At 42.3% G+C, this 115343-nt stretch carries 117 protein-coding genes and 1 tRNA gene (2 of these 118 running past the window's edge); 88 read left to right on the plus strand and 30 right to left on the minus strand.

The window, feature by feature from the left end:
• The 5 genes from LU361_RS17690 to LU361_RS17710 all read left to right on the plus strand — a co-directional run.
• A protein-coding gene (locus LU361_RS17690) for a Bug family tripartite tricarboxylate transporter substrate binding protein (protein ID WP_233090375.1) crosses the window boundary here: on the plus strand, positions 1-910 show its 3' portion. Its footprint begins 80 nt before the window's first position; 910 of the gene's 990 nt are visible here — the last part of the coding sequence; its start codon lies off the left edge, out of view; the stop codon is at positions 908-910.
• Positions 907-1347 (plus strand): tripartite tricarboxylate transporter TctB family protein, encoded by a 441-nt coding sequence (locus tag LU361_RS17695; protein ID WP_233090377.1) that lies wholly within the window; start codon positions 907-909, stop codon positions 1345-1347. The genes LU361_RS17690 and LU361_RS17695 overlap by 4 nt, the downstream gene beginning before the upstream one ends.
• Entirely contained in the window at positions 1347-2942 is a 1596-nt protein-coding gene (locus LU361_RS17700) for a tripartite tricarboxylate transporter permease (protein WP_233090379.1), read from the plus strand. Before LU361_RS17695 ends, LU361_RS17700 begins: the two co-directional genes overlap by 1 nt.
• Before the next feature lie 277 nt (positions 2943-3219).
• Entirely contained in the window at positions 3220-4767 is a 1548-nt protein-coding gene (locus LU361_RS17705; protein ID WP_233090381.1) for a sensor histidine kinase, read from the plus strand.
• Entirely contained in the window at positions 4764-5462 is a 699-nt protein-coding gene (locus LU361_RS17710) for a response regulator (protein WP_233090383.1), read from the plus strand. The genes LU361_RS17705 and LU361_RS17710 overlap by 4 nt, the downstream gene beginning before the upstream one ends.
• A 149-nt stretch (positions 5463-5611) precedes the next feature.
• Here LU361_RS17710 and LU361_RS17715 read toward each other — a convergent pair whose 3' ends face one another.
• A complete protein-coding gene (locus tag LU361_RS17715; RefSeq protein ID WP_233090384.1) occupies positions 5612-6208 on the minus strand; it encodes a HupE/UreJ family protein in 597 nt (198 codons plus the stop codon).
• Positions 6209-6334: 126 nt separating this feature from the next.
• Here LU361_RS17715 and LU361_RS20240 point away from each other — a divergent pair, with 126 nt between their 5' ends.
• The 14 genes from LU361_RS20240 (at position 6335) to LU361_RS17780 (ending at position 17100) form a co-directional block, all read left to right on the plus strand.
• A complete protein-coding gene (locus LU361_RS20240; protein WP_286206515.1) occupies positions 6335-6457 on the plus strand; it encodes a hypothetical protein in 123 nt (40 codons plus the stop codon).
• A gap of 84 nt (positions 6458-6541) precedes the next feature.
• Positions 6542-7912: an ATP-binding protein gene (locus tag LU361_RS17720; RefSeq protein ID WP_233090386.1), complete on the plus strand. Its 1371-nt coding sequence runs from the start codon at positions 6542-6544 to the stop codon at positions 7910-7912.
• A gap of 52 nt (positions 7913-7964) precedes the next feature.
• Positions 7965-8963, plus strand: a complete 999-nt coding sequence (locus LU361_RS17725; protein ID WP_233090388.1) for an NADH-quinone oxidoreductase subunit B family protein — start codon at positions 7965-7967, stop codon at positions 8961-8963.
• Positions 8960-10426: a nickel-dependent hydrogenase large subunit gene (locus tag LU361_RS17730; protein ID WP_233090390.1), complete on the plus strand. Its 1467-nt coding sequence runs from the start codon at positions 8960-8962 to the stop codon at positions 10424-10426. Before LU361_RS17725 ends, LU361_RS17730 begins: the two co-directional genes overlap by 4 nt.
• Before the next feature lie 409 nt (positions 10427-10835).
• Positions 10836-11120 (plus strand): BrnT family toxin, encoded by a 285-nt coding sequence (locus tag LU361_RS17735; protein WP_233090391.1) that lies wholly within the window; start codon positions 10836-10838, stop codon positions 11118-11120.
• A 9-nt stretch (positions 11121-11129) separates the two neighbouring features.
• Positions 11130-11315: a hypothetical protein gene (locus tag LU361_RS17740; RefSeq protein ID WP_233090393.1), complete on the plus strand. Its 186-nt coding sequence runs from the start codon at positions 11130-11132 to the stop codon at positions 11313-11315.
• Positions 11316-11318: 3 nt separating this feature from the next.
• On the plus strand, positions 11319-11486 hold the full coding sequence (locus tag LU361_RS17745) for a hypothetical protein (protein WP_233090395.1): 168 nt from the start codon (positions 11319-11321) through the stop codon (positions 11484-11486).
• A 956-nt stretch (positions 11487-12442) separates the two neighbouring features.
• Entirely contained in the window at positions 12443-12997 is a 555-nt protein-coding gene (locus tag LU361_RS17750; protein ID WP_233090396.1) for a hypothetical protein, read from the plus strand.
• 71 nt (positions 12998-13068) lie between these two features.
• Positions 13069-13296 (plus strand): hypothetical protein, encoded by a 228-nt coding sequence (locus LU361_RS17755; RefSeq protein ID WP_233090398.1) that lies wholly within the window; start codon positions 13069-13071, stop codon positions 13294-13296.
• Positions 13287-13907: a hypothetical protein gene (locus LU361_RS17760; RefSeq protein ID WP_233090400.1), complete on the plus strand. Its 621-nt coding sequence runs from the start codon at positions 13287-13289 to the stop codon at positions 13905-13907. The genes LU361_RS17755 and LU361_RS17760 overlap by 10 nt, the downstream gene beginning before the upstream one ends.
• Positions 13907-15367, plus strand: coding sequence for a reverse transcriptase domain-containing protein (locus LU361_RS17765; RefSeq protein ID WP_233090402.1), 1461 nt, complete (start codon positions 13907-13909; stop codon positions 15365-15367). The genes LU361_RS17760 and LU361_RS17765 overlap by 1 nt, the downstream gene beginning before the upstream one ends.
• Positions 15368-16058: 691 nt before the next feature.
• Positions 16059-16379: a hypothetical protein gene (locus LU361_RS17770; RefSeq protein ID WP_233090404.1), complete on the plus strand. Its 321-nt coding sequence runs from the start codon at positions 16059-16061 to the stop codon at positions 16377-16379.
• A 53-nt stretch (positions 16380-16432) separates the two neighbouring features.
• A complete protein-coding gene (locus tag LU361_RS17775) occupies positions 16433-16738 on the plus strand; it encodes a hypothetical protein (RefSeq protein ID WP_233090406.1) in 306 nt (101 codons plus the stop codon).
• Positions 16739-16890: 152 nt separating this feature from the next.
• Positions 16891-17100, plus strand: coding sequence for a hypothetical protein (locus LU361_RS17780; RefSeq protein WP_233090408.1), 210 nt, complete (start codon positions 16891-16893; stop codon positions 17098-17100).
• Between the two features lie 208 nt (positions 17101-17308).
• On the opposite strand, the gene LU361_RS17785 is transcribed toward LU361_RS17780, so the two are convergent.
• A complete protein-coding gene (locus tag LU361_RS17785) occupies positions 17309-18184 on the minus strand; it encodes a LysR family transcriptional regulator (protein ID WP_233090410.1) in 876 nt (291 codons plus the stop codon).
• 366 nt (positions 18185-18550) lie between these two features.
• Here LU361_RS17785 and LU361_RS17790 point away from each other — a divergent pair, with 366 nt between their 5' ends.
• The 3 genes from LU361_RS17790 to LU361_RS17800 all read left to right on the plus strand — a co-directional run bounded on the left by LU361_RS17790 (position 18551) and on the right by LU361_RS17800 (position 23661).
• On the plus strand, positions 18551-20014 hold the full coding sequence (locus LU361_RS17790; RefSeq protein WP_233090412.1) for a coniferyl aldehyde dehydrogenase: 1464 nt from the start codon (positions 18551-18553) through the stop codon (positions 20012-20014).
• A 9-nt stretch (positions 20015-20023) separates the two neighbouring features.
• The gene (locus LU361_RS17795; RefSeq protein WP_233090413.1) at positions 20024-21637 is read left to right on the plus strand and encodes a GMC oxidoreductase; all 1614 of its coding nucleotides are present in this window, start codon (positions 20024-20026) and stop codon (positions 21635-21637) included.
• A gap of 119 nt (positions 21638-21756) precedes the next feature.
• A complete protein-coding gene (locus tag LU361_RS17800; RefSeq protein ID WP_233090415.1) occupies positions 21757-23661 on the plus strand; it encodes an acyl-CoA synthetase in 1905 nt (634 codons plus the stop codon).
• A 267-nt stretch (positions 23662-23928) separates the two neighbouring features.
• On the opposite strand, the gene LU361_RS17805 is transcribed toward LU361_RS17800, so the two are convergent.
• From LU361_RS17805 to LU361_RS17815, 3 genes are all read right to left on the minus strand, one after another.
• A complete protein-coding gene (locus LU361_RS17805; protein WP_233090417.1) occupies positions 23929-24144 on the minus strand; it encodes an IS66 family transposase in 216 nt (71 codons plus the stop codon).
• A 304-nt stretch (positions 24145-24448) separates the two neighbouring features.
• Positions 24449-25786, minus strand: a complete 1338-nt coding sequence (locus tag LU361_RS17810) for a DUF1329 domain-containing protein (RefSeq protein ID WP_233090419.1) — start codon at positions 25784-25786, stop codon at positions 24449-24451.
• Positions 25787-25810: 24 nt separating this feature from the next.
• Positions 25811-27571, minus strand: a complete 1761-nt coding sequence (locus LU361_RS17815; protein WP_233090421.1) for a DUF1302 domain-containing protein — start codon at positions 27569-27571, stop codon at positions 25811-25813.
• A 738-nt stretch (positions 27572-28309) separates the two neighbouring features.
• On the opposite strand from LU361_RS17815, the gene LU361_RS17820 reads away from it, so the two are divergent.
• Positions 28310-29356 (plus strand): AraC family transcriptional regulator, encoded by a 1047-nt coding sequence (locus LU361_RS17820; RefSeq protein ID WP_233090422.1) that lies wholly within the window; start codon positions 28310-28312, stop codon positions 29354-29356.
• Positions 29357-29369: 13 nt separating this feature from the next.
• On the opposite strand, the gene LU361_RS17825 is transcribed toward LU361_RS17820, so the two are convergent.
• Entirely contained in the window at positions 29370-30383 is a 1014-nt protein-coding gene (locus LU361_RS17825) for an AraC family transcriptional regulator (RefSeq protein WP_233090423.1), read from the minus strand.
• Positions 30384-30606: 223 nt separating this feature from the next.
• On the opposite strand from LU361_RS17825, the gene LU361_RS17830 reads away from it, so the two are divergent.
• The 3 genes from LU361_RS17830 (at position 30607) to LU361_RS17840 (ending at position 32909) form a co-directional block, all read left to right on the plus strand.
• Positions 30607-31455 (plus strand): TauD/TfdA dioxygenase family protein, encoded by an 849-nt coding sequence (locus LU361_RS17830; RefSeq protein WP_233090425.1) that lies wholly within the window; start codon positions 30607-30609, stop codon positions 31453-31455.
• Positions 31456-31500: 45 nt separating this feature from the next.
• A complete protein-coding gene (locus tag LU361_RS17835) occupies positions 31501-31785 on the plus strand; it encodes an SCP2 sterol-binding domain-containing protein (RefSeq protein ID WP_233090426.1) in 285 nt (94 codons plus the stop codon).
• Between the two features lie 152 nt (positions 31786-31937).
• Entirely contained in the window at positions 31938-32909 is a 972-nt protein-coding gene (locus tag LU361_RS17840) for a fumarylacetoacetate hydrolase family protein (protein ID WP_233090428.1), read from the plus strand.
• 194 nt (positions 32910-33103) lie between these two features.
• Here LU361_RS17840 and LU361_RS17845 read toward each other — a convergent pair whose 3' ends face one another.
• Entirely contained in the window at positions 33104-33973 is an 870-nt protein-coding gene (locus LU361_RS17845; RefSeq protein WP_233090430.1) for an enoyl-CoA hydratase-related protein, read from the minus strand.
• Between the two features lie 123 nt (positions 33974-34096).
• On the opposite strand from LU361_RS17845, the gene LU361_RS17850 reads away from it, so the two are divergent.
• From LU361_RS17850 to LU361_RS17905, 12 genes are all read left to right on the plus strand, one after another.
• Positions 34097-34831, plus strand: a complete 735-nt coding sequence (locus LU361_RS17850) for an SDR family NAD(P)-dependent oxidoreductase (protein ID WP_233090431.1) — start codon at positions 34097-34099, stop codon at positions 34829-34831.
• Positions 34831-35457, plus strand: a complete 627-nt coding sequence (locus tag LU361_RS17855; protein ID WP_233090432.1) for a glutathione S-transferase family protein — start codon at positions 34831-34833, stop codon at positions 35455-35457. The genes LU361_RS17850 and LU361_RS17855 overlap by 1 nt, the downstream gene beginning before the upstream one ends.
• Before the next feature lie 191 nt (positions 35458-35648).
• Positions 35649-36665 (plus strand): MDR family NADP-dependent oxidoreductase, encoded by a 1017-nt coding sequence (locus tag LU361_RS17860; protein WP_233090434.1) that lies wholly within the window; start codon positions 35649-35651, stop codon positions 36663-36665.
• A gap of 30 nt (positions 36666-36695) precedes the next feature.
• A complete protein-coding gene (locus LU361_RS17865; protein ID WP_233090436.1) occupies positions 36696-37010 on the plus strand; it encodes a hypothetical protein in 315 nt (104 codons plus the stop codon).
• 9 nt (positions 37011-37019) lie between these two features.
• On the plus strand, positions 37020-37457 hold the full coding sequence (locus LU361_RS17870) for a tautomerase family protein (RefSeq protein ID WP_233090437.1): 438 nt from the start codon (positions 37020-37022) through the stop codon (positions 37455-37457).
• 190 nt (positions 37458-37647) lie between these two features.
• Positions 37648-39000: a GntP family permease gene (locus LU361_RS17875; protein ID WP_233090439.1), complete on the plus strand. Its 1353-nt coding sequence runs from the start codon at positions 37648-37650 to the stop codon at positions 38998-39000.
• A gap of 710 nt (positions 39001-39710) precedes the next feature.
• Positions 39711-39908 carry a nickel-dependent hydrogenase large subunit gene (locus LU361_RS17880; RefSeq protein WP_233090441.1) on the plus strand — a complete coding sequence of 66 codons (198 nt, stop codon included), beginning with the start codon at positions 39711-39713 and terminating at the stop codon, positions 39906-39908.
• Between the two features lie 517 nt (positions 39909-40425).
• Positions 40426-40779 (plus strand): hypothetical protein, encoded by a 354-nt coding sequence (locus LU361_RS17885; protein WP_233090442.1) that lies wholly within the window; start codon positions 40426-40428, stop codon positions 40777-40779.
• An 82-nt stretch (positions 40780-40861) separates the two neighbouring features.
• Positions 40862-41341: a hypothetical protein gene (locus LU361_RS17890; protein ID WP_233090444.1), complete on the plus strand. Its 480-nt coding sequence runs from the start codon at positions 40862-40864 to the stop codon at positions 41339-41341.
• Between the two features lie 111 nt (positions 41342-41452).
• Positions 41453-42286, plus strand: coding sequence for a hypothetical protein (locus LU361_RS17895; protein ID WP_233090446.1), 834 nt, complete (start codon positions 41453-41455; stop codon positions 42284-42286).
• Positions 42287-42369: 83 nt separating this feature from the next.
• Entirely contained in the window at positions 42370-42642 is a 273-nt protein-coding gene (locus LU361_RS17900) for a hypothetical protein (protein ID WP_233090448.1), read from the plus strand.
• A gap of 676 nt (positions 42643-43318) precedes the next feature.
• Complete coding sequence (locus LU361_RS17905; protein ID WP_233090450.1) at positions 43319-43918, plus strand: thiamine biosynthesis protein ThiC; 600 nt, start codon at positions 43319-43321, stop codon at positions 43916-43918.
• 117 nt (positions 43919-44035) lie between these two features.
• Here the strand turns inward: LU361_RS17905 and LU361_RS17910 are convergent, their stop codons facing one another.
• Positions 44036-45067, minus strand: coding sequence for an AraC family transcriptional regulator (locus LU361_RS17910; RefSeq protein WP_233090451.1), 1032 nt, complete (start codon positions 45065-45067; stop codon positions 44036-44038).
• Positions 45068-45332: 265 nt separating this feature from the next.
• On the opposite strand from LU361_RS17910, the gene LU361_RS17915 reads away from it, so the two are divergent.
• Positions 45333-46928 carry a coniferyl aldehyde dehydrogenase gene (locus tag LU361_RS17915; RefSeq protein WP_233090453.1) on the plus strand — a complete coding sequence of 532 codons (1596 nt, stop codon included), beginning with the start codon at positions 45333-45335 and terminating at the stop codon, positions 46926-46928.
• Between the two features lie 55 nt (positions 46929-46983).
• Positions 46984-48681, plus strand: a complete 1698-nt coding sequence (locus LU361_RS17920) for a GMC family oxidoreductase (RefSeq protein WP_233090454.1) — start codon at positions 46984-46986, stop codon at positions 48679-48681.
• Between the two features lie 111 nt (positions 48682-48792).
• On the opposite strand, the gene LU361_RS17925 is transcribed toward LU361_RS17920, so the two are convergent.
• From LU361_RS17925 to LU361_RS17935, 3 genes are all read right to left on the minus strand, one after another.
• Complete coding sequence (locus LU361_RS17925; RefSeq protein ID WP_233090456.1) at positions 48793-49695, minus strand: histone deacetylase family protein; 903 nt, start codon at positions 49693-49695, stop codon at positions 48793-48795.
• Between the two features lie 15 nt (positions 49696-49710).
• Positions 49711-50760: an oxidoreductase family protein gene (locus LU361_RS17930; protein WP_233090458.1), complete on the minus strand. Its 1050-nt coding sequence runs from the start codon at positions 50758-50760 to the stop codon at positions 49711-49713.
• Between the two features lie 553 nt (positions 50761-51313).
• On the minus strand, positions 51314-52207 hold the full coding sequence (locus LU361_RS17935; RefSeq protein WP_233090460.1) for a hypothetical protein: 894 nt from the start codon (positions 52205-52207) through the stop codon (positions 51314-51316).
• A gap of 922 nt (positions 52208-53129) precedes the next feature.
• Here LU361_RS17935 and LU361_RS17940 point away from each other — a divergent pair.
• Complete coding sequence (locus LU361_RS17940) at positions 53130-53564, plus strand: hypothetical protein (RefSeq protein ID WP_233090462.1); 435 nt, start codon at positions 53130-53132, stop codon at positions 53562-53564.
• Positions 53565-53788: 224 nt separating this feature from the next.
• Here the strand turns inward: LU361_RS17940 and LU361_RS17945 are convergent, their stop codons facing one another.
• Positions 53789-54331, minus strand: a complete 543-nt coding sequence (locus LU361_RS17945) for a hypothetical protein (RefSeq protein ID WP_233090464.1) — start codon at positions 54329-54331, stop codon at positions 53789-53791.
• Positions 54332-55289: 958 nt separating this feature from the next.
• Here LU361_RS17945 and LU361_RS17950 point away from each other — a divergent pair.
• From LU361_RS17950 to LU361_RS17965, 4 genes are all read left to right on the plus strand, one after another.
• On the plus strand, positions 55290-55823 hold the full coding sequence (locus LU361_RS17950) for an AgmX/PglI C-terminal domain-containing protein (RefSeq protein WP_233090466.1): 534 nt from the start codon (positions 55290-55292) through the stop codon (positions 55821-55823).
• Positions 55824-55839: 16 nt separating this feature from the next.
• A complete protein-coding gene (locus LU361_RS17955; protein ID WP_233090468.1) occupies positions 55840-56442 on the plus strand; it encodes a macro domain-containing protein in 603 nt (200 codons plus the stop codon).
• Positions 56443-56530: 88 nt separating this feature from the next.
• The gene (locus tag LU361_RS17960; RefSeq protein ID WP_233090470.1) at positions 56531-56989 is read left to right on the plus strand and encodes a hypothetical protein; all 459 of its coding nucleotides are present in this window, start codon (positions 56531-56533) and stop codon (positions 56987-56989) included.
• Between the two features lie 332 nt (positions 56990-57321).
• Positions 57322-59022 (plus strand): putative bifunctional diguanylate cyclase/phosphodiesterase, encoded by a 1701-nt coding sequence (locus tag LU361_RS17965; protein ID WP_286206524.1) that lies wholly within the window; start codon positions 57322-57324, stop codon positions 59020-59022.
• Positions 59023-59062: 40 nt separating this feature from the next.
• On the opposite strand, the gene LU361_RS17970 is transcribed toward LU361_RS17965, so the two are convergent.
• The gene (locus tag LU361_RS17970; RefSeq protein ID WP_233090473.1) at positions 59063-59950 is read right to left on the minus strand and encodes an AraC family transcriptional regulator; all 888 of its coding nucleotides are present in this window, start codon (positions 59948-59950) and stop codon (positions 59063-59065) included.
• Positions 59951-60123: 173 nt separating this feature from the next.
• On the opposite strand from LU361_RS17970, the gene LU361_RS17975 reads away from it, so the two are divergent.
• The 19 genes from LU361_RS17975 to LU361_RS18065 all read left to right on the plus strand — a co-directional run bounded on the left by LU361_RS17975 (position 60124) and on the right by LU361_RS18065 (position 78632).
• Positions 60124-60846, plus strand: a complete 723-nt coding sequence (locus LU361_RS17975; protein ID WP_233090475.1) for an SDR family oxidoreductase — start codon at positions 60124-60126, stop codon at positions 60844-60846.
• A 580-nt stretch (positions 60847-61426) separates the two neighbouring features.
• Positions 61427-62527: a hydrogenase small subunit gene (locus LU361_RS17980; protein WP_286206516.1), complete on the plus strand. Its 1101-nt coding sequence runs from the start codon at positions 61427-61429 to the stop codon at positions 62525-62527.
• Positions 62527-64335: a nickel-dependent hydrogenase large subunit gene (locus LU361_RS17985; RefSeq protein ID WP_233090477.1), complete on the plus strand. Its 1809-nt coding sequence runs from the start codon at positions 62527-62529 to the stop codon at positions 64333-64335. The genes LU361_RS17980 and LU361_RS17985 overlap by 1 nt, the downstream gene beginning before the upstream one ends.
• Before the next feature lie 12 nt (positions 64336-64347).
• On the plus strand, positions 64348-65118 hold the full coding sequence (gene cybH, locus LU361_RS17990; protein ID WP_233090478.1) for a Ni/Fe-hydrogenase, b-type cytochrome subunit: 771 nt from the start codon (positions 64348-64350) through the stop codon (positions 65116-65118).
• Positions 65119-65784: 666 nt separating this feature from the next.
• Positions 65785-66426, plus strand: a complete 642-nt coding sequence (locus tag LU361_RS17995; RefSeq protein WP_233090480.1) for a HyaD/HybD family hydrogenase maturation endopeptidase — start codon at positions 65785-65787, stop codon at positions 66424-66426.
• Between the two features lies 1 nt (position 66427).
• On the plus strand, positions 66428-66772 hold the full coding sequence (locus LU361_RS18000) for a HypC/HybG/HupF family hydrogenase formation chaperone (RefSeq protein WP_233090482.1): 345 nt from the start codon (positions 66428-66430) through the stop codon (positions 66770-66772).
• Positions 66772-67155 carry a thioredoxin domain-containing protein gene (locus LU361_RS18005; RefSeq protein WP_233090483.1) on the plus strand — a complete coding sequence of 128 codons (384 nt, stop codon included), beginning with the start codon at positions 66772-66774 and terminating at the stop codon, positions 67153-67155. The genes LU361_RS18000 and LU361_RS18005 overlap by 1 nt, the downstream gene beginning before the upstream one ends.
• 33 nt (positions 67156-67188) lie before the next feature.
• On the plus strand, positions 67189-68103 hold the full coding sequence (locus tag LU361_RS18010) for a hydrogenase expression/formation protein (RefSeq protein WP_233090485.1): 915 nt from the start codon (positions 67189-67191) through the stop codon (positions 68101-68103).
• A 12-nt stretch (positions 68104-68115) separates the two neighbouring features.
• The gene (locus LU361_RS18015; RefSeq protein ID WP_233090487.1) at positions 68116-68349 is read left to right on the plus strand and encodes a rubredoxin; all 234 of its coding nucleotides are present in this window, start codon (positions 68116-68118) and stop codon (positions 68347-68349) included.
• Positions 68350-68430: 81 nt separating this feature from the next.
• Positions 68431-68958 (plus strand): [NiFe]-hydrogenase assembly chaperone HybE, encoded by a 528-nt coding sequence (hybE, locus tag LU361_RS18020; protein WP_233090488.1) that lies wholly within the window; start codon positions 68431-68433, stop codon positions 68956-68958.
• 141 nt (positions 68959-69099) lie between these two features.
• Positions 69100-70281, plus strand: a complete 1182-nt coding sequence (locus LU361_RS18025; protein ID WP_233090490.1) for a hypothetical protein — start codon at positions 69100-69102, stop codon at positions 70279-70281.
• Positions 70274-70615: a hydrogenase maturation nickel metallochaperone HypA gene (hypA, locus tag LU361_RS18030; protein WP_233090492.1), complete on the plus strand. Its 342-nt coding sequence runs from the start codon at positions 70274-70276 to the stop codon at positions 70613-70615. The genes LU361_RS18025 and hypA overlap by 8 nt, the downstream gene beginning before the upstream one ends.
• Position 70616: 1 nt before the next feature.
• Positions 70617-71567 carry a hydrogenase nickel incorporation protein HypB gene (gene hypB / locus LU361_RS18035; protein ID WP_250647819.1) on the plus strand — a complete coding sequence of 317 codons (951 nt, stop codon included), beginning with the start codon at positions 70617-70619 and terminating at the stop codon, positions 71565-71567.
• Positions 71568-71692: 125 nt separating this feature from the next.
• Complete coding sequence (locus LU361_RS18040; RefSeq protein WP_233090494.1) at positions 71693-73165, plus strand: sigma-54-dependent transcriptional regulator; 1473 nt, start codon at positions 71693-71695, stop codon at positions 73163-73165.
• Positions 73166-73168: 3 nt separating this feature from the next.
• Entirely contained in the window at positions 73169-75724 is a 2556-nt protein-coding gene (gene hypF, locus LU361_RS18045; protein WP_233090495.1) for a carbamoyltransferase HypF, read from the plus strand.
• Between the two features lie 20 nt (positions 75725-75744).
• The gene (locus LU361_RS18050) at positions 75745-75978 is read left to right on the plus strand and encodes a HypC/HybG/HupF family hydrogenase formation chaperone (protein ID WP_233090497.1); all 234 of its coding nucleotides are present in this window, start codon (positions 75745-75747) and stop codon (positions 75976-75978) included.
• A gap of 2 nt (positions 75979-75980) precedes the next feature.
• Positions 75981-77159, plus strand: a complete 1179-nt coding sequence (hypD, locus tag LU361_RS18055) for a hydrogenase formation protein HypD (RefSeq protein ID WP_233090498.1) — start codon at positions 75981-75983, stop codon at positions 77157-77159.
• A complete protein-coding gene (gene hypE, locus LU361_RS18060; protein ID WP_350338025.1) occupies positions 77156-78181 on the plus strand; it encodes a hydrogenase expression/formation protein HypE in 1026 nt (341 codons plus the stop codon). Before hypD ends, hypE begins: the two co-directional genes overlap by 4 nt.
• 19 nt (positions 78182-78200) lie before the next feature.
• Positions 78201-78632, plus strand: a complete 432-nt coding sequence (locus tag LU361_RS18065; RefSeq protein ID WP_233090500.1) for a secondary thiamine-phosphate synthase enzyme YjbQ — start codon at positions 78201-78203, stop codon at positions 78630-78632.
• 38 nt (positions 78633-78670) lie between these two features.
• Here the strand turns inward: LU361_RS18065 and LU361_RS18070 are convergent, their stop codons facing one another.
• From LU361_RS18070 to LU361_RS18100, 7 genes are all read right to left on the minus strand, one after another.
• Positions 78671-79009: a TusE/DsrC/DsvC family sulfur relay protein gene (locus LU361_RS18070; protein WP_233090502.1), complete on the minus strand. Its 339-nt coding sequence runs from the start codon at positions 79007-79009 to the stop codon at positions 78671-78673.
• On the minus strand, positions 79009-79302 hold the full coding sequence (tusB, locus tag LU361_RS18075) for a sulfurtransferase complex subunit TusB (RefSeq protein ID WP_233090504.1): 294 nt from the start codon (positions 79300-79302) through the stop codon (positions 79009-79011). The genes LU361_RS18070 and tusB overlap by 1 nt, the downstream gene beginning before the upstream one ends.
• 1 nt (position 79303) lies before the next feature.
• Positions 79304-79666: a sulfurtransferase complex subunit TusC gene (gene tusC, locus LU361_RS18080; protein ID WP_233090506.1), complete on the minus strand. Its 363-nt coding sequence runs from the start codon at positions 79664-79666 to the stop codon at positions 79304-79306.
• A gap of 57 nt (positions 79667-79723) precedes the next feature.
• Complete coding sequence (gene tusD, locus LU361_RS18085) at positions 79724-80110, minus strand: sulfurtransferase complex subunit TusD (RefSeq protein ID WP_233090507.1); 387 nt, start codon at positions 80108-80110, stop codon at positions 79724-79726.
• 86 nt (positions 80111-80196) lie between these two features.
• Positions 80197-80877 carry a Bax inhibitor-1/YccA family protein gene (locus tag LU361_RS18090; RefSeq protein ID WP_233090509.1) on the minus strand — a complete coding sequence of 227 codons (681 nt, stop codon included), beginning with the start codon at positions 80875-80877 and terminating at the stop codon, positions 80197-80199.
• A 606-nt stretch (positions 80878-81483) separates the two neighbouring features.
• A tRNA-Ser gene (locus tag LU361_RS18095) sits at positions 81484-81571 on the minus strand.
• A 296-nt stretch (positions 81572-81867) separates the two neighbouring features.
• Positions 81868-84645 carry an Rne/Rng family ribonuclease gene (locus tag LU361_RS18100; protein ID WP_233090511.1) on the minus strand — a complete coding sequence of 926 codons (2778 nt, stop codon included), beginning with the start codon at positions 84643-84645 and terminating at the stop codon, positions 81868-81870.
• A 1444-nt stretch (positions 84646-86089) separates the two neighbouring features.
• On the opposite strand from LU361_RS18100, the gene LU361_RS18105 reads away from it, so the two are divergent.
• The 3 genes from LU361_RS18105 (at position 86090) to LU361_RS18115 (ending at position 88897) form a co-directional block, all read left to right on the plus strand.
• Positions 86090-87103, plus strand: coding sequence for an RluA family pseudouridine synthase (locus tag LU361_RS18105; protein ID WP_233090513.1), 1014 nt, complete (start codon positions 86090-86092; stop codon positions 87101-87103).
• A gap of 39 nt (positions 87104-87142) precedes the next feature.
• Entirely contained in the window at positions 87143-87775 is a 633-nt protein-coding gene (locus LU361_RS18110) for an HAD-IIIA family hydrolase (protein ID WP_233090515.1), read from the plus strand.
• Positions 87776-87928: 153 nt separating this feature from the next.
• On the plus strand, positions 87929-88897 hold the full coding sequence (locus LU361_RS18115) for a S49 family peptidase (protein ID WP_233090517.1): 969 nt from the start codon (positions 87929-87931) through the stop codon (positions 88895-88897).
• A 79-nt stretch (positions 88898-88976) separates the two neighbouring features.
• On the opposite strand, the gene LU361_RS18120 is transcribed toward LU361_RS18115, so the two are convergent.
• Positions 88977-89591: a Maf family protein gene (locus tag LU361_RS18120; RefSeq protein ID WP_233090519.1), complete on the minus strand. Its 615-nt coding sequence runs from the start codon at positions 89589-89591 to the stop codon at positions 88977-88979.
• Between the two features lie 106 nt (positions 89592-89697).
• Here LU361_RS18120 and LU361_RS18125 point away from each other — a divergent pair, with 106 nt between their 5' ends.
• The 10 genes from LU361_RS18125 to LU361_RS18170 all read left to right on the plus strand — a co-directional run bounded on the left by LU361_RS18125 (position 89698) and on the right by LU361_RS18170 (position 97326).
• Complete coding sequence (locus tag LU361_RS18125; protein WP_233090521.1) at positions 89698-90231, plus strand: YceD family protein; 534 nt, start codon at positions 89698-89700, stop codon at positions 90229-90231.
• Between the two features lie 87 nt (positions 90232-90318).
• Positions 90319-90501 carry a 50S ribosomal protein L32 gene (gene rpmF, locus LU361_RS18130; protein WP_233090522.1) on the plus strand — a complete coding sequence of 61 codons (183 nt, stop codon included), beginning with the start codon at positions 90319-90321 and terminating at the stop codon, positions 90499-90501.
• Positions 90452-91510 (plus strand): phosphate acyltransferase PlsX, encoded by a 1059-nt coding sequence (gene plsX, locus LU361_RS18135; RefSeq protein WP_286206517.1) that lies wholly within the window; start codon positions 90452-90454, stop codon positions 91508-91510. Before rpmF ends, plsX begins: the two co-directional genes overlap by 50 nt.
• A gap of 71 nt (positions 91511-91581) precedes the next feature.
• Complete coding sequence (gene fabD / locus LU361_RS18140; protein ID WP_233090526.1) at positions 91582-92523, plus strand: ACP S-malonyltransferase; 942 nt, start codon at positions 91582-91584, stop codon at positions 92521-92523.
• Between the two features lie 21 nt (positions 92524-92544).
• A complete protein-coding gene (fabG, locus tag LU361_RS18145) occupies positions 92545-93288 on the plus strand; it encodes a 3-oxoacyl-ACP reductase FabG (RefSeq protein ID WP_233090528.1) in 744 nt (247 codons plus the stop codon).
• A 172-nt stretch (positions 93289-93460) separates the two neighbouring features.
• On the plus strand, positions 93461-93697 hold the full coding sequence (gene acpP / locus LU361_RS18150) for an acyl carrier protein (protein ID WP_233090530.1): 237 nt from the start codon (positions 93461-93463) through the stop codon (positions 93695-93697).
• Between the two features lie 199 nt (positions 93698-93896).
• Complete coding sequence (gene fabF / locus LU361_RS18155; RefSeq protein WP_233090531.1) at positions 93897-95138, plus strand: beta-ketoacyl-ACP synthase II; 1242 nt, start codon at positions 93897-93899, stop codon at positions 95136-95138.
• A 103-nt stretch (positions 95139-95241) separates the two neighbouring features.
• A complete protein-coding gene (gene mltG, locus LU361_RS18160) occupies positions 95242-96276 on the plus strand; it encodes an endolytic transglycosylase MltG (protein WP_233090533.1) in 1035 nt (344 codons plus the stop codon).
• Between the two features lie 22 nt (positions 96277-96298).
• The gene (tmk, locus tag LU361_RS18165) at positions 96299-96934 is read left to right on the plus strand and encodes a dTMP kinase (protein ID WP_233090535.1); all 636 of its coding nucleotides are present in this window, start codon (positions 96299-96301) and stop codon (positions 96932-96934) included.
• Complete coding sequence (locus tag LU361_RS18170) at positions 96931-97326, plus strand: VanZ family protein (protein WP_233090537.1); 396 nt, start codon at positions 96931-96933, stop codon at positions 97324-97326. The genes tmk and LU361_RS18170 overlap by 4 nt, the downstream gene beginning before the upstream one ends.
• 4 nt (positions 97327-97330) lie before the next feature.
• On the opposite strand, the gene LU361_RS18175 is transcribed toward LU361_RS18170, so the two are convergent.
• Complete coding sequence (locus LU361_RS18175) at positions 97331-97975, minus strand: pseudouridine synthase (RefSeq protein WP_233090539.1); 645 nt, start codon at positions 97973-97975, stop codon at positions 97331-97333.
• Positions 97976-98063: 88 nt separating this feature from the next.
• On the opposite strand from LU361_RS18175, the gene holB reads away from it, so the two are divergent.
• The 3 genes from holB to LU361_RS18190 all read left to right on the plus strand — a co-directional run bounded on the left by holB (position 98064) and on the right by LU361_RS18190 (position 100489).
• Positions 98064-99026 carry a DNA polymerase III subunit delta' gene (gene holB, locus LU361_RS18180; protein ID WP_233090541.1) on the plus strand — a complete coding sequence of 321 codons (963 nt, stop codon included), beginning with the start codon at positions 98064-98066 and terminating at the stop codon, positions 99024-99026.
• Between the two features lie 169 nt (positions 99027-99195).
• On the plus strand, positions 99196-99546 hold the full coding sequence (locus LU361_RS18185) for a PilZ domain-containing protein (protein ID WP_233090543.1): 351 nt from the start codon (positions 99196-99198) through the stop codon (positions 99544-99546).
• A 163-nt stretch (positions 99547-99709) separates the two neighbouring features.
• Positions 99710-100489, plus strand: coding sequence for a TatD family hydrolase (locus LU361_RS18190; protein ID WP_233090545.1), 780 nt, complete (start codon positions 99710-99712; stop codon positions 100487-100489).
• Positions 100490-100520: 31 nt separating this feature from the next.
• On the opposite strand, the gene LU361_RS18195 is transcribed toward LU361_RS18190, so the two are convergent.
• Together LU361_RS18195 and LU361_RS18200 are read right to left on the minus strand one after the other, a co-directional pair.
• A complete protein-coding gene (locus LU361_RS18195; RefSeq protein ID WP_233090546.1) occupies positions 100521-101603 on the minus strand; it encodes an MJ1255/VC2487 family glycosyltransferase in 1083 nt (360 codons plus the stop codon).
• 94 nt (positions 101604-101697) lie between these two features.
• A complete protein-coding gene (locus LU361_RS18200; RefSeq protein WP_233090548.1) occupies positions 101698-102219 on the minus strand; it encodes a phosphatase PAP2 family protein in 522 nt (173 codons plus the stop codon).
• A gap of 251 nt (positions 102220-102470) precedes the next feature.
• On the opposite strand from LU361_RS18200, the gene LU361_RS18205 reads away from it, so the two are divergent.
• The 6 genes from LU361_RS18205 (at position 102471) to LU361_RS18230 (ending at position 108191) form a co-directional block, all read left to right on the plus strand.
• On the plus strand, positions 102471-103097 hold the full coding sequence (locus LU361_RS18205) for a dUTP diphosphatase (RefSeq protein ID WP_233090673.1): 627 nt from the start codon (positions 102471-102473) through the stop codon (positions 103095-103097).
• Between the two features lie 205 nt (positions 103098-103302).
• A complete protein-coding gene (locus LU361_RS18210; protein ID WP_233090550.1) occupies positions 103303-104283 on the plus strand; it encodes a malate dehydrogenase in 981 nt (326 codons plus the stop codon).
• 106 nt (positions 104284-104389) lie between these two features.
• Positions 104390-104869: a thioredoxin-dependent thiol peroxidase gene (gene bcp, locus LU361_RS18215; protein ID WP_233090552.1), complete on the plus strand. Its 480-nt coding sequence runs from the start codon at positions 104390-104392 to the stop codon at positions 104867-104869.
• A gap of 828 nt (positions 104870-105697) precedes the next feature.
• On the plus strand, positions 105698-106666 hold the full coding sequence (locus LU361_RS18220) for a helix-turn-helix domain-containing protein (RefSeq protein ID WP_233090554.1): 969 nt from the start codon (positions 105698-105700) through the stop codon (positions 106664-106666).
• A 122-nt stretch (positions 106667-106788) separates the two neighbouring features.
• Positions 106789-107127 (plus strand): preprotein translocase subunit YajC, encoded by a 339-nt coding sequence (gene yajC / locus LU361_RS18225; RefSeq protein WP_233090556.1) that lies wholly within the window; start codon positions 106789-106791, stop codon positions 107125-107127.
• Positions 107128-107189: 62 nt separating this feature from the next.
• On the plus strand, positions 107190-108191 hold the full coding sequence (locus LU361_RS18230) for a D-cysteine desulfhydrase family protein (protein ID WP_233090558.1): 1002 nt from the start codon (positions 107190-107192) through the stop codon (positions 108189-108191).
• 390 nt (positions 108192-108581) lie between these two features.
• On the opposite strand, the gene LU361_RS18235 is transcribed toward LU361_RS18230, so the two are convergent.
• Positions 108582-109364 (minus strand): sulfite exporter TauE/SafE family protein, encoded by a 783-nt coding sequence (locus LU361_RS18235; protein ID WP_233090559.1) that lies wholly within the window; start codon positions 109362-109364, stop codon positions 108582-108584.
• A 156-nt stretch (positions 109365-109520) separates the two neighbouring features.
• On the opposite strand from LU361_RS18235, the gene cysB reads away from it, so the two are divergent.
• Complete coding sequence (gene cysB / locus LU361_RS18240) at positions 109521-110495, plus strand: HTH-type transcriptional regulator CysB (RefSeq protein WP_233090561.1); 975 nt, start codon at positions 109521-109523, stop codon at positions 110493-110495.
• Positions 110496-110662: 167 nt separating this feature from the next.
• Here cysB and LU361_RS18245 read toward each other — a convergent pair whose 3' ends face one another.
• Both LU361_RS18245 and pabB read right to left on the minus strand, forming a co-directional pair.
• Complete coding sequence (locus tag LU361_RS18245) at positions 110663-110944, minus strand: hypothetical protein (RefSeq protein ID WP_233090563.1); 282 nt, start codon at positions 110942-110944, stop codon at positions 110663-110665.
• 136 nt (positions 110945-111080) lie between these two features.
• Positions 111081-112517 (minus strand): aminodeoxychorismate synthase component I, encoded by a 1437-nt coding sequence (pabB, locus tag LU361_RS18250; protein ID WP_233090564.1) that lies wholly within the window; start codon positions 112515-112517, stop codon positions 111081-111083.
• Positions 112518-112648: 131 nt separating this feature from the next.
• Here pabB and LU361_RS18255 point away from each other — a divergent pair, with 131 nt between their 5' ends.
• Positions 112649-112951, plus strand: coding sequence for a Rieske (2Fe-2S) protein (locus LU361_RS18255; RefSeq protein ID WP_233090565.1), 303 nt, complete (start codon positions 112649-112651; stop codon positions 112949-112951).
• Between the two features lie 22 nt (positions 112952-112973).
• On the opposite strand, the gene LU361_RS18260 is transcribed toward LU361_RS18255, so the two are convergent.
• From LU361_RS18260 to purB, 3 genes are all read right to left on the minus strand, one after another.
• Entirely contained in the window at positions 112974-113978 is a 1005-nt protein-coding gene (locus tag LU361_RS18260; protein ID WP_233090567.1) for a GNAT family N-acetyltransferase, read from the minus strand.
• A 36-nt stretch (positions 113979-114014) separates the two neighbouring features.
• Complete coding sequence (locus LU361_RS18265; RefSeq protein WP_233090568.1) at positions 114015-115202, minus strand: cupin domain-containing protein; 1188 nt, start codon at positions 115200-115202, stop codon at positions 114015-114017.
• 66 nt (positions 115203-115268) lie between these two features.
• Positions 115269-115343, minus strand: partial view of an adenylosuccinate lyase gene (gene purB, locus LU361_RS18270; protein WP_233090570.1) — the end only. The gene runs 1293 nt beyond the window's last position; only the last 75 of its 1368 coding nucleotides appear in the window; the start codon falls outside the window, past its right edge; the stop codon is at positions 115269-115271.

Here is a 115343-nt window from a genome sequence, read left to right on the forward strand (position 1 = left end):
ACAAAGCCGCTCGATCGACTGTATTGCGCCAGCGGCACCCGGCGGCGGTTGGGATTTTACCTGCCGTTCCATCGGTAAGGTGATGTCTGATTTGGATATTATCTCGGGCACCGTTCAAACCAACAATATGCCCGGCGCCGGTGGTGGTGTTGCGTTTGCTCACGTGGTGGGTAAACGCAAAAAAGACTCGTCATTAATGGTTGCCTCCAGCACGTCCACAACCACACGTTTGGCCCAGCGTCAGTTTCCTGGAATGGATCCCGAAGGCGTGCGTTGGGCCGGAGCCGTGGGTGCGGATTTCGGTGTGATTGCGGTGGGGAATAGCTCGCCCTATAACACCTTAAACGAATTGATTGATGCAATAAAAAAAGACCCCAAGCAGGTTAAATTTGCTGGTGGCAGTGCCGCTGGTGGTTGGGATCATTTAAAAGTATTAATTGCCGCTAAATCCGGCGGCGTCACCGATCTTAAACACATTCCTTATCTTGCTTTTGCCGGTGGTGCCGAAGCTTTAACCCAAGTTGTTGGCGGACATATTTCTGCTTTCACCGGAGACGTTTCTGAAATTATCGGCTTTTTAGATTCTGGCGATGTTCGTGTATTGGCAGTGCTTTCTGACGAACGTTTGCCCGCACCATTAAATGATTTACCCACGGCAAAAGAACAAAACATTGAGGCCGTCGCCCCCAACTGGCGTGGATTTTATGTGCCCAAAAATATTTCCGATGAAGCCTATCAATGGTGGGTGCAAAGCTTGGATCAAATTTATGTGAGCGAGCAATGGCAAGCGGTAATGCGTCAAAGTGGATTAATGCCGTTTCATAAAACCGGTGCTGAATTTAAAACCTTTGTTGATCAACAAGTGCAAGACATTCGTGCAATCTCAAAAGATGTAGGATTAATTCGATGAAAGACGATTGTTTATTAGGCATCGTCTTGTTGCTGGTGTCGTTTGTGTACGGTTGGGAAGCCGTACACTTTCCCGAACCGTTTGGCGGTGCTGAAGTGGTTGGCCCTGAAACCTTCCCGATTCTATTGGCGTTAATTTTAGGATTAAGTAGCGTGTATTTAATCGTAAAACCCGATCCCAATGGCGAATGGCCGGTATTATCGATGTTGGGTCAGTTGTTGATGGTGATTGTTGTCCTGGCAATATTCGCCGCTATTTTAGAGCCGATTGGCTTTATTCCGGCGACGATATTTTTGGTGTCGGTATTGTGTTGGCGCATGGGTACGCGGCCTAAATCAGCATTAATCACCGGGGTGTCCTGTGCGATTTCTGTATTTTTATTATTTAATTTTGTCTTGGATTTGCATTTACCCGCCGGAATTTTGGAGTTTAGCTGATGGAGACGCTTAACTATTTACTGCAAGGTTTTGCCGTTGCATTAACCTTTGAAAATCTAATGTTTGCCGCCCTCGGTGCGCTTTTGGGTACACTAGTTGGTGCACTGCCAGGCCTGGGCCCGGCCAACGGGGTGGCAATTTTAATTCCACTGGCGTTCAGTTTGGGGCTCTCGGCACAGGCGTCGTTAATTTTGCTCACGGCCGTTTACGCTGGAGCCATGTACGGTGGGCGAATTTCGAGTATTTTATTGAATATTCCCGGCGATGAACCGGCCATGATGACGTGTTTAGACGGCCACCCGATGGCGTTAAAAGGAAAGGCGGCAGAATCTTTGGCGATTTCTGCAATGGCTTCTTTTATCGGCAGTTTTATCGCCACCATTGGCTTGGTTATTTTAGCGCCTTGGCTCGCCCGCTTTGCGTTAAAATTTGGACCCGCAGAATATTTTGCTTTATTCACTTTGGCCTTTGCCACACTCGGCGGTATTACCGGCAAAAACCAATTTAAAACCATTATTGCCGCTTGCATTGGCTTAATGATTGCCACAGTTGGTGTGGATTTAAGCACCGGTAACCAGCGTTACACCTACGACATATTAGAGTTGTACGAAGGCATTGACTTTATTATCGCGATTGTCGGTTTATTTGCCATCAGTGAGCTGTTGTTTTTTATTGAAAAACATCAGGGCAATGGCCTGAAAAAAGTTACCCTCAATAAATTAAAATTGTCCTTAAAAGACATTGTCAATATTTTACCAACAAGCTTGCGCGGTTCTATTCTCGGATTTTTTGCCGGCGTGTTACCGGGCGCGGGTGCGTCATTGGGCAGCTTTATTAGCTACACGCTTGAGAAAAAAGTAGCGCGCGATAAAAGCCAATTTGGCAAGGGCGATCCTCGAGGTATTGCCGCGCCCGAAGCAGGTAACAACGCTTCGGCAAATGGCGCGTTGGTTCCCATGTTAACGCTGGGAGTTCCGGGCAGTGGTACAACGGCGGTGTTATTGGCGATGTTGGTGTCGTTAAATATTCAGCCAGGGCCAATGTTATTTACTCAAAATGCGGATTTGGTGTGGGGTGTTATTGCGGCTTTATTTATTGGTAATTTAATTTTATTGTTAATGAACATTCCAATGGTTGGTGTGTTTGTAAAATTATTGAGTGTACCGCCAAAATATCTAATGCCAATTGTGACTTTAATTGCTTCCGTGGGAATTTTTGCGATCAGCGGTAGTGCCTTAGATCTCTTCTTTATGATTGGCTTTGGTATTATGGGTTACGTATTACGTAAACTCGATATTCCATTAGTACCGATTATTTTGGGCATGTTGCTCGGCCCAGAAATGGAAAAAAGTTTACGTCATGCATTAACGTTGTCAGACGGTAATTGGAGCGTGTTGTGGTCAAGCAGTTTATCGGTGAGTATTTGGGCGTTGGCGTTACTTGGATTGGTGTTGCCTTATTTAATTGGACCAATTTTGCGCCGAAGAATGGCAAATTCCAGTGCTGACACGACTCAGGTTCATACTAAGGCCCAGACTCACGCTAAGACCCAGTCTGCGAATATAAACACTGAATCCGAAATTACCGAATCCTAATTAAACGTTATTGAGTGGTTGTTGGTAAACTCCGTTATCACACTAAAACAAGGTGCTAACGCGAGTTTTTACTTTATGGTGAATGTCTCTATTGAAATGTCTAAGCCATTGGTATTTCTAATATTAGTTATTTCTAGCACTAGTTATTTCTAAGCCATAGAAACATTACCTCTTGCGGGGCAGTAATGCCCCTTTTTTAATAATAATGAAAATACTTAAGCGGAAATTATTTAAACGTCTCGAAATTTGGTTACTGTTGTGTATCTCCGCAACTTCAATGGTACAACTGTTGATGTTCGCCTACGCCAGCCAACATTTAGTCTCCGACGTTATTGAAGAGCGCACAGGAAAACAAGCATTGGCGCTTGCGCAATCGATTGCCTCCGATTCCTACTTAATTTCGGCCATGGAAGTGGGAGAGTTTCCCTACGAGTTGGCCGAACGTTACGATAAGCTCCAACGCGATACCGACATCAGTTTTATTGTTATCGGTGATGTTAACCAAATTCGCATTTATCACCCCGAGCGCGATCGCATTGGTTTACCCATGCAAGGCGGCGACAGCATTAATGCGCTCCAGGGCCAATCGTATATTTCCAAAGCCGTTGGTTCGCTCGGGCCGTCGATTCGCGGCAAGGTTCCAATTATTAATGTCAGCGGCAAAATTGTCGGTTTGGTTTCTGTGGGCGTTTTGCAGGAATCCGTTGCTCAAGCTACCAGCCAACAAAAAGTATTGATTTTTTCGACGGGGTTTTTTCTTTTATTGCTGGCGGTTTTGTCGGCGTTGTGGATTGCGATGGGCGTTCGGAAAAAATTGTTTGGTCTTCAACCCGATGAAATCGGTCGATTGTACGTTGAACAAGAAGCCATTTTGAATACCGTGCGCACTGGCGTTGTTGCTTTAGATACCGACGGCAGTATCCGAAAAATTAATCATCGCGGCCGCGAAATTCTGTGTCAATCGATCAATCAAGACGTTACCTCACTGCAAGATATTCTACCCCAACACGCAAGCTTTTTATTGAGTGACACTAATCACGCAATCACCGGTTTTGAATTATTCGCTAATGATCAATGGATCGTGTTGTCGCGCTTTCCGCTCCAAGTGCAGGGTCAAACCGACGGTTTATTATTGAGCATGCGCCCGGCTGATGAAATTGAATATTTAAGTCGCCAACTTGCTAAAGTACAAGCCTTTGCGGAATTACTTAGAGTGCAAACCCACGACTACTCAAATAAGCTCAATACCCTTGGTGCGCTTATACAAATTGGTAATTACGATAAAGCGCTGGATTTAATTGGCAACGAAAGCCGAGGTTTTCAGGATCAAATTCACGCACTGCTGCAAAAAATTGAATCTCCCGTTTTGGCCGCATTAGTGTTTGGCAAATATTTAAAAGCCCGAGAATTAACGATCAATCTTGAAATAAATCCTGACAGTGAGCTTGGCAATATTGAGGACAAACACAAGCTTGAACGTTTAGTGTCTATTTTAGGTAATTTAATAGACAATGCGATCGAAGCCGTGCAACGCTCAAAAAATCCCGCCGGAACGGTTCGAGTTACATTGGAAGAGGTGGGTAACAGTTTGTTGTTTGATGTCGAAGACAGCGGCAGTGGTGTTGACCAAGCGCATTTGGATAAAATATTCAGGCCCACATTCAGTTCTAAACGCGGGGCACAACACGGCGTGGGTATGTATTTAGTGAATACGTATCTTAAAGCTTGTAATGGCAGTTTAGAGTACGGTGATTCGGATTTAGGCGGCGCTCGCTTCACCATTTATATTCCAAAAAATTCAGAGGTTTATACCGAAGATTCATGAACTATTCCTGCATAATTATTGAAGACCAACCCGATGTTGCGCAATTTTTAGCGCAGTATTTAATCGCCAGTGGTCGCTACAGCATTATGGGCATGGCTCATGATATGGATACCGGCCGCTCGTTATTAGCCAGCGTTGAGCCCGATTTAATTTTATTGGACGTTTATTTTCCCAATGGCAACGGTTTGGATTTATTGTCTGAGTTGCGCACCAAAAGCATTAAAAGTGACATTATGCTGCTGACCGCCGCGCGCGAAGTGCATATTTTAGAGCGTGCCATGCAACTGGGAATCTGCGATTTTTTGGTAAAACCCATTTTGATTCCACGCCTAGAGCAGGCGTTGTCTAATTTCGAATCTCGGCAACAACAATTGGCCGATGTTTCTGAACTTACCCAATCAGTGGTTGATACCGTATTAAAGCCCACATCTGCAGGTTCTGGCACGAAAGGGACGCCGCGTTTGCCTAAGGGCGTTGATTCTTTAACGTTAGAGAAAATACGCACTGTGTTTCGCTCGGATAATCAACAAAGCTTAACCGCGCAAAAAGTGGGTGACGTGGTTGGTGTGAGTCGCTCAACGGCGCGTCGTTATTTAGAATTTTTGTTGGAATCGGGCGAGCTGTGTGTTGATCACACTTACGGAACCATCGGGCGGCCAGAGCGGTGTTATCGTTTGGGAAAAACGGACGAGTAAAAACGTTTAGAAAAATACGACTAGGAAAAGACGATTGGGAAAAAGTGTTTAAGAGAAGAGCCGTTGTTTGAGCCTCACTAAAGCAAAGTGTCACTACAGCGATAAAAAAAGGCAAGCCCTCGGGCCGGAAGGCTTGCCTGAAAAGAATATCAACCAGAAATAACACTAACACTTATCAAACCAATTCCCGTCAAAGACACCAAGGTGCCAATGAGTTTGGGTGTGCCGGGCATTTGCTTGGTGAGCCAGTTGCCTGTAACTAACCCAGCCATTTGCAATAAGCCGCTCGATAACATCAACCCGATCGCGAAAGGAACCGGCGTGGCGCCAAACGCTTCGGTGTGGGCAACACCGTGGAATAACAAGAAAACAGCGACGAACGCGGCCACTGCGGTCTTTGGTACCAACCCTTTGCCAATAAAGTTCATTTGGCTAGAGATCAGAACACCTACAAGAATCAACGCAAGCGCGATTCCAGTGTCAGCTATACTCACCCATTCAAAAGCAGTGCCAATTAACATTCCACACATTAATACCACCGGGGTGAGCGCCAGTAGGGTTTTCTGAGTTGTTTTGGTTAGGCACGCGGCCCAAACGCCGATGGCGATCATGGAAATTAAGTGATCAAAGCCCGTAAATACATGAAGTAACCCTGCCGTAAAGCCCGTGGTTTCTCCGGTATGAGCAAACGTGGAAGGCGAAATCAAAGCTAACGTCAGTAAGCCAAAGAAAGATATGCGTGACATGATAGTCCTCGTTAATAGGTGTCGCGTTGTTATTCAAGAAGACTCAGGCGACAGCAAGTTGAATGCCACGGAACCGTTAGGTTTTGTATAGAATGTGGAGACCGCGTGATCATTAGGGCACAGCTTATGCCTTATCAAAAACCAGCTTATGCAACACCGCCTTGGCAGCGCACGGCTGGAAAGTCATTAATCAATTTGGTTAACCTGTGGCTAAGCCGAACCCGTGGTGACGGTAGGCCAAGCCCGTAGTGACGGTAGAATGAGCGTTAATAAGAACTCACAGCAGGTCTTAAAAGTGATGCCTAACTTTTCAAAATCGGTAAGATACTTTGCATGTCAGATCTTTTTGAGCACAACAATATGATCGATGAAGACCCCCAATCCGTGGGTGGCAACTTGCTAACCGATGAGAACGCCTGGCTCAGCGTCATTCAAAAAATGGACGAAGCCTACTCCGACTTGGTTGATTACCAAGTTCAAATGGAAGAGCAAAACGCCAAGCTTGAAGAAGCGCAGAATTTTTTCGACAGCGTTCAGTCGGCCATGAGCGATGTACTCATTGCCTGTGATCACGAAGGCAAAATTCAGCAGGTGAATCGCGCCTGTGAAGAGCTTACTGGCTGTCAATCAGAAAGCCTAATTGGTCAGTTTCTGGTTAACCTATGTCCACAAGAAAGTCGTGACATTTTATTGGATTGCTTACGTCGCGTGCGCAGATCACCCGTACGCGATCAAGCCATCACCCTCAATGGTATTAACGGCGCTGTGCCGTTAGCGCTGAATTGCTCGCCGCGATTCAATCCCCGTGGCCGTTTGGTCGGTATTGTGATTGCCGGGCGTCCGCTCGGGGAATTGCAAAAAGCCTTCAACGAACTAAACGCTGCCCACGCCGAGCTTAAATTAGCCCAAGAACGCTTGGTTCAAAGCGAGAAAATGGCGTCCCTCGGACGCTTGGTGGCCGGCGTTGCTCACGAACTCAATAACCCCATCAGTTTTGTTTACGGCAACATGCACGCTTTGCGACGCTACACCACGCGTTTGGTGGAATACTTTAACGCCGTGCAATCCGGCGCCAGCCGTGAACAGCTCCAGCAGTTGCGCAATGAAATGCGGCTCAACAAAGCCATTGCCGATTTGGATTCTTTAGTAGAAGGAACGCTCGAAGGTGCCGACCGAGTGCGGGAAATCGTCAACGATTTAAAACAGTTTTCATCAACCCAGCGCAGTGAAAAGTTACCTTTCGATTTGGTACACGTTGCGCAATCGGCATTGCACTGGATTTTAAAAGAAAGCCCCGAAGTAGACGTTAAAAAAGAACTGCCAGAACATTTGTGCGGCGAAGGTCACTCCGGGCAAATTCACCAAGTGGTTGTAAATCTTATTCAAAATGCCGTCGATGCGATCAAAGGACAACCAAATCCGATACTTTCTATTCGTGCCGGTAAAAAAGACGTAGACGGCAAAGAGACACTTTGGCTAGAAATTGAAGATAACGGCCCGGGCATTGCTGATGCAGATTTACCGCATTTATTCGATCCATTTTTTACCACCAAACCGCCGGGCAAAGGAACCGGTTTAGGGTTGTCGATTAGCTACGGTATTGTCGCCGAACACGGCGGAGAATTATCGATAAAAAATCGCCCCTTAGGTGGAGCAACAGCGTTATTGTTGTTGCCAAAATGCCCGTCAAATGAAGACGGTTAATCGAGCAAATCAACGTTTATTTTAAAGCTTTAATAAAGTATAGGTTGCTTAAATGGCAAATTTATTGTGGTTACAATCTGGCGGTTGCGGCGGCTGTACCATGTCGCTGCTCAATGCAGAAAACCCAGATTTAATGTCCACATTAAAAAACGCAGGCATTAACCTGTTGTGGCATCCGTCGCTGAGCGAAGAAACGGGCGCAGAAGTACGAGACATTCTAGAAAAAATTATCGACGGCACGCTCACCTTAGACATTTTATGCGTCGAAGGCGCTTTATTGCGCGGTCCACACGGCACGGGGCGCTATCATATTTTTGGTGGCACTGGCATTCCCATGATTGATTGGGTCGAGCAGTTATCCAAAAAAGCCAACTACACATTGGCCATTGGCAGTTGCGCCGCCTTCGGTGGTGTTACAACGGCAAGCGACAATATTACTGACGCAACCGGATTACAATTTGAAGGTGAACTGCGCGGCGGATTATTGGGCAGTGAATTTACCAGCCAAAAAGCCATGCCCGTGATTAATGTTGCCGGTTGCCCAGTGCATCCCGATTGGGTAACCGAAACGTTAATGTCGCTTGTGATTGATAATCCCTCGGAAGAAGATTTTGACGAGTTTACCCGTCCAAGGCTTTATACCGATCAACTGGTGCATCACGGTTGTACGCGCAACGAATACTACGAATACAAAGCCAGCGCTGAACAACCCGGCGAACTTGGCTGCATGATGGAACACATGGGTTGTTTAGGTACGCAAGCGCACGCCGATTGCAACACGCGATTATGGAACGGGCAGGGCAGTTGTACGCGCGCCGGTTACGCCTGCATTAATTGCACAGCCCCAGAGTTTGAAGAGCCACGCCATTCATTTACCGAAACCCCTAAAATTGCAGGCATTCCCGTTGGCTTGCCAACCGATATGCCGAAAGCGTGGTTTGTTGCGCTGGCGTCGTTATCAAAAGCCGCAACCCCCGAGCGCTTAAAACACAACGCTCGATCCGAACAATTAATTTACCCGCCTACCTTGCACAAGAAGAATAAATCATGAGTCGATTGTTAGTAGGGCCGTTTAACCGAGTTGAAGGTGACTTGGATATTGCCCTTGAAGTAGAAAATAATCGTGTTACCAGCGCTAAAGTCAATTCCACACTGTACCGTGGCTTTGAACAAATTCTTATTGGCAAGCGCGCAATCGATGCCTTGGTGTACACACCGAGAATTTGCGGCATTTGTTCTATCAGTCAATCCATTGCCTGCGCTCGTGCACTCGCCGATTTAAGTAACATTGCCATCACCGCAAACGGCGAACGCAGCCACAATTTATTATTGGCCAATGAATCTTTAACGGATTTATTAACTCATTTTTATTTATTTTTTATGCCGGACTTTGCCCGCGATATTTATCGAGAAAAATCGTGGTATGACGCTACAAAAAAACGATTTAAAGCCGTGGAAGGTGAAGCCACCAAAACCGTACTGCCTGCGCGCGCAAAATTTTTACACGTCATGGGCGTGATGGCCGGTCGTTGGCCGCACACATTATGCATTCAACCCGGCGGCAGCAGCAAAGCTATTTCTCGACACGAACGATTGCGATTACTGGCAACCCTCGCCGATTTTCGATCTTTTTTAGAAAATACCTTATTTGGTGATAATCTCGATAACATCAACGCGATTCAATCTATTTCTGATTTCGAGCACTGGATAAATCAAGAAGATTACACCCAAAGCGATTTACGCTGGTTTATGCATTTATCTCGTGATTTAGAATTATCTACGTTTGGGCGCACCGATTCGCAATTATTAAGCTACGGCAATTTTACCGAAGACAAAGCATCTTTAATAAAACGCGGTATTTGGACACCCGCCAACGGATTGCAAAACCTTCCGTTAGATAAAATAACCGAAGACATCAGTCATTCTTGGATGGACGGCGACGCCAAAAAAGCCCTTCATCCCACCGTAGGAGCAACCGACGTATCATTGCAGTCGAGCGAAAAACCAGACGCCTACAGTTGGTGTAAAGCGCCACGCCTAGACGGAGACGTTTTTGAAACCGGCGCACTTGCCCGTGCCGTAATTAGCGGAAACCCTTTATTTAATGAATTAATACATTCACAAGGCGCAAACGTAAATACCCGCGTAATTGCACGTTTATTGGAATTGGCGAAAATTGTTCCTGAAATGCAACGCTGGGCAACCGAGCTAGACATCACCGAACCCTACTGCAACAACAAGCCAATGCTCGCCGACGGCCAAGGCGTTGGCCTAACCGAAGCCGCGCGCGGATCACTCGGCCACTGGATTGAAGTAAAAGACAATCACATTTCCCGCTACCAAATTATCGCCCCAACCACCTGGAATTTCTCACCCAGAGACATCGACAACAAACCCGGTGCCCTAGAAAAATCCCTAGAAGGCGCACCCGTGCAAAATGGAGAAAAAGATCCAGTCTCTGTACAACATATCGTACGAAGTTTTGACCCTTGTATGGTGTGCACCGTTCATTAAGTAAAAATTATTTCTTGTTTTTAATGCAGTGTTTAAGGTTAACTAAATGCTGCGTTAAGTTTCAGTTGATGTCCTTTTAAAGATTTTTTTCTAAAAATACCTTTAAAAATTGATTGGCATAAAAGATTTAATCTAGCTTATGTTATATGAGTTGGTTTATATACCGAAAATGTACCTAAATAAACCAATGATATAATTTCATTATATTTTTTTGGAATGATTTTCTAGAAATTTAATGTTGAAAATGAGTTTGGTGCCAAAATTTATTCAGTGTTGACGTAGTTAAATTTTATAGATAGCGTTGTAGGGAATGTTTTATAAGATTGCATTATTCAGACGACTAATTTAATGGTGTGCGTTGTATGTTTGCCAAACGGTTAGCTATTCAAAATAGTCAAGGAGGAATTGAATGAAGTTTGAATGGGATGAAAATAAAAATTCCAAGAACATGCGGAAGCACGGAATAGATTTTAATGATGCGATCTCAATATTTGATGATGATAATCGGATTGAAGCAGTAGATAATAGAAATGATTACGGTGAAGAGAGGCTTCAAGTAATAGGTGAGGCAATGCCAGGAGTATTGATGGTTGCTTATACATGGAGGCATAATCATACTACTCGTCGTATTATATCAGCGAGAACCGCTAGTGCGAAAGAGCGGGCATTGTACAATAGCATGAAAGGGTTATAGGAAATCTATATGAGCCAAGAAATAAGAGTAGAACGAAAAAAGGGTGAGCCAACTAATGGTAAATCTGATTTGGAACGTTTAAAGAATATGACGGAAGAAGAAATTGAAAATAATGCGAAAGATGACGAAGATCTTCCTCTTCAATCAGATGAAGATCTGAAACGTTTTAAAAGGGTCGCGCCTAAAAAGGATTAAAATATGTCTGAAAATATTGCTGTCAATCATAAAAAAGGTCAGAAACATTCTGGAAAATCCAACTGGGATAAATTAATTCATAGGCTGTCTCCTGTAATCGACGAAGATAATCCAGAATTGGCTTCAAATCCTGAAATTAAATTTTCTAAACCTGAAAAGAGAAAAAGCTAATCAGTAACAAAAGGGTAATAAAATGAGGTTAGAGCACTAAATAGTGCTGGTTTGTAATGTTTAGGATTAAAAACTACTGAAAACATCATTGAGAGAATAAGCACGCTTGTTGAGGGTAACGATAAGCACATCTATCCAACGAGGCGATGTTGATAGATATCATAATTGAATTTTTTAAATAAATATAAAGATAAGTTTGAACTGAAAAGTAGCTGGATAGTTCGAGCTAAGATTCAGAAAGGTCCATGACAGAAAGCTTAAAATTCAACATCACCAAAACTTACTAAAAGCTAAAGTGTAGCTTAATCGAAATGGTATGCGGATTCTTTGGTTGCTGGACTGAAGTGAAAGACATTCACATTTCCCGCTACTAAATCATTGCCCCAGCCATCCGGGTATTTTCGCCCAGAGATATCAACAACAAATCCGGCGTCCTAAAAAAATCCCTAGATAGTACACCTGTGCAACACAGAGAAAAAGACTCCGTTTCTTTTCGGTATACCGTACGAAGTTCTGATTCTAGTATGGTTTGTGTCGCCCCCTAATTAAAAAATCATTTTTCAATTTTAACGCGGTATATAAGGACTGATCAGGTACTGCAATAAATGCTAGTTGACAATTTCGATAAAATTATATTTTTAAATGTCTTTTTGATGAGGTTTGTGTCAAAAATTAATTTTTGCATTGGGCAGGTTTTTAAATTATAAAAGTTCGAATGAAGCTGATATTGTAATCTGTGGAGAGATTTTGTAGTAGGTTTTCCTACTCTCATCTGAGAAGTTATTTTTACATATTAGAAGCTTTAGGATATTGACGTGGCTAAGGTTATCGATGTAGCGTTGCCAAAAATCTGTTGTAAAGTAGATTGTTGCGCTAATGGCAGTAGATTTGGGTGTATAGGTCGTGGTGATTCAAAGAAATGCATTATTGGTATATATTAAATTGTTAAGGTTTACATGAATTCAAAGTTTCTATTAACATTTTCGCTATTTTTGTATTTCTCAAGTCAGGCTAGTTCTACTGAATTAGCATCAGGGAAAGGTTTTGTCATTGGAAAAGTTGATGGGATTTTTCATATAGGAGGTCATGAGTTAAAGGCATTTAAAGTTAAAAATGAGAATAATAAGATTCAGTACTTATTAATTACATCGTATACCAATACACTTATTGAAAATGGTGAACCACTTATTTATAACGGTAAAATCACAACTATTAATGACCTACAGCTGATAAATACTGTTTCAGGTTACATATATAGGCCTAAGGGTTTAACTCATGAAGAGAAATATGCAAAAGAAGCCAAAGAAAAACCACCGGCAGAAATTGGAATCCCAGTCAGAGCTGTTTTAACAAAAGAGCAAGAGCGGCACCAAGAAGACCGTGAATCTTTTGAAAAATGGATGCAAATCCTGTCTCTACTAATAGCCTTGTTGGCTATTGATAAAGCTCTTCATTTACTAAAATACCCCTGGACTAAGCTTATGGGTTTATTACGAAGCCCCAAACCTTAACAAGCGCATCTAGTCACAGGCAAAAAGTTCCTGCCGGAACTTCCGTTCCGCTCGTATTTTCCCGGTGAGCTATGCGTTATAATTTTTCATACATAGATGTATATATCATGGTAAAAATTAAGAGCAAAAATCAGAGTGGTGGGATAACTGCTCACAATGTTAATATCGGTAATTTTCAAACTACTGAAAAAAAGACATTTAGTTTTTTTGAGGTTGTTGCGATTGTACTTGGTATTCCTGCCAGTATCGTAACATTGCTACAATACTTTGAGATTATTGATGTTTCCCAATGGTTTTAAATCAGTCTACAGTCGAGTCAAAAAATCAGTCTGGAGGAATCACCGCTGATACAGTCAATATAATAAACATAAATAACCCAATCCCAGCATCTGTATTAAGTGAGGTTCAAGAAACTTTAATTGAGTCTACGGCTGAGCGACCCTATAGTGTTCTTCTATGTCCTCCATCTGAAATGACAGAGGAACAGAAAAATATTGTGAGGCAAATACGAGACTCCCTTGAGTCATCTAATTTTGAAGTTTTTAATAGTCAAAACCCAGATGATGGGGGTAATTATCCACATATTGCAGAAGCAAAGTTCATAGCATCTAAAAGATATAATAGCGTCATAATTTTTGCTGCTGATGAAAAAACTCTTTCAAAGTTAAGTACATATACATATATAAAAGAAGATCGGTCACTTTCTGAACTTGACATGCCTGTAGTCAAAATCAATAAAACAAATGATAAATATTTTGAAAATGGATGCTTGCGCTATGTGGAGGATACAGGAAAAGTATTTTGCTACGAAGAACTTTGTAGCAATGGAGTTGATAAAGTAATTAAGTATTTGAATAGAAGGCGCTCATTAAATTATAGGCAAGACCGTGGTCGGAGAAGTAGTAAATAATGGCTCTTACTATAAATAAAGATATTATTGTTTGGGGGCTGTCTGTAATTCAGCCAGCCAGCATAAGTGAGTTAAGAGGCTTCCTTTGTGCTGTAACACAGGATGAAAACGTGGTTCCCGATGGAGATTATTTAGCTGTTACAGTCAAAGAATTAATTTTAATTCACAATGTATTAAAAGTAGCTACTAAACCTGCTCGATATAGCGTTACTCATAAAGGTGGAATTAGACTTACTAAGAAACTTAGGTATTTAAGAGACAGAATGAGATTATTCTTGCTCAAGGATTCTGCCTATGGTAGGTTTCATCTATCATCAGATGTGCTAGATCAGAATTTGGATGATGCTTCGTCATCCTCTAGTATAGGACTTAAATATCAAGATGCACAGCGGTCAAATAGCTTTTTGGCCGCTGACCAAAAAGCTATTTGGCCGCTGGTCTCAGAGCAATTTCAGATTGGTTCTACTAGCGCATCTGATGACAAAAACACTCCTACTTACGCTGACCTAGATTGCTACTCATTCGACAGCGCTTATTTTGAAGGCAGTTTGAAAAACACATCTGATTTATCAGAAGCTATTGGAGTTTCAATAAGACTCATAACATCTATCTGTAAGAAGAAAGAAAAGCACTACCGGTCTTTCGAGATACCTAAAAAAAGAGGAGGTACGAGACCGATTGATTCTCCAAGAACATTTCTAAAAGTCATTCAAAAATGGATTAATGATTATTTTATCTATGATCTCAAACAAAGTAATTATTGCTACTCATATAAAAAAGGAGTGTCTATAAAATCACATGCTCAGTGTCATGAAAAACAAAATTACGTTGCTTGTGTTGATATTGAAGATTTTTATGGAAGTTTGACTAAAGATCACATTTACAATTTGCTGTTAAAAAATAATAAAGCTCATTCTATAGCTAAAGTTGTTTCTGATTTATGTACTTTTAACAATAAGTTGCCTCAAGGTGCTCCAACAAGCCCAATCCTTAGTAATGCTTTTTTGTATGATCTAGATAATTATTTGGTGTCTGAGTGTGAAGGACTGAATGTCACATATTCACGATTTGCTGATGACATAACCATAAGTTCTGACAGCAAAGAGAACTTGATAAGATTAATATCTATGATTAAAAATTGCTTAAGATCACTAGGTTTATCACTAAAAGATTCAAAAACTAGGATACTTCATAAAAGTCAAAAACAACTTGTGACGGGGCTTGTCGTTAATGAAATTGCTAAGCCAGCAAGAACTTACCGGAGAAGAATACGAGCTATATTCCACAAGGCTAAATTATATCCTGACAGCTTTAAAGGTAAAGAGAAGGTCCTTCAGGGTTATTTATCTTACTTAAGTTCATACAATTGTTTATCCAGTGATACTCAAAGCGACTATAAACAAACGATTCTAAATATAAAAAACCTGACTTCAAGTTCAAATCGCGACAAAAATAGTTAATGTTCATTAAATACTTTCTCTGAGGCTTTATGCCGTAAACGTTTTCATGGTCGTTGGTTGAGTTGTTAGGTAATATGATTACATTGATTCTGTGTTAACGATTTCATACTTTGATTTTTGGGTAAATATTGCCGGATTAGTCCGTTGGCATTTCACTAAATCCTCGCTTCTAGGAATGGTAGAGTGTGACGAAGTAGAAGATCACGCCGCTTAGTTTCTCAATAGCTTTGTACCGATGGAATTCAGTGCCGTTGTTAGTGGTAATTGTTTTGAACTGAGAAGCATTTTGTAGAATCAACTTCAAAGCTCTTTGGCTCAATTCTTTGGCCGATTTATTGGGCAACTAACTTACCAGTTGGAAGGTATTTCGATTTACGTTCAACCTGAGTCAGGATGCAATGTTTACGGCATTTCTTGGCTGATTGTCTGAGGTGTTTCCATAAGCAACCTCCGTTGTGTTTGTCTTCCCAAATGTATTTGCAAATAGTTTCGTAACTGATAGATCGTTTCATTATTTTAAACCGTCGGATATACCCTTTGATTTCAAGTTTAAACCACCGCAATAAAGTAATATGAAGAGGTTAACTGATTGCGGAAAAATGATGCAGTATTCAAGTCTAAACAGTACTAAATTATATATCCAGAATTGTTTATTTTGATTCTATTCTAGCAAAGGTTGAGGAGGGTTTTTATGTTGATCTATTGGGTTATTGATACGAAAGTTAAAGTTCAACATAAGAGCACTCTGACACTGGATGTTAGTGAATATTATTACACACGTTCAGTTGCTCCTTCCGAGACAAAAGAAGCAGCTGTGGTGAATTTAACAAACTTACTCGAAGAGAAAAGTATCGTCATAGCAGAAGTTCTTTCAATATCAGATTACGAAAGCAAAATTTGGAACAGTGAGCAAGATGAAGATTTTGAGATTGTTGAATCTTTTGAAAAATCAAGAGCTACAGGCCAAGTTTCTATTGGCTGCGTTGTGTCTGAATTATCTGTCCACCGATGATTTTGAAAAATTGGCAGGATAGTCTACGTCCGTTTTTAGAGGTAACCCTCATTATGATCCTTACAATCAGATACCCGCACATGAGGGCGCTTGTAAAGTATTATGCAATAGAGCTTGAGGATTCTTTAATACTTTCTATCCTCGATGCTGGTCTAAACAGCGAGGAAGAGGCGAAGCATTTGAGCCTGTTTGTTTGGAAAATGATCGATAAAATGGCTGAAGATAGAGACAATAATAAGATAGTTCTTGGCGGTACAAATAACACGTCAATGCTTCCCGATGTTTCTTACGAAATGGATAATTTCATGGAAAAAACTGGGTTTTCGAAAATCTGGGAAGATATTTCTGATAACGCATAAATTAGAAATCTTTAATTGATTCGGTTGTTTGGTTTTCATTTCTGAGTGCGGGGTATTTTAGTATACTTGTACTTTCTTGTAGGGTAAATTCCAACATCCGAGTATTTCGAGAAGTTGGCAAGCTTAAAGAAATACATGAAGAAGATATAAATATGCCATATACCTATAAAGATCTCACTTACATCAGAACGGCCTTACAAGTTTACGAGGCAAAGCTGGCAACATTAGAATACGATGATTGCGAAGATGATGAATTTTCTGAAATTCAAGATGATATTCAGTATCTTCAACGATTGCTAGCAGTAACCGATGAGGAGATTAAAACCTTAGAAGACAGCGGACCTAGTCTCAATCCAGTTTAGCGGGCAGCAGTATTGATGGTGCTGTACCTATATATAGAATAGTAAATTCCTGATTGAAATTTTCTGTGTGTGCTATGTATTTATAGAAAACTCTCCTGTAAATAATGTTCCTAATATTGTTGTGTGAATCGAAATTTAAATCGTAACTAAGTTACTTATATTTGAATTGGTAATTTTATCCACAAAAACCCATAGGTTAGGGTTTAACTTAAAAGGCTTTCATAATTTCAATAAATTTATTAACTGCAGGTGTATGAATCGCTTCTTCTCTAAGAACGCAAAATGAAGACCATGGAATTGATACATCTATAGGAATTTTTTTTAAGTTATTCTTTTCAAGTTCTTCGGTAAACAGTATTTCAGGCCCGGCAGTAATGTAATCGGATTTAACTGCCATTGCTTTTGCGATTCCATAATTATTACAGGTTATAAGAGGGAAGTTTTGCAATGCAGGAGTATTAGCTGCTTCAAGTATCGATTGCGACACTTTGGGTGTGATGCTGTTATAAGCAAGAATTTCTTCGAGCGAATAGGTTTTGTCTTGATCAAAAACAGGGTGCTCTGGTCTAGCCAGGAATATAATGTCGGCGCTTTTTAAACCGTAGAAGAGAAAGCCCTCAGGCAGGTCACTAACTTGAAAAGGACCAATACCCACATCTACAGATCCGTCATCTACCATTGAAAGAAGTCTCTCAGAGCTTTCTGTTGATAGTGACACCTTAATATTTGATGTCTGCTTTATGAAATCTAGCAGCACTTTTGGAAAGTAGACTTGTTCAGTTATGGGGCCTACTCCGATATTTAAGGTTCCTTCTTCAAGTTCTGAAAGCCGTTGCACGTGACGCCGCATAGAATCCAGCTTTGATTGGATAAATTGGCCGTTGCCAATTAAGTAGTTAGCTGCTTCCGTAGGGATCATGCCACCGCTATATCTATGGAACAGTTCTATCTTGAGAACTTGTTCGAGCCTGCTGATCCTTTTACTGAGGGTCGGTTGGGACATGAAGAGTTTATCTGCTGCTTTGTTGACACTGCCTGTTTCAGAAACGGTTTTTATTAAATTTATATCAGAAACATCAAGCATGATGGGTTCCCATTGATTGAATAATGGCACTTCTCTATAGGCTGCCTTTCTTAGCAATATATTTTAGAAGCACATAAGAATCAAATGGTTATCTTCAGCGGGGCCTTTGTGTAATACACACTCATTCATTTAATGTTGTGGAGGTTTTTCTATGGCGCTGTGTTGAATACCCATGACCATATCAGTGAGACTTATGGATTTTGTGCAGTATCTGGCCACATGTTTTTCTTCGCAGTGTCAGTTCTGCATAGACAAGACAAAGATGGTTATTAGATTTTTTTTAAACACTTGGAAAATTTATTCATTTCTACGTTTGTTGCATCTTTATTAGTCTTGGAGAACATAATAAAAACCTAGGAGAGTCTCGTGACAGAAGCTAAAGGTCATATCTTGGATGTGGCATCGAAGTTCCACTATCTTGATGCCCTACTCGAAAAGCAGAAAGCAGCCTTTCTCAAAATGCCTATGCCGGCGGCTGACCAAAGAATTAAAAACCTAGATCTTTTGCATAACGCTCTGATTAATTACAAGGATAGATTGATCCTTTCAATCAGTAATGATTTTGGCAATCGAAGTGAATCCGAAACTCTATTAGCAGAAGTGATCCCGTTACTTGAAGGGATTGCTTATAACCGTAAGCGACTGAAAAAGTGGATGAGGCCGCAGAAAAGGCATGTGCCTCTTACTTTGCTGCCTGCTTCTGTGAGCGTGCTTTATCAGCCGTTGGGTGTTGTTGGTATAGTCGTTCCGTGGAACTTTCCGTTGTTTCTTGGATTATCTCCTTTGATTGGTGCGCTCTCAGCAGGTAACAGAGCGATCATCAAAACTTCAGAATTTGCGCCCCAAACCTCTGCCGTAATCAAAGAAATGCTAGAGACTATTTTTTCGGAAGAAGAAGTGGCTGTAGTCGAAGGTGATGTAGATGTGAGCCAGGCTTTTACAAAGTTGCCATTTGATCATCTTCTCTTTACAGGGGCAGTTCCAGTTGGGCGAATGGTTATGAAAGCTGCGGCAGAAAACCTTACACCTGTGACTCTTGAGCTTGGTGGCAAGTCTCCAGCCATCGTTCATAAAGACTTTCCAATGAGCGAAGCAGCTAAGCGCCTGGTTTTTGGTAAGTGTTTCAATGCTGGACAGATCTGTGTTTCCCCAGATTATATTCTCTGCCAAAGAGACAGGGTTAATGAATTTGCTGATGAATTCAGTAAGGCTGTTTCAAACAGTTACCCTACGATGAAAACAAACGATGATTACACTTCCATCATCAATGATCGTCAGTATCAACGTTTGCAGGATTACCTTCGTGATGCAGAAGAAAAAGGGGCCCGTCTGGTAACTATCAATCCTGCAGGTGAGTCATTTGAGGGTAGTGGAAAAATGCCCGTAACAATGGTCTTGAACTGTACCGAAGATATGCTGGTCGTGAAGGAAGAAATCTTTGGCCCAATTCTGCCAATTCTGCCCTATGACGAAGTTGATACCGCTATTGAATATGTAAACTCTCGTCCGCGGCCCTTGGCGCTTTATTACTTTGATTGGGATAAAAAGCGTGCTGATAACGTTCTGAAGAGAACCCACTCGGGGGGCGTGTGCGTCAACGATACGTTAAGTCATGTTGGTGCAGATGATATTCCATTTGGTGGAGTGGGTGATTCAGGGATGGGGCATTACCACGGCAAAGAAGGTTTCCTTACTTTTAGTAAAGCAAAAGGGATTGTCCGAAAAGGCAAGCTCAACGTTACTGAATATGTAGCACCGCCCTGGGGTAACGGCATGTATAAGCTCCTCATGCAATTTATGTGGCTTCGTTTTAGAAAGAAAAAAGTCTGAGGTGATGTCATGCTGCTATCAGAGAAGCTTAGAGATGAGTATGACTATGTAATCATTGGAAGTGGGTTTGGCGGTTCGGTTAGTGCTTATCGTCTAACGCAGAAGGGCTATAAAGTTCTCGTTATCGAGAAAGGCAAGCAGTACCACGCTCATAACATGCCTGAAAGTAACCGCGATCTAAAACGGTGGATTTGGGCACCTGCAATAGGCTTGCAGGGAATTATGAAAATGACCTTCTTTAGGCATGTAATGGCTCTCTCAGGAGTGGGGGTTGGCGGCGGTTCATTGGTTTATGGTGCAACATTACCCACGCCAAAACCGCAATATTTTGAAACAGGATCGTGGGCTGGTCTCAAGGATTGGCAAGAGGCTCTAAAACCTCATTACGCAACTGCTTTGAAAATGCTCGGTGCAACAAATAACCCTCATCTAACTGAAGCAGATTTGGTGATGCAGAAGCTTTCCAAGAAATTGGGCAGAGAAGAGGAGTTTTCTACCGCCAGAGCGGGTATTTTCTTTTCAGAACCTGGCGAAGAGGGCAATGTTGTTGATGACCCTTATTTCGGAGGAAAAGGGCCTGCGCGTAAAGGTTGTATCGAGTGTGGAGGATGCCTTTCTGGCTGTAGGCATAATGCCAAAAACTCCTTAGATAAAAACTATTTATATCTTGCCCGTCAGGCGGGCGCCGATATTATTGCTCAGACGGAAGTTGTCGACGTAAGTCCCATTGGCACTGGGGGCGGTGAGCAGGGCTATACAATTAAAACTCGCCCGTTATTGGGAAATGATAAATCTTATCCAGCTATATGGACAAAGGGTGTAATTTTCTCTGGCGGGGTTTTGGGTACGGTGCCTCTGTTACTCAAGCTCAAAGCATCAGGCTCCTTATCCCGTTTGTCTGAGCGAGTGGGTTTTGATATCAGAACTAACAGTGAAACCTTAACCGCTGTTACATCTGCTAATGAAGACGCTGATTTTGCTCAGGGAATAGGGATAGGTTCTATCCTCAATACGGATGATCACAGTCACGTAGAGCCTATCAATTACAGCCCAAAATCTGATTTTTGGCGTTGGATTCTGACACCTCAAACTATTGCAAAAACGTTCCCAGGTAGGATGGCGCAGCTGGCCAAAGCTTTGGTTACAGAGCCTCGTCAATACATGAAACACCTGTTCAGCAAGAATTGGGGTAAGCGTACCTTTTACCTTCTCTTTATGCAGCACCTCGATGGCACTTTGACGATGAAAAGAAATCGTTTGGGCTTTGTCACTACAGGTTTGGGGGAGGGTGCTGCACCGAGCTGCTACATCCCTGAGTCTCAGCGTATTTCTGAATCTGTCAGTGAATTAGTTAATGGCCGTATTACCCGACCTGCGAATGAAGCTTTTTTAGGTGCGCCTTCTACCGCTCATGTTTTAGGAGGTGCCGTTATTGGAGAAGACGCTTCCAAGGGCGTTATCGACGAGCATAACCGTGTCTTTGGATATCAGAATATGTATGTCTGTGATGGTGCAGCGATATCAGCTAATCCAGGTGTTAATCCGTCTCTTAGCATTACGGCCTTAACGGAATGGGCTATGAGCCACATACCTAAAAAAGAATTATCGCAGATACCAAATTAACCGGTGGAAGTTAAACATAAAAATTTAGAGGTACATGTAGCCTCCACTTCATTAGTTTAAGCCAGTTAAAAAAATAAAAAACTCAGGCTGCATTACTAGTCTGAGAAATAGGTAAACACATGGAAAATTTTAAGTCCCTAGATCAAGTATTAGATTTTGAACGTACCCCTCTGGCAGAGCGAAATATGCCAGGCACACCTTATGAAATTTTCCGCACAAGTGCGGCAGCTTTCAGAGAATTGGATGCTCTAGAGTTTTTTTTTGATGCGAGACAGTTCGAACAGAGTGTGACGTTCAGCTATCAAGAGCTTTTCGAAAACATTAACCGTGCAGCAAATATGTTCCGCTCAAAAGGATTAGGGCGTTCTGATGTGGTGGCTTTTATTCTTCCCAATTTGCCAGATACTCACTATGTAATCTGGGGAGGGGAAGCATCCGGAGTTGTACTTAGCCTCAATCCGTTGCTAGAAAAAGAGCAATTATCAGCGCTTATGACCAGCGCCAAAGTAAAATGGGTTGTTACTTTAGCGCCATTTCCTGGTTCCGATCTTTGGCAAAAGGTTGTTCATTCCTGTCAGGAAAATTCACAGCTCGCCGGTGTTTTTCAAGTTAATCTTCTGGCTTACCTTCAAGGTAAACCTTCATTTTCGAACCCAGATGAAGACAGTTTGATTCCATGTGATGAGCTTTCAGTTCCCGTGTACGATTTCCATAAAGAGATGGCCAAACACAGTGCTAAGGAGCTTGAGTTCACTGCTCCTATGCCAGATGATTTTGCCTCATGTTTCTGTACCGGCGGGACAACTGGTCTGCCTAAAATCGCTAAACGAAGCCATCAAGCCGAAGTCTACAATGCTTGGGCTTTGACCAAAATGTTCCAGTCAACTTTCACAGAAAATAAGAGTATTTTCTGTGGGCTGCCACTGTTTCATGTCAATGGACAGATTCTTACAGGCCTTACCCCTTGGCTCACTGGTGGCAAAGTTATACTGGGCACACCTCAAGGTTACCGTTCACCTGAATTGGTCCCCAATTTTTGGAAAATTGTTGAACATTACCGTGTATCACTCTTCTCAGGCGTTCCTACGCTCTATGCGAATCTTGTGAAAGTACCTGTTCATGATCTGGATATTTCTTCACTGGAATCTGCTATCTGCGGCGCAGCTCCCATGCCAAAAGAACTGTTCAATGAGTTTCAGGACGTTACCGGGGTTTCAATAATTGAAGGATACGGTTTAACAGAAGGGGTATGTGCCTCGAGTGTAAACCCTGGCTTGGGTGAGAACACTATCGGATCAATTGGTCTACGTCTTCCCTATCAAGATATGCGTGCTCTAGTGCTCGATGAAAACGGTAGTTACCAGAGGGACGCAGACGTAAACGAAATTGGCAGTATTTGTATTACAGGGCCTAACTTGTTTATGGGTTATATGGAGCCTTCTCATGACAAAGGTGTATGGGTTGATCGTGGTGGCGAACGTTGGCTTAACACGGGTGATTTAGGCAGGCAGGATGATAAAGGCTTTTTCTGGCTAACGGGGCGTAAAAAAGAGTTGATTATCCGGGGAGGCCACAACATTGATCCCAAATCATTGGAAGAGGCTATGCATAAGCACCCAGATGTCAGACTTGCTGCGGCTGTTGCCCGCCCTGATGCCTACGCGGGAGAACTGCCGGTTGTCTATGTTGAACTGAACGAAGGGTCCGATATCTCAGAAGCTAAGTTATTGGAGTTTGCTCAAAGCGAAATTTTCGAAAAAGCAGCTTGGCCAAAAAGTATTACCGTTGTTGAAAAAATACCGGTTACTCCTGTTGGCAAAATCTTTAAGCCTGCTTTATATATGCGAGAAGTAGAGCAGACCGTTCGTGTTGTAGCTGCTCAAGCGGAAGCAATAATTGATCAACTTGACGTTCGTCAGGACGACACGCGTGGTGTTGTTGCACATTTGAAAGTCAAAGAGATTAACGAAGAACTGCAACACCGTCTTAATCAATACACCTTTCAGCATGAACTTAGCAGTTAAACATAATAGCAGTTAAATATAGCTGTTAATCCATCTGGAAAACTAATTACCTATGAGTGTGAGAAGAGCCATCTTTGGAGTTGGCTCTTTTCCTTGTTCATTGTTCATTCCAAATTCCTTCGTAGATGTAATATTCACAAGACTACCGTGAGCCCTGATTACAGTAATCCACAAACCTATCCCACCGATTGTTCAAATACGTTAGTGCCTTACCCAATTTTGTTTTTGGGTAATCGTTGCTTTTCCCGTTTTTTCTTTCTTCTGTCATTATCGAGCGCTTTTAAATTTTCTTCGCGCGTAAGCAACACCCCCCAGCTTAGTCATACAATAGGTAGCGCAGGCTTTTTGATAGCCGTGGTAACCATCGACCACAATCGCTGTGTTGTTGCAATTTAATAACATTAATGGAACGTCTTGGTTGCGGCTTATTGCGTAATGGAAAACGGTGGCAGGTTGCGAGCGGGGTTGTGTTATTGCCCACATTTAATGCTAACTTTGAGTGGGTTTTTCCGGTTCTTTGAGCACCTGAACCCGAGTTTCATCCAGATGCAAACATGAGATTTATAAAGGGTTACTGAATATCTAAAGGTCAGTTAATAAATTAAGATTGAAATCAAATTTATATGTTAACTGAAAAAATGATTTTTTTGGAAAAGAGTGAATTTATTGATTGTAGATGAAAGCAAAGGGCTTTATTTATAGTTAGAAACTCTTACACATGCTTCAAACATATAAAATGTATGAAGCATATAGAGAAAAGATTTGAAATAAAGCCCAGTTTTAAGGGTTAACGTTTACCTGAACGTCGAAGTGCACCCGGTGTGAAATCGCCACGTTTTGATTCTGCACCGAAATTAAAGCCTTCTTTCTCTTCGTTTGTCAGGCCTGTCATAAGCATTCGCCCTGAAATAAGATCATGGAGAGTTTCTGCGGTAAACCAAGGCACATTTGCGTCCGTAAACTGCATTTCATGTGCTTCAGCGACACGCCATAATTTACCTCGGCCATCGTAATGATCAATTACGGCTGCTTGCCAAGTATCTTCATCAATGTAGAAACGGCGTTTATGGTAAACGTGACGCTCATCTTCCTTTAGGGTTGCTTCTACTACCCAAACTCGATGCAGTTCGTAGCGTGTAAATTCTGGGTTCAGGTGACCTTTTTGAATGATCTGCTTATATTTTAGATCTTTTGACGCCAACTGAAATGAATTATAAGGAATGTATAATTCCTGCTTACCTAGTAATTCCCAGTGGTAGCGATCTGGAGCGCCATTGTACATATCAAAGTTATCTGTGGTACGAGTGCTCTCGCTTGCAAACCCAGGACTGTCATACGCTACTTGTGGTGCTCGTCTTACTCTGCGCTGACCTGCATTATATAACCAGGCTGAGCGTGGCTCCGCTACTTGGTCTATTGTCTCATGCACTAGTAGAACATTGCCTGTCATTCGTGCAGGTTCCATTACGCGCTGAAGATAATAAAACAGCATATTGTTATCTTTCTCGGCATCGTAACCTCCTTTTAGATGCTGCGGCCAAGCTAAGCGGTCGTTAATTTTAACTATTGTGTAGTCGCCATTTTTTTTCACTGGCGCTTGGGCAATAATACGTTCGACGCTGCCGCCGCGGTATCGCGTAATATGGTTCCAGATCACCTCCAGGCCACTTTGTGGAATAGGAAAGGGGACTGTTTCTTCAAAATTTATAAGGCCATTACCGCCTTGAACCAGCTCCGCTGTTACTGCATTTTTCTTGGCAAGTTCATAAACCCGTTGCGGATAGGTAGCGGTTCTCTTGGTATCAAAGACACGCATTTTGTGAGAGTCCGGATACTTTTCCAGTAGAGCTAGCTGCCCTAGAGTGAGATTATCTTTATATTGCTGGGCATTGCTTGCTGTAATTTCGAATTTCGGAGATTCCAGCAAGATCGATTCGATATTGGACAGTGGCTCTACATTCCAGCTAGGGATAGTTCCACTGGCATTTCCATTTTTTTCGGCACCAACCGGTGTAAGTTGGGTGCCCAGTTTCATCGCTTCGTCATCTGAAACTTTTGCAATACTGCCTACCGACATAAATGCCAGTGACGTTGCGATTGTGTATGCTGCGATCTTAGTAAACATGCTCTTACCCTTAATAAATTATTGTTAGAATGTGATGCCAGCACTGAGTGCAATGAAGTCGCGGTCGCTAGTTTCATCGAACTCGCCGCCGAAGAAGCGTGTATATGAAATACTTGCGTTGTATTTGGAGATGTAATCAAAGTTCAAGGCAATGCCTAGAGTTTTACGCCCTTCATTAAATTGCGCACCTGGGCTTGGGGAATGGCCTTCAATATCATGTGAGAAAGAAATTACTGGTCTTAAGTCGATACCCGCAAAGGCGTTTGGATAATCGAAGCTTGTACGCAAGCGATAACCCCATGAGAAATCAGTCGTAAAACCGTCGTTATCACCAGCGGGGGCAATGCCGAAGATCGTATTACGACCGTAACGTAGCTCATCGTCCAAGTCGTGAACAAACGAGGTACCAACCTCACCGATGACTGTGATTCGACTAGCCCCTAGAACTTGATCAAAGAAGCCGACAGCGGTTGCTTGTGCTTGCGTTACTTTAAAATCCCTTGTGCCTCTAAGTTCATCGCCTAGTGCAATGTTTCTCAAAGCTTCGTCAAGCGGTGAAAGACCTGAGCTGCCGTCAAAAAGAGTGGCGACTAGTAAGTCGTTACCATTAATTTGAATAGGAAGGTTAGGTCGATAGCTGATTTCACCTGATAGTGCCCAATTACCGACATTGGTCGCCGCGCTCAGACCATACAGTTCGATATCTTCAGGAAAGAAAACGCCATACTCGGCACTTTCAACTGCGTTGGTGAAAAGATTTCGAGTTGCAGGAAAATTTGTAGTGGTTCGATAAGCGCTAACAAAGGGTACCCGGCTATGATAATTCAGATAATACACGCCAAATTCTGTATCTAATTTTTCTGAATAGTAGCGAGCGGCTAAACCGAACTGTCCTGAATCGCTAGCGTCACGGTCTCGTCTTCGCTCTCCAACAGCATCAATAAGAATGTTGGTCGCGTCTGGAACGCTCGCGGCATATGCTAAACCGTTACAGCCATCTGCTGCCCAATCGACCGTAGAAAAATAGGTACCGCATCCCTCAATCTCAGTTTTTTTCCACTGTAATTGATAAAAGCCTTCCAAGCTTAAGTTATCGGTTAAACCTAGTGATCCATAAAGCATGGGTACCGGGAGTAACCCTTCTTTGATTTCGGCACCAGGACGGCGAAAAGCTGAAACATCTACAGGGTTGATACTATTTATACCTCCCCGGATGAAAGTGCTCTCGCCCCAACTGACTACTTGGCTACCAAGGCGAAGATCCAGTGGCATCTCATTCACATCAAAGGAGCCATACACAAATGCATCCAGCAGTAGGACTCCAGAAAACTGAGCTGTTTTAGAGAATTGGTCATCATTCAGCGGTGTGTTTGCTGAGTAATTGTTAGCTATATGACCGTGGGGGCGGTCATTGTCTTCTAGTTCGAAGTCATACCAGTATTTACCTCGAAAGAAAGCACCATAGTTTTGGTATGTGAGTTCGAGATCGTGATTCCCTTTAAAAATTCTAGAAAAAGTATCGCCGCGTTTGAAGTTATTATTACCGTCATCAGCCGTTGTGCTAACGCCAGTACCACCATTACCCGAAGAAATGAATTTTGTATCTTGCGATTCTACTCTCCAGCTGTTGCCGACCGACAACTGAGAACTGAATGTACCTTCAATTTCGCCTATCGAAAAACTTCCTGCATGTAGATTTGGAGTGAATGAAGATGCTGTTAGGGTAAGCGCGGTCGCGCAGCAGTAAAGCCTGGTTCTTCTTTGACTTTTGAATTTGTTGGCCATACGGCCCTCCCGAATAGTTATTTTTATACTTGGAGTACTTGATGACAAAAGAGAAGAGGTATTTTGCTCAAGCTCAACTCAATCATTATTTAATGAAGGCGGCAGGGGTTATTCATTAGACGTCAATCAGTATGCAATACGTGACATTCGGGTATGGAGAATTTTTTTAAGGGGTGCTTTAAATTTTTATGACGGGATAACTGATTACTATTTTTAGTGAAATTTTTAGCTGTTTAATATGCGGGGTGCTCTGTGTATCCTTTGGGTATAGGGTTTGAAAGCTTAGCTTGAAAGGATTATTGTTAATAACTTCAATTCATTGTCAAAAGAGTGAGTCTGTATCTAAGCTGGATTAATTAGTGTTCTTAGCTGAAAATAGACTTACGTTGAATTGTCTCGATCAACCAAAAATAAAAACAAACAATATGATCCAGAGAAATGTGATCCAGAAGTGTGATCCAAAAATGAGTTCTACACACAAAAGCAATCAGGGGTACTTTGGCTTAAAGGTCTATATCGGAGTGGATCGCCAAAGAAAATACTCTTGCAATAATGACCAAATGTGCCTTAACCAATTTAGTGGTGGCTAAACGTCATTTGTTAACGAAATAAGAACAACAAAGAACGTTAATACCGTAAAAATTTCTAAAAAACTTAATGCTAACGAACAATTTTATCGGTAACCGCCTTTCTGACGAGTGTTGTACGAGTCTTTTGATCCGTTAATCAGAGGTTCCTATGTCTTGGAAAGATCTCAACCGTGCAAATATGACGGTTCAAGCAATGATGAATATCTTGGAGCGAGAAGGTTATAATCCCTCCTTATGTTTGAAGGGGACGGGTTTAAGCGTTGAGGATTTATTAAATTCCGAAACAAAAATCGAAGACCAAGTTGAAGTATCCATCATCGAAAAAGCGTTGGATATCCTTCCCGAAAAAGCAGGCTATGGTCTCACTGTAGGTCAATCTTTACGCATTACTAACTTCGGTATTTGGGGGTTTGCTATACTCACAAGTCCTGATGTTCGATCAGCATTTGAAACTATGTCGCGGTACTCTGAAATGTCGATCATGTTGTCAAAAGCTGGTATGGAACAAAAAGGGGATGAGGTGTATTTTGTGCTAAATATGGATCATTTACCTAAAAAAGTTCATGAATTCATGTTTGAAAGATATTACATAATGATCGTAAATTTCCTTAAAGAGATGCTCCCAGATTATCCACTTTCAGAGTTTAAAATCTGCCTCCCTTTTTCAAATTATAACTATGAAAACCAACTCAAAAGCCTAACTGGCTTATGCATTTATTCTCGTCAGAAAAACTATTCCATAGTTGCTAATAAGGCACTATTAGACGCGCCTTTTCCCAAAACGGATCCCCTTGCACATTCTCACTTTATTTCTGAATGCGATGGCATGCTTAAATCACACAAATCCTTGCCTGATTATGCGCAACGGGTTAGAGAATACATAATAAGAGAGAGCATTTTTTCACCGAAGCTAGAAAAAGTAGCAGAATCACTTTGTATCAGTGATCGCACACTGAAGCGACGGTTACAGGAAGAGAGGCACAGCTTCAGTGAGGTCGTTTTGGATACTAAAATGGCCCTTGCTAAGGAACTTCTCGATACCGCCTGCTTGCCGGTGAAAGTGGTCTCTGCAAGATTAGGATACTCAGAACCTTCTAGCTTTATGCGTGCATTTAAAAAATGGTGGGGGGTTTCTCCGGCAAAGGTTAAAGAAATAGGTCAAAGTAAGGAGTGCACCTTAGACAATGGTTATTAGATTGCACCAACACTCATTTTAAACAATGTAGTTTTCTGTATTCACTCGGAACCTGGCCAGTCCACCGTTTAAATGAGCGCGAAAAGTTACTCAGTTGAGAAAAGCCTAATCGAAAACTGATATCGCCTAGGCTCATTTGAGGCTGTTTCAAGTAATCTAAAGCAAGCTCTTTTCTTAGATTGTCGACAATTAATTTAAAACTGGTGTTTTTATCGGACAGTTTCCTTTGCAGAGATCGGGTGCTTTGATTCAGCTTTATCGCTATCTCATTTAATTGAGGTTCGCCTTTATGAAGGCTCTTTAATACGTGTTGTCTTATAAGTATGGTGATGTCTGTTTCCTCCATATCGGCAATATATTCTTCGCATATTCGATCATTGGCACGTGCTAGAGTTAAATTTGCTGACGGCAGTTCAGTATCTACAAGCTCTAAAGGGATATAGAGTGAGGCTCGGGCCTTGTCATATTCTATCGGGCATTTGAACATGTACTCATAGTTGCTTGTATCCGCGGGCTTGTGTCGAGGTAATGTCACCTTATTCAAGAAAAACTCTTGAGGGTAGAGGTGCCGACAAGTAATCACGAGTGACGCTAATACGGCTTCCAACTGGCTATTTTGGACAAGTGATTCAGCGACAGGGTAAAGCTGTAATTCAGCAATATAATTGTTGTCGTCCTCGTGTATTAGAGGGTAGCCAACAGTGCTGAAGATTCGACCGTATTTTTCCAGTCTCTCAAAACATTCCCTTATGCTTTGACTTGCAAGCATACTGTAACCTAACGCATGCCAAGATGTTGGTCGGGCTAAACGAGCGACTTGTAAACCAAAACTTTCATCGCCTGTTAATTCGACAGCCTTCCCCATAAGCTTGGATGATACTTCAAGGGAAATACGAGAATCAGGTTCCTTTAATAAAAGAGGATCAATATCGAGTTCAGCCAGAACCGGGCCTGTATCTATGCCGTTTTTTTCAAGTGCGGCTAACGCGGTTAGAGTCCAGCCCGCTATGGTTGTGGCTGAGTTCATAGAGTATTTACCGATCGGTGTGAAAGTTAAAAGCCAAAATTATTCTTTTCGTTTTAGGCGTTACTTTTTTCTTCATGGTAGCTGTTAAATATTTTCTAGCAACCTTATTTTCTATTAATTATGGCCTGATGTGTCATGTGCCTGGCCTAAGTTGTCATATTGTCAGTGGGGGATTAGTCATATCTTTGAATCATTCTAATAACAATAGAAATTGGAGTCAGATATGACGATTAACGTTATCCCAACCGGTGAAGCATGCGGTGCCTACATTGAAGGCGTTGATTTGACGAAAGAGCTTTCACAAGAGCAGGTCAAAGCTATCCGCAAAGCTTGGAACGAGCATCATGTAATTATTTTTCGCGATCAACCTTTATCAGACGATGACCTTGAGCGGGTGTCATCGTATTTCGGAGACTTAGCCATTGATCCGTTTGTAAAGTCGATTGAAGGTCGTAAGCATATGATTTCAGTCCAGCGTGAAGCAGACGAAACCAGCCCTATTTTTGCCGATATCTGGCATGCCGATTGGAGTTTCAAAGCAGATCCACCTTTTGGTACTTGCCTATTTGGTATTGAGATTCCTCCAGTGGGTGGTGATACGTTATTTGCGAATCAGGTTAAAGCTGTTGCAGAAATGCCTGAGGACTTGCGTGAAAGAGTTGAAGGTAAGGTTGCAATTCATTCCGCAAAAATGGGCTATTCAAAGAAAGGCTCGTACGGAGATAAATTCAAGAGTAAAAGTATGGAGATTGTAGCTTCAGACGAGGCGCTGGAGCATGAAACACATCCTTTCATTATTACTCACCCTGAGAGTGGGAAAGAATCAATTTTTGGATCGGCAATAGCCTACATTATTGGCATTGAAGACATGCCGCAAAAAGACGCTATGGATTTAATCATGGAAGTTCAGCGCTGGCAGGTTCAAGATCAGTTCGTTTATCGCCACAAGTGGGAAAAAAATATGCTTGTGATGTGGGACAACCGTAGTGTATTGCATAAAGCTACTGGCGGGTTCGAAGGGCATCGAAGAGAACTTCACAGAACTACTATTTCAACAAAAAAAGCCAGCTAGAAAACAATCTCTCAGATAATAAATATTACCATTAGAGGTTCTATTATGAATACGCAAGATATTATTAATACTTTTTCTCCAGCTGTTGAAAAATTTGGTGGCTTTCCTTCCCCTGTGAAATTCAAAATTGGTGAGGATTCCGTTATTCATATTCTCGGTAACGAAATAGTTGCAGAAGATAAAGATGCAGAATGTACCATTTCTATGTCAGAAGAAACCTTTTCCCAAGTTGTTTCCGGCGGTATTGATGTTATGGGCGCGGTAATGGAAGGGGATATCACCGTTGAAGGTGATTCAGCAATTGCAATCAGTGTTCAGGGGCTTTTTTAGTCTTATTAAGCTATTAACTTATTGATGTACCGATTTATCATTTCTACCTTGTCTTTTGAGCCAGTTAATCTGGCTCTTTTTTTATTGTGAAGGTGGTATGTCAGTTCTGTTGTCTGTTGCTTGAATAAAGTAATAATTTATTCGGGGGATTTATGCCTATTAAAATTATACGATATAAAAATAAGGCTACTGATTATGTTGGTTGGGCAATATTTGAAGGTGGTATTTATTCTATTGATTGCGAATGTGAAAGTACGCATTCTTTTCTCAATACAGGGCTTCCTGTTGCCCACAAAATGATAAATGATTTATCTGTCTATGAAAAAAACCTGATCTCAGAAAGTGATATAGATATTCTTTCTCCTATTACCGCGCCTTGTAGAATCTTATGCCAAGGTTCTAATTACCCGCAGAGCCGCATCGAGACGGGCATGGACCCTAATGACAAAAGCTTTAACACTCTCTTTCATAAATCTGATGCCAGTATATCTTCGCCTAATGCGGAGATAATAAGTCCGTCTCATGTGCGGCTGCTAGATTACGAAGTCGAGTTGGGAATAGTCATTGGTACAGATATTCATAAAGAAACTACTGTCACCAAAGACAATATACATAAGTTCGTTGCAGGAATTGTTCTTGCTCATGATGTTACGGCCAGGGATATTCAAATCCCTCAAGGTCAGTATTTTAAAGGAAAGAGCTACCGGACATTTTGCCCTTTAGGACCGTATCTTTGCATTCTAAAAAAAGATGAATTCAATTACATCGATAATTTGGAATTAAAGCTCTTTGTGAATGGAGAGCTGAGACAAGCAGATAACAGTAAAAACTTGATTTATTCACCGTTCGAAACGATCACCGAATTGTCTCAGGTAACGAACTTAACGGCTGGTGATTTATTGCTGACTGGATCTCCAGGAGGAGGAGCATTGAAAGTTCCTTCAGGCGCGATCGTAAAGATGTTAGGCCTTCTTCCTGATAAGCTTAAATGGAAAATGTTTATCAATAAGCAGGAAGGAAATGGCAAGTATCTTAAGCATGGAGATGAAGTGATCTCCAGTATTTCGAGTGCGGATGGATATATTGATTTAGGCACGCAGAGAAATCGTGTTAGATTTGATTAAAACTGATTGTTGACCACTACAAAAGGGCACTGTCGGTAATTCGGAATCCACACAAGAAAGCGTTATCTTGAACATCCCCAGTGCGTTTTTATGAGAAAGAGCCAGAAGGCTGAAAGAAATCTTCATTCAGCCAGCGCTTAATAAGAATACCGAATTTATTGATAAGCAAACGCTTTATTCAATTATTCATCTATTCAGTTATTGAACTTTGGCGGTCTCTTCTCAAGAACGGCTGCAATTGCTTCGCGAGCTTCTTCAGCACAGAGAGCTTCGTAGAAACGATCAATCTCCTCATTAATTACATTATTTACCAAGTCAGCCTGTGATTTCTTCAACATTTCTTTTGTTTTAAGTAACGACTTGTATGGAAGGGCCAGTAGCCTGTCTGCATAATGAGTTGCGTGTTGCAAAACATCTTCTGACGAAACCACGCCATTAACAAGACCAAGTTCTTTTGCCTGATCGGGACCAATAAAATCGCCCAACGCTAATAGCTCAAATGTATGTCGATGACCCAGTCGCTGAGGAAGTAGAAGACTGGAGCCACCCTCAGGCACTACGCCTAACTTAACGAATGGGTAGCTAAATTTAGTATCAGCATCACAAAACACAAGATCACAATGGAGCAGCATTGTTGCGCCAATACCAATGGCCAATCCATTGACCGCTGCAATGATCGGTTTTGGGAAAGAAGAAATTGCCAATAAGAAATCACGTGCACCATTCATGATATTTGCTTGGTCAGGAGCAGCAGCAAAATCTCGCAAATCATTTCCTGCACAAAAAACTTCTTCGCCGTGGAGGATGACCAACTTTATAGATGAACAAGATTTAGCGTACTCAAGTTCGCCAGTAAGATCGGTATACATTTGAAAGCCGATGGCATTTTTACTTTTCGGCTTATTAAAAGTTATGGTCAGAACCTCCCCAACCTGTTCAGAGAGTATCGCTTTAATATTCATTACTAATTCCATTAAGTATTTGCTAATAGAATCTAACTCCAGCAAAAACTTTTCAGCCAATTCATTTTGTTCGCAGCCCATAAGAAATATATCTATTGGCATTCGCTGATGACATAAAACGATAATTGTTTTAACGCCTCCGTACAGTTAACGACAGAGGATAAAGCCCTGTGCTGATGGATAATAACAGAGAGCATCAGACAAAATTCGAAAGGAGCTTCCTTTATGAGTACACCTCAAAAAGTAGCCGTAATAATTGGAGTGGGTGCAGCAAATGGAATGGGCGCTAGCCTTTGCCGCCGCTTTGCCGCCTCTGGTTATCACGTTTACGTAGCAGGCAGAACAGCTGAAAAAGTTAATACAGTAGCTGAATCAATCAGCTCCACAGGCAAACTGGCAACAGCATTCACCTGCGATGCTACATCACCTGAACAGGTCAAGGGGTTATTTGATGCCGCCGCCAAGACAGGTGATATATCTCTGGCTATCTACAATGCTGGCAACAACATGCCTGGGGAATTTCTTAATATGGAGCCGTCGTATTTCGAAAGCTGCTGGCGAGTCGCTTGTTTCGGCGGGTTCTTGTTCAGCCAGCAAGCTCTTTTGCACATGAATGAAAAGAAAAAGGGTACCTTAATCTTCACGGGTGCAAGTGCCTCTTTGAGAGGAAAACCGTTCTTTTCTGCCTTCACTGCTGCAAAAGCAGGCCTGCGAGCACTCTCACAATCTCTGGCAAGAGAATTTGGGCCAAAAGGTATTCATGTAGCGCACATTGTCATTGATGGAGCAATCGACGGTGATCGCATCAATAAAGGCCGGCCAGAAGTTGCAGAAAAGCTGGGCAAAGATGGGCTGGTTGATATGGAAGGAATCATTGATATCTATGAAATGATTGAAGCCCAACCATCAAGAGCCTGGACACATGAAATTGATGTCAGAACTTCTACGGAGCAGTTTTAATGAAACTTGTCGGTACACTTCTATCACATTTTGTTAGACGAGTAGCCATACCAATGCAAATTTATGGTATTGATTACGAGCTTGTTGAAGCCTCTGTGGTTAACGATCAGGACCTTATTCGAAACCATAACAAGCTGGTAAGAATCCCTTCACTCGTTCTTGATGACGGTGATATTCTGGCTGATAGCAACTTTATTCTTGATGAACTAGATCTGATGGTTCCGGATGATGTTCGACTAACACCAAGCAAACAAGAAAACCGTAGATCATATGGGCAAGTTATTGCTTCATTAACTGGATCAATGGATAAGGCTACAGCATGGTTCTACGAAGCTCGGCGAAGACCTGAAAATCTCGTTTGGCCAGAATGGGCTGAACATCTGAGTACGCAACTTGCCGGTGGGTTAATCCAGGTAGAGGAAATGGCTGCCGAAAATCCATCTCACTCTCCGTATTTATTTGAAGATAAAATTACCCATGCGGATATAGCAGTAGGGCTGGTATACCCAATGGCAAATTTAGTTACACCCGGTCTCGTTAATGAAAATACGTGCCCAAGAATGCATGCACTTTCTAAACATATGAATGCAACAGAAGCATTCATGTCAACAATTCCCTCTAAGTAGTAATGCTTGCCATTTGATTTTTATTTTAGGCCCAGAAATGGGCCTCTTTTTTGTTTGGAAATAAATTAAATTAAAAGAATTTGAAAAGTATATTCACTTTTTTTGCATTCCCTGTAAAAAAAATACAAGACCAGAATCAGAAGTCATTTGTTAAAATAAAAATACACATAAAAATGTAAGAAGATGCTGAAATGAAAATCAACAAAAATATTAGATTAGACCGATACCCTGAAGGATCACCGACATCTGATATATTTTCAATTAGTAATAATAAGGTGTCCGATATATCAGACGGACAATATCTGATTAAAAATTTGTTTATAGCCATAGACCCTGCATTAGTAGGCCGATTGAGAAACGAGAACAATTACGCCGAGCAAGTTCAAATCGGCGAGGTAATGCACGCATATTGTGTCGGAGAAGTAATAGAGTCAAAAAACAGTGCTTTTAGCAAAGGCCAAAAAGTCTATGGTCAATTTGGTATGCAAGAGTACAAAATCTCCGATGAAAATACGGTGTGCTTCCCAGTAAAAGATATTCCTAAATTGAGTTATTACCTTGGTGTCTTAGGGACAACAGGGGCAACGGCGTATTTTGCACTCAATGAAATCTGCCAGCCTAAAAAAGATGAATGCTTAGTAGTATCTTCTGCGGCAAGCTCAGTTGGATCCATCGCAGGTCAATTAGGTAAAATACATGGATGCAGAACAATAGGAATAGTTAGCACGGAAGAAAAAGCGAAATGGGCTAAGAAAGAATACGGGTATGATGAAGTTATAAGTTATAGAAATAAAAGTATCTGTGAAATTGAACATGATCTTTCATCAGTTTGCCCGACTGGTGTAGATATGTATTTTGATAATACATCCGGCAACATCTCAGAAGCCCTATTAAATTTATATAATGACCATGCCCGTATTGCCGTAGTTGGTCGCATGGGTTTATCGCATCTTAATGATACTACGCAAGATATAGGCAGGCGCGACAACAGTATCATCCTTTCTAAAAGAATTAAAAAACAAGGATTTGTAGTCCTTGATTACATCCAAAGATTTACCGAATCCGCGCACGAGCTTCACTCCCTTATATCAAAAGGGGAGCTAATCATAAAAGAAGACATTTTAGAAGGTGTAGAAAACCTCCCGACTGCCTTTATGAATGTTGTGCAGGGAAAAAATCAAGGTAAGCAAATCGTAAAGCTTTGCTAAATTTCAATATCAAGAATAAATAGGTGAGAAATGACATATTGCATCTGCCTTATCCAAGAAAATCAAATCCCGGACAGTTCATTAGGGAAATTAGAGGTAGGGATTAGAGAAATTGTTTCTAAGAACCAATTAAATAATTTATCAGATTTAAAATGGATAGTTATTCCTGAAGGTCAAGGCTGGACAGCCGCAAAGCCTTCAACCTCTTCTGTTGTAACGCTATACACGCCCAGTATTGAACAATCCGTTCGAGTAGATGTATTAAATTCTATCTGCGATCTTTGGACAAAAACTACAAGCTGTCATATCAACGAAATAATCGCCTCGGTAGTACCTGTTAATTAGGAGAAAATTATGCCTCTATATTTATGTAGCTCACCTTCTGGTTCTATTCCGCAGAATCTTAAGCAAAAAATTTCACAGGCCATAACTGATGTGCACTGTAATGTAACCGGGGCACCATCAACGTTTGTTCATGTATTCTTTTTTGAAGAAGACAAACTTCAAGTTCTACAAAACCTGTGGGGGGGCGTTAGCTCCGGTGCTCAATATCAACTGTTTGGGAATATCAGATCAGGAAGAACAGAAGAAACAAAGTCCACCTTGGTTAATGGCATGTGCCAAGCTGTTGCGGATGTATTGGATGTTGAATTAGATAACGTCGCTATGGCCACGAAAGATATTGAAGCTAAATGGGTAATGGAAGGTGGCGATCTTCTTCCAGAACCAGGAGAAGAGGCCGCTTGGCTAGAGAGGCATTATAAGAAAATGGAAGCTCTATCTAATCAGTAAATCTGCAGTACATTAGAAATAGTCGATTCAAAAAGTTTTGACCGGCTTGACTGCCTTATAAACTATCAGGGTAAAAAAGCGGTTCACTTTTTTGAAAGATTTAAATAATATTAATCCGCAGCCAAAACCTGACCTTTTTTACCTATAGACAACTATAAAAATCATAACAGAAATAAAAGGTATAAACGTTATGGAATACTTAGGCATCTTGAGTAGTGTCGTGCTACTAATTTGGCTAGCACTACGCGGAGTCAATATTATTTTCGCGTCAATCCTTTGCTCATTAGTTGTCATTGTGACGAATGGGCTACCTATAGGGCAAGCTTTATCAGACTATTATACCTTTGGCCCTCTTGGCGCTTTCACATTTGCTGGTAAGTTTTTCATCCTTTTCATGGCAGGAGCAATTTTTGGTAAGGTCATGGGCGAGAGCCATGCTGCAGCAAGTATCGCCTTAGCCCTAATTCGCAGACTTGGTTCTCATAGAGCATTACTGATTACAACACTCGCGTGTGCCTTATTAACATATGGCGGTGTTGTTGTTTTTGTCGTAATTTTTGCTATGTATCCACTGGGTTTAAAACTTCTGCAGGAAGCAAACATTCCAAAACGCCTTTTCGCAGGCGCCATTGCACTTGGCGCTGGAACCTTCACCCTAACGGCACTGCCGGGTACTCCGTCCATACACAATGTAATTTCCGCAACCGCTCTTGGAACAGACCTTTTTGCGGGCTTCTGGGAAGGTATTGCCGGAGGGGCATTAATGCTGATTGCAGGACTTTGGTATTTGGAACGTGAAAGAAAAATCGCTATCGCCAGAGGGGAAGGTTTTGTTCCTGGCCCTAACGACAAGATTACAAACCCTGATAACCATGATTATCCTCACTGGGTTTTGTCATCAATACCATTGATCATTGTTCTGTCATGCATTATTGCTCCTCGAATTTTGAGTGGTCTTACAATCTTCGAAGGAGAGAACCTTCCTTCTATTCTGAAGTTTGCAATTAGCCAACCCATTATTTGGCCTAGTCTATCACTGCTAATCGGCTCAGTTGCCGCAGTAATTATTTTCTCAAATATCAGACGGAATACTTTGAAAGTAATGGGAGAGGGCTCCCATGATTCCATCTTCCCGTTAATCAACACGGCAGCCGTTATTGGCTTTGGTGGAGTCGTATCTCATACTGAAGGTTTTGCACAGTTTTCAGCGTGGATTTTAAATGTAGACATGCCGCCACTGCTGTCGATGTTTGTTTCAGTGAGTTTAGCCTCAGCCATTACCGGTTCATCATCAGGGGGGCTACAGATATTCATGCAAACAATGGCGCCTCGATACCTCGAAATGGGCATTGATGTCGAGACTCTACACCGTATTACAACAATGGCTAGTGGTGGTTTTGATTCTCTGCCGCACTGCGGTGCTATCGTTGCGACACTGGCTATAACCGGAATGACCCACAAAGAAGCGTACAAAGATGTCGGTATTATCACTGTAGTGATACCTGTTATTACAACACTTCTTTTAATCTTCGCAATTTCTTAACCCATATATGTTGCAATAAACAGCCACGACTCATCGTTTTATACCTCGGTTTCATAACCCGGGTATAAAGCGAAAAGATAGAAATTAAAATTAACGTCTTTTCTTTGAGTGTGCACAAGATCATTTCCCGTTGAACCTACGTCTGATAATACAAAGTAACAGACTTTATTAGCCTTCCTTCTACTCATCACTTGATTCGAAAATACTTGCCATTCCCGATAATCAATCTAGAACTCGTGATCCTAAATTCGCTGACCAAAAAACCGAGTACGGAAAGCGTCATTAAAAACCGAAGAAAGATCGAGCAGAAAGTATCATCCCAGTCAGCAAATTTAATTTCGATCCAGTCAAACTAATGTGTATTTTCCTGTCGAGAAAAAACTCGGTTTAATTGGATTAAGAGACGACAAATATAGAAATCTATTGCTTAGCTTTATTCTTGTTTTGCGAGATCAATAGCGCCGAGTGAGTCAAAGGAATTAGCAATCAAAGCTTAGATTACTACGCTGATGTTAAAGTTTTTTATCGTTTTATCTATTGCCGATGCTCAATTCCACAGTGATAAAAATGGAATAGTGCAACTAGTGAGGGTTTTGAGGTTAATAAATCTTTTGAAAAATCTAAATCTACAGTCGAAATTTTTATTGGTTGTATTATTTTTGAGTTTTCTTTGGAGGGCTGAATATTAATAAAAGAAACGTGGTTTAGGTTTGTGCATTAAGTGCCAAAACCAAGGTGTCAGTTTAACCGAAGACGCTCGCGGAGCACTCAGCTATTGGGTTGAAGTAAAAGATAATCACATCTCCAACTATCAAGTCATCGCTCTAACCACCTGGAATTTCTCATCTAGAAACATCAACAAAAAATTCGGTTCCCTAGAAGAATCCCTGGAATGCTCGCTCGTGTAAAGCGTAGAAAAAGATTCCGTTTTCATTCTTATGTCGTAAGAGATTTTGATTCTTGTTTGGTGTGTGCCATTGATCATATAAAAATTACTTTTTGCTTTTAATGTGATGCTTAATGAAAGCTAAATTCTGTAATAAGTGCCAGTTGACGAATTCTCTGGAATTGGTTTGCGGGTGTGTCATTGAAAAATCTTAATCTAAAAGTTAATTTTAGTTTTCGTGTTGTGTAGGCTTTTAAATTATAAAAGTTCGCATGACGTTGGTATTTTATATCTGCAATGAAATTTTTAGATAGGTTTCCCTATATTTTTCTTAGCTAGTAAATTATTTTACACGTCAAAAATCCTAAGCCGTTGACGTGGTGAGATTATCAATATAGCGTTGCCGAAAATGTGTCATGGCATAGATGGTTGTACTAATGACGGTTTATTTTGGGACGTGGGGCGTGGTGATTTAAAGAAATACATCATTGGTACATAGATTAAGCTGTTAGCACTATATATTGAAATAGGAGTTAAATATGAGTAATTGGGATGCTATCAAATGCCAAATAGAGGAAAATGGAGACATATCCTCATTTTCGATGACCGAGTTGCGTGATGCTGCAGGAAAAGAAAAACTTGGTGTGAATGTTCGTGCTAAGATATCTAAAACACTGGCTGGTCTAGGGTTGGGGCATATTCCTAAAGAATTGCCGACTTACCAACATGAATCTGTGCGCCTCTACAAGAGAGGTACTACCGTAGGTGATTTTATGGAAACAGTTTTGACGCCTGGTGAACCCCATGATCGAAAAATTCGTGAGCAATTAAGCGAATCAAGTGCAAAGCATATTGAAATAATCGAAGCAATTCGAGAGTTAGTTGCAGAATAAATGCTAACAAGGCCAGCCAGAGGGTCAGCCAAACCGCTTTGTCTGTTTCTGCTGACAGCGTTAGAGCATAAGAGTACTGAGAATGGATATTGTAAAAATACTTCAGAGCTTGAAAGGAAAAGTCTTGGATGCATCTCATTTCGAGCTGCTCGAGCATGCATACAAATTGCAGGAAGAAAATATAAAGCAACTAAAAACTAATAATGAAGCATTAAAGGAGAACAATAGTCTTATAGCTGACGAGTTAAATAGGCTTCGAGCAGAGCGCGAATCATTGAATGGCGAATTGAGTCATGTCAAAACTTTGTTACCATCTGAGGGAGTTAACTTGTCTGAGTTTGCCGAGCATGTGTTATCCATTTTTGAAAAAAATGATGCTATAAATATGCTTGAATCTAATCTCTTGGAAGAAGGCGGTCTCACTACTATTCAAACACAGAGCGGCATTACAGAGTTACAAGAATACGGTTTTGTCTCCTACGCTATCCCTAAGGCTGGTGGCAATTTATACGGTTTACAACCTCGCGGGAAAGAACGAATTGCTAAGCAGCAAAAACTCTAACAAGAACATTAAAAATCGTCTGCTAAAAAGCGCAGGCTGGACTCGCTAACACTCGCTTTTTTATGTGAGTGTTAGATATTAAGTCGTACTCATGATCACTATGGAAGGAATATGATCAAAGATTTTGGCCAAACTGCTGAGAAGCTATCTGGCAACCCTCTAGGTATTATTGCTCTTTTCATTGTTCTGCTCTACGGGATTGCTGGCCTTGTGCTTAGTTCATCTGCAAACTTCTTAACTCAAGAAGAACGGATTCCTTTAATCTGGCTACTTGTTATATTCCCTTTTCTAGTTCTATTCGTTTTTGCTTGGCTGGTAAGTCAACATCATACGAAATTATATGCACCAAAAGATTTCGTTAATGACGAAGCATTTTTAAGAGCTTTAACACCTACTGAGAAGCAGGTTAAGCAGCAAAAGGAAATTGAAAAATTTGAGGAAGAGGATAGTTCAAGTTCATCATCAATAAACTTAACAGTTGCGTCACCGATAAATACGAGAAGGCATGTTGGTGTACTGTACGAGTATGGCCTGGCTGAAGATCTGGCAATAGCTCATCTTAAATCCACCGAAAACCTCAATATATTACAAGATCAAGAAATACGTAGTGGAAATCAGAGCATTCAAGTAGATGGGTTGTCTGTATCTGAAAATATGTTAACTGCCTTTGAGGTTCAGCTTATCAAAGCTGAGTATATTAATAGGAATCTACGATACCGTATGGCAGATATTGCTTATAAGGCAATGCAGCTCGCAGCATTTAGTAGAAACTCCAAAGCTAAGCTGGTTTATGTGGCGGTAGTTGATAGGCTATCAAAGGAAATCGAAGAGAAGATAAGCGATAAATTTAATCAATTCTCATCAGCCTCAGTCGTTCCAATTGAGTTAAAAATTCTTGATTTTGATTCTATAAAAGAAACTCATGGAGAAGATAAGGTTGCGTAACAAGCGTGCACTCGGATGAATTACTCTTTGCGATCATAATTTATCGGTTAGCGCGGTGTTATGTGTAAACCAGGGAAATACACATGGAAAATCAGATAGCAGTATATTGTCTTCAATCTGTCGCGGTTATTGGGGCTCTATTAGTAATGATATATGGCCTAAATATCATATATAAGCGTCTAAAGGCTAAAAAGCAGGGATTTGGCCCAAATAGTTTAAAAGCAATAGGTGTAGTTTTATTTTTACCAATATTGCTAATACTGGCAGTACTAACTGATTTTCAAACAGAAACTCTTGCTGCGCTACTTGGCACTGTTGCGGGTTACGTTCTCTCGAATAGCAAGCCGGATGAATAACATATAACAAGTAGTTTTAGATGAAGCTTGCGCCACACCAGAACCAAGTGTTATGCGTATGGAGCAAGCAATTGCTAAACATCGAAGATCGGTCGTTCTTTCTTTCGAAAAGTGATAGATTTCGAAGTATCGAGTACTTGCCACTATACGCGGTAAGAATTTTAAAACGCTTTCTAAAATAACTCACGAGATATAGTTATTACATATTAAGATTATCTTTCTTCAGAAATTACTCCACAATCACAAAATAAATAAATCTTAGTGCCTGGCCTGCACTGATTATTTTAGGGATTTAGATAGGTGTTAGGGGTCTTGGTGGTCTTAGTATTAGTAGTTAATTATTTTGCTGTCTTTGCCATTTTTTTACATGGCGCATTATGCGATGCATTGTCCTTGCAAAGCCATTTTGTTATTCGTTAATTACTAAATTAATGCACAAGCTGCTTTATTAAAATGCCAAATAACCCCCAATCACCATCAATGGATTCTCCCACTGTATACAGTTACACTCACCGCCCAATTTAATATCTTCTTTGCTACACAAATGCCATTGCGTATAAAAGCGCAGATGTTCGTTTAGTTATGGAAGATTGTTTTTGCTATGCACTTGATTTGGGCGTTAGATCGTGTGTGTTTTAGGCAAATGTAAGATATAAAAAATACTAAGGATCCAGTCATGGAATTTACTCAACAACGCACGGTTAAAATTACATCCTATTTGTTGCTGGCGCTGGCAATTACCCAGGCAATTTATACTGCGCTTTATTTAAGCAAGGTTTCGGTTCCACGACAATTTTTGTGGGGTTTAGAAGGTGTTCTTTTTACGTTTTTAATTGCATTTGCCGGTGCGGCAATGGTGCAGGCTAAACACTATCAGGTAGGGTGGTCTGCTATTGCGTTCAGTGCTGTACTCAATATAGTACAAGTGAGCATTGGCCTTACTATGTTTAGGCCTTTTTACGAAGCTGCCGGTCAACTTGAAGACCTTAAACCCATCGCTGGTGCTGTGGTTGCGTTGTCTTTTATGATTTATTACACGGCCAAGCTTTTATTGGGTTTTGCAGCGCTTATTTTTGGCATGGCGAAAATAAATGAAGGCAACAAGGTATTGGGTGGTTTAACGGTACTGGTGGGTGTTGTTGCTATGGCTGCGAATGTGATTTTAATTATTTTGGGGCGCGATGGCTTTTTGTCGTCTTATTTTGCTGGCGCCTCGGGTGTTCTTGCAACCTTGCTGTTAGGTTTGTGTTTATTGACTCTTACTCGCGAAGACTAATTAAGCGGTGCACGTGTCGGGTTTGTAACCCGGCCGTGCTTTGAATCTCAAGTTGTGTTTTTTAATCGTTCGCTAATTTTTTAAAAAGCTTAAAGTAATCAAATCAGCCTTAAAAACTCAGTGGTTTTCTCGCATTGCCTTGGGTGTCATTCCGGTCCAGTTCTTAAAAGCGTTTCTGAAGTTAGACGCTTCGCTATAACCCACTCGGCTGGCAATTTCTTCAATGGTCAGTTGGGTTTGGGTTAAATATTCCATTGCCATGGATTTACGCGTGTTATCCAGCACTTGCTGAAAAGTCAGACCTTCTTTTTTCAGTTGTCGGCTCATGCTTCGCGAGGATGTATTCAGTTGTTCTGCCACTTGATCAGCGTTAGGAAAACGGCCAGCGGATTTCAGTAAAATATCGGAAATACGATCGGCCAAGCAATCTTGACGAGCCACTATTTTTAGCAGTTCATCGCAGCTTTGAATACACATCTGGGTGGTGAGGGCGTTAGCTCTTGGTAACGATTCCTGCAAAAAAGCGGGGTCGAAATACCACTGCGGGGTATCGCTGTTAAAAGTTACCGGGCAATTAAAGGTTTGTTCGTAACATTCGGCGTAATCTGGCGGTGGGTAGGGAAAGCGGATTTGCCGAGATGGAAATGGATGATTAATCGCATCAGCGCATAAGGCGTTGATGGCACTGAACCAGTATTCGCAGCAAAACGGCAAAAGGTCTCCCAAAGACAATACGTCTATACCCTCAAATAGGGCCTGATCACCTTCCAGTTTAATTTTTTTCTGAAACACCGGGCCTGCTAGGCGAATGTATTTAAAGCCTAAAAAAATTGCCTCGCCCACGGTGGCGCTGCTGATAACGGCGTAGCCTAAAAAACCGAAGTCGCTGAATCTGGCTTTTTGTCCCAGTTTTAACGCAATGTCGGGTTCAGTAGACAAGGCTTTGATGTTGGCGAATATTTTTAATTTCTGCCGAAACGAAATCAGAGTGTGATGATCCTGAATCTGAGCTAGAGTCAGCTCTGAACCGGCTAGAATTTCATCTGCTGATAGGCCGTATGCAGCTAAGCTTTTCAGGATCTGATTGATGTCCATTGCCGAGTGTGCAGCCAAATCAATGTCGGGTTCGTATTCAGAGATAATCTCCACATTGTTCTCCTATTCTTATTATTGTTCCTCTCTGTTTCCCTGTTGCCGGTCTTTTTCCCTGTTCCTTTTCCCATTTTTCTGAGTGAGAAAAAGGTTCCTGAGAGGGAATGATGACTCGCTATAGGGTAGAGGAATAACGTTATTGAGAGATATTAAAAACTCAGGGCTTGTCTGAATTTAATATAAAACTGGCGGTTTATCACCTGTTCAGTTTTGGGAAAAAGGTTTTTACTAATCATCTAACTAAAATAAATTGGGATTGATTATGCAGACACTTTCCGATCATGCCTGGCAAACTCCGCCGGTATCCGAACAACTCTCGCGTGTATCTGTGCAACCCTCGACGGTATCGTCTTCGTCCTCACTTTCCGAGCAGCCGGCGCTGGCGAATTTGTTTTATAACTTGAAGCGCGCGGCCGAGGATCAGCCGTTTCCTTCTTATCAGGAGCGCATCCATCATTTGCGCCAATTGAAAAAGCAGATACAACGTTATCAGGATCTGATCGCTACGGTGATTGGTGAAGATTACGGCTGGCGTTCACCCACTGAATCAAAAATGCTGGATGCTCTGGCGCCAATTTTGGAAGTTAATCATGCGCTGCACAGCCTTAAGCGTTGGATGAAACCACAAAAACGCCGAACAGAACTGCTGTTTTTGTCCAACAGTTTGCAGGTGCGTTACCAGCCAAAGGGCGTTGTTGGCATTATCTGCCCCTGGAATGTCCCGCTGTATTTATCACTTGGGCCTCTGATTGCCAGTTTGGCGGCCGGAAATCGGGCCATGATCAAAATGCCGCCAAACTGCCCGCGTACGGCTGAACTGCTGACGCAAATGTTGGCGGAAATTTTCCCAGAGGATTTGGTGTGTGTTGTGGACGGCAATCATCCGCAAGCTATGGAAATCAGCCATCTGCCATTTGATCATCTGATTTTTACCGGATCTGCCAACAGTGGCCGCCAAATTATGGCGAACGCAGCGGCTAATCTGACCCCAGTTACGTTGGAGCTGGGCGGTAAATCACCAGCGATTATCACACCGGGTTTTTCCTTGGTCAGTGCCGCTAAATCTATCGCGCACGGTAAAGGGGTAAACAGTGGCCAAGTCTGTGTTGCACCGGATTATGTGCTCTTGCCATCTGGCCAGACCGCTGCGTTTATCGAAGAAATTAAGCGGGCTTTTACCGCCATGTACCCGAGCCTAGACGGCAATGAAGATTACACTGCTATTGTTAACGACGCTCAGGAACAGCGCTTTTTAACAATGCTCGAAGACGCCCGGCAAAACGGTGCACAAATTGATATTTGCGCAGCCGATACGCCAGCTGAACGTGAACAAGAGAGTGACAACAAAAACCCACAAGCCTGCCGCAATCAACGCGGAAAATATCGTCAATACCCTCTGCACGTTGTCAGTCAGGTCAGTGCTGATATGCAGGTGGCTAAGCAAGAATTATTTGGCCCCATGCTGTTGGTATTTGAATATCAGGATTTGTCACAGGCGTTGGCTCACGTTAATCAAGGGCCAAGGCCGTTGGCTTGCTATATTTTTAGTAATGATCAGCGTGAGCAACAGTACATTTTGCAAAATACACACTCCGGCGGGGTCACAATCAACGATTGCGGTTGGCAGGTAATGAATCACGATGCGCCGTTTGGTGGTATCGGCGCCTCTGGCACCGGCAGTTATCACGGCATTGAGGGATTTCGGGAGCTTTCTCACGGCAAAACCGTTTTTAAGAAGCACCGCTTTTTTCCGATGGAGCTGTTTCATCCGCCATACGGTAAAAAAATTCAGCAGCTTACGCTGCGGTTTTTCCTCGGCCAAGCCGACTCTGAGGTAAAACTGAAATCCCGAGATTAAAACGAGCGCAGCTCAGTTACTTTTATAAAAATAACAACAAATTTAGAGCCTTATCATGTCTGCAATGAGTAACGAACAAATATTTGATTACGTTATTGTCGGGGCCGGTTCTGGCGGCTGCGTTATGGCCAGTCGCCTGTCGGAAGATCCCGATGTTCGGGTTTGTCTGCTGGAAGCGGGTAAAAAAGATGACAATGTATTAATTCACGCTCCGGCCGGAATTGCGGCGATGGTGCCGACTCGAATTAATAACTGGGCCTTTAAAACCGTGCCGCAACCGGGGCTGAATGGCCGATGTGGCTATCAGCCCAGAGGTAAAAGTTTGGGCGGGTCCAGCTCCTTAAATGCCATGATGTATGCCAGAGGCCATCGCTGGGATTACGATCATTGGCAATCGTTGGGTAATCCCGGTTGGAGTTACCAAGATGTGCTGCCGTATTTTATTCGTGCGGAACATAACGAGCGTATCCGCGATGAGTATCACGGTCAGAACGGCCCACTGAATGTGGCTGATTTGCAGTCACCCAGTCGATTGAATCAAGCGTTTATTCGGGCGGCCGAAGAAAACGGCATTCCTTTTAATCCAGATGTGAACGGCGCTGAGCAATTTGGAGTAATGACGACGCAGGTTACTCAGAAAAACGGTGAGCGATGCAGCGTTGCTAAGGCGTATTTAACACCTAATTTACACCGGCCCAATCTGACGGTCATTACTCAGGCATTGACCCATAAGATATTGTTTGAGAACGCGCCAGGGCAGGGTGCGTCGTCGCGACAATCGTCATGCCACAAACCCAGAGCAGTTGGTGTTGAATTCAGTCAACAGGGTAAAATTCAACAAATCCGCGCCCGTCGAGAAGTGATACTCAGCGCCGGAGCGTTTGGTTCGCCTCAAATTCTAACATTGTCTGGCGTGGGCCCGATTTCTGAGCTGCGCAAACTAGGCATTGCACCGGTCGCGGAAGTGCCTGGCGTTGGAGAGAATCTACAAGATCATATCGACCTTATTCATACCTACCGAGCAAAAAGCGACGGCGATACTTTTGGTGTTTCTCTGCAGTGCGGTACTTCTGTCGCAAAAGCAATTCCGCAATGGAAATCCAAACGTCAGGGGCGAATTACCTCCAATTTTGCTGAGGGTATCGGCTTTATAAAATCCGATCCGAATTTAACTGTGCCAGACCTGGAATTGGTGTTTGTGATTGGCATTGTCGATGATCACAATCGCAAACTGCATTTGGGGCATGGCTTCAGTTGCCACGTGACGTTATTGCGCCCGAAAAGCCGCGGCCGTGTCACTTTGGCAAGTATCCGCCCACAGGATGATCCGCTGATTGATCCGGCATTTTTTGCTGAGCAAGAAGATTTGGATGTGATGGTTAAAGCTTGGCACTTGCAGAAGAACCTGATGGAAAGCCCGGCCTTTGATGCTTATCGTGGCAAGGCGCTTTATCCTGTAGATGCTAATGATAAAGCAGCCGTAATTGAAGATATTCGCAATCGGGCTGACACTCAGTATCATCCGGTGGGTACCTGCAAAATGGGGCCCGATACCGATCCCACAGCGGTGGTAGACAGCCAATTACGGGTCAGAGGTGTTACTCATTTGCGTGTTGTGGACGCCTCAATTATGCCGACGTTAATTGGTGCTAATACAAATGCGCCGACGGTAATGATCGCCGAGAAAGCCGCCAACATGATTCGCAATGGATCGACTGCCGTGCAGGCATCGGCGTCCGAAGTTTTGGCGTAAGCGTGTTACTTGGCATTCCTTTGCACCTGCAAATACGATTAAAAAAACGAGGTTCATAAAAACTGTTGCGGTAAAAAACTCTGAACGGATTTTCCGGTTTGTTTGGTTTTATCACGCAAAAAGTTTGTGCGCTTCTTCCGTAACCATCGAATGGCGGCGCGCTAAGGCTTTGCGGTCGTTATCGTAACCGCCACCGATAACCGTTATTACCGGAATTTTTCGGTTTTGGCAGATTGAAAGAACTTGTCTGTCTCGTTCGCGAATGCCCGGTTCACTGACGGATAACAAACCGAGCGGATCGTGTTCGTAAATATCAACGCCGGCATCGTAAAACACCAAGCAAGGTTCTACGTCGTCTAAAAGTTTGGTGAGGGTGTTTGTTACAACATCAAGATAAGCATCGTCTTTCATGCCTTTTTCCAGGCCGATATCAACATTGCTTTGCGCTTTGTTGACCGGAAAATTTTTCTCGCAGTGAATGGAACAGGTCACAATGCGATCTTCATTTTCTAAAATGCTTGCCGTGCCGTCGCCTTGGTGGACATCGCAGTCAAAAATCAGAATGCGTTTTACTTTGCCTAAATGGATAAGCGCTAACGAAGCCACGGCGAGGTCGTTCAAAATACAAAAGCCAGAGGCGAAATCTCTGTGTGCGTGGTGGGTTCCTCCGGCTAAATGACAGGCAATGCCGTGGCGAAGTGCCAGGGAAGCCGCCAGTAATGTGCCGTTGGGCGAGAGCAGGGTGCGAGTTACCAAGCCTTCGCTCCAGGGCAATCCCATGCGCCGAATTTCTTTGGCCGATTGTTGGTTATGAATAAAGCGGTGCAAGTAATCTTCGCAGTGGGCGAGCGCAAGTACAGAATCTTTTGTCCTGCCAGGGCGGTAGCAGTTTTCTCGGGTGAGAATATTTTTTTCTCGTAAATACGCGCTGATCAAACCGAACTTTTCCATGGGAAAGCGGTGCTTGGAATCGAAATTGTAGCTGTACAGTGGGTGTGTAATTAGAGGTATCATGAAATGAATTATGGTCTACTTCAATTGTTTTAAAGCAAGCTCGGTTTGCGCTAGCGCGTAGGCGTGTAGTTTCCAATGCTTGGAATTCCAACCTGATAAAAAGCGAACAAAATCTGCCCAGGCAAAACAGTAGCGTGAACGCCAATCTTCTTCCAGTTTATTCAGCTCGGTTGCGTCTGAGTTTTTTGTGGTGTTCTGGCAATGTAATTTAAGTTCTGAAAAATAATAATCGAGCAATTCACTCTCTAAACGAAAACAATCTTCACTGTTTAAGCAACTGCTTAAAAATAACATCACATCTTGTATACCGCAGCCGCCACCCACGTATTGAAAATCTACCGCTGCGGCTTTGTTCCCTTGTGCGTTAAAGCAAAAATTTGCCACTTTTGCATCGCCGTGAATCAATGTTGAGAAACGCGTATTACGCAACTGCTGTGCAATCGCAGGTGCGGCGTGTTTTATTCTAGAATCGGTAATTGCATTGAGTTCCGAGGGTCGCGTCTCAAGGTGCCAGTAAGAGCCATTCGGCCACAAGCCCGTTGGTTGTTTGGTGTGCAAAAATGCTGCGTGCATATGCGCGAGCCAACTCAGACCCGCGTGAATATTAGCGAGTGAAACAAAGTTAGAATCTTCTGCTTCGAGCAGGGGAGGCTGCGAACTTGGCGTGCTAGAGCCAAGCTGGGTAAAACCGGTGTCGACAAGATCTTCAATCACGAGTATGAACTCATCATTGGAATACTCTGAATAAAAATGCTCGGGTAATTTACCGAGATTTTGTATTGGCGATGAACAGTAATGCTGATACCAATAAAGCTCCACTTCGTAAGATCGTAACTTGCGCATGTGCGATAACGATCTATTCAAACCGGACGATGAATTATCGTTTTTAGGTAATTGCACGTGTTTAACAATCACCGATTTAACCGATGCATCAGAAAGATGGCAGCGATACAGCGAACCGTAATTGCTCCACAGCGGTTGTATGCAATTGAAGCTGATTTCTTGCGTATTGAATATTGACGCAATCGTTCGCTTTAAGGTGTTAAGGTTAGCTACGTTGTTCATCACATTTTAGATTCAGCCAAAGGATCGTTTCATAAGAATGATCAGATGGGTCTATCATACGATGTGGTGCACTAGGAAGCTATAGGTTACGAAGTTATCGAACTCGAGTGTTATTGAGTTCAACAGTATAAATAGCTCCGGCTTTTACATCAGAAATTGTTGCTAGGTTACTATTGAGGTTATAGGAGCTTCTCATTAGCCTCAAAATTACTCAGGCTAATCAATTTTCTCCTATGTAACGTGTGTTTTTGAAGGTTCAACGATTTAAATCGAAAAAGAACCACCTTTTTCTAAACGAAAGGAGCAGGAAAACTTGAAGGCCCTGCAATTAGAGTTCTGAAGCTCGCATTTTCAGTATTACCGTTATTGTTAAAGCCTCGCTATCTGATATAGAAAGGGACATTAATTGCAAGCGGCACCTTGCAATAGCACGCTTTAGAACTCGTAGAATAATTTTGAGGTTATCCGAGATTTATTAAATGAAACTCTATTGTTGTCTGCACACCCCATTGATAGGAGTATTGCAGTGTTAATTTTTACTTAGGTTTTTTGATTATTTAATTAATCCCTTTTCTTTTAGTTTTGGAAAAAATTCCTTCGGGATAAAAGTTAACTCTTCATGATTTTGATAAAGCTGCATAAGTTCATTAGCGACTTCGTCTCGTTTCTCAATGAATCCATCAAAATCCATATAGATAAATGTATTAAATAGAGTTATCGCAAAGCTTGTTTGAACGTCTTGATTATCTGGTTTCTGTTCCGCAAATTTACGCAGTTCCTGAAGTAATGAAAAGCCTTGATTATACTTTCTCTGTCTTTGTATGTGGTTTGTTGAATTTTGAAGGCTCCTAGCAAAGTTAGCAGTTACCTCATAATTTTTATCTTGTTTGTTCTCGAGTTCACGGAGTTCTTTTAGCAGAGCGTCCCGCCATTTAAGGTCGTTTTCCTCTAATGCGTAATTCACTGCATTATATAGCGCTAAGGAAAAGAAGAATGTCACTTCCACATTGTTTGCGCATGTAGGTGAAAAAAGCCTTAATTCCTCTAGTAAAGCATCATGCTCTTGGCGCTCTTTCTCCTCTTTTGCTTGATATGCCAAGTTATATAATGCATTGGCTAACGCAGATTTTACGTGCTGTGTATTATTTCTTTTTGCAAGTGCGCGTAATTCCCCGAATAAAAAGTTATAATCGAGCTCGTTTTCGTCATTGGCATTGAGAATCAAATTGCTTAATGCTCCGGCAGTGTGAGATTGTACGAGGTCGATATCAGGTTGTTTTGTTGATAATTCGAGTAATTCAGTTATTAATTCATTGCATTTTTCGAAATTATTTATTTCTTGATTGTTATTAATTGAGTAGAATAAATGCTCAGCAAAACGAATTTGAAAGTCAAGGTTGTCTGGAAATTCCTCTGCAGATTCGCGTAAAAGTATAATGTCATCCATTGTTTGTTATTTCCTGTTATTTATCGATGTGTTTATTGATAAAAGATAAAGTCAGAAACACTATTTTAAAGGGCCATCTTGTTGATGTTGGCTATTGGTTTTCTCGCGTTAGGTGCCTTAATGTCTGTCTAACTTTGATCTTCAGTGTGGGTATTTACCATAATTGAATAATAGTAAGTCGCAGTCAATGATGTAGGGTGGGTTCAGATCAAAATAAATATATTTGTCACCTAGATCATTTAATCAGTCGGGATGTGAGGTGTGTTTTTAAAGTGATTGTTGGAATTCTTTATAAGTGAGTGTGAGGAGTTGTTAAGAATTTTGGGTTTTAAGTTAATGGTTGTTAATTGTTTGACGCGTTTGAGTGTTGTGATGCTAATTTTAAAATCTTTTAGGTCTGGCTTAGGTGGGTTTTTTAATGTTGAAGCAGCAAGTGAAGAGGAAGCTAGAAAATAGTGCTTGAGTGTAAAAGTTTTCGAATAACTATATTGTTTTCTTAGAGTTATTTATTATAAGTTCTGATGAAAATTGGATTGGGTATAAATTTTTCGATTAAAATATAAATGTTTTTTGTTTGGTGTGACTTTATAAAACATTCTTTTTGGAAGAGTGTTTCTGTTTTCTTTAAGGGTTTGCTCGCAGCATATTAATGAGTATTCCCCGGTTGTGTTGACACACAACTGTATTCAGATTTTATTGTTTTTTAGCTTTTCTGTCGCAATTATCATGAATCCAGAATTGCTATGTATGCAAGCTCAATCCATCAAGGACAATGTTACGAAGAAGTAATGTTCAGTGTTGTGATTTTAATGGTAAGTTTGGTGATGTATGAAATTGGGGATGAATATAAACCTTTTATACGCTCCCAATTTTATCGGATCCTAACGGTTTTAATGAGTGTGAATTTTTAATAAGGAATGATATGAAATACATGGTGTTTGCAATTATGTTAGTGCTGTCAATCACTGCTAACGCCGATAGTTACGAGAGTGAAATTGATTTGTTTTTTAATCTCTATAAAAAGGGAGACATTAACGCTGCGGTGGACTCAATCTATAGAACAAACCCGTATATTAATTCAATCCCGGACCAAGTTAAGAATGTAAAAACACAGCTAGGTGCTGTAGAGGGGTTGGTTGGAAAAATGCACTCTCTAGAACGTGTTGATACGTATAGTGTGGGGAAATCTCTTGTGCATATTACTTATATGGGTATCTATGATCGTCAGCCAATACGGTTTGAATTCCAGTTTTTTAAAACAAATGATGGCTGGCGTGTGTTTTCTTTTTCATTTGATGCTGAGGTGTTCGATAAAATTGAGCTGCTAGCCAGCGAAAGGGCGTTTAAATCCAAATAATCGCGTAGATCAAATTATCCTGTAATGCCAAGTGTTGATTTTTTGGTTTTCTGTTTTTAGAGATAACTCTCAAATCCTCAATGCTAAATCAATCATTAGTAAAGGTTTTTGATTGAGTTAATCTTTGGTTCCTACACTTTGCCACTGTTGATCTGTAAAAAAGTTTGTACGTGACAAAGTGTAGGAATGTTTTTAAGTGAATTTAAAGTAATTCAAAAAAATACTTACTTAAACCATTTTTTCTGATTGAGTAGCAGTGGTGTTACAAGCTTGGGGGTGCGTTTAATGACGCCGGGTATCCAAATATTCCAACCGGTTGATGGTGAAGCAGCATCGTCACTCAATTTAACAATATTACCGAAGTTATTCGCGGGTTTTTCTGCCGGTGTAAATAGAGGGTTTTCGGACGCGAGCAATTTTTCGGATCCATATTTTGCCGCACTTCCTAAACCGCCACCAATACCTGCAATCACTCCGCTAATACCGTCTTGAATTAGGTTTTGGTTGCTGAAAATACTTTCTCGACTGAAAATTTCTCCGGCGCTGTATCCTTGAAGTCCCATGCCGACAGCTTGCCCGGTCGCTGAGCCAATAAATCCTCCTGCAGCACCTGCCGCTACCTGTATACCAACCTGTCGAGCGACTGAACTCGCGCCCTCTGCAAGAGCACCGCCTGCGGCACCAAACCCGGCAGTTACCAATCCGGCAGCAGCACCAACGGCTTGCTGGATACCGTAATCTTTCCAGTTGTAGTCGTTACCGGTCAAGGTGCTGTAGGTTAAACCGCTAAAACCGGCACCGATTAATGTGCCGCCACCGACGGCACCTGCAGCACCGTCGGTAATTACGGTGAGTGTGACGCCTGAGACAATTTCTCCTAAGCCAATGGCGCCGCCAACGGCAACTTCGCCAATTTTCGGGGGGATGATGGTTATTTAATATTAATATCTGGTCTTGCCTTATATCATTTGCATATAAAATTTAAACTTATCACAAAGCCCAGCAATGGGTTTTGTTGCTTTTTTATTGGATGATTACCGTGGATTAGACGCGGATTCAGTGATTGGAACTTATTGGATATCTTCTAATAGAATTTGTATTAGAACTGATGTTCGAGAGATAATAATTTCTTTAACGGCAAAGCCTTACGCTGAGATGGTTGCTTAAAAGATGTGCAAGTTGAGATTTTTTATGTACATCTAACACGATACTCTATTGAGATATTTATTAAGCATTGGGGCCAAAATGAAGTACGTCGTTGTTCTCTTCATACTATTTTCAAATACTACATTTTCTGGTGGGTTATTTTCGAACAGCATAAAGAAAACATTAGAAGAGTATACCTACTCTAAGTGCGTCAATAATGTACATACCGTTACAATGCTCAAAGCGAAATTAACAACCGATGAGGTGTGTCGCTACGGGAAATACGGTTGCTCAAGTATCCAGGCAACCGACAAAATTCTAGCCTATTGCTCATTGAATACACTCAGTCAATGCTTTGAAAAAAAGGCTTGGAAAACTATTGACCAGATCCTCAATTTCCCAATTACTAAAGTCCCGGGTGCTGTATCTTACGGTTTAAATAAAGAGGGTATACATAAAGGTCAAACTTGCATGTTTTGGGATTAAAAGATCAATATAATAGGCAACGAGAACCGTAATTACGTAGTTGGCTTAGAGTATAATTGCCGTTTTTAGAGTCGTTATAGTTTGGAGTTAAAAGTGATCAATAGATGGTGTTTTCTATCTTTGTTATTGTTGGTTTCAGTCGCCAACGCAGAAGTTTACAAGTGTACAAGTTTATCCGGAAAAATTGGCTATTCAGATAAGCCGTGTGCAGATACATCAAACAGCGAAAAAGTTGAGATTAATACCACATCTTTTGTGAGAGAGTCTGAAAGCACCCTAAAATCTGGTGTCGCCAACGAACTACACTCCGGAATATTGATTCGAAAAATTATAGATAACAATACCGTTGCGATAAACAAAGAATATTTCAACCAGCTTCGATCAAATCCTAACTTGGAAGGGAAGTTGGCTCTTTTTATTTCCATCCCTCCCAGCGGAAAGAACAGTGATTGTGAATCTGCCAGCCAATCTACATTAGTTGATGACGACTTTGAAACGACTGTTTGCAATATAATTAGTGCAATAGATTTTGGTCAGATTGATGCTGTTGAAAATCAGAAGATTCTGTATACATTTAATTTTGTATCCGTTGCTAATGAAGAGTTTGAGAAGAAGCTCGAACAATAAACTGTAGAGCCAATTTATGTTTCTGGAAAAAATAATACTGATCGATCTTGACGATGAATTAATAAAAGAGTGGCAGAAATCGTTTTCTGAGTACAATGAAGTAGTAGTTGTACAAGACGATTATTTCGTGATGGAAGCAGACGCTATGGTAAGCCCTGCAAACAGTTTTGGCGTGATGGACGGAGGGTTAGATCATGTCATTCGATATGAGCTGGGCGCACAAGTAGAAGAGCGGGTTCAACAAGAGATTGTTTCTCAGTATCACGGAGAGCTACCTGTAGGCTGTGCTGTTATTGTGGAAACCTCAACCAACAAATGGCCTAAATTGATTGCTGCTCCAACGATGCGCGTACCAATGGATATTTCTGATACCATCAACCCATATTTAGCGTTCAGAGCCATTCTGAATGAAGTAAAAAATTATAATAAGTTAAATATTAAAAATGCCATTAAGAGTTTGGTATGTCCTGGTCTGGGCACGGGGATTGGAAACGTAAGCGCCCCTCAATGTGCTTATCAAATGAAACTTGCTTACGAGTGCTTTGTTAAGCCCGCAGAAATACCGGGTTTTAATCAAATTAGAAGTAGTCATAAAAGCTTAATGGATTACAAAAATTAAATGTTATTTTTATGTGCTTATAATGTTTTATTAAAGAATTGTGCAGTAAGCAGAAAGTAGTGCGTACTAATAGAAAATGGATAAATAAATGAAATATATAATGTTGTTTGTTTTTGCGGTGTCTCTGATGGGGTGTAATCTTCAAAGCGAGGCTCAGGCGCTGAATTCAATGCGTGATTCAGAAAAGGTGTGGGTCTTTGCGCAATTCAATATTGATCAGGAAGACGATGACCTAGAAACTTATTACTATTATGGTCTAGTGGCGAAAAAGCTGTATAAGGCAATTGCTTACAACGAGATTGAATCTGGCTTTATGCTTATGGAGGAAGTTAAATACTGGAGTGATGACCTAATTCACGAATACGAAGATGGCGAATCCGCAGGCGAGTTGGTTTTTCGAATTGAAGATGTTGTTAAAATGGAGTTAATCAAAGTTGAGCCTATTGCTGGTCAAGGGTCGGATCAGTTCGATGAATCTGTTGATGAGCCAACAGAAGCGGAAGATAAATTTATAGGCCAATTACCCAGTGCCAGCGAAGATAACTGATAATATTTCAATAGTTGATGTTGTGTGTTTGGTGGGGTGGTAGGCTATTTATGTATAAAGCTATTGCTAATCAAGCAATTCAAAAAGCAGAATAAATCTAATAACTACTGTTGTTCACTCAAGCTGTCTTCTAATTTAGGTTGCACTCATTGATGACGGTGTGATCGTCTCCCAAATTATTCCTCTGATTTAGTTGTTTAACTGTTCTAAAAATAGAATTGTTCTAAAGTGAAGTAATTATGCTTTTCTTATGTCGTGTTCTATTCTTTATATAACAACACTGTCTTTTACAGCTGGAGTAGTACGAGTTGACAGCTCGTCATTTAAATCGGATGTGTCAATCAAAGGAACAGCTATCTGCTGAACAACTTTTAAGAATTGTATTAGATACCATTCCCTTGCGAGTTTTTTGGAAGGATTTGGATCTAAATTTTTTGGGTGCTAATCAAAAGCTGCTCGACGATATTGGCTTTAACAGTCTTGATGATTTAATTGGCGAGTCAGATTACGCCATCTTCGAAACGCCAGAAGAAGCGGAGCCTAAAAGAGACGATGACCGTGAAGTGATTCAAAGCGGCGAAGCCAAGCTTGATATTGAAGAAGCGTTACCCATTCAAGGTAAGCGCCTTAAATGGCTGCGGACTAATAAAGTACCCATGAAAATGCCAGATGGAAAAATTATTGGCGTTTTAGGAACTTACCAAGATATTACCGCAGAAGTTGAGTATCGACAGCTTATTGAACGTCAGGCATTAATTGATCCGTTAACTGAGCTGGCCAACCGACGTAACTTGCAAAATCAAATATTAGAGAGTGAATATACTCTTGCGGGCTTATTATTTATTGATTTAGATCGTTTTAAACATATCAATGATACCTTGGGTCACTCGGTGGGTGATATTTTATTGCAAACGATTGCGAAACGATTTCAGGACATTGCCGATACAAACGACGCAATGTTGGCTCGTTTGGGAGGAGACGAATTCAGTATCTTTAAAACGTTTGATGATCACTCAAAAATTAAAGATACACTAGAATCCATCGCCAAGAGTATTATTAATGTCTTAAATAAGCCTATTCATTTAGGGCACCATGTGGTTAGTATTGGAGCGAGTATCGGTATTACCACAATTAATGGTCATAACAAATCGACCAAAGACGGTTTCACTGAAGCCGATCTTGCAATGTACAGCGCCAAAATTAACGGCCGCAATAATTATCGTTTTTATACCGAAGATTTAGGTGTTTCTGCCAAACGGCTCCACAATTTGTATTCTTATTTACATCATGCAATTGCCAATAATGAACTCTATTTGGTGTATCAACCTCAATTTAACGCGACGAATACGCTCATTGGTGCAGAAGCATTGGTGCGATGGAACAATCCTAAGCTGGGTCAAGTTTCCCCTGATGAGTTTATTCCCATTGCTGAAGAATCGGGAATGATTCATGAACTTGGAGAGTGGGTTATTCGTGAAGCGTTAGATACATTGGTAAGTTGGAAATCATGGTTGTCGTTAAATCCTGACTTTAAGTTGGCGGTTAATGTAAGCTCAAAACAATTGGAGCACAGAAACTTAACAAGTTACATAAAAAATAATCTTACGGACCGGGGTTTAAACGCAAAACACGTAGAAATTGAAATTACTGAGAGTTTATTGTTAGAACAGAAAACCTACGGTATGGCATCAATGGATGAGCTTAAAGAGATTGGCGTGAATATCGCAATCGATGATTTTGGAACTGGGTATTCATCGTTGTCCTATTTAGCCGCTTTACCATTAAATAAGTTAAAGATAGATCGGTCTTTTGTTTCGGGTTTGCACACCAATGATACCAATAAAAAGCTCGTTGAAACGATGATAAATTTGGCCTCTGGTTTGGGTTTGAATGTAATTGCAGAAGGAGTAGAGACACTCGATGAGAAGCATGCCTTAGAAAGTTTAGGCTGCACTGAATTTCAAGGGTTTCTTTTTTCTAAACCTATTTCAGCAATAAAATTTGAACGTCAGTATCTATACAAAGACATCTAAACAGAATCAGTAATTGACGCAATCAGTACGTTAATTGTCTTTATTGATTCATTAACCTATTGATGTCCCTTCCCGGTGGGTTACCAAACATTCGCGAATATTCTCGACTGAATTGAGAAGGGCTTTCATAACCCACTTTATAGGCAGCGGAATTTACGTCGGCTTTTTGGGTAAGCATTAAATGCCGAGCTTGCGTGAGTCGAATGGATTTTTGATATTGAAGCGGACTCATGTTGGTGATGGATTTAAAATGCGAGTGAAACGAGGAAATGCTCATTTCAGCCAAATTTGCCAGCTCCTCTATTGTAATCGTCTGCTGGAAATCCTGTTTTAATTTTTGTATCGCAACGGAAATTCTCTGTATGTGGCTGCCTTTTATGGCAACTTGAGAAAAGAGATTACCGTATTCACTTTTTAATATACGATAATATATTTCTCTGATCATGGCGTCTGAGAGTATCGGTATATCTTCTGGCGATTGTAATAGCCTAACCAGCCTTAGAATACTCTCTGTGATTGCGTCGTTAAATGTGCCAATAAACAATCCGCGTTCTGAGAAATTGCTGTGTACAGAAAGCTGATCAGATTGCAGAATAAGTTCGGATATTTTTTTCGGTTCAATATTAATTTTAACCGCGTAGTAAGGCTTATCTTCTGAGGCTTGCGTTACTTTACCAATAATGGGCAAATCGACCGATGCAATTAAAAAGTGAGAGGGGCCGTAGTGAAACAGCTCTTTTCCAAGCACAACGTCTTTTTCTCCCTGAATAATCAGGCACAACGACGGCGTGTAAACCGTCGGCAACGAAATATGAGTGGTTGTGGATTTAAACAAGGTTAAATTTGGAATTTGTGTTTCGTTATTTCCATCATTTTCGGTGTATGTGTCGATTAAACGCAATAAATCTTGTTGGTATTGTGTGTTCATTTTTCACATCAAGGGTTAGGAGTTTGCTGCATTTCAGTATTCTAAATTGCTCACTATAAATCCAGTGGTTTGTAGAAATAGGCAGTGATTCTGGAGTAATAAGCCTCTACGTTTTTTCCTTGGTCTCTAAACTGTAGTTCTTCAATTCAATGTTAATTGGGAGTGGCGAGTTCATGAAAAAAGTAATATTGGTTACTGGCGCCAGCAGTGGTATTGGCGAGGCAACGGCGCGTGAGTTAGCGAGCGCGGGTCATATTGTGATAATGGTTGCAAGGCGGTTTGATCGCTTGAAAAAACTTGCGGCAGAAATAGAAGCCAATAATGGCATTGCGAGAGCTTATCCGCTCGATGTCACGGTATCGAGCGAATTTACAAATGTGGTTAATTCAATCGTTGAAGAGTTCGGACGCTTGGATGTTCTGGTCAACAACGCCGGCATAATGTCGTTGGCGCCATTAAAAGGGCTCAAGTTGGATGAGTGGGAGCAAATGATCGATGTCAATGTGAAAGGGGTATTGTATGGCGTTGCTGCGGCGTTACCGCACATGGAAAAACAGCAAGATGGGCATGTGATTAATGTGGCGTCTATTGCAGCGCATTATGTTTTCCCAACGGCCTCCGTTTATTGCGCGACCAAACACGCAGTAAAGGCGATTTCCGATGGCTTGAGATTGGAGACCGATAAAATACGCGTTACAACTATTTCTCCAGGTGTTGTTGAAAGTGAGATTGCCAACGCAACCACCGATCCTGAAAGCAAGGATTGGTTAGATAAGTTTCGGACGGTTTCGTTAAAACCAGAAGCTATTGCGCAAACGATTAAACACACCATAGAGCAGCCAGTGGATGTTGATATTAACGAAGTAATTATTCGCCCGACGGCTTCTGCTCACTGATTGGATGTGTTTTGTTGTAGTTGCTTTTGTCCCGTAACGGTATTGGTCAGTCACAACATATTTGCAAGCTCTCGATGATTTACCCCAGAGTTTAATTTAAAAGTTTAACGTAAAAATTTGCATGTTTTTTGCTGGCAAGCATTTCTGGGTTGGTCGGCTTATTTTTCTGGAGCTAGCTGAAACTATTGCTTGCTGTTTTTGTGGGACGGTTGCGTGTCATCAAATAAGTTTTTCTGATTATAAACTTTATGTTGGATGACACGCTTTCTTGGTGTGCTTTTAAATACTTTGCAGTTAATTGGTATTTTGGAAACCTACTTTACATGCACGTTTGCCGTTGACACCGAAACCTCGGTTTTCCTTTCTTTTAGCGCTGAACATTCAATTACCAGTTTTCTCTGATACTGGATGACTACTATTCTTTTTGTCTTGATAAATCAATATAACTTATTGATTTATTTGATTTTTTCTATCTGGTTTAGTTCTTGCTCAAGATGCCTCGCCTGATAAGGACCACGTAATCTGCCCGCGCTTTTTCAACCTAGCGCCACAGAATAGACAGCCAGAGGATTGACCACGCATGTCACAAATAGAAACCTTCTACGAGGTGATGCGACGTCAGGGGATTACCCGTCGTAGCTTCCTCAAATATTGCAGCCTTACCGCCGCTGCCTTGGGCCTTGGCCCGACTTTCGTCCCACAAATTGCTAATGCTATGGAAACCAAGCCTCGGACACCCGTGCTCTGGCTACACGGTTTGGAGTGTACCTGTTGTTCGGAATCGTTTATTCGGTCCGCCCACCCATTAGTGAAAGACGTTGTTTTATCCATGATTTCGTTGGACTACGACGACACCTTGATGGCATCGGCCGGCCACCAAGCAGAAGCCGTTTTAGAAGAGACAATCCAGAAGTACAAGGGAGAGTACATTCTAGCTGTAGAAGGGAACCCGCCGCTCAATGAAGACGGCATGTTTTGTATTGTTGGCGGTAAGCCGTTTTTGGATCAATTAAAGCACGCTGCCAAAGACGCGAAAGCAATCATTGCTTGGGGATCGTGTGCCAGCTGGGGATGTGTCCAGGCTGCTCGACCAAACCCAACACAAGCCGTTCCTATTCACAAAGTTATTAAAGATAAACCGATCATCAAAGTGCCTGGTTGCCCGCCAATTGCAGAGGTGATGACCGGTGTTATTACGTACATGCTTACCTTTGGCAAAGTGCCTGAATTAGACCGTCAAGGTCGACCAAAGATGTTCTACGGACAGCGCATTCACGATAAATGTTATCGCCGACCGCATTTTGATGCCGGTCAATTCGTTGAGGAATGGGACGACGAAGGGGCGCGCAAAGGTTATTGCCTTTACAAGGTTGGCTGCAAAGGCCCAACGTCTTACAACGCCTGTTCGACGATTCGCTGGAACGAAGGTGTGTCCTTCCCAATTCAGGCCGGTCATGGATGTATTGGCTGTTCGGAAGATGGCTTCTGGGATAAGGGCTCGTTCTACGATCGTTTAACCAACATTCCGCATTTTGGTATTGAGAAAAACGCCGACCAAATTGGTACCGCCGTCGCCGGTGGCGTTGGTGCGGCTATCGCTGCCCACGCTGCGGTCAGTGCGTTAAAACGTGCGACAACTTCTGACGACAAATCCCAGGCGAAGACAGAGGAGCATTCCTGATGACAATTCCACTTAATGTCAGTGGTTTAGACAATAGCGGACGTCGAATTGTCGTCGATCCAGTTACCCGTATTGAAGGTCACATGCGCTGTGAAGTGAATGTTGACTCGAATAATGTTATTCGCAACGCCGTTTCCACAGGAACCATGTGGCGCGGACTTGAAGTAATTTTAAAAGGTCGTGACCCACGTGATGCTTGGGCGTTTGTCGAGCGAATTTGCGGCGTGTGTACTGGCTGTCACGCGTTAACTTCGGTGCGTGCGGTGGAAGACGCACTCGGAATTGAAATTCCTTACAACGCGCATTTAATTCGTCATTTGATGGATAAAGCGTTAAACATTCACGATCACATCGTTCACTTTTATCACTTGCACGCGCTCGATTGGGTGAATCCAGTCAACGCTTTAAAAGCCGATCCAAAAGCGACGTCTGAATTGCAAATGATGGTGTCTCCAGCCCATCCAAAATCAAGCCCAGGCTATTTCCGTGACGTTCAAAACCGATTAAAGAAATTCATTGAAAGCGGCCAGTTGGGCTTATTTGCAAACGGCTACTGGGATAACCCCGCCTATAGAATGCCGCCTGCTGCGGATTTAATGGCAGTTGCTCATTATCTTGAAGCGCTCGATCTGCAAAAAGAAATCGTTAAAGTACACACCATTTTTGGTGGTAAAAACCCGCACCCGAATTACTTGGTGGGCGGTGTTGCTTGTGCGATTAACCTCGATGACGTGGGTGCCGCTGGTGCTCCAGTGAACATGACGAGCTTAAACTTTGTCTTGGAGCGAATTCGCGAAGCTCAAGATTTTACCAAAAATGTCTATATTCCCGATGTGCTAGCCATTGCAGGTATTTACAAAGACTGGTTGTACGGCGGCGGTTTGTCGGCAACGAATGTACTTTCATACGGAACTCACACCGTTGTGCCCGGAGATAAATCAACGGATCTTCTTCCCGCCGGAGCCATTGTTAACGGCAATTGGAACGAGATTCACCCAGTCGATGTTCGCGATCCAAACGAAGTGCAAGAGTTTGTTGATCACTCCTGGTACGAATACGGAGATGGTCAAACCGGGTTGCACCCTTGGGATGGTGATACCACGCCCAAATTTGAGTTGGGTCCAAATACCAAAGGCACAAAAACCGACATTAAAGAATTGGATGAAGCTCACAAGTACAGCTGGATTAAAGCGCCGCGCTGGAAAGGTCATCCGATGGAAGTGGGTCCGTTGCCGCGCTACATCATCGCTTATAACTCGGGTCGCGAGTACGTTATCGATCAGGTCGATCGCTCTCTGTCTGCCTTCAAACAAGCAACAGGCTCCGATGTTGGTTTGAAGCCATTTTTAACCTCCACCATTGGCCGTACTCTTGCGCGTGCGCTCGACTGTGAGTTGTGTGTTGATTCTATGGTGGACGATTGGCACGCGCTGATCAAAAACATCAAAAATGGCGACAGCTCCACGGCGAATGTTGAGAAGTGGGATCCGAGCACCTGGCCGAAGGAAGCAAAAGGTGTGGGAATCAACGAAGCTCCACGCGGTGCACTGGGCCACTGGATAAAAATCAAAGACGGCAAGATCGAAAACTATCAAGCGGTAGTGCCTACCACTTGGAACGGTTCTCCGCGCGATAGCGAAGGCAATATCGGATCTTTTGAGGCGTCTCTGTTAAATACTCCCGTTGAAAGACCGGAAGAGCCTGTTGAAATTCTGCGTACTCTTCACAGTTTCGACCCTTGTCTTGCGTGTTCAACCCACGTCATGTCTGAGGACGGGGAAGAGATGTCACGGGTGAAAGTCCGCTAATTTGGCGAGCAAATGGGTGGCAAACCCACCCATTTATTGTCTCGAATGGAGGAAGACATGTCCGAACAAATGATTGAATCTAATAAACCGGAAGAGGCTGAAAAGGTTCGCCGACAAACCGCCGTTTATGTGTACGAAGCGCCGTTGCGGCTGTGGCATTGGGTGACTGTGCTGAGCATTCTCGTGCTTTGTTTGACGGGGTATTTTATCGGCGCGCCCTTGCCAACTCAGCCCGGAGAGGCGATCGACAACTACTTAATGGGCTACATTCGCTTTGCGCATTTTGCGGCTGGATACGTGGTTACCATCGCATTTATTGGCCGCGTTTATTGGGCGTTTGTGGGCAACCATCACGCTCGTGAGCTGTTTGTGGTTCCTTTTTTTAAGAAGTCTTGGTGGGCTGGCGTGATTCATGAATTACGTTGGTATTTCTTTTTGGAGAAAACGCCTAAAAAGTACATTGGCCACAATCCGTTGGGGCAAATGGCGATGTTCACGCTGTTTGTGCTCGGCATGATTTTTATGATTTTCACCGGCTTCGCGCTCTATTCAGAAGGGCTCGGTGTTGGTAGCTGGGCAGATACTCTGTTTGGTTGGGTCATACCGTTAATGGGCCAAAGTCAGGATGTGCATACATGGCACCGTTTAGGTATGTGGCTCATTATTGTTTTTATTATGACCCATGTGTATGTGGCGATTCGTGAAGACATTATGTCGCGTCAATCATTAATTTCTACCATGGTTGGTGGTTGGCGTATGTTTAAAGACGATAAGCCCGACTAGTTAGGTCAATAAATTAAGTACACCCATAAACTAGTTTCACTAAGAAATTAGTACACCACGCAATTTCAGTTTAAATAACTGACCGCTTTTCGGACTCTATTTCTGCTGCTTTTCCTGCCCACCATGCCTGCAGTTAGAAATAGAGTTCGATTTTCTTTTTCCGAACACCGTTTTCTTTTTCTCGCCAATGTAGCCGTTCCGTTTATTGATAACTGGAAAGTGTATTTCCAGCACAAGACGATTTTATCGTGATTGTATTTTCATCGTACCGACAAAAATTACTGTGTTTGCTTGAGCTGGTAGCTCTTAATTTTTGAACATATATTCTTTGTTTTTACTTCCATCGTGTTCTATAAAATCCTATGGGTGGAAAGTTAGTTATCACTATTCCTATAATTGGTTACTACACTTTCTTTTGTGCGGTTGGGATCACTTGCAGATGGCGTGCAGCCCTTATGATGTCTGACTCTTAAAAATTATTGGTTTTGGCATATCTCTTGATTTGACCGACATCAAACTTTGCAATCGTAGCGTTATTTGTCTCCTTTAAAGCTAGGTGATAAGTAAGTTGCCATTGGAATGATTATAAAAAAAGTGACTATAAAAAAGCGAAGCTCAATCAGCACGAAGCTTCTGATATAACTGATATAACGCCGGTTGATTAGTATGGAAAAAGACGTTCTTATCCTAGGAATAGGGAATCTCTTGTGGGCGGACGAAGGGTTTGGCGTTCGCTGTGTCGAGCAGCTCAATACAACCTATGACTTTCCGCATAATGTCACTTTGTTGGACGGCGGCACGCAGGGGTTGTACCTGGTTCAATACGTTCAACGCGCCGACATCATGGTGGTGTTTGATGCCATCGATTACGGTTTAGAACCTGGAACCATCAAGGTCATTGAAGGTGATGATGTGCCCAAATTTATGGGTGCTAAAAAAATGAGCTTGCATCAAACCGGATTCCAAGAAGTCCTTATGACTGCGCAATTCGCAGGCGGTTATCCGTCAGAATTGGTACTGATTGGTGTTCAGCCAGAAGCCATTGAAGATTTCGGCGGTAGCTTACGAGATTGCGTAAAAAACCAAATTCAACCGGCATTGGCCATTGCGCTTGATTATCTTAACGAGCGCGGCGTGGTTATCTCTAAAAAGTCGGATCAAGACAACGCTGAAGTTCCTGATTTGGCGCCGAACCAACTGAATATTGATGTCTACGAAGCGGGCCGTCCAGCGGAGGCGGAGGCTTATCGACACGGTGACGTGCGCTTTATTCCCAACGCAATCAATACCCACGACGGCGAAGCCTAAGATGTGTATTGGTATTCCAATGCAGGTTAGGTCTGTCGATCAAAACCGTGCTTACTGCGTTAGATATTCTCTGAATTCGGTTGAATCGCAACCCGAATTAGTCGATGTCTCGTTGGTGGGCAAGCTGAATCCAGGCGATTGGGTTTTAGTGTTTATCAACGCGGCGAGAGAAATTATTTCCGAGGACAGAGCCCGACAAGTCGGTGATGCACTGAAAGCCTTAGAAGCCGTAAACAGCGGTGATTTAACCCAGCTCGATGGGCTGTTTGCAGATTTAGATCGAGAACCGCAATTACCTGCGCATTTATTGAATCAAACCCATCAATCTTCGACCAAGGAAAATTAATGTCTCATCCATTGCTTGATAGATTACACAACGAATTTAACTACCCACTGCTGACCACAGATTCTTTGGACGAATTCACCCGACAAAATACATTAACGGTTCTCTTTTTTACCGGCGACCCCATTCGCCAAAAAGAGACCGCTGATGTTGCGGTTGTATTGCCCGAAATTATCGGACAATTTCCTCAATTAAGCGCAGCAGTAATTGATCGCGGCAGTGAATTGGAATTGCAGAAAAAATACAATTTTCTGGTTTGGCCGGCGTTAGTTTTTCTAAGAGAAGGCGAGTTTTTAGGAAGCATAACCAAGATTCGAGACTGGAGTGAATATCTCGATGAAATTCCTAAGATTCTTTCTCGTACACCTCAACCCATTGCTTCTTAAACTCGCTGTTTCTTAATACCAGGACATAACAACATGAAAGGTGATATCCCACTGTTTGATTTGAGCAACCCTCAACCTGATCCTACCGCACTGGGGGTGAGAGTGGGTCCGGGCTCTCAAGTAGAAGAACAGGCACTGACTTATTTAACCATGCCAAAGGAAATGGATACGTTTGATATTCCGATGTTGCCCGAGCACCACGAAATCTCTCGATTTCCATTGTTGGATAAATTACTCGATGAATTGCAAAACGCCTTGGATCTGCGCGCACAAGTAGAAGTGCTTGCCGCAGAAACCGGTTTTATTGCACTGGACGTTTTAGAACCCGAAGCGTGCGGTTTGTTGTATCAAACGCTGGGTGACGGTGAAGTCGCAATTGTTATCAATGCCGATGACAATAACGAAAAAATTCGAGTTCAGGAAACCTCACTAGCAGGTGTGTGGTGGCTGCAAAAAGTGGCCGCGGATGATTCCGTTATTTCACAGTGGATTGAAGTGGGAGCCATTCCAACGGACGTTGAATTGCGCACTAGAAAATCCGATTTTAATTTTGATCAACTCAACGAAAATTTGCCCGCTGATATTCTTAATGCTGGTCCAGTGATTTATGAATTATTGGATAAAGCAAAAGAACATTATCGATCACCGCGTTCTCAAGCTCATGTGATTAATTTATCGCTATTGCCTTTTCCACCAGAAGATCACGTTTTTTTGTACGAGCGTTTAGGTCACGGCAAAGTGTCTGTTTTATCGCGCGGTTACGGAAATTGCCGAATCACCAGTACCGAGGTGCCTGGTATTTGGCGAGTGCAGTATTTTAACAGTACCGATCAGTTGATTCTCGATACCTTCGAAGTTATTGCCGTGCCGCAAGTGGCATGCGCAGCGATAGAAGATATTGAAGATTCGGCGCAGCGGTTACGTGAAATTCATGAAGCACTAAAATAAGAAAATTTTATTATGAGTGAACCAACAAATGCGACAAAAGGGTTTGAAGGCAGCTATCTAGGGGATGACTCCCAACTGAGTGATACTGCGATACTGGAATGCAAAATTTGCTGGTACCAGTACAACCCTGAGGTAGGTGATGATGTTTGGCAAATTGCTCCAGGAACACCGTTTACCCAATTACCGGATCATTGGTGCTGTCCTGAGTGCGATGGCGATAAAGATCAATTTATGGTGATTAAATAAAACCAAACCCGGCAATACATAGGTTGTTCATAGAATAAAAATACCTACTGATTTTTTACAACAATAAATAAAGGTAATCGTGTGACTGAATTATTGACACAAACCAAGGAAAAAATTCTGGATCACTATCGTTGTGTGCAAGCGACGATGTCTGAGTTGCCTTTTTATTGTTCTCATCTTGATGTTGAGTTAGTGGGTTGGCAAAACCTCTATGAAAAAGATAAAACAACCGAACACTGGTGTTCCATCGGTGTTTTAATTACGCCTTGGTGTATGAATGTTATCTTGGTGCCAAATCACACGGTTTTAAATGCCTCTCCAGATGTACAACCGTTTCCCACTGTAGGAGAGACCTGGCAGGTGGCTTTAAATGGCGGTGTGTTCGAATTTACCTGTGCGGATGATATGGGTTTTGGCCAATTTGCCAGTGGCTCGTTAATTTCGGTAATGCAACAGTTTGAGCATCAAACCGCAGCGGTGAGTTTTGCTGAACAAAGCTTGCATATGCTTTTGAATTTACCGAGTAAGACGGGTAACAAAAATAATCCCAATAATGAGAAAAAGCTTTCGCGTAGGGCGTTGTTTGCTCAACTTTTACCGGTTGGTTAATGTTCTCATTAATACGTATTTTTATTAATAAAAGTTTATAAGTGCATAATTGCCAGTAATCGTAGTTGTTAAAATTAGTTCTTAAAAGTAGTTGTTAAAATTAGTTGGCAATAGTCATTGGTAAAAAGGGCTCTAGCAGAGATGAACCTAGGACATTTAAAAGTAACTGCTGAGATTGGTGAAGGTACAATTGTCATTCGTCATGATTATCAGCGGCCTTTAAAACAGGTTTCAACGCTGTTGCTAAGCTCATCGCCAGAAAAAGCGTGTGACTTATTACCGGTGCTTTTTTCGGTATGCGGTAATTCTCATAAAGTTGCTGGACTTTTAGCAAATGACTTAATGAAAGAGCAAGATATCGATTTTTATTCGCAAAAAATAATGCTCGAAAACCTTCGGGAAAGCGTGTTTCGGCTTCTTAATGTTTGGTCATATCCTGCTGAGCCAAAAAGCAGTGTTTTAATTACCAAATTGTTGGGGGATTGCCTGTCACTTCCTTTTGAACAAAGTAATCAAAAAATAGCCGCGAAATTAAACAGTGCTTGGCAGGGTTTTATTGGTTCCGATGATCATTTTTCATTATGGCTGAATCAGTTGCACAACACATTGAAAAACGATTGCTGTTTTATTGATGAGAGCAACTGTATTGATGAAAGTAACTGTATTAATGAGAGTAACAGAAACAGTGAATCCTTAATTGAAAAGTATTCTCTCGACGATTGTAAACAAGGCTTAGATTATTTGAATTCAACATTGCCCGTAAAGGTGAACGTTGATTCCGGTGTTGGAATATCTATCTTTTTTGATCACAGTATTTCTTTACAGGAAAAACTTTTATTGGCGGCGGTTGCGGCATTTTGCCAAACAGTGGATTGTGTTGCTTCGCTTTTATCTCTGTGCGGTTGTGCCAATAACTACAGTCTTGGCGGTACCTACAGTCTTGGCGGTTCCTCAAAGGCAGACACTCTATTTTTTCAAAAGCGTGTATCACCTGGAATACAAGAAGGCCATGTACTGACATCGCGAGGTTGGCTGCAACATACTGTGAGCCAAAAACTAGGTAATGAAAGTTTGACTGATAAAATTGCCGTTCAATGGGACATAAACGCGCCTACAGACGTCAATTTTGCAAGCCAACATAGGTCGGTGTTTAAACCACTGGAAGACGTGTTTTTAAAAAATAATCATTCCAATAAATGGGTTGGGAATTTATTGACTAAAAAGAATAAAGGCATTCTTCAAACCGTTGAAAAACTGGTAAGTTGGTATATTAAAGCCATTGATCCCTGTTTAGCGTATTCGGTGGAGGCTCGTTATGCATGAAATGTCGATAGCTGAGGGTGTTATTCAAGTTATTGAAGAGCAAGCTAAGGCGCAGGCCTTCAGCAAAGTAAAAGCGTTATGGTTAGAAGTTGGCCCAATGTCGATGGTTGAATCTGACGCGCTGAGATTTTGTTTTGAAGCGGTCAGTAAATCAACGATTGCCGAAGGGGCCGTGTTGGAAATTATTGAATTGAAAGGTCAGGGCTGGTGCTTGAATTGCCACAGTACCGTAGAGATAGAAAAGCGTTTTGATGAATGCCCCAAATGCGGCAGTTATCAAATACAAGTTACCAGCGGTGACGAATTAAGAATTAAAGAATTAGAGGTCGTCTGATATGTGTACAGTTTGCGGATGCAGTGAAGGTGAAGTAAGTATTGAGCACGATGGTCATCATCACGACCACAACCATGATCATCCCCATTCTCACAAGGGAGAACATCATCACCACCATGAGCACTCGGTTGCAACTGAACCAGAGGCTGCAACTAAACCTGAGACTGCAACAAGCGTTAGCGATAACGGCGATTTACACTTTGGTCAGGGGCCTGCACGCGCACATGTGCCTGGTTTATCGCAAGCGCGAATGGTGCAAATCGAGCAAGATATCTTGGGTAAAAATGATCGCTATGCTGCCCAAAACAGAAAGGTATTTTCTGAAAATAGCTTGCTGGCGCTCAACTTGGTTTCAAGTCCGGGGTCGGGTAAAACCACCTTATTAACAGAGACCATCAAGAAAATAAAAAATCACGCTGTTGCCGTGATTGAAGGCGATCAACAAACCAGTAACGATGCTGATCGAATCCGAGAAACCGGTGCTAAAGCCGTTCAGGTTAATACCGGTAAAGGCTGCCATTTGGACGCACATATGGTGGGCCACGCCATGGAGCATTTGGGTGAATTAACCGGTGGTGTGTTGTTTATTGAAAATGTCGGGAATTTAGTGTGTCCGGCAGCGTTTGATTTGGGTGAAGCGCACAAGGTTGCCATTTTATCAACCACTGAAGGTGAAGATAAGCCGCTTAAATACCCCGATATGTTTTACGCAGCCGATCTAATGATTTTAAATAAAATTGATTTATTGCCTCATTTAGATTTCGATGTTGATGCGTGCATTGAATACGCAAAACGTGTAAACCCCAACATTGAAATTATTCAAGTTTCCGCACGCTCTGGTGAAGGTATGGAAACTTGGATGGATTGGATTGAATCAAAACGTGTTGCCGGATTGAATGTTCAAATTGAACAGCTGAAAAAGCAGTTACATACGATGGAATCACTACTGTAATCCGATTTTTGCAGTAGAAAAATAATGAGGCGTTTTTAGGATAAGAGTATAACTACTTATATAAATCGTTTTTATATCAATAGTTGCGCTCTTACATTCTAAAAAATACCGTGGTGGGGAAAGTAATGACCGGTAATAGACCGACTGTTTTATGTGTAGACGACGAACAGAGATCTCTGGAAACATTGGAGCGAACGCTCGATGATGACTTTGACGTTCTGTGCGCAACCAGTGCTTATGATGCGCTCGAATTATTAGAGCGTGAACAAGTTTCTGCCGTTGTTTGCGATCAACGCATGCCGGGCATGAACGGCGTTGAGCTATTGTCTCAAGTGCGCCAGCGTTGGCCGAATATTGCCAGACTTATATTGTCGGGCTATACCGATTCGGAAGATATTATTCGGGGATTAAACGAAGCCGGAATTTATCAGTACATTACCAAGCCTTGGCATCCCGACCACCTTATTTTAGCGTTGAAAAATTCGTGTCGTCTGGCCGAGCTTGAAAGCGAAAACGAATCACTGTCGACTGAAATACGATTAACCGCCGCCCAAGCTGAAACTCGAATTCAAGAAAAGAAAGCCAAATTAAAGCAACAGTTTGCCTTGAGTGAGATTGTCCGCAGTTCAGAAAGTCCGTTAAATAAAGCGTGCAGTCAAGTTCAGCGAATTGCCCCGTACGATGTTTCCGTGTTAATTACGGGTCCGTCTGGAACGGGTAAAGAGTTATTTGCCCGTGCGTTGCATTACAACAGTTTACGAGCAGAGCAGCCGTTTATTGTTGAAAACTGTGGTGCCATGCCAGACGATTTATTGGCATCTGAGCTATTTGGTCATCGAAAAGGTGCGTTTACTGGAGCGATGGGTGATCACGCGGGTTTGTTTGAACAAGCCAATGGTGGCACTTTATTCCTAGACGAAATTGGCGATATTTCTTCCAGTTTTCAGGTGATGTTGCTTCGTGTTCTGCAAGAAAAAGAAGTACGGCGCGTCGGTGATGACAAACGACGACGCGTGGATGTTCGAGTTATTGCCGCCACTAACCGAGATTTAGAAGCCGAAGTGGCTGCCGGTCGTTTCCGGGAAGATCTTTATTTCCGATTGGCTGAGCTGACGTTGACCTTGCCTTCTTTGTCGCAACGCAAAGTTGATATTCCCGTATTAGCTGAGCATTTTTTAAAGTGTTCCAGCGAAAATTTCTCGAAACCTGCGGAAAAATTTAGCGAAGAAGCGTTGGAAGCTCTGTCGGCTTATCATTGGCCTGGAAATGTTCGCGAATTGCAAAATGAAGTGCGCCGTATGTTGGTGCTGGCGGATTCGCCAGTGTTAGGCGCAGAATTAATGAGCCCAAGATTACTTCGCGTCTTACCCGATAATAACGAGCCAGAACCGTTATTAGAAGCATTGCTCAGTCGTCAACAAGGCTGGAGCGAAGGCTGTACATTGAAAGACAAAACCGAAATGCTCGAAAAACAATTGCTTCGTGAAACCATGATTCGTCACCGTTGGAATAAGAGTCGAGCGGCAGAAGAATTAGGGTTATCTCGTGTTGGGTTGCGAGCCAAATTAGATCGGTATGGGTTAGAGCCCAAGGCGTAATTTGTGAACACCTCGTTGAGCTTAAATATCAATAATTCGTTGTCTGGCTGGCGCATTGTTTTCGTCGGACAAGTGCAAGGCGTTGGATTTAGGCCGTTTATTTATAATTTAATAAAAAAATTAGGTTTACGAGGGCAAATTTATAACTGTGGCGCTGATGCTGTATTGGAATTGCTGGCTTCTGAAAAAGTTATCAATGATTTAATTGATGATATTAAAAATAAACTTCCTCAATTAGCAAGAATCGACGACCTTACTCAATCACCATTAACCGTAACTGATATTGAGTCTCTGCTAAAAAATACGCAAAACGAACAATTTTCTATTGTGGGCAGTTCTGATGAAGTCAACCCTTCATTAAATGTGGCTCCCGATACTGCACCTTGCAGTGATTGTCTGAACGAACTCTTTGACAAATATAACCGTCGATTTTTATACCCATTTATAAACTGTACGCAATGCGGACCGCGTTTCACGATTATCAATCAATTACCATACGATCGACCGAACACATCAATGCACGAGTTTGAACAGTGCGGTACGTGTTTGCATGAGTACAATGACCCGAGTTCACGACGATTTCATGCGCAGCCCAATGCGTGTGAACAGTGCGGGCCGCAATTGTGGAATGTCATAAAAAATGCTGATTTTAACTTTATAGAAAAATCAGAAAAAAACGCAATTGAAATTGCAGTAGAGGCCATTAAACAAGGCGCAATCATTGCGATGCGTTCAGTGGGTGGATTTCATCTGGTCTGCGATGCAAAAAATGCTGAGGTCGTTAAAAAGCTTCGGGCTCGAAAGCGTCGTCCGACAAAACCGTTAGCGGTAATGGTTGCCAATAGTGCCAGTGCTAATGAGTGGGTGAAAATCACGCGTTCCGCTGATGAGTTACTGAATTCTCCTCAAGCGCCGATCGTTGTCACGGATGTTGATACAGATAAAAAATTCGATAACTCCGAATGGTTACAGGAACTCTCTCCTGGGTTATCACGATTAGGCGTTATGCTTCCGCAATCACCGTTACACTGGTTGCTGTTTTATTATTATCAGAATTCACCTGAATCATCGCATTGGATGCGAGAGTATTGTTCTTTAGCATTGGTGATGACAAGTGCTAATCGCTCAGGCGAACCGTTGATAACCGATAATGATGAAGCTTTAGAAAAATTGTCTGATATTGCGGATGTGTTCCTTTTGCACAATCGTGATATTGTCACGCGCTGTGATGATTCTGTATTTTCTGCCTGGACTGATCGAGAAATTCCAATTCGTTTGGGAAGAGGGTATTCGCCCTACAAATTTTCTTTGATGAATCAGGATGACGGTTTATCTGCCGATAGCTTGTTTTCGAATAATAGATCTATTTTGGCATTGGGCAGTTACCTTAAAAATGCGGTGGCGGTAAATAAAGGTAACGATATTTGTGTATCCCAGCATGTCGGTGACTTAGATCATCCAGACAACTGCAATCAATTGGATTCTACGGTCCAGCATTTACTTGATTTAATGAAGGTAAAACCCCATGCCATTGCGTGCGATCTTCACCCCGAAGGTTATGGTAGGCAATTGGCGGAGCGGCTGAGCCGTGAGTATGAGATTCCCTTAATTGAGGTGCCTCATCACGTTGCTCATATTTATTCGGGTGTTGCAGAGAACAATTTAACGACGGATTATTTTGGAGTGGCGCTCGATGGCTTCGGCTTAGGTTGGGATAAAAAACCGCGCGGCGGCGAGCTGTTATTGATTCAAAATAACAAAGAACATAACGATTTATTTTTACCTGTTGGCCAGATTTCTCCTATTGCGATGCTTGGTGGTGACAAATCTTCGAAAGAGCCTTGGCGTTTAGCGCTTTCACTAGTTCACCATCTTGTACAAAATAATATAGACCTTAAAACTGACCTTTATTCCCAGTTTCCGCACTTGTTAACACTTCAATCTGAAAATCCCATATTGATTGAAATGTTAAACAAACATATTAATTGTCCTCAGACAACCAGCCTAGGGCGCTGGTTCGATGCCATTGCTGGTCTTTTGGGTATTTGTGATTTTCAAACATACGAAGGTGAAGCAGCAATGCGGCTTGAGGCTTTGGCCAGTCAATGCTTAACGCCAGCGTCTGATGGTTCTAGCTTTGAGCATGCTATAAAAGCAAAACTAGATTATAAAATTGATATACAGCGTTTTCTTTACAAGAAAGATTCGATAATAGAATTGAATCTTTACGAAGTTATTATTGAGCTAGTGAGTGAATATAAAAAGACTCAATCTGTTGAGCAATTCGCCTTGGGATTTCATATTTATACGGCAAAATTAATTGCAGGCTGGATTGAATTTGCCGGTAAGCAATATGCGAATGTGGTCGATGTAATTTTATCGGGTGGCTGCATTCAAAACCGCTTGCTAACAGAAGCGCTGATGATGGAATTAAAACAAAAAAACTATCATCCTATCTTGCCGAAAAAAATTCCTGTCAATGATGGTGGAGTTGCAGTGGGGCAGATTTTGTATGGAATGAAGCACTTGGCTTCTGAGTGTTTGAATACTAAAAATTAATATTATTGAGAGTAACCGTAATGTGTTTAGCCTTGCCTGTTCAAATTGAAGAAATTCAAGATGAAAACACTGCTTTAGCCAATATCGATGGAGTCAAAAAAGCCATTAATGTTGCGTTAATTGAGGATCTTCAAGTCGGTGATTTTGTCATCATGCACGTTGGTTTTGCACTGAAGAAACTGGATCGAGACGAAGCTGAGAAAACGTTGGCGTTGTTTTCAGAAATCGACTCTTCATTAACGGCTGGGAGTTAATTATGAAATACATTGATGAATTTCGAGATGGCGATTTGGCAAGAAAAGTATCCAAGGCGATTTCTGATGAGGTAAAACCCGGAATAAAATACCATCTAATGGAGTTTTGCGGTGGCCATACTCACGCAATTTTCCGATACGGTTTACCGGAATTGTTGCCACAAAATATTGACTTAATTCACGGTCCGGGTTGTCCGGTTTGCGTGTTACCCATTGCACGACTCGATATGGCAATGGCACTTGCTAAACAAGAGAATGTTATTCTTTGTACCTATGGCGATATGTTGCGTGTTCCTGGTAGCGGACGCCGGAGCTTGTTAAAAATTAAAGCGGAAGGTTCGGATGTTCGAATGTTGTATTCTCCGGCCGATGCTTTGACTATTGCTCAAGAAAATCCTGATAAAGAAATTGTGTTTTTCGCCATTGGTTTTGAGACAACCACGCCGCCAACAGCGGTTGTTCTGCAACAGGCAAAAGCATTAGGGATTAAGAATTTCTCGGTATTTTGTAACCATGTGTTAACACCGGCAGCAATGCACGCAATATTAGCCACTGACAGCAGTGATGAACCTCTTAAGTTGGACGGATTTATTGGTCCCGCTCATGTTAGCACCGTGATTGGTTATGAGCCTTACGCTATTTTTCCAAAACAATACGGAACACCGGTGGTTATTGCCGGGTTCGAGCCTTTGGATGTGTTACAGGCGATTTTAATGTTGGTTAGACAACTCAACGAAGGAACATCGATTGTTGAAAATGAATTTACCCGCGCGGTAACATCTGAAGGCAATAAAAAGGCAAATAAAATCACTCAAGAAGTGTTTGAATTGCGCGATACATTCGAGTGGCGTGGCCTGGGCTTTGTTCCGCACAGCGCGCTTCAAATTCAAGAGAGTTATCGCGAATTTGATGCGGAATATCGCTTTGCCAGTGTACTAACCGAGTACGAGCGCGCTTTGAAAAATACGCCAAAAGACAACAAAGCTTGTGAATGTCCCTCCATTTTACGCGGCGCTAAAAAACCCCACGACTGCAAATTGTTCGGCACTTCGTGTACACCTGATAATCCGTTGGGTTCTTGTATGGTGTCTTCTGAAGGCGCTTGTGCTGCTTATTATCAATATGGGCGCTATCAGCAGGTTGAAACTCAAGAAATAAAACTCGAAGGAATCAGCGCGTGAATCGTATTGATTGGAAGCATGGTAAAGTTGAAATGGTTCACGGCGGTGGTGGCCGTGCCATGGTTGAGTTAATTTCTCAATTATTTGCTAAAGAGTTCGATAATGAATTTCTCAATCAAGGTAATGACGGTGCCATTTTAGCGGCAACCAATGGACGCTTAGTAATGGCGACCGATAGCCACGTTATTTCACCGCTATTTTTTCCCGGTGGAGATATCGGCTCGTTAAGTGTTCATGGAACGGTAAATGATGTGGCCATGAATGGAGCCAAGCCACTTTATTTATCCGCGAGTTTTATTCTTGAAGAAGGTTTTCCTTTATCGGATTTGAAAACTATCGTGCAGTCCATGGCGGCAGCGGCAAGGGACGCTCATGTGCCAATCGTAACGGGCGATACCAAGGTAGTTGAGAAAGGCAAGGGCGATGGTGTTTTTATCACCACAACCGGTATTGGTGAAGTTTATGCAGGAGTCAGTGTTTCAGGCAATTCTGTAAAACCGGGCGATAAAATTTTAGTGTCTGGTTCAATGGGCGATCACGGCGTTACCATTCTTTCTCAGCGTGAGCATTTGGGGTTTTCCTCAGAGCTGCAAAGCGATACGCAATCGTTGCACGATTTAGTCGAGTCGATGGTTAATCAGTTTCCGCAGATTCGTTGTTTGCGTGATCCAACCCGAGGCGGGTTAGCGAACACGTTGAATGAAATTGCTAAACAGTCTTCAGTGGGAATTACTATTGAAGAATCTCAAATTCCCGTCAAACCTCAGGTTGCCGCAGCTTGTGAATTTTTAGGTCTCGATCCGCTGTATGTGGCGAATGAAGGTAAGTTAATCGCAATTTGTCCAGCCGAATATTCCACGGAACTGTTACAGCTGATGAAACAACATCCTAAAGGTGCCGAATCAGCAATTGTGGGTGAAGTTACTGAAGACAGTCATTGCTTTGTGCAAATGGTGACAAAATTTGGTGGTCGGCGTATGGTAGATTGGTTGAACGGAGAACAGTTACCCAGAATTTGCTAATTGAGGTTGAATAAAAACAATGTGGTTCCAGAAAGAAATTAGATTAACGTCTAAGCCCCGTGGTTTTCATTTGATTACTCATGAAGTTCTGGATTTGTTGCCGGAAATTCAAAGCTTTGATGTCGGCTTACTGCATTTGTTTATTAAACACACGTCTGCCTCGTTAACAATTAATGAAAACGCTGACCCGACGGTGAGATCGGATTTTGAAAAGTTTTTTAATCGATTGGCACCAGAGGATCAGCCTTATTACGAACATACGTTAGAAGGCAGCGATGATCTTCCAGCGCATTTTAAAAGCAGTATTTTAGGTGCGTCTCAGTCGTTGCCAATCAAGAATGGAACATTGAATTTAGGCACTTGGCAGGGAATTTATTTGGGAGAGCATCGAAATTATGGTGGTGCCAGAACGCTTGTTGCCACTGTTCAAGGTGAGCAAGCGTCACCTTAGTTCTCTTGGGTTTTGTGCGCGGGTTTTATAAAAATGCTTTATAAACAATTCGTCGGTTTGGGTAGTCCGGCGATTCTGCTGGCAACTCTGGCCGGGCTCTCTGGAAACAATTTGAGTAGATAAACGCTTTTACCTTTTTCGTCGCCCAGTTTCTGTTTTACTTGTTTTACCAGTATTCTCATTGCTGGTGATATTTCAAACTGCTGATAAAATTCACGCAGAAGGTGTATGACTTCCCAGTGAGCTTCGCTGAGTTGAATATTTTCTTCGCGCGCGAAAGCATTGGCAATATCTTCGTTCCATTCTTCTAAATTTTTTAAGAAACCCACGTCGTCGAGCTGAATTTCTTTATCATTTACGTTCAGCGTTTGTGTCATTAAAACCAGCTCTGGCAAAGGGGATAGCGTTCGACAATTTCAACCATTTGGTGGAAATCAATGGATAGCACGCGTGGAGTGGGGGTTGTATCTAATGCTCTTGCCAGACAGTCGTCTTTGATGGCGAACACTTCCTTGATGCTTTTATCTTCTATGTTGGCCAGATGAGCGTTGGTTAAGCCATAGACTCCGTCGCCGATGAGCAAAAGTGCGTCTGATTCGGTAATTACATTCAGGCAGTCGACCAAGTGCGAGCTGTTGAACGGTGATGTAGAGACGATATGTAAGATCATTTTAAAAACTGAGTAATTTGTCTTGTTTCGACATCAGGGCGTTTATCTTTGATCGGTCCAATAATGTTACCGTCAGTGGGCCGCCTGAGAGCGTAATATTTCTCAAGGCTACCGATTCTTCACAAGCGTAGATTTTATCGATGTCATAGATTGCGAGAGCCGAAAGCATTTTTTCAACTGAACTTTTTTTGATCAATTGAGCTTGCTGATTTGGACTGAGATGAAATACGCCATCGTTGATAAACAAAATACTGATATTTTGACCATAGGCCGAGCAGGCGAGTAGTGCGTCGACGATCTCTTTTCCGGGCAGTGGTCCGTAGGGCGTTTGCCGAATGACGAACAAAAGGTTTTTAGGCGTCATGTGATTCACCGAATATTAGGGTGCTGGCTTCGTTCGAGCGGTCTGTTTTCATTTCATCTAACCAAAGGTCACAAATCGATCGCTTTTAACCGCGGCATCTAGCAGTTGGCCCAAACCTACGATTTGAAATTTGTCGTTGAGATTTGCGCAATGTTTATGATTTCGAGTCGCTTCGTCTGCATCCAGAATACCTCGGCGGATACCAGCGGCAATACATACGCACAATTCTACTTGATGATTATTCGCTAGCTCTGCCCAAGCCTCGGGTAAATTCACCTCGTCACTCGGAGGTGTTGCCAGGCTGTTGCCGTTGTACACGCCGTCAAAGTAAAAGAATATCTTGTAAATCTCGTTGGAAGATTCGGTTACGGCTTGAGCGAAGCGGTAGGCGTTATAAGCTGCGGGAGAAGAAGGTGGAGCGTAGACCCCAAGAGACAATTTCATTGAGTGATAAGCTTTCAGTGTGGTGGGTCTCTAAACGAAAAATGCCCCATAACGAGGGGCATTTTAACGATGTTCTGACGCTAGAATTAGTCGTCGTTCATTGCACCTAAAAGGTGAAGCAATGCAGTGAACAAGTTGTAAATATTTAGGTATAGAGAAACGGTCGCCATGATGTAGTTGGTCTCACCGCCGTGAATAATGCGGCTTGTGTCATACAAGATGAAACCAGACATAAGCAATACAATCATGCCGCTAATAGCCAGGCTGAACATGGAAATATCAGCGCCGAACAAGCTGGCTACGAAAGCACCCAGTGAGCCGACAATGGCTACGATTAGGCCGATCATTAAGAAGCCACCCATAAAGCTGAAATCTTTACGAGTTGTTAGCACGTAGGCAGAAAGGCCAAAGAAAACAATGGCAGTACCGCCGAGTGCTTGGGTAATGATTGCACCACCGTTAGCGAGATTTAAGTACGCGTTAAGGGTTGGGCCAAGACCTAAGCCCAGAAGACCGGTAAACGCGAAGACAACCCAGATACCAGCGGCTGAATTAGCGGTTCTTGGAAGTACAAACCATACAAGTGCGATTGCTCCCAAAGAAGAAATAAGTCCAACGCCACGGCCTAGGCCTAGCGCCATTGAAATTCCCGCTGTAATTGCACTGAAAATAAGAGTCATGGCCAGTAGCGAATAGGTATTACGCAATACCTTGCTGACCTGTTCCGATTGTGCAACAGCGGATTGAGCTGCTGATATCTCTCGCATTAGGATTCTCCGGTTTAATTCCAAGTAGTATTGTTGGTTAATAATACGGGCGGTCTGACTAAATTCAAGAGTCTAGGACCGTTAAAGTACTTTTTATTATGGTTAATCAAGGATTTTTACCAAAATAATTCCAGATTGTCGATTATCTTTAAAAATCCATTTAATTCAAAAGGTTACTAAATTTGGTTAACCAATTTAATAATCAGAATTATGATGTTACTTGCCTCTTTTAGCAAATCTTAGACCGCTCATTAAAGACACAATTGTTTTCGTGGTCTCAGTTGTTTGCCGGTTCAACTAATCCTAAATAATCAGTTAAGTTAACTAATTTATTAGCTACGGTAACCGATCTTACGATCTTTAATAGTCCTTTAGATTGTAGTAACACGCTTAAAGTTTAATTTTGAATCAAAGAAATCTTTTCAGCTTGCCGACCAAGTGTCAGGTTTATTCCTGTTGATGCAGGTTTCGCTGTGCTGATCTTAAATGAACGAGTGTATTTTTCAGAGGAGAAACAGAAAAGGACTTTAGGAAAACTTAAGAGCTACAAGAATTGCTGATCAAAAGATAGAAACTTGAATGGATGAAGCTAGACAAGAAAATAAATGGCGGTGGGGCAGGGATTCGAACCCTGGGAGCTATTACACTCAACGGTTTTCAAGACCGCCGCTTTCGACCACTCAGCCACCCCACCGGATGAGCGTGATTATACATAGGAGAGTTTCCAGCGCAATACCGTAAGCCCTTATTTTTTAAAGAAATTGTAATCTTGTAAATTATTTAATCAGCTTGATCTTTTCGCAGCAGGATTGAGCGAAATGTAGTCGTCAAAATTTGTGCGATTTTGTAGGTGATTGAAAAAGAAAGAGTTTTGTAAGGTTGGTTACAGACGGTTATTGGAATGGAGAGGAGAGAAGTATGAGGATTCAAAAAAGCCCCAAGGGTGTGTTTTACCCTCGGGGCTTTAATTGGGAATCAAGTTTTAGAGGCTTACGCTTCTATTCTTTGATTTCTAGGGTCATTCGCTGGTCGCTTCAGTGCCCGAGGGTTGCTGGCGATGTTTGCCGGCTGAGCGGTATCCAATGGTGCCGACAGTTGAACCTCATGAGAGCGAGATTCTATAGAGATAGATCCAACCGGTTTTGGATTTACTCTAGGGTCATTGGTAGCTCTTGAGTAGGTGGTTACTTCTTCAGTTGCTGCATTCGTTTCTTCGTCAGTAGAAACAACAGCGTCTTTGGCTTCTTCATTGGCATCAGTATCAGCGGCTTGCGAAGTTTCCGGTGAGTTATTTTCAGCCACTGCCTGAGGTTCTGATTCAACCGGAGCGTCAACTGACTTAGGCTCTTCTGTTGCTACTGACTCCTCAGCCGGCGTCTCTACCGCTTTGGTTGCAGCTTCATTCGTTTCAACTTCAGTCTGAGAAACCTCTGTCTCAACTTTCTGATCATTAGCGGGTTGCGTGACTTCTGGTTGGCTTGCAGCCACAGGTGGTTTCTCGGAGGTCTCGCTTGCAGCTGGTGATTCTGGCGCTTTCGGCGCAGCTTGTTCGCTTGTTCGCGTTTCAGCTTTTGCTTCTACTGCTTGCTGTTTGTTTTCTGTGCTATGAGAAGCAAACTCGGTTTGTTGCTTTTCAATGGCATTGGCCACTTGATTATCAAGATTGCTGTCGCCAGCTACTTGTGATTCTGTCTCAACAGCCTTAGGAGCGTTGCTATCGTTGTTGACTAAGTCTTCACGACGACCTCTTCTGCGAGGTTGAGGCCGAGGCTTTTTGTTAGTAGGGCGCTTATTTGGACGATTATCCGACTTGTTTTGATTGTCGTTAGCATCAGATGTTTGTTTATCTGTGCGGTTATCGTTACGTTGTTGACGACCTGATCTGGACTGATTGTTGTCCTCATGGCGCGCCGACTTCTTATTGTTAGGGCGACGTGAATTACCGCCATCGCGCTGATTGTCGGAACCGTTGTTTCTGTTTTCATCTCTAGAGCGAGGCTTTCTCTTAGAGCGAGAATACTCGTTGCGCTTTCCGCCTTTGCTGTCTTTAGATCGCTTGTGCTTGGATGGCTTTTCTTCTTCCGGAGTTAACCATTGCTTCAGCGCTTTTAAGATCTTGCTGATAAGGCTTGGGCCTTTTGGCGGTGGCGGTGCTGGCTGTGTCGCAGGTACGCGTTCAACGGCGGGCTTTTGTGGTTCTGATGCAGCTTCTTTAACCGCAGATTTTTGCTCTGTGGAAGATTCTTCAGGCTGTGCGACGGTAATTTTGTAGCTGGTTTCTAACGTGCCTTCGTCGTTCTCACGCAGGCGTTGAACCTCAAAATGAGGGGTTGAAAGCTCTTCGTTAGGAACGATAACGACACGGGTGTTGTGACGCTTTTCTATGTCTGAAATAGATGTACGCTTTTCGTTCAGCAAGTAAGTGCCGACTGTAACCGGTGTGATTGCGCGAATCTCTGCACTGTGGTCTTTCTGAGCTTCTTCTTCAATTAAGCGTAAAATGGACAGCGCCATTGGTTTGGTGCTCAGGATGGTGCCTTGGCCGCTACATCTTGGGCATACCTTGGACGTTGTTTCGCCGAGCGACGGACGCAGTCTCTGACGAGACATTTCTAACAGGCCAAATCTGGAGATGCGAGAGGTTTGGACTCTTGCTCGGTCCATAGAAAGCGCATCGCGAAGCTTATTTTCCACTTCCCGCTGGTTTTTGTTGGATTGCATATCGATAAAGTCGATAACTTGCAGTCCACCAATGTCTCTCAGTCGCAACTGACGAGCGATCTCATCCGCCGCTTCTAAGTTGGTTTGGAGTGCGGTTTCTTCAATGTCGCCACCTTTGGTCGCTCGCGCGGAGTTGATATCGATGGACACCAACGCTTCGGTTACGTCGATAACAATAGAGCCACCGGAGGGTAGTTTAACTTCGCGTTGGAAAGCAGTTTGAATTTGGCTTTCGATTTGGAAGCGACTGAATAATGCGGTTTTATCGGTATAGAGTTTAACCTTATTCCGATAATTGGGCATTATGTGATCGATGAAGTTACAGGCTTGATCGTAAGCGTCTTGGTTATCAATGATAACTTCTTTGATGTCATGACGAAGGTAGTCGCGAATTGCTCGGATAACAACGTTACTTTCTTGAAATAAGAAGCGGGGAGACGGCTGTTCGTTAAATTCGTCTTTGATTGAATGCCACAATCGGGTTAAGCGATCGAGATCCCATTGAAGTTCTTCTGAGCTTCGGCCAACACCTGCGGTGCGAACGATAATGCCCATGCCTTGAGGAACAGTGGTGCCGCTGAGAGCTTCTTTTAGTTCGGAACGATCATCGCCATCAATACGGCGAGAGATACCACCAGCGCGCGGATTGTTTGGCATAAGTACCAAGTATCGACCAGCCAAGCTAACGAAGGTGGTTAGGGCGGCGCCTTTATTACCACGCTCTTCTTTGTCGACTTGGACAATAACTTCCATGCCTTCTTTGACGACATCTTTGATGCGCAAGCGGCCTTCAATTTCTTTGGGTTGCTTAAGGAAGTATTCGCGAGAAATTTCTTTTAAGGGAAGGAAACCGTGTCTTTCAGAACCGTAGTCAACAAAAGCAGCTTCTAGACTCGGCTCAATGCGAGTAATTTTGCCTTTATAGATGTTGGCCTTTTTTTGTTCTCTGGTACGGTTTTCAATATCGAGGTCATACAGCCATTGGCCATCGACCAGCGCAACACGCAGCTCTTCCGGCTGGGTTGCATTAATTAACATTCTTTTCATGTAATACCTAGCTAATCAGGAGGCTAGGCGCGATCTAACATGGGGTTTTAGTGCTAAAAAAGTGCAAATATTGGGGGTGTAAGAGTTTAAAACGTTACTAATTTTTTATGGTTAGACTGATTTTGAAATTTATACCAATGCTATTTAAATAGTCGATAAACCGTTGTGTATTCGCTTAAAAGCGTTTGTTTATCGGGCAAGTAACTCAGTTTGTGATGTTATTGTTGAATACTTTCTTTTATTTAATAGTTTTTAGCGTTTTTCTGATCATTTTTTGTTGGGCAATGTTTGTTTTGCCGGCAAACAATAGTTTGTTATGAGCTCGTATCAGTTAATTAATGGTCAGTTTTGAAAAGCTAGATTCCAGTATTTTATCTAGCCAAATACGAATTCAGGTTTACTGACGGTTAATTGTATTAATTATTTCACGATTGCTTTCTGTGCTATCAAGGCATCTGTTGTATGAATCACATCAATGAGTGTGATTTCTTAAAGCAAATTGCTCAGTCTATTGTTAAGCACTTATTTTGTTTGAACTTTGTACAGAATAAGTGGTAATTAATGATCATTGTTAGATTATTGATGTCATTCATCGGCATTTAAAAAGTTTGCCGCTATCTATCTTCACAGAGTTATTTCGCTGATTATTTGTCAGGAAATTATCGTTGTGCTCGTTGTATTTAATTACTATCTAATAAATGACTTAGCACCAATAAATCTTTCAACGCTTTCGGAAACTATTAGCCTCAGTTATGTTAAAATTCAGGCTAAAGATCCAAACATAATCACATAATTTTTAAGTAGGTTACTTGCATACAATGCTAACCAGTGTAAATTTTGGCTGTAAAGCTCTTACAAACCCCCAATTTTAGATATTTCCTAGCAATTTGTTCTATCACGCCGCCAGTGTGCCCGCGTTGCTTAATAAGTTGATGTAAGCAAAATGAGCTGTTAACAGTTAATCGTCAGCTTGGTAGCTCACGAAATCTAAAAATCTTATAAAACTAGTAACTTCGTTAGCGTATTAGCTTTTGGCTAAATATCATTGGCTAACGGAGGAAGTAGGTGGTTTCACCACACTAGATACTAGTTAATCGGTAATTAATGTCAGGGCAAACCCTCAAGTTAATCAACCTACAGTTAATTGTAGTATGAAGATTCAATTTTAGGATTTGACTTATAGCTTATTTATACTTTTTCCTGCTAAAAGTATGCCCTAAAGGTCAATTTATCAGTGAAAATTAAAATAATCAACTAAAGCGGTCAAATTAACTGGAACCTTTGTTCATGTATTGGCCGCAAAATTTTCGACTTTGGCGATTTGCGGTCTTCACATACCATGACCAATATAAGTGATAGATGAACTTTAGATTTTAGATTCGTAAATTGTTTACGAGATTCGAGTTGAGACGATAAAGGTTGGATTTAACCTAGCTAAAAAGATATGAATTTAAACCCCGGACCTATAAAAAATACTCTCCAAGTCAATTGGTGTGAAATATCAGAAGCTCACGAAGGCCAAAGAGTTGATAACTTTCTAATAAACCAATTAAAAGGTGTTCCTAAATCCAGAATTTATCGAATTCTTCGCAAGGGCGAGGTGCGCGTTAATAAATCGCGAGTTAAGCCGGAATACAAATTGTGCATTGGTGATGTGGTAAGAATCCCTCCGATTCGAACAGCAGAGCGAAAACCTACGCAGACGGTCAGTCAGTCTCTCCATAATTATTTGTCGAACGCGGTGTTGTATGAAGATAAGGGTTTGATGGTTTTAAATAAACCAGCTGGCCTTGCCGTTCATGGCGGAGACGGCGTGAACTTAGGCCTGATTGAAGCTCTACGCCAAGTTCGAACGGATTGCCCGTTCCTGGAATTGGTGCATAGGCTCGACAAAGATACTTCTGGTTGTCTTATGGTGGCAAAAAAACGCCCAGTGCTCAGGTTTTTGCAGTCTAAGCTAAAAGAGCGCGATACATTCTCCAAACATTACATGGCTTTGACCGTTGGCGCTTGGAAATCGAGTGTGTCCCAAGTTGATGCGCCGTTGGCTAAAACTGACTCTGCTGGCGGTGGGCAAATTGTCAGAGTGATTGATTCGGGAAAACCATCACTGACTCGCATCGGTGTGTTGGAGCGTTTTAAAGTTAATGGACTTGGCCAATTTACCCTTATCGAAGCGCAGCCGGTTACCGGGCGAACCCATCAAATTCGCGTGCATGCTCAATATCTTAACCACCCATTGGTTGGCGATGATAAATACGGTGTTGACCAAGTTAATAAAGATTTGAAAGAGTTTGGTCTCAAGAGAATGTTTTTACACGCATTTAAGATAACGCTGCCTGTTTATAGGGCTGCTGATTCTGAGGTTCAACAGGACAAATGCGAAACCATTACCGTTGAGGCTCCTTTGGCTGATGATCTGTCGACGGTGTTGAGTCGCTTAGATTCGGTTAATTGACCCTGAAAATACTCAATATTGTAAGAGGCAAGTAAGAAAGTGCTGTATATATTCGATTGGGATGGAACCGTCAGTAATTCGCTCAATAAGATTGTTTTATGTGTTCAAAAAGCCGCTGATTCATTGGGTGTAGAAGCCAGAACCGTCGATGAAATCAAATCAATCATTGGCTTGTCGCTTCCGAAGGCCATCGATACGTTGTACCCCTCACTGGCAAGCATTGAGCAAGAATCCCTAGCTCAGCTGTATTCTAAGGCATTTGTTCACGACAGTACCCCAACGCCACTTTATTCTGGGGTTGAAAGAACCTTGTCAGAATTGAAAGAGCGTGGCCATACCTTGGCGGTGGCCACCGGTAAAACCCGTAAAGGATTAAATCGGGTGTTTACTGAATCTCAAGTTTCGCAACACTTTTCGTCCAGCCGATGCGCGGATGAAACGGCTTCAAAGCCCAATCCGTTGATGCTGTTTGAATTAATGGAAGAGTTGGGCTTTCGAGCAGAAGAATCGGTCATGATTGGTGATACCACATTCGATCTGGAAATGGCAAAAAACGCGGGTATGAAGCGTATCGGGGTTAATTTTGGTTCTCATTCTGAATCTGAGCTGTCGCGGTTTCAGCCTGAGCTTATTTTGGAGTCATTTGATGGTTTGCTCGATTGGGAGTTTTAATGATGGCTTATTGCAAGACTCTTAAAGCAACCTTTTGAGCGCTTATATTGTCTTATTGCAAAATTGATCATCGTAAGGCTATGAAAACTTGGCCAAAATTCCCAGTTCGTGATCACAATCTAGTCGAAAATCATCAACTATTTAGGAGCAGTCGTGGCAGAGCACCCGTCCAATAATCTCGGCTCAAAAGAGTGGCAAGTAATCGAAAAAATGATAATGGAGACCCACAAGGAGCAAAAAAGGGCTCGGCGGTGGGGTATCTTTTTTAAAGTTCTCATTTTTGTTTATATTTTCGCAGTTCTGATTCTTTTACGGGCTGGTGGCCAATTTAACGGCGCGATGGATTCTCAAAAAGAACACGTTGGTTTGGTGGATATAAAAGGTGTTATAGCCTCAGATTCGGATGCCAACGCTAACGCCATTGTTACTGGGTTACGTAAGGCTTTTGAAGCGAAAAATTCAAAAGCAGTTATTCTCGCCATTAATAGCCCCGGCGGTAGCCCAGTTCAATCGGGTTATGTCAATGACGAGATCTATCGTTTGAAAGAGAAATACCCCGACAAAAAAGTGTATGCCGTGATTTCCGATCTTGGTGCTTCGGGTGCTTACTACATTGCTGCTGCCGCCGATGAAATCTATGCAGATAAAGCCAGTTTGGTCGGCTCCATTGGGGTTGTGGCCTCTGGTTTTGGATTTGTCGACTTGTTAGACAAGCTCGGCGTTGAGCGACGTCAATACACTTCAGGTGATCACAAAGCATTTTTGGATCCGTTTTCACCTCAAAACCCTGACGAAGTTGATTTCTGGGAAGGTGTTCTTACGGATACCCATGAGCAATTTATCGATGTTGTGAAAAAGGGCAGACAAGATCGATTGGATATCGAAAATCCGGATCTCTTTACCGGTCTTATTTGGAACGGTGAACAGGCGTTGGAACTTGGTTTAGTCGATGGCTTGGGAAGTGCTGGCAAGGTTGCGCGCGATGTGATCGGAATTGAAGAAATTGTCGATTACGGTGTTAGACCTGATCCGTTCACTCAAATCATTGAGCAATTTGGTGTTTCGGTTGGCAAGGGAATCTCAACGATGCTGACCACTGAGGCAGATTTGTCACTCAGATAATCCAGTAGTCTGTGTTCTCAATACCCTAAAAAGCCAGCAATAGCTGGCTTTTTCTATGTCGGTTTATAGAGCAATGGCGCTAAGACAGGGGTTCCACGCCAAACTTTCTGAGCAGCTTTGTTAATTTTATCAGCGGTAGTCCGACCAAGCTGTTGGGATCGGATGTTTCGACGCTCTCGAACAGTGTTACCCCTAATCCTTCTGACTTAAAACTGCCTGCGCAATTGTAGGGCTCTTCGATTTTTAGGTAGTTTGTGATTTGTGATTCGGTAAGTTCTAAAAAATTGACCCGAGTTATTTCGCATTCGCTCAAGTGCTCGCCACTTTGCGCATTGATTAAGGTTAAACCTGTGTGAAACGCTGCTTGTTTGCCGCTGGACTTTTTAAGTTGTCGAACGGCATTGTCAAAATTACCGGGCTTGTGGAGAACTTCGCCGTCGATATGCGCGACTTGATCAGAGCCAATAACTAGGTAGATGCAGTCATTTTGTTCTGATGAACTGTTTGTTAGGTGTTTTACTACGGCTTCCGCTTTTTCGCGACTTAATCGCATAGCTCTGGCATCTGGGGTTTCGCCAGGAATTTCGGTTTCTTCTATGTCGCTAGGTTGTTGAATGAACGGAGTGTTTAGCTTGGTCAGTATTTCTGCGCGATAGGGTGAGGTTGAGGCTAAAACTAACTTAAAATTTTGCATGTAAAACGGTAACTGTTTGAAAGTAGATGAAAATTAGGGATATTTTTCAAAGATTATGGCAAATTGTTTTGACACTGGTGGGCAGTATACATAGAATTGCGCGCCTATGACTCAGCACACCTCAAGATCCTCAGTTCCTCGGTTTATTGATGCACGAAAATTTGCACAACAGCAGGGGAAAATTCAAGGTCAACTCGATCTTTCGTCTCTTCCAAGAATATTGGAAGTGGCTCAGGAGAAAGCGGGTGTGGTGGAAGTCGATTTAGATTTTAAGATTGATGATCACGGACATTCTGTTGTAACCGGAACGATAGACACTAACTTCTCTGTTGTCTGTCAACGATGCCTTGGACCTTTGCCGGTTTCAGTATCATCCGATGTCAATGTCGCAGTTACTCGTGATCAAGCTGATGCCAAATTACTGCCTAGATCGTTAGATCCTTGGATAGTAGAGGGTGAAAGCGGAGATTTGCACGAGCTGATAGAAGAAGAGATTCTTCTAGAGTTGCCAATGGCACCATTTCATGACTATGAATGTGTTCCTGATGCAATGTTCAGTTCTGGTGAAGAGAAACAAGAGACCAAAACAACGAATCCATTTAGCGTTCTTGAACAACTCAAGGGCTCGCCGAAGCAATAACGTGTTATTAGTTGATCACATAAGATCGACTAATATTATTCGAGGCGCCCCTGCTCAAGACCGATGTATTTTTTAGGAGCTTAATCAATGGCAGTTCAGAAAAGTAAGAAAACTCGTTCACGTCGTGGTATGCGTCGCTCTCATGACGCTTTGAGTGGCCCAACCTTATCTATCGATTCAACCACTGGTGAAAAACACCTTCGTCATCACGTAAGTGCAGATGGTTTCTACCGCGGCAATAAAGTTATCAATACCGACGCTGACGAATAATTATCGTTTGTCGAAACAGATAACGATCGCTGTAGACGCGATGGGCGGAGACCACGGTCTTCGCTCCACTGTTCCTGCCTCCATCAAGTTCGCCGAGAACAACCCTAAAGTTAACGTCAAACTGTTTGCTGTTAAAGACGCCTCTCTTAGTATCCCTTCATTATCTAACTTAGAAATTCGATATTGCGAATCATCTGTGGCTATGGATGAGAGTATTTCTGTTGCTTTGCGGCGTAAAATGTCATCTTCAATGGCGCAGGCGTTGGTAGAGGTGGAAAACCGCCAAGCAGATATCTGTGTGAGTGCTGGCAATACGGCGGCCTTATTGGCGTTTGGCTACCATATTTTGGGGGCATACTCTGGCTTGAAGCGTCCGGCGATATGTAAACCAATCCCTACGTTAATCGGTCATAGCTACATGTTGGATTTGGGTGCCAACGTAAATGTTGAGCCCAGTGTATTGCACGATTTTGCTAAGTTAGGCAGCGGGTTAAGCCGCTTAGTAGACGGCAATTCAAATCCTAAGGTGGCTTTGCTGAATATTGGAACAGAAAGCAAAAAGGGTAATGAAGTTATTCAGCAGGCTCATGCGTTACTGAAAAATGACAAAACACTGAATTATTCAGGCTTTATCGAAGGGGATTCTATTTACAGCGGCCATGTCGATGTCATCGTGTGTGACGGATTTGTGGGCAATGTTGCATTAAAGGTAAGTGAGGGAGTGGCTAGAATGGCCTTATCTCAGCTCAAAGAGTCCTTTAAATCTAGTCTTTATGGACGTGCTCTTGGCCAATTTGCCCGGCCTTTGTTGCGAAAATGGCGAACACAATTCGATCCCGCTCGCTATAATGGCGCCTGCTTTCTCGGCTTGAATGGATCCGTGATAAAAAGTCACGGTTCGGCTGATAGTTTGGCTTTTCAATACGCATTGGAAATGGCCCATGACTTCGCCAGTAAAAAAACAACCGAGCTTTTGCGTGATGAAATGGCAGAATTCATCACCAGTTGACGAAACCCAATAACGGTTATCGCTAGAGCTATAGAATACTAATTTCAAACATACAAAGAGCTTCTATCTATATGTCCACTCAGAATCTGGCATTTATTTTCCCAGGTCAAGGTGCGCAAAGCCAAGGAATGTTGGCTGAACTTGCCGCAGAACACTCAATTGTTGAACAAACATTTGCCGAGGCATCCGATGTCTTGGGTTACGATTTATGGGCATTGTCGCAAAACGACGAAGATGGCCAAATCAATATGACTGAAATTACTCAGCCTTTATTGCTTACCGCGAGTACGGCAATATGGCGAGTTTGGCAGTCGCTTTCTGATATCCGTCCTAACTTTGTGGCTGGTCACAGTTTGGGTGAGTGGTCGGCTCTCGTGGCCGCTGGTGTGGTTGAGTTTAAAGACGCCGTTGCTTTGGTTCGCAACCGTGGTAAGTACATGCAAGAAGCCGTTCCTGCCGGAGTCGGCTCGATGGCGGCACTTATCGGATTGAGCGACCAAGACGTTAACGACGCCTGTGTTGAAGCTGCTGGCGACCAAGTGGTTGCGGCAGTTAACTACAATGCGCCTGGTCAAGTCGTTATTGCCGGACACAAAGAAGCTGTGGATCGCGCTGCTGTTGCAGCCAAGGCTAAAGGTGCGAAAAAAGTAATGCCTTTAGCGGTGAGTGCGCCTTTCCATACGATTTTGATGAAGCCTGCATCACAAAGACTGCAAGAAGATCTTCAATCTGTCGAATTTAAAGCGCCTGAGATTAATATTATTCATAATGTCTCTGCCGCTGGTGAGCCAGACCCTGAAAAAATTAAGAATATTATGATCCAGCAAATCTACCTTCCTGTTCGTTGGGTAGAGTGCGTACAAGCTTTAGCTGCAAATTCTATTGAAATGGCTGTAGAGTGTGGGCCGGGTAAAGTGCTGTCGGGCATGAATAAGCGTATCGATAAGTCGATTAAGTCTTATCAAACCGATGCTCCCGATACAATTGCCGCTACTGTTCAAAGCTTTGCTTAAGAATCAACTACTGGAAACTTTATGGCTCTTGAAGACAAAATCGCATTAGTCACTGGTGCATCACGTGGAATTGGTGCTGCTATTGCGAATAAACTAGGCGCATCTGGTGCTACGGTTATCGGTACAGCAACCAGTGAAAAGGGCGCTCAGGCAATTACTGACTACTTGAATGCTGCTGGCATTAAAGGTCAGGGGTTGGTTTTAAACGTAACTGACGCCGATTCGGTAAAGAACTGTTTAGATACGATTTCTAAAGATTACGGCGCTGTTACTATTTTGGTTAACAACGCTGGAATCACTCAAGATAACTTGTTAATGCGTATGAGCGACGATCAGTGGCTTGACGTAATCAATACAAATCTTAATTCCGTGTTTCGACTTTCAAAAAGCGTTTTACGCCCAATGATGAAAGCGAGATGGGGAAGAATTGTCAACATTGCCTCTGTTGTGGGGTCAATGGGTAATGCAGGTCAATCTAACTACGCCGCTACTAAAGCCGGTGTTGCTGGATTTTCCCGTTCACTTGCCAAAGAAGTTGGCTCTCGCGGTATTACTGTGAACACAGTGGCGCCTGGATTTATCGACACTGATATGACCAAGGTGTTAACCGACGAGCAAAAAGCACCTATGTTAGCTGCTATCCCGCTTGACCGACTAGGTCAGCCAGAAGAGATTGCCTCTGTGGTAGATTTTTTGGTCAGCGATGGCGCAGCGTACGTAACAGGTGAAACGATTCACGTGAATGGTGGAATGTACATGGCCTAGGCTTATATAAGCCAAGCCTGTTAGAAAAAATTTTACTCTTTCATTCACAAATTTATTGTTATCAATGTAAAATGCGGCTTCGTGTTAGGCCGTGACAAAATAACAAGTCGTAACCGTGGAAATCGGAAGACGGCACAACCGAATTTATACCGACTAGGAGTTAAATAACCTTATGAGCAGCATTGAAGAACGCGTTAAGAAAATCGTTGCCGAGCAACTCGGTGTTAAAGAAGAAGAAGTAAAAACCGAAGCATCTTTTGTTGAAGACCTTGGTGCCGATTCTCTTGATACCGTTGAGCTGGTAATGGCCTTGGAAGAAGAGTTCGAAACTGAAATTCCAGACGAAGAAGCCGAAAAAATCACCACTGTACAACTTGCAATTGACTACATTAACGCCAACTTGGCTTAAATACAGTCTTAGTTGCTAGCTTGCTACAGCGATTCAAAAGCCGTGCTATTTCTTTAGTACGGCTTTTGTTTTATATAAAGAGAATAGTTTTTAATAGATTGCTAAAAAGTAATAGCCTGATTTGGGAAGGGTTTGGCAATTTACACAGTTGCTCAAAAACGAACGTTTTGAGTAGTACAGATTATATTTGGAGGCAATAGTGACCCGCAGAAGAGTGGTTGTGACGGGTTTAGGCATGGTAGGCCCGACAGGCAACAGTGTCGCTGAGTCTTGGTCTAATATCGTCAAAGGCGTGAGTGGTGCTAAAACTATCGACCACTTCGATGTCGCTCCTTTTTCTACGCAATTTAGCTGTTCAGTGAGAGATTTGGATCTTTCTCCTTACCTTTCACCGAAAGAAGCAAAAAAAATTGACGCTTTCGTACAGTACGGCATGGTCGCGGGAATTCAGGCGATGTCTGATTCTGGTATTGAGGTTGATGAGGCTTTGGCGCCAAAAATGGGCGCAATCATTGGCTCTGGAATCGGCGGATTATCGGATATCGAGCGTGTATCGCTGGTGATTGAAGAAAAAGGGCCAAAACGTGTTAGTCCGTTTTTTGTTCCCGGTTCAATTACAAACATGATTTCCGGTAACTTATCGATTCGTTATGGCTTTAAAGGGCCTAACCTTGCCGTCGTAACTGCCTGTACAACTGGAACACACGCAATTGGACTTGCGGCTCGTTCGATCATTCATGGCGAATGTGACGTAATGCTTGCCGGTGGCGCCGAAATGGCGACTACACGCGTTGGTGTTGCAGGCTTTAGTGCAGTGCGTGCGCTTTCTACTCGAAATGACGCTCCTGAAAAAGCAAGCCGACCTTGGGATACTGATCGCGACGGTTTCGTCCTGGGTGACGGCGCGGGAATTGTTGTTCTCGAAGAGTATGAGCGAGCGAAAGCTCGAGGTGCAACTATTTACGCCGAGCTGCTTGGTTTCGGAATGAGCGGCGATGCACATCACATTACTTCGCCTCCAGAAGATGGCTCCGGCGGTGCTTTGGCTATGTCCAATGCCCTCAACGACGCCGGTATCACCCCTGAAGACATTGATTATATCAATGCCCACGGGACATCAACTCCAGTTGGTGATTTGGCTGAGATTCGTGGTGTTCGCTCATTGTTTGGCGATCATCAAAGCAAGTTGGCAATCAGCTCAACGAAATCGATGACTGGTCACTTGTTGGGTGCTGCGGGTGCCGTTGAAGCGATTTACACGGTTTTGGCTCTTAGAGACCAAGTTGCTCCACCAACCATTAATTTGGACAATCCAGATCCAGAAGTCGCCGGATTAAACCTTGTTCCACACGAAGCACAATCGATCAAAATAGAGAAAGCTCTCTCTAACTCGTTTGGTTTTGGTGGAACGAACGGTTCACTCGTTTTCGGTCGAATCTAAAATTCTACAGTGCCAGCTCAGGAAGTAGAGGTCGTTCTCGGCCTCTACTGCTCGTTAAAATATTGGTTTTAATTGGCCTTGAGCGGTTTGGCGGGACAGATTTATGGTCCGGAAGTTATTCATTTCATTAGTGTTATTGGTCGCGATTTGCTGTATTGCTGTTGCAAGTGGGTGGTATTGGTTGAACACCTGGGCCAATTCTCCTGTTATTGCCGCTAATCAAACACTCATTGTTGAACGCGGAAGTAACCTGACCTCGGTGAGTCGGCAGATATTTTCCGACCAGTCCCCGCTGTATTTTCGCAGTTCGATTCTATACGCGCGATTGCAGAATCAAACAGCAATTCAATCTGGTGAATACCAACTAGATGCGGATGATTCGTGGCAAGCGATTCTTGATTTGCTTGAGTCAGGTAATACGGTCAAAAGACAAGTGACGCTTGTTGAAGGTTGGACAGTTAAACAGGCATTGGAGCATCTGCATTCACAAGAAAAAATAGAGCGTACCCTAAGCTCTGTATCTGACGAATCCTTAATCGCCATCTTGCCTGAGGGCTATAAACACCCTGAAGGCTGGTTTTTTGCTGACACCTATCAATACCAGCTGGGTGATTCTGATCTCGATATACTGAAACGCTCGCATCAAAAGATGCGCGATGTTTTAGATACCGGTTGGCAAGAAAGAGATCAAAATATTCCGTTGCAGTCTGCTTATGAAGCGTTGGTATTGGCTTCTATCGTTGAAAAAGAAACTGGGTTGGATTCTGAGCGTCCGGTAATTGCCAGCGTATTTACTCAGCGGTTGCGAAAGAGAATGCGCTTGCAGACAGACCCAACCGTGATTTACGGCCTGGGCGATTCGTATAAAGGCAATATTACTCGAAAGCATCTGCGTCAAAAGACAGACTACAATACTTACGTTATTAAAGGTTTGCCGCCAACGCCTATCGCGCTTGTTGGTGCCGAAGCCATTCAGGCAACTCTTCACTCCGCAGCCGAAGAATATTTGTATTTCGTTGCTAAAGGCGACGGTAGCCACTATTTTTCTAAAACATTGGATGAGCACAACAAGGCGGTCAGAGAGTATCAATTGGTTAATCGCGCCAAAGAATACCGGTCTCAACCTTTAAATCAGTAAACGTTAACAATTAGGACATTGTGTGGCTCAAAAACCTGGAAAATTTATTACGTTCGAAGGCGGAGAGGGTGCTGGTAAATCCACCAATATTCTTGTTGCCCAGGAATATCTCGAATCACAGGGAATTAAAACTCAGTTAACTCGTGAGCCCGGCGGTACACCACTTGCGGAAGAGATTCGATCTCTTTTAATTTCTAATCGTGAAGAATCTGTCAATGAACTGACTGAGCTACTGCTTGTTTTTTCCGCGCGAGCACAGCACTTAAATAATTTAATTAAACCTGCATTGGCTCAAGGTATTTGGGTCTTGTGTGATCGCTTTACGGATGCGACCTACGCCTATCAGGGCGCGGGTAGAGGACTTTCTGTAGAAGCTATCCGCACGCTAGAAACGTTGGTGCAAGGCAATATTCGTCCTGATCTTACGTTACTGCTCGATTTAGACATTGAAGTTGGTGCTACCCGCGCTCGAAATCGCGGAGCTTTGGATCGCTTCGAGTCTTTAAATGCGGAGTTTTTCTCTCGTGTGCGTGATATGTATCTGCAAAGAGCCAAATTTGAGAGTTATTACAAAGTGGTCGATGCAAACCAATCGTTAGAAAACGTGCAGTTAGCGGTAAAAAATACCTTAATTGAATTTATTCGCGAAGTTTCATGATTAACGAAAGTATCTTTCGTTTTTTATCGAAAGCCCAGTTTTTGGTGTTAATCGTTATTTATTTTTGGATGGGTATTGCCAACGTGGCAGGTACGCCTGCTGAAAATATTAATGATTTAGTCATGCACGCCGCAGGCTATTTTATCGCTATGTTCTCAGGGTTTTGCGCGTTTTACTCAATCAAACGCTTCTGGTATTTATTAATGGGGCTTTGGTTGTTCTCGTTAATGATCGAGCTTATTCAGTATTATTTGCCGTGGCGGAGTTTTTCAGTATCCGACTTAATCGCTAACTTAGGCGGTTTGCTTGGTGGATACGTACTGATTTTGCTTTTCAAAGTTCATTTGCTAAAAATAATCGAAAAAATTTCTCCGCAGAGTACAAAAGCTTAATCATTTAAAATGGGCTAGGTGCAGTTATTGTCACCGTAACGTTAAAAATTGGGTGCTCGAAACTGATTCGTTGGGCATGTAATAGCAGGCGATTACTGCTGTTTTGACTGTGCGGAGTGCCGTAAAAATAATCCCCTAAAATTGGATGGCCGATAAACTCGCAATGCACACGCAATTGATGGGAGCGCCCCGTGATGGGTGTGAGTAATAATCGGGAGGTCGCATTTTTATGATCCCGATGTAACACCTGAAAAAGCGTTTTTGCCGGTTTACCCGATTCGTAGCAAACCTTTTGTTTAGGGCGATTGGGCCAATCGCAAATGAGTGGTTGCTCAATTGTGCCGTTGTCTTGTTGGACGATCCCATCCACAACAGCAATATAATGTTTACTGACTTGACGCTCTTGAAACTTGCGTGACAATAAGCTCAAAGCTTGCTGGCTTTGTGGGAACAAAACGATTCCCGAGGTGGCCATATCCAAACGATGCACAACTCGGCTGTTGGGAAAGTTTGTTAGAATTCGATTAAACAAACAGTCTTGTTTGTCTGGTCCGCGACCGGGTACAGTCAGCAAATTAGGGGCTTTATTGACCGCAATCAGATCGTTGCCTTTATACAGAATTTCTGGGGGATGTATCGGTGTATTCATGGAGCGCTCTTTTATGGATGCCCGATTTTGCAGAACAGTTAAGTGACATACAAGTCCTGAATTAGGTCATCAATATTTAGAGTAAAAAATGTCCGAAATATCTGAACAAACTCGTCTTAAATCGCCTTATCCTTGGCAGCACCAAGTGTGGAGTCGAGTTGAGCAGAGTCTCCAAAATCAGCGTTTGGCACACGCCATTATTCTCGCTGGACCAAAAGGGCTTGGTAAACAGGTTTTTATCACTGCGTTCGGACAGCGGCTATTATGCTCGCAACCCAGAGATGGCATGGCGTGTGGTCAATGCAAAAGCTGTCAGTTAAATTCCGCTGGTACTCATCCAGACCTGAAATGGGTGCTGCCTGAAGAAGCGGGAAAAGCCATTAAAATTGAGCAGATTCGCGATCTCCAAAGCTACCTGGCCAACACTGCTCAGCAAGGCGGCCGCAAGGTGGTGGTGCTTGGTCCAGTTGAAAGTTTGAATGTGAACGCAGCTAACGCTTTGCTAAAGAGTTTAGAGGAGCCGTCAGTTGGTACCCATTTGCTCATGTTCAGTCATCAATTGAGTTCTGTGCTGCCAACTGTTCGCAGTCGTGCTCAAATTGTTCAGGCGCCTATGCCCTCTAAAGAGGAAAGTCTCCACTGGTTGTCTAACCTTACTGATATGGACCCCCAGCAGTTGTTGGAATTAGCAAACTGGTCGCCGTTGCAGGCGTTAGCGTTGTGTGACGCTGACGTTTTTCAGGAAAAATCATCGGTCAACAAGATCATCGGTAGTGTCTATACCGGTGACCTTACGATCATCGCTGCGGTTTCTAAATTGCACAAGTTAGATATGATGTCTGTTCTTCACTGTTTGTTGGATCATATCGATCACAACATCAGAGGTATGATGAGTTCGAAAGCGCGTAGTGGTCAGCAATCCATACAAAAATTGTTTGATGTGAGAGATAAAACGTTAGTGTTGTCTCAACAATTGCAAAAAGGGGCTAATCCAAACAAGCAATTAGCGCTAGAAGAGCTAATGTTATTGTATCGCAGAGCAGCAAACTGAATCGGCTTTGATTTATAGAATTAAAATTCAAATGTTTTTCTCATCTCAGAATAAATTTGAATAATAATTCAGTAAAATAAACAGTAGTACCAAAAAACTCCTTGCAAAAAGTTTAAAGTTACTGTGCAATTCATTGAAATTAAACGGTTATTTGAGTTCGGGCTAGGTTATGAATATTGGCGGCGGTGTTAGAAACGGCATATTATCTTTAACAATAAAAGATAAAGCAGTGCTGTATGCAGCCTACATGCCTTTTGTTCAAAACGGCGGTTTATTCATTCCGACAACAAAGGCGTACAGCTTGGGCGACGAAGTTTTTATGTTGCTGAATTTGATGGATGAGCCAGAAAAAATCCCTGTGGCGGGTAAGGTCATTTGGGTTACTCCAAAGGGCGCTCAAGGTAATAGAGCTTCAGGTATTGGTGTTCAATTCAATGATCAAGACGATGTAGCTAACCGCAAAATTGAGACTTACCTTGCCGGAGCTTTGGAATCTGATCGAATGACTCACACAATGTAATTTCGATAATTATCGATATAGCTATCTGCAAAACCTTTCGAATCAGAATTATTTGATTTTCTCTTATAACTCAACCAAACTGCGCACAAAGCTTCAACGGCTGAAATTGCAGTGCGTTGAAGCGCCTACTTTCATCCATATCTTTATAAAGTTTTGAATCAGCATGTTAGTCGATTCTCATTGTCACCTCGATCGAATTAATCTAAAACCCTACGACGGGAATTTATCCGCAGCTATTCAGTCGGCCCTAGACCGCGGTATTGAAGAGATGTTGTGCATCTCGATTAGCTTGGAAAACCGAGCCGATGTCTTAGCCATAGCTGAATCGCACGCGAATGTTTTTGCTTCTACAGGCGTTCATCCTCTAGATGTGCAATCGGGTTTGGCTACACAAGATCAGCTTTTGGAGTGGATTGACCACCCTAAAGTTGTTGCAGTTGGTGAAACTGGTCTCGATTATTATTACGACACAGAGACCAAGCAGCTTCAACAGGAGAGCTTTGCGATTCATTTGCAGGCTGCTGGCAAGAAAAATATTCCAGTAGTTGTTCATACCCGCAATGCGCGACAAGACACGTTAGATTTAATTCGTGAACACGGTAATCTTGAAAGTGCAGGTGTTTTGCACTGTTTCACCGAAGACTGGGATATGGCATCCAAAGCGCTGGATCTTAATTATTACGTTTCTATTTCAGGTATTGTTACCTTTAAAAATGCCAGTGAACTGCGAGATGTGGTTAAAAAACTGCCGTTGGATCGGTTGTTAGTCGAAACAGACAGCCCTTATTTGGCGCCAGAGCCGTACAGAGGCAAGAAAAACGAGCCGAAGTACGTTCGAGAAGTGGCTGAGTACATTGCTGATTTAAAAGGTGTGAGCTTTGAAACTTTGGCTGAGGTAACTACGAATAATTACCGGAAGTTATTCTGGAAAACTGTGGCTTAGTAATCGCTGATCCTACTTTAAAAAACGGCTATTAAAGCCGTTTTTTCAATTTTTCTATATGTGCAAAATTATTCATATCAGGAGACTCAACTTGCTGCCACAGTTCAATAGCAAGATCGTGTCGCGTCTTTTCGTTCCAATCCCCCTCAACAATCCAGTTTGCAATCGCCTTCGCTACGTCGGGATACAGTATTTTTACGTTAGGTTGTTCGGTTAACCAGCGCTCGATCGTCTCGGTATTGAGTGTACTCATAGACTTACCGATGCCTAAATTCTCTAAGGCTTTAGCGTTTGATAATTGCTCCATCTGGCCTTTCAAAGGCTTTACCAGAACCTTTTTACCTAGCTCAAGCGCTTCACTGACTAACTCAAAGCCAGCATTACAGATAACGCCATTTGCCTTTGCTAAATCGATCTTGAACCCTTCTCGGCTGAGAGGCTTTAAATGAATGTTGCCCTTTGTCTGCGGGGAATCAAATTCTCCGTAGAAAATAAATTCATGGGATTTAATCGGCGCTAAGGTCTGCATGACTTTTTCTGGGTCTTCAAACCCCAGATACACCAAAATATTGTTTTTTTCTACGTCGTAATCATTTTCTGGGATGTCAGCGATGGGCGGCAAAATAGGGTGCCCAAAATGGTGCCAATGTAATCCGAGCCCCAAATTAACTGGCGCGAAATTTTTCATGATCAGCTCAGTCGCCGGATTAGCGCCTTGCTTGGGAATGTCGTAATGAAACGCGTACTGATGACCAACTCCTAAAATAGGCTTTTTGGCTCTTTTAGCAGCCCAGGCAGATACCGGTTCGAAATCGGTGAGTACAAGATCGTAGTCGGAGAGATCCAGCGTTTTTATGTCTTTGAATAATTGTCGGAATTGGTTTTGTTTGATGGTCGCAATAGGATCTATCTTGCCTGACTTATGGATAAAGGTTAAACCGCTGTAGTTTCGCCATTGTGCGAACGGTTCCATATCGAAATATTTATCTCTTTGTCTGCCGCTGAAAATAAAATCGACGTTTACTGAGGGCATTCTAGCGAAAGCGGTTGAAAGTGCTCGGGCTCGAGTAATATGCCCATTGCCGGTGCCTTGCACACCGTAGAGAATTTTCATTAATAATCCTTTGGTAAAGCGAGTGTATATACAAAAAAGTAGAGATTATTTTTATTTAACCTAAAGCGACAAGAGTCATTGGAGCTAGGTGTGTTTAAACAATAACTCTAAGGTTTAGAACGATAATTCCGCAGCTTGTCCCCAGAGTTGCGCCTGCAAGAATATCCGTCGGAAAGTGCACGCCTAGCATCACTCTAGAGACACCAACCGTGCAGGCCCACGGAAGCAACAAGTAATAAAGTTCTGGATACAAAGAACTCATCAATACTGCCATTAAAAAGGCCGCAGAAGTGTGACCTGATGGAAAACTGAAGCGATCAGAAGGAATTATCACTGATTCAAAATCAGGAATGGCTTGAGGTGGCCGATTGCGCCGGAAAAAGTTCTTTAAAATAAAGTAACTTGACCTTTCAAGAATGAACGCTGCAAAAACCCACGGTAAAAATTCGAGATAACCATAAATCGCCATTGGAATGGCGGCAATGATGTACAATGGACCGTCGGCGGTTTTTGAAACCCAACGACTAATTTGTACGAGCTTTTCATAACTCTTTAAGTTATGGCAGCGTTGAAATGTCGCTACGTCAAAATTGTGAATATTTTGCAATAATCTCATCAGAAACACCCCTAGGCTGGCGTAACTTTAAAACTGAGGTATTACACTTTCGTGAGTAAATTATGGCGAGTGTGTGACAATTGAACAATATTATCTGCTCGTATTTATTTTCTTTAACGTACCGCAGTTTTCTTAATTAGGGCGTTAGCTAATAGTGTGTTTTTAAATATTGACCGCTGTCCGATACGATACTGTGTCTACGCTACTGTCTGAGAAAAACAGAAAATCCACTTGTGAAAACAGAATTTATGATGAAAAACTATTTAACAGAAATGCTATCGATGCAGGACGCCATCAACACTCAAGTTAACGATGATTGGCGTTCTCAAAATTTCGAGTGGTATCGAGCAGTTTGGATTGAATGTGCGGAGTTGTTAGACCATTACGGTTGGAAATGGTGGAAAAAACAAGAGCCCGATATGGAGCAGGTGAGCTTAGAGCTTGTCGATATTTGGCATTTTGGTCTGAGTATGATTCTTGAAACAAGTGATTCCGTCAGTTCCGCCGCCGAGACTGTGTTGCATCATATTGAGTCCTCTGAAGCATCCAGCGAATCTGATTTTAAATTATTACTTGAGCAATTCGTGGCTCATGTTCTAGAGCGAAAAGAATTTCATTTTGGAATGTTTTTAAGACTGACGAGCTTAGCGGGTCTGTCTTTTGATGATCTATACCTTCAGTATGTGGCGAAAAATGTGCTTAATCGTTTCAGGCAAGATCACGGTTACAAGCAGGGCACCTACGTTAAAGTTTGGGATGGGCGCGAAGATAATGAGCACCTTTTTGATATTCTTAAACAGGCGCAAACGGCAGATGGCGGTTTACCAGAGAGTTTTGCGGAATTTTTATACGGCGAGCTCAGTCGCCGCTACAACTAATAGCCAACTCCAAAATATCTAAGAAAATAGTATCATTAGCCGTTTGATCTTGTTGCTGTCAAGACAGTCTATTTGGCGGCAAAATGTTCAATTTAGCCCAATGGTATTTTGATAGATGAAAAAAACTGGCAAAAGCCTATAATTGGGCACCTTCCAACAGCCGTATGTGGTTGTACTATCTTAAAAACATGAATGGAGAAATACAGTGAAATCACCAGTACGTGTTGCCATTACAGGCGCAGCGGGCCAAATTAGTTATTCACTATTGTTTAGAATCGCGGCTGGCGAAATGCTTGGACCTGACCAACCTGTAATCTTACAGATGTTGGAAATCACTCCAGCACTTGGCGCTTTAAAAGGCGTAGCTATGGAGCTTGATGACTGTGCTTTCCCATTGTTAGCTGGAATGGTTTGCACTGACGACGCGAATGTTGCGTTCAAAGATGCAGATTACGCATTGCTAGTTGGTGCTCGTCCGCGCGGACCAGGTATGGAGCGTAAAGATCTTTTAGAAGCTAACGCTGCTATCTTCTCTGCACAAGGTAAAGCTATCAACGATAACGCTTCTAAAGACATTAAAGTATTGGTAGTTGGTAACCCAGCAAACACCAACGCTTTGATTGCTCAACGTAACGCTCCAGACATCGATCCTCGTCAGTTCACTGCGATGACTCGTTTGGATCACAACCGTGCAATGACTCAACTTGCACAAAAAACTGACAAGACCATTAACGACGTTAAAAATCTTGTTATCTGGGGTAACCACTCTTCTACTCAGTACCCAGACATTCACCACACAACTGTTGACGGCACCGATGCAATGTCTTTGATCGACCAAGCTTGGTACGAAAATGACTTCATCCCAACTGTACAGCAACGTGGTGCTGCTATCATCGATGCACGTGGTGCTTCTTCAGCTGCTTCAGCTGCAAATGCTGCAATCTTCCACATGCGCGATTGGGCTCTTGGTTCAGCCGAAGGCGACTGGGTATCTATGGGCGTATACAGTGACGGTAGCTACGGCATTGAAAAAGGTCTTATCTACTCATTCCCATGCGTTTGTAAAGATGGCGACTGGTCAATTGTGCAAGGTGTTGAGCTTAACGAATTCTCAACTGGCAAAATGAAAGCGACCGAAGAAGAGCTACAACAAGAGCGCGACGCTGTTAGCCACTTGCTTCCTTAATTCTAAACCGTTAAAAGTTTAGATGCTCAAAAACTCAGCCTAGTGCTGAGTTTTTGTTATATTACAGTCTATAAATTGAAACCTACTACAGCCTTCGAGTATTACTATGTCGCACCCTAAAGTCGGTAATCTTGCTCCAGCTTTTACATTAAAAAACCAAAATGGCGAATCTGTTTCTTTAAAGCAATATAAAGACGTAAGTTGGGTCGTTGTCTATTTTTATCCGAAAGCCTCAACACCTGGCTGTACAACACAAGCATGCGGGCTACGAGATATACAAAAAGAATTGTCCGATAAAAATGTTGTTGTGTTGGGTCTTAGCCCAGATCCAGTGCCAAAGTTAGAAAAGTTTTACGACAAGCAAACATTGAATTTTGATCTTCTGTCGGATGAAGGTCATGCAATCGCTGATAAATACGGTGTTTGGCAGTTAAAAAAATTCATGGGAAAAGAATTCATGGGAATCGTTCGGACTACCTTTATTATCGGTATGGACGGACGTTTGAAAAAAGTCATGGATAAATTTAAAACAAAAGATCACCATGATGTTTTACTTGAAACTCTTGATGAGCTTCAAAGCGAATAAAGAAAGTTGCCGGTCAGTTATCCTGATCGGTTTCCTCCGTGTTTGTTTTTACTGAATGTAAAACAGTAAAAACTTTTATTTCTGCATGATTGCTTTTACACAGAATAATAGATAGTAGGAATACTTACTTTTCGCTCTGATCGTATAAAATTACGTGTTTTATATTTCGATTTAATAATTGAAATACCTTCCTATTGCTACGACCATACAAAAAATCACACCCTATATCCGAATTTCCTTCGTTTAGTTTTTTGCAATTGAGCATTAATTAAATTGGCGAATATTTGGTTATAACCAGAAAAAATTAATGTGCTTGTGATAGCCCTGAATTTAATTGTTCTGTAGGTGTTCGATTACCCGTTTTTTAAGCTACTAAAACATAGAAATTTTCAAGATTTTTGGCGCCCACTTTTGCATCAACTGTTTATATTTGCAGCTATTCTCCAGTGTTGAATATTACTAAAATAGATAATGAATTTATTTTTAACAAAATAAACTGCTAAAGCGTTATAATTATCTAAAAAAAGTGAAAAACAGTGAAAATAATTCTAATATTTTGCTTATCAAGCAAAGAATATTTTCATTAGCTTGTCTATTTTTCTTGTATAGTCTTTACTTTAAGAAAAACATAACAGTTCTATCGCCATCGTTTTTAGTCACTTTCTCAAATACCTTAGTTGTCTAATGGGTAAATAATACAAAAGTCGACATTTATAAAAATTAGAAAAATGGCGCTTCGTTTCAAGAAACGGAAGGACAGTTATTGATCTCAAAACCGAGTTCATTCGGTCGCGTTTGTAAGGGATACAGTTTCAGGAGTGTGGATTTTTGAAAACCGCGGGTATTGAGTTGTCTACGCCAAATGTATTGGTTGATTTGGACAAATACAATTTTTCTAATTTTGTTGATCGCTTGAAGTGTTTTCATGAATTGCTGACCGCTCCACCAGCGGCGACAAGAGCATTTTTAAGATCATACATTATTGCTGGTTGTAGAATGTTCGGTTGCGAGACCGGATTTGTGGGTCAGAGAATTGGCGGGGTAGTAAGAATCGTTGCTTGCGAGTCCAATTTAGATTCTCTTTTTGACGGCCAGTTACTGCAAATGAACGAGCCGTTAGTAGAATCTATCCTGTCAGGTAACAAGGTAGGTTTGCCGGAAAATGTGACGAATGTCTCATTCAGATCGCTAAACCTGTCATACAATGGAATAAATATTCAAAATCTAATCGCCGAAACCATTGACGTTTATGACGATGTATTCGGTGTCGTATGCTTCCTATCTACAAGTAGAATTCGAAAGTACGACCAAGAGGATTTCGAATCTATTGAATTGATGGCAAAAGGAGTAGCCAAAATGATTGAACTTCAAAATAATCTCAAAGATCAGCGCAACGAATCCTCAAGCTTTGCCACTCCTGGCGTTAAACACTTCGACGACTACTTATTGCAAGCCAGGCTACCAGAGACCTATGGCGTTGCTGGTAAAGTGGTTGATGTTCTCAAGTCGAGAGTGGGTAAATCTCCCTTGGGTATTGGTGATGTTGCCGATGAGCTTGGTTTATCGAAAAGAACGCTTCAACGCAGACTGCAACAGCAAGACATCAGTTTTGCTGAGCTGCGCGACAAAGTGAGATTTCACTACTCTATCGAGTTTTTAATCGAGCAAAGCGCAAGTATCGATAATATTTCAAGTGCTCTTGATTTTTCAGATCGCACTAGCTTCACAAACGCCTTTAAGCGCTGGACAGGATTGTCGCCAAGCACTTTCCGCAAGTTATTCAGAGATTATGCTTAAATCGTTGGATTTCAGTAATTTAGCCTCTAATTAGTTCATATTGGAATTGCTAACCTCATCAAGACAAGATAGAGTACTGCGCTGGTTAATAGAACTATAACGTAGTCAGTGAGTACAACTTGATGAGTTTTTTCATTCCTTCCGCAATTGCCCAAACTCAAGCCGCACCTGCAGAACCTAACCAATGGGTTACCTTGGTTATGTTTGGTGGTTTGTTTGTTTTCATGTACCTTTTTGTAATACGCCCTCAACGTAAACGCCAAAAGGAACATAAAGATTTAATTACATCACTCAGTAAAGGTGACGAAGTTGTAATGGGGAGCGGTTTGCTCGCTAAAATTGTTAAGGTTGACGAAGAATACATAACAGTTGAAGCAGCAAATAATGTCGAACTAAGATTCCAGAAAGCTTTTGTCCACGCGGTATTACCGAAAGGGACTATTAAAAAAGTTTCTGCTTAATATTCTGACTTTAAAAGTGGCGAAGTGTTATTTCGCCACTTTTCTAATACCTCAATTTTAAAATGTCCTCTCTAGCATTCAAATATCCCAACAAAATTTCCCTCGCAAATATTCCTACCCCTTTAACTCCTTTAGATCGTTTATCTGAAAAATACGGCGGCCCAAGAATCTGGTTGAAGCGCGATGATTTAACTGGGAGTACGCTAAGTGGGAATAAAGTTCGTAAATTAGAATACGTTATTGCCGATGCTTTAGATAATGGTGCGGATTCGCTAATTACGTGCGGAGGATTGCAGTCAAACCACTGTCGTGCCACAGCGATGGCTGGCGCTCAGCTCGGGCTTGATGTCCACCTTTTATTGAGAGAAGAGGGTGGTAGCGATATTGACGGTAACTTGCTGATGGATCATTTGGCGGGTGCTAAGGTTGATCGAATTGATCGAAAAACCTATTTCTCTTCGTTACCAAAAATATTTAAAGAAAAACAAGATCAATTAATTAACGCAGGAAAAACACCCTATTTAATTCCTACGGGTGCCAGTGATGAAGTAGGGATTTGGGGGTATATAAGTTGTGTTAGTGAGTTAATTGAGGATTTCCAGCGCAACCATATTAACCCTGATTTAATTGTTTGTGCCACCGGGTCTGGCGGTACACAAGCTGGCTTAACATTAGGCGCCAGTCTTTATAATTTAAAAGCTCAAATATTGAGTTATGCGGTATGCGACAGCGCAGAATACTTTGCTTCTCGAGTTAAAGATGACGTTACCAGTTGTTTGGAGCGATACGGTATCGATTGGGATATCAATCGGCTTTCTATAAACACAAATGATGGCTACATTGGGCCAGGATACGCAAAAGGCTATCCAGAGTTATTCTCTACAATACAAGAGGTGTGTCGGTTAGAAGGGGTGTTGTTAGATCCTGTATACACCGGTAAGGCATTCCACGGTTTGCTAACAGATATAAAACTTGGAAAATTCTCAGGCCTCAGTGATGTTGTCTTTATACATACTGGCGGTATCTTTGGTGTGTTTCCTTATAGAGATCAATTTAAAAAGTAAACTCGCCATAATTTAATTACAATAATGGCGGAGTAGTCTCCCAATAAATATTTTGCGCTTTTTTAATGAGTGCTTTTGCTTTTCTATGAGTCACTTCTATATCGAAAATTAAATAACCGGTTATTTAATTTTCTCTCTTACATGTTATTTGCTCTTTTTACGATAGAAATTCTTCCAGCTAGCTTAACGGCTTTGTGTTCAATTATGATGCATTACGTGTTTTGTTTTCACAGGTACAACCTGTTATCACTATAAATAATAAAGAATGTAAATTTTACATTTATCATTCAATATCGACTAATAACAAAGCATGAAATAGGAAATCCTATCTTTATAATGTGTCTAAAAAAAACGTATATTCCACAAGATGTTATAAAATTTATCTTAGTATTAAAAAAACGCAAATTTAATTCCTAAGCCTAAAAGTATTGAAGCTAAAATCGGCTGCAAAACCTTGTTAGGTAGTTTGGCTCCAATCTTTGTTCCAAAGTGTATTGCAGGAAGAGATCCAATCAATAAACAAGCTAATAAACTAAAGTCTACGTTTCCAAGTAGAATTAAATGTCCTAATCCAGCAATGAGCGTAAGAGGCACTGCGTGGGCAATATCGGTACCGACAACTCGAACAGCCGGTAGATGAGGATAGAGCACTAATAATAATGCCGCGCAAAAAGCCCCGGCACCGACCGAGGATAGAGTTACAAATACGCCGAGTAAAAACCCAGCTATTACAGTAATTGTTGACGAGTGTTTGTGTACCCAGCGATTGTGATCGTCATTACTCGCTGCTTGCGCCTTAATCTGGCTCTTAAATAGTAGAACGGCAGAGGTTAATATGAGCATAATGCCCAAACTACTAGTCAATAGATGCTCATATTCACTGGCTTGGGCGAATGCGTGATCAAGTAAAAAAGCAGTGGCAATAGAGGCGGGGATGCTACCAGCACCTAAAAGACCAACAAGGCGCCAATTAATGGTTCCTTGGCGTTTGTGAGCCCATGCTCCACCCGCTTTTGTTATCGCTGCATACAGTAGGTCAGTACCAATAGCTACATTAAATGGAAATCCGAATATCAGCAGGAGAGGAGTCATGAGCGAGCCGCCACCGACTCCAGTAACTCCCACGGCAAGCCCAACACCGGCACCGGCTAAGATGTATAAAAGTATTTCCATAATTTGAGCTGGCCAGGATAGAAGTGGAGAATCTATGTAAAAATTAAAAAAGCGTTGGCAAATATATCGTTTAGTAACTATTCTGGAAAAGAATATTTGTTTATATTTTTATAATCATAAAACCATTGCAGAACAATCCGCCATTTGGGAGGGCCTATGAAACTGCAGCAGTTAAGGTACATCTGGGAAGTGGCACACCATGATCTCAACGTATCTGCAACGGCGCAAAGCTTATATACGTCCCAGCCAGGAATTAGTAAACAAATTCGATTGCTGGAAGACGAACTTGGGGTAGAAGTTTTTTCAAGAAGTGGTAAGCACCTTACTCGAATTACTCCAGCCGGTGAAGCTATTCTAAAAACCGCTGGTGAAATTTTACGTAAAGTTGAGGGCATCAAGCAAGTTGCACAGGAATTTAGCAACGAGCGCAAAGGTAGCCTTTCAATTGCCACAACACACACTCAGGCCCGATACGCTCTGCCAAAAATTATTGGTAACTTTATAGAGCAATATCCTGAGGTTTCCTTGCATATGCATCAGGGAACACCCATGCAGATCTCAGAAATGGCTGCTGATGGTACGGTGGATTTCGCCATTGCGACCGAAGCGCTTGAGCTTTTCAGTGATCTGATCATGATGCCATGTTACCAGTGGAATCGTGGGATTGTCGTACCTAAAGATCACCCGCTTACTCAGTTATCCAATATTACTTTGGAAGACGTTGCTAAGCACCCGATCGTAACCTACGTGTTTGGCTTTACTGGTCGCTCCAAGCTCGACGAAGCGTTTATCGACAAAGGCTTGGCGCCAAAAGTGGTGTTTACTGCAGCAGACGCTGACGTCATTAAAACCTATGTGCGTTTAGGCTTGGGTATCGGCATTATTGCGTCTATGGCGTTTGATCCTGAACTGGATTCTGATCTCGTTTGTTTGGACGCTCGTCATTTGTTCCAACCAAGTACCACCAAAATTGGATTTAGACGAGGAACGTTCTTACGAGGGTTCATGTTTGAATTTATCGAACTTTTCGCACCGCACTTAACACGTGATGTTGTTGAAGAGTCGTTTAATAGACAGTCTAAGGCTGAACTCGACGAGCTGTTTGAGCACATCGAGCTTCCTTATTTGTAGCTATTCAGCTTTTAGCAATTCAGAATTATCGGCAAAAGGGACTTTGCCATCTCACTGAGCGTTTTACCGCTTTTATTCCCTTCCCAAAAGCTTTCCCTATCTAAAACCTAAGTAAACACACAGGCCTTTCTGTTCTTGTAGATTAAGTAACTCGTGTTTGAGCTTGTTTACGCTCGTAGCGGCTCAAGAACTTCCTTGGCGAATTTTATGTAAATAGTGTGTACTTCTGGTGCTTGATCTTCGTTATACACAACAAAGAAAGGCGCTCTCGCGACATCGAGCTCTTTCGCTAATTTAATGCCTTCACTGTCGGCATCCCGTTCATCGGCCACAATAATTTCGTCAATTAATTCGATAAGTTGGCTTTTTTCCAATTTTTCTAGCACTTCACCGCATTTTTTACAGGGTGAGCCGTCGGCAAGGATTTTCTTGACCATAACTATTTTCATTCTTACATCTCCAAAACGATAAATTTAACCATCTGTGATATTGGGGTCGGATTCCTTGGATCAAGCCTTTGAATCGTGTGGATTTAAACGAACAAGTTATATTCTTATTCTCGTGTTTCTCATGTGCTTGAACCCGCTAACGCTGATTAAACGACTTTAGGCCGCTAATTAAGCGATTGATCTTTGTTAGCGATTCTTCGTACTCTTTTTTTACTTCTGAGTCAGAGACAATACCGCCGCCGCCGGAGAGAACAATGTGTTGGTCTTGGCAAGTAATCGTGCGTATCGCAATATTACTTTTGAAATCTCCGGCGCTGTTTATGTAACCAATGGATCCGCAGTAAACGCCACGGCAATAGGGCTCGATCTCTTGGATTATTTCGACAGACTTCTTTTTAGGTGCGCCTGTGATTGATCCGCCAGGAAAGCAGTCCGCAAAAATCTGCATACCGTTTTCTGAGTTTTTAGTTTTAGCGGTAATTTTACTCACCAAATGGTGAACATTTGAAAATGTTTTCAGTTTAAAAATTTCCGGGACCGACACACCTTCCAACACAGCATTTTTAGACAAATCATTTCTCAACAAATCGACGATCATTAAGTTTTCAGCTTGGTCTTTCTCGCTGTTTTTTAAGTCTAATAGCGCCAAGTCGTCTTTAATTGTATCTTTCCAGCGCTTTACGGTTCCTTTGATTGGTTCCGTTGTGTAGAAGTTGTCGTGCTTTTCTAAAAAAGATTCGGGTGAAAAGCTCAGTATTTTGGTGTTGCCGAAGTTTAAATAGGCTCCAAATGGCGCAGGCATGTGTTGTCTTAACGATGAATACGCGTGGTAAGGATTACCACTGAATTTACCTGCGAACATCTGAGTTAAATTAGCCTGATAAATATCGCCAACAGTTATGTGGTGTTTGATTTTATCAAAGGCGTTTTTATATTGGTGGTAATCCCAAACCGGCTCTAACGTCTCAAGACAAAAAGAATCTTTGCTTTCTGTTTCAGCGACATCCTGCTGATTTTTACCGTGTAAGAATTGCTGGTAGTTTTCTATGATATTGGTAAAGAGCGACAGCGACGTTTTCTTTATATTGCTAATAAAGCAGAAAAAAGCAGCCTTATTGTTGTGATCGAAAACAAAAGCGTGAGTGTAGTAGGCCCAAATAAATTCGGGTACATCGACAAACGGGCGCTGAGGGTGATTGGCTGTGAGCTGTTTCACGCCGATGTCGTAGGTGAAATAACCGATGTAGCCGTGAGTGAATGGCAGGTTATGTTCTATGTTGCCGTTGTTTGTTAGGTTATCAACGCGGTTTTGTAATGCCGCAAACGGCTGTTCCCCAGACGGCAAATCGCTTGGCGTGAAGTGAGAATCGGGCAGTGCGGAAAAAATATCAAACTGGCCTCGGGTTTCAAGGTCGCAGCCGCTATCGAGCCAAACTGCGCCGGGTAGGTGCGCAATTTTGCTAAACAGAATTTCCGGGTTGGAATGGTAGGGAATTTCTATGAGTTCTAACAAGCCAATCTCTGTAACGTAAAATTCTGGCATTATAGAGGTGATTTTGACATTGACAATCATTCAAGCTCTATCGCTAGCCAGATCAGTACGTCTAATTGATTAATTGAGAAATACGTAATACCTTCTTACGCTAATTTAGATGGATATTTACGCATTTCTGTCAACTTGGATCTAACTCCGAGGGTGTATAAATGTCGTTTAGAGCATTAGAAAAATTACATCGAGTGCACGAGGGTTACATTCAGGCACATAAAGTCGATGAGTTGGATATTTTGTTAGTGTGCAACGAAGGAAAGTTGTACGCATTTAAAAATTACTGCCCGCATCAAGGTGTTCCGCTGACTCATGGAACTCTGGAGAATGGCGCTATTCGTTGCCCATTGCACGGTTTTGAATTCCGTCTACGTGATGGCTGCCCGTTAACTGGTATATCGGCACCGCTTGAGAGCGTGACTCTTGTTTATGAGGGTAATACGGTCGGTATTGATCACTAAGTTGAGTTCACTTTTGGGCTTTTTAGAGGTTTAGCTGGCGAAAATCCGGATGTTCGAAAGCGTGATTTTCCCAAATTCGATTGATTTCATCCTGCTCTAATTCCCGCTGAACGGGGCTCAGTTTCCTGATTGACGCCAATCCGTGATTGCTTTCGGTCTCAAATTGAAGGCAGTTTCTGGCGTATATTGCCTTTAATTGCTCAAATTCTTTATGGTTGCTTTTAAGGCATCGCAGGTGGATTTTACTGGGCAATCGCCGAGATAGCTCAATAAATGGTTTCGTAAGGCTAAGAGACGGATCGTAGCCGGACCATACAAAATGAAACTGTGTATCAGAGTGATTAAATATACTTTGCTTTAAAACGTCGAGATATTCTCTGTCACATAAATACGGCAGTGATGCGTGAGAACACAAAAAATAGACTCGGCCGATGCAGTCACGGGTGAATTCATGCAGCAGTTCGATAGAGTGCTCGAGCGTGTTAACTTGCCGGTTGTTCTCCACCGGAGGTTTAGTGTTAAGGCTCTCTTGATAGCTTGATGGCTGCTCTTTTGAGTGCTGATGATCTGTTTGGAAAAAGCTCGATAAACCAAAATTCATTCTGCGGTGAGGAATATTGGCGTCCAGAAAAACATCCCCTTCGCACACATAGCCCAGAACTTCGTAAAACGGAATGACGGATGTTTGCGCGTCGAGGTAGGGTTTTTGTTGTTTCGACAATACTTGCTGTGTGCAAAAATCCATCAGTTGTTTGCCTAACCCTAGGCTTCGAAACGGCTTTAAAACAGCGACTCTGCCAATTTTCCCTTGCTCTGTGATTCGGGCGCAGGCAACGGCTTCATTTGTGGATTTTTCTACAGCCAGAATGTGCAGGCATTGCTGATCTTTGCCGTCGAGCTCTTCTTCTTCAGAAACACCTTGTTCTTCCATGAACACCTTGCGGCGAATGTTCACTAAATCTGGCTCAGAATGGGCCCAGTTGACAGTGGAAATAATAAAGTCGTTTGTAACGTTTGAACGGGTCATCAGCGGTAGTTTGGCGTAAATAAAGTCTTATCCAAACTACTCGTTAAGCTCGTTTTGCGCAACCAATAAAATGCCACGGTTGACTAGCGAGAGTAATAGCTCTTTGCTGTCATTGGGCTGTTCACTTTCAATTAGGATTTGAAGCTCACCTGGCTCAAAGTACCGTTTTTTGCACAAGGTCTCTGCCACTAATGCGGTGGTTTTGTATTCTTCGCCATCGATGAAAAGTGTTGTCGCATCTTCGCATTCTCGATAGGCAAGGCGGCTGGCGCTGAAGACTTCGAGCGGGTTTTGAACGAGGAATTCGTTCAACTCTTGCTCCTCAATATTCGGTAGCTCAAAAAATTCTTCTGGTTGAATCTCCGAGTATTTACCTTCGGTCATTTCACGCCCAAACCAAGATGCCAGAGCGGTGGGGGAGTCGATGAGATCTTGGATTTTGTGACGAAGCGTTTCTATGACGGAATCGTTTATTTTTCCTGGGTTGTCTGCAACTTTGGGTGATGAATCGCGATAGCGGTTTGAACTGGGTAAATCATCGGCTATAAAGTCTGCGAAATTAGACAGAATTTCACGATCGCTGGGGGCTCTGAATCCCACCGAGAGCGTCATGCAGTCGTCGCCATTTGCGATGCCCCAATGGGCTTTTCCCGCAGGAATGTACAACACATCCCCTGGTTTGGTTTCAAAGGTGTGTTCGGGCTCAAACGGAGCTATTTGATTGAGCGGTGAATCTTGAACTCTCGGTGTTTGATCGTTGCATTCAGGCCCCAAATGCCACGTACGGCATCCTTTGGCTTGGATCAGAAACACATCATAGAAATCAAAGTGTGGTCCAACACCGCCACCATCAGCCGCGTAGCTGATCATGATGTCATCGAGACGCCAGTTGGGTAAAAATCGAAATAAATCTAAGAACTGACTGATTTCAGGAATCCAGATGTCAGCCGCTTGAATCAACAGAGTCCAGTTAGAATTCGGCAGGTGGGTGAGTTGTTCTTCGGTGAAAGGGCCGTGGTCCAACTCCCAGCGGTTTTCCTCAGACCGAATCAGCCGCGATTCCACCTCTTGCTCAAGTGCAAGGCCGGCAAGGTCGTCAATGTCTAAATCGGGTAAATAATCGCTAAGCGATTGCGGTGAATAGAGGTGTTTTTGCTGCCAGTATTGGCTGAGGAAATCTTGGATAGGCAAGTTGCCTAACTTTAGGAGCGGTTCGATATGCATAATTTAGCGTGTGTTCGCGGACTGGAACCGTAAGATTTATTGGCCCAGTCCGCGAAAAGTAGAGGTTTATTTCAAATCTTTTGTTTGGCTTTCAGCGTTGCCGATGTACGTCTCAGGGGTGAGCTTCAGCAGGGTAGCTTT

The sequence above is a fragment of the Sessilibacter corallicola genome (assembly GCF_021290925.1).
GTDB lineage: Bacteria > Pseudomonadota > Gammaproteobacteria > Pseudomonadales > Cellvibrionaceae > Sessilibacter > Sessilibacter corallicola.

Coding starts and splice junctions, on each gene's coding strand:
- LU361_RS17795 (WP_233090413.1), top strand. CDS start 20,024: ATGCTGCTATCAGAGAAGCTTAGAGATGAGTATGACTATGTAATCATT.
- LU361_RS17695 (WP_233090377.1), top strand. CDS start 907: ATGAAAGACGATTGTTTATTAGGCATCGTCTTGTTGCTGGTGTCGTTT.
- bcp (WP_233090552.1), top strand. CDS start 104,390: ATGTCGCACCCTAAAGTCGGTAATCTTGCTCCAGCTTTTACATTAAAA.
- LU361_RS18125 (WP_233090521.1), top strand. CDS start 89,698: ATGACTCAGCACACCTCAAGATCCTCAGTTCCTCGGTTTATTGATGCA.
- LU361_RS17815 (WP_233090421.1), bottom strand. CDS start 27,571: ATGGCCAACAAATTCAAAAGTCAAAGAAGAACCAGGCTTTACTGCTGC.
- LU361_RS17925 (WP_233090456.1), bottom strand. CDS start 49,695: ATGATACCTCTAATTACACACCCACTGTACAGCTACAATTTCGATTCC.
- LU361_RS18065 (WP_233090500.1), top strand. CDS start 78,201: ATGTGGTTCCAGAAAGAAATTAGATTAACGTCTAAGCCCCGTGGTTTT.
- LU361_RS17915 (WP_233090453.1), top strand. CDS start 45,333: ATGCAGACACTTTCCGATCATGCCTGGCAAACTCCGCCGGTATCCGAA.
- LU361_RS18235 (WP_233090559.1), bottom strand. CDS start 109,364: ATGGAAATACTTTTATACATCTTAGCCGGTGCCGGTGTTGGGCTTGCC.
- LU361_RS17775 (WP_233090406.1), top strand. CDS start 16,433: ATGATCCTTACAATCAGATACCCGCACATGAGGGCGCTTGTAAAGTAT.
- LU361_RS17770 (WP_233090404.1), top strand. CDS start 16,059: ATGTTGATCTATTGGGTTATTGATACGAAAGTTAAAGTTCAACATAAG.
- LU361_RS18090 (WP_233090509.1), bottom strand. CDS start 80,877: ATGCGAGAGATATCAGCAGCTCAATCCGCTGTTGCACAATCGGAACAG.
- LU361_RS18255 (WP_233090565.1), top strand. CDS start 112,649: ATGTCGTTTAGAGCATTAGAAAAATTACATCGAGTGCACGAGGGTTAC.
- LU361_RS17970 (WP_233090473.1), bottom strand. CDS start 59,950: ATGAACACACAATACCAACAAGATTTATTGCGTTTAATCGACACATAC.
- LU361_RS18015 (WP_233090487.1), top strand. CDS start 68,116: ATGAGTGAACCAACAAATGCGACAAAAGGGTTTGAAGGCAGCTATCTA.
- LU361_RS17875 (WP_233090439.1), top strand. CDS start 37,648: ATGGAATACTTAGGCATCTTGAGTAGTGTCGTGCTACTAATTTGGCTA.
- LU361_RS18105 (WP_233090513.1), top strand. CDS start 86,090: ATGAATTTAAACCCCGGACCTATAAAAAATACTCTCCAAGTCAATTGG.
- LU361_RS17800 (WP_233090415.1), top strand. CDS start 21,757: ATGGAAAATTTTAAGTCCCTAGATCAAGTATTAGATTTTGAACGTACC.
- LU361_RS18260 (WP_233090567.1), bottom strand. CDS start 113,978: ATGACCCGTTCAAACGTTACAAACGACTTTATTATTTCCACTGTCAAC.
- LU361_RS18175 (WP_233090539.1), bottom strand. CDS start 97,975: ATGAATACACCGATACATCCCCCAGAAATTCTGTATAAAGGCAACGAT.
- mltG (WP_233090533.1), top strand. CDS start 95,242: ATGGTCCGGAAGTTATTCATTTCATTAGTGTTATTGGTCGCGATTTGC.
- LU361_RS17700 (WP_233090379.1), top strand. CDS start 1,347: ATGGAGACGCTTAACTATTTACTGCAAGGTTTTGCCGTTGCATTAACC.
- LU361_RS17865 (WP_233090436.1), top strand. CDS start 36,696: ATGACATATTGCATCTGCCTTATCCAAGAAAATCAAATCCCGGACAGT.
- LU361_RS18230 (WP_233090558.1), top strand. CDS start 107,190: ATGTCCTCTCTAGCATTCAAATATCCCAACAAAATTTCCCTCGCAAAT.
- LU361_RS17960 (WP_233090470.1), top strand. CDS start 56,531: ATGAAATATATAATGTTGTTTGTTTTTGCGGTGTCTCTGATGGGGTGT.
- LU361_RS18265 (WP_233090568.1), bottom strand. CDS start 115,202: ATGCATATCGAACCGCTCCTAAAGTTAGGCAACTTGCCTATCCAAGAT.
- LU361_RS18195 (WP_233090546.1), bottom strand. CDS start 101,603: ATGAAAATTCTCTACGGTGTGCAAGGCACCGGCAATGGGCATATTACT.
- cysB (WP_233090561.1), top strand. CDS start 109,521: ATGAAACTGCAGCAGTTAAGGTACATCTGGGAAGTGGCACACCATGAT.
- holB (WP_233090541.1), top strand. CDS start 98,064: ATGTCCGAAATATCTGAACAAACTCGTCTTAAATCGCCTTATCCTTGG.
- plsX (WP_286206517.1), top strand. CDS start 90,452: ATGGTTTCTACCGCGGCAATAAAGTTATCAATACCGACGCTGACGAAT.
- LU361_RS17785 (WP_233090410.1), bottom strand. CDS start 18,184: ATGCTTGATGTTTCTGATATAAATTTAATAAAAACCGTTTCTGAAACA.
- LU361_RS17885 (WP_233090442.1), top strand. CDS start 40,426: ATGAGTAATTGGGATGCTATCAAATGCCAAATAGAGGAAAATGGAGAC.
- hypB (WP_250647819.1), top strand. CDS start 70,617: ATGTGTACAGTTTGCGGATGCAGTGAAGGTGAAGTAAGTATTGAGCAC.
- LU361_RS18200 (WP_233090548.1), bottom strand. CDS start 102,219: ATGAGATTATTGCAAAATATTCACAATTTTGACGTAGCGACATTTCAA.
- LU361_RS17860 (WP_233090434.1), top strand. CDS start 35,649: ATGAAAATCAACAAAAATATTAGATTAGACCGATACCCTGAAGGATCA.
- LU361_RS17995 (WP_233090480.1), top strand. CDS start 65,785: ATGGAAAAAGACGTTCTTATCCTAGGAATAGGGAATCTCTTGTGGGCG.
- LU361_RS17975 (WP_233090475.1), top strand. CDS start 60,124: ATGAAAAAAGTAATATTGGTTACTGGCGCCAGCAGTGGTATTGGCGAG.
- cybH (WP_233090478.1), top strand. CDS start 64,348: ATGGGTGGCAAACCCACCCATTTATTGTCTCGAATGGAGGAAGACATG.
- LU361_RS17845 (WP_233090430.1), bottom strand. CDS start 33,973: ATGCCAATAGATATATTTCTTATGGGCTGCGAACAAAATGAATTGGCT.
- tusB (WP_233090504.1), bottom strand. CDS start 79,302: ATGATCTTACATATCGTCTCTACATCACCGTTCAACAGCTCGCACTTG.
- LU361_RS17870 (WP_233090437.1), top strand. CDS start 37,020: ATGCCTCTATATTTATGTAGCTCACCTTCTGGTTCTATTCCGCAGAAT.
- LU361_RS18190 (WP_233090545.1), top strand. CDS start 99,710: ATGTTAGTCGATTCTCATTGTCACCTCGATCGAATTAATCTAAAACCC.
- LU361_RS18100 (WP_233090511.1), bottom strand. CDS start 84,645: ATGAAAAGAATGTTAATTAATGCAACCCAGCCGGAAGAGCTGCGTGTT.
- tusD (WP_233090507.1), bottom strand. CDS start 80,110: ATGAAATTGTCTCTTGGGGTCTACGCTCCACCTTCTTCTCCCGCAGCT.
- hypA (WP_233090492.1), top strand. CDS start 70,274: ATGCATGAAATGTCGATAGCTGAGGGTGTTATTCAAGTTATTGAAGAG.
- pabB (WP_233090564.1), bottom strand. CDS start 112,517: ATGATTGTCAATGTCAAAATCACCTCTATAATGCCAGAATTTTACGTT.
- LU361_RS18185 (WP_233090543.1), top strand. CDS start 99,196: ATGAATATTGGCGGCGGTGTTAGAAACGGCATATTATCTTTAACAATA.
- LU361_RS20240 (WP_286206515.1), top strand. CDS start 6,335: ATGCCTTATCAAAAACCAGCTTATGCAACACCGCCTTGGCAGCGCACG.
- LU361_RS17955 (WP_233090468.1), top strand. CDS start 55,840: ATGTTTCTGGAAAAAATAATACTGATCGATCTTGACGATGAATTAATA.
- LU361_RS17820 (WP_233090422.1), top strand. CDS start 28,310: ATGTCTTGGAAAGATCTCAACCGTGCAAATATGACGGTTCAAGCAATG.
- LU361_RS17810 (WP_233090419.1), bottom strand. CDS start 25,786: ATGTTTACTAAGATCGCAGCATACACAATCGCAACGTCACTGGCATTT.
- tusC (WP_233090506.1), bottom strand. CDS start 79,666: ATGACGCCTAAAAACCTTTTGTTCGTCATTCGGCAAACGCCCTACGGA.
- LU361_RS18070 (WP_233090502.1), bottom strand. CDS start 79,009: ATGACACAAACGCTGAACGTAAATGATAAAGAAATTCAGCTCGACGAC.
- LU361_RS18010 (WP_233090485.1), top strand. CDS start 67,189: ATGAAAGGTGATATCCCACTGTTTGATTTGAGCAACCCTCAACCTGAT.
- LU361_RS17940 (WP_233090462.1), top strand. CDS start 53,130: ATGAAATACATGGTGTTTGCAATTATGTTAGTGCTGTCAATCACTGCT.
- LU361_RS17710 (WP_233090383.1), top strand. CDS start 4,764: ATGAACTATTCCTGCATAATTATTGAAGACCAACCCGATGTTGCGCAA.
- LU361_RS18050 (WP_233090497.1), top strand. CDS start 75,745: ATGTGTTTAGCCTTGCCTGTTCAAATTGAAGAAATTCAAGATGAAAAC.
- LU361_RS17840 (WP_233090428.1), top strand. CDS start 31,938: ATGCCTATTAAAATTATACGATATAAAAATAAGGCTACTGATTATGTT.
- LU361_RS17760 (WP_233090400.1), top strand. CDS start 13,287: ATGGTTTTAAATCAGTCTACAGTCGAGTCAAAAAATCAGTCTGGAGGA.
- LU361_RS18005 (WP_233090483.1), top strand. CDS start 66,772: ATGTCTCATCCATTGCTTGATAGATTACACAACGAATTTAACTACCCA.
- LU361_RS17780 (WP_233090408.1), top strand. CDS start 16,891: ATGCCATATACCTATAAAGATCTCACTTACATCAGAACGGCCTTACAA.
- LU361_RS17715 (WP_233090384.1), bottom strand. CDS start 6,208: ATGTCACGCATATCTTTCTTTGGCTTACTGACGTTAGCTTTGATTTCG.
- LU361_RS17930 (WP_233090458.1), bottom strand. CDS start 50,760: ATGAACAACGTAGCTAACCTTAACACCTTAAAGCGAACGATTGCGTCA.
- LU361_RS17920 (WP_233090454.1), top strand. CDS start 46,984: ATGTCTGCAATGAGTAACGAACAAATATTTGATTACGTTATTGTCGGG.
- LU361_RS17835 (WP_233090426.1), top strand. CDS start 31,501: ATGAATACGCAAGATATTATTAATACTTTTTCTCCAGCTGTTGAAAAA.
- LU361_RS17705 (WP_233090381.1), top strand. CDS start 3,220: ATGGTACAACTGTTGATGTTCGCCTACGCCAGCCAACATTTAGTCTCC.
- LU361_RS17850 (WP_233090431.1), top strand. CDS start 34,097: ATGAGTACACCTCAAAAAGTAGCCGTAATAATTGGAGTGGGTGCAGCA.
- hypD (WP_233090498.1), top strand. CDS start 75,981: ATGAAATACATTGATGAATTTCGAGATGGCGATTTGGCAAGAAAAGTA.
- LU361_RS17965 (WP_286206524.1), top strand. CDS start 57,322: ATGTGTCAATCAAAGGAACAGCTATCTGCTGAACAACTTTTAAGAATT.
- LU361_RS17890 (WP_233090444.1), top strand. CDS start 40,862: ATGGATATTGTAAAAATACTTCAGAGCTTGAAAGGAAAAGTCTTGGAT.
- LU361_RS17730 (WP_233090390.1), top strand. CDS start 8,960: ATGAGTCGATTGTTAGTAGGGCCGTTTAACCGAGTTGAAGGTGACTTG.
- LU361_RS17935 (WP_233090460.1), bottom strand. CDS start 52,207: ATGGATGACATTATACTTTTACGCGAATCTGCAGAGGAATTTCCAGAC.
- LU361_RS18000 (WP_233090482.1), top strand. CDS start 66,428: ATGTGTATTGGTATTCCAATGCAGGTTAGGTCTGTCGATCAAAACCGT.
- LU361_RS17900 (WP_233090448.1), top strand. CDS start 42,370: ATGGAAAATCAGATAGCAGTATATTGTCTTCAATCTGTCGCGGTTATT.
- LU361_RS17720 (WP_233090386.1), top strand. CDS start 6,542: ATGTCAGATCTTTTTGAGCACAACAATATGATCGATGAAGACCCCCAA.
- rpmF (WP_233090522.1), top strand. CDS start 90,319: ATGGCAGTTCAGAAAAGTAAGAAAACTCGTTCACGTCGTGGTATGCGT.
- acpP (WP_233090530.1), top strand. CDS start 93,461: ATGAGCAGCATTGAAGAACGCGTTAAGAAAATCGTTGCCGAGCAACTC.
- LU361_RS17755 (WP_233090398.1), top strand. CDS start 13,069: ATGCGTTATAATTTTTCATACATAGATGTATATATCATGGTAAAAATT.
- LU361_RS17985 (WP_233090477.1), top strand. CDS start 62,527: ATGACAATTCCACTTAATGTCAGTGGTTTAGACAATAGCGGACGTCGA.
- LU361_RS17895 (WP_233090446.1), top strand. CDS start 41,453: ATGATCAAAGATTTTGGCCAAACTGCTGAGAAGCTATCTGGCAACCCT.
- LU361_RS17855 (WP_233090432.1), top strand. CDS start 34,831: ATGAAACTTGTCGGTACACTTCTATCACATTTTGTTAGACGAGTAGCC.
- LU361_RS17765 (WP_233090402.1), top strand. CDS start 13,907: ATGGCTCTTACTATAAATAAAGATATTATTGTTTGGGGGCTGTCTGTA.
- LU361_RS18120 (WP_233090519.1), bottom strand. CDS start 89,591: ATGCAAAATTTTAAGTTAGTTTTAGCCTCAACCTCACCCTATCGCGCA.
- LU361_RS18245 (WP_233090563.1), bottom strand. CDS start 110,944: ATGAAAATAGTTATGGTCAAGAAAATCCTTGCCGACGGCTCACCCTGT.
- LU361_RS17745 (WP_233090395.1), top strand. CDS start 11,319: ATGTCTGAAAATATTGCTGTCAATCATAAAAAAGGTCAGAAACATTCT.
- LU361_RS17825 (WP_233090423.1), bottom strand. CDS start 30,383: ATGAACTCAGCCACAACCATAGCGGGCTGGACTCTAACCGCGTTAGCC.
- LU361_RS17830 (WP_233090425.1), top strand. CDS start 30,607: ATGACGATTAACGTTATCCCAACCGGTGAAGCATGCGGTGCCTACATT.
- LU361_RS17805 (WP_233090417.1), bottom strand. CDS start 24,144: ATGTGGGCAATAACACAACCCCGCTCGCAACCTGCCACCGTTTTCCAT.
- LU361_RS18040 (WP_233090494.1), top strand. CDS start 71,693: ATGACCGGTAATAGACCGACTGTTTTATGTGTAGACGACGAACAGAGA.
- LU361_RS18170 (WP_233090537.1), top strand. CDS start 96,931: ATGATTAACGAAAGTATCTTTCGTTTTTTATCGAAAGCCCAGTTTTTG.
- LU361_RS17905 (WP_233090450.1), top strand. CDS start 43,319: ATGGAATTTACTCAACAACGCACGGTTAAAATTACATCCTATTTGTTG.
- fabD (WP_233090526.1), top strand. CDS start 91,582: ATGTCCACTCAGAATCTGGCATTTATTTTCCCAGGTCAAGGTGCGCAA.
- LU361_RS18205 (WP_233090673.1), top strand. CDS start 102,471: ATGAAAAACTATTTAACAGAAATGCTATCGATGCAGGACGCCATCAAC.
- LU361_RS17750 (WP_233090396.1), top strand. CDS start 12,443: ATGAATTCAAAGTTTCTATTAACATTTTCGCTATTTTTGTATTTCTCA.
- LU361_RS17735 (WP_233090391.1), top strand. CDS start 10,836: ATGAAGTTTGAATGGGATGAAAATAAAAATTCCAAGAACATGCGGAAG.
- LU361_RS18025 (WP_233090490.1), top strand. CDS start 69,100: ATGAACCTAGGACATTTAAAAGTAACTGCTGAGATTGGTGAAGGTACA.
- yajC (WP_233090556.1), top strand. CDS start 106,789: ATGAGTTTTTTCATTCCTTCCGCAATTGCCCAAACTCAAGCCGCACCT.
- LU361_RS17980 (WP_286206516.1), top strand. CDS start 61,427: ATGTCACAAATAGAAACCTTCTACGAGGTGATGCGACGTCAGGGGATT.
- LU361_RS17725 (WP_233090388.1), top strand. CDS start 7,965: ATGGCAAATTTATTGTGGTTACAATCTGGCGGTTGCGGCGGCTGTACC.
- LU361_RS17740 (WP_233090393.1), top strand. CDS start 11,130: ATGAGCCAAGAAATAAGAGTAGAACGAAAAAAGGGTGAGCCAACTAAT.
- fabG (WP_233090528.1), top strand. CDS start 92,545: ATGGCTCTTGAAGACAAAATCGCATTAGTCACTGGTGCATCACGTGGA.